General features: G+C 71.1%; 92 protein-coding genes (1 of these 92 cut by a window edge). 44 read left to right on the top strand and 48 right to left on the bottom strand.

The genetic code is table 11. The features are described 5' to 3' along the window. Positions 1 to 360: 360 nt before the first annotated feature. The 8 genes from WME79_RS49940 to WME79_RS49905 form a co-directional block, all read right to left on the bottom strand. Positions 361 to 636 (bottom strand): hypothetical protein, encoded by a 276-nt coding sequence (locus WME79_RS49940; protein ID WP_437530425.1) that lies wholly within the window; start codon positions 634 to 636, stop codon positions 361 to 363. 324 nt (positions 637 to 960) lie between these two features. Then, positions 961 to 1815, bottom strand: a complete 855-nt coding sequence (locus tag WME79_RS49935) for a carbohydrate ABC transporter permease (RefSeq protein WP_437530422.1) — start codon at positions 1813 to 1815, stop codon at positions 961 to 963. Then, the gene (locus WME79_RS49930) at positions 1812 to 2693 is read right to left on the bottom strand and encodes a carbohydrate ABC transporter permease (RefSeq protein WP_437530419.1); all 882 of its coding nucleotides are present in this window, start codon (positions 2691 to 2693) and stop codon (positions 1812 to 1814) included. Before WME79_RS49930 ends, WME79_RS49935 begins: the two co-directional genes overlap by 4 nt. Next, entirely contained in the window at positions 2690 to 4021 is a 1332-nt protein-coding gene (locus WME79_RS49925) for an ABC transporter substrate-binding protein (protein WP_437530417.1), read from the bottom strand. The genes WME79_RS49930 and WME79_RS49925 overlap by 4 nt, the downstream gene beginning before the upstream one ends. Further along, the gene (locus WME79_RS49920) at positions 4018 to 5127 is read right to left on the bottom strand and encodes an ABC transporter ATP-binding protein (RefSeq protein ID WP_437530414.1); all 1110 of its coding nucleotides are present in this window, start codon (positions 5125 to 5127) and stop codon (positions 4018 to 4020) included. Before WME79_RS49920 ends, WME79_RS49925 begins: the two co-directional genes overlap by 4 nt. Positions 5128 to 5136: 9 nt before the next feature. Beyond that, positions 5137 to 5940, bottom strand: a complete 804-nt coding sequence (locus tag WME79_RS49915) for an HAD family hydrolase (protein WP_437530411.1) — start codon at positions 5938 to 5940, stop codon at positions 5137 to 5139. A gap of 246 nt (positions 5941 to 6186) precedes the next feature. Continuing rightward, positions 6187 to 7518, bottom strand: a complete 1332-nt coding sequence (locus WME79_RS49910) for an aspartate kinase (protein WP_437530408.1) — start codon at positions 7516 to 7518, stop codon at positions 6187 to 6189. A 138-nt stretch (positions 7519 to 7656) separates the two neighbouring features. Continuing rightward, complete coding sequence (locus WME79_RS49905; protein ID WP_437530405.1) at positions 7657 to 8838, bottom strand: YkgJ family cysteine cluster protein; 1182 nt, start codon at positions 8836 to 8838, stop codon at positions 7657 to 7659. A gap of 539 nt (positions 8839 to 9377) precedes the next feature. Here WME79_RS49905 and WME79_RS49900 point away from each other — a divergent pair. Next, positions 9378 to 10823: a hypothetical protein gene (locus tag WME79_RS49900; protein WP_437530403.1), complete on the top strand. Its 1446-nt coding sequence runs from the start codon at positions 9378 to 9380 to the stop codon at positions 10821 to 10823. A gap of 74 nt (positions 10824 to 10897) precedes the next feature. Here the strand turns inward: WME79_RS49900 and WME79_RS49895 are convergent, their stop codons facing one another. The 9 genes from WME79_RS49895 to WME79_RS49855 form a co-directional block, all read right to left on the bottom strand. Beyond that, positions 10898 to 12421: an MSCRAMM family protein gene (locus tag WME79_RS49895; RefSeq protein ID WP_437530400.1), complete on the bottom strand. Its 1524-nt coding sequence runs from the start codon at positions 12419 to 12421 to the stop codon at positions 10898 to 10900. A 311-nt stretch (positions 12422 to 12732) separates the two neighbouring features. Then, positions 12733 to 13236, bottom strand: a complete 504-nt coding sequence (locus tag WME79_RS49890; RefSeq protein WP_437530397.1) for a hypothetical protein — start codon at positions 13234 to 13236, stop codon at positions 12733 to 12735. A gap of 793 nt (positions 13237 to 14029) precedes the next feature. Next, the gene (locus WME79_RS49885; RefSeq protein WP_437530394.1) at positions 14030 to 17578 is read right to left on the bottom strand and encodes a DVUA0089 family protein; all 3549 of its coding nucleotides are present in this window, start codon (positions 17576 to 17578) and stop codon (positions 14030 to 14032) included. A 159-nt stretch (positions 17579 to 17737) separates the two neighbouring features. Then, positions 17738 to 18379, bottom strand: a complete 642-nt coding sequence (locus WME79_RS49880; RefSeq protein ID WP_437530392.1) for an NAD(P)-dependent oxidoreductase — start codon at positions 18377 to 18379, stop codon at positions 17738 to 17740. A gap of 102 nt (positions 18380 to 18481) precedes the next feature. Then, the gene (locus tag WME79_RS49875; RefSeq protein ID WP_437530389.1) at positions 18482 to 19255 is read right to left on the bottom strand and encodes an endonuclease/exonuclease/phosphatase family protein; all 774 of its coding nucleotides are present in this window, start codon (positions 19253 to 19255) and stop codon (positions 18482 to 18484) included. Positions 19256 to 19482: 227 nt separating this feature from the next. Then, on the bottom strand, positions 19483 to 20049 hold the full coding sequence (locus WME79_RS49870; protein WP_437530387.1) for a cytochrome c maturation protein CcmE: 567 nt from the start codon (positions 20047 to 20049) through the stop codon (positions 19483 to 19485). Positions 20050 to 20411: 362 nt separating this feature from the next. Next, on the bottom strand, positions 20412 to 22121 hold the full coding sequence (locus tag WME79_RS49865; protein ID WP_437530384.1) for a hypothetical protein: 1710 nt from the start codon (positions 22119 to 22121) through the stop codon (positions 20412 to 20414). 147 nt (positions 22122 to 22268) lie between these two features. Next, positions 22269 to 23828, bottom strand: coding sequence for an RNA polymerase sigma factor (locus tag WME79_RS49860; RefSeq protein WP_437530381.1), 1560 nt, complete (start codon positions 23826 to 23828; stop codon positions 22269 to 22271). A gap of 106 nt (positions 23829 to 23934) precedes the next feature. Beyond that, complete coding sequence (locus tag WME79_RS49855; protein ID WP_437530378.1) at positions 23935 to 24588, bottom strand: sigma-70 family RNA polymerase sigma factor; 654 nt, start codon at positions 24586 to 24588, stop codon at positions 23935 to 23937. Between the two features lie 474 nt (positions 24589 to 25062). Between WME79_RS49855 and WME79_RS49850 the strand changes: the two genes are divergently transcribed. Beyond that, entirely contained in the window at positions 25063 to 26145 is a 1083-nt protein-coding gene (locus WME79_RS49850) for a hypothetical protein (protein ID WP_437530376.1), read from the top strand. 131 nt (positions 26146 to 26276) lie between these two features. On the opposite strand, the gene WME79_RS49845 is transcribed toward WME79_RS49850, so the two are convergent. Further along, positions 26277 to 27353: a hypothetical protein gene (locus WME79_RS49845; RefSeq protein WP_437530373.1), complete on the bottom strand. Its 1077-nt coding sequence runs from the start codon at positions 27351 to 27353 to the stop codon at positions 26277 to 26279. A 503-nt stretch (positions 27354 to 27856) separates the two neighbouring features. On the opposite strand from WME79_RS49845, the gene WME79_RS49840 reads away from it, so the two are divergent. Further along, complete coding sequence (locus WME79_RS49840; RefSeq protein ID WP_437530371.1) at positions 27857 to 28486, top strand: LysE family translocator; 630 nt, start codon at positions 27857 to 27859, stop codon at positions 28484 to 28486. Here the strand turns inward: WME79_RS49840 and WME79_RS49835 are convergent. The 5 genes from WME79_RS49835 to WME79_RS49815 form a co-directional block, all read right to left on the bottom strand. Continuing rightward, complete coding sequence (locus tag WME79_RS49835; RefSeq protein WP_437530368.1) at positions 28461 to 28979, bottom strand: hypothetical protein; 519 nt, start codon at positions 28977 to 28979, stop codon at positions 28461 to 28463. The genes WME79_RS49840 and WME79_RS49835 overlap by 26 nt on opposite strands. 54 nt (positions 28980 to 29033) lie before the next feature. Next, positions 29034 to 29213 (bottom strand): hypothetical protein, encoded by a 180-nt coding sequence (locus tag WME79_RS49830; RefSeq protein ID WP_437530366.1) that lies wholly within the window; start codon positions 29211 to 29213, stop codon positions 29034 to 29036. A 48-nt stretch (positions 29214 to 29261) separates the two neighbouring features. Beyond that, entirely contained in the window at positions 29262 to 29726 is a 465-nt protein-coding gene (locus WME79_RS49825; protein ID WP_437530364.1) for an alanyl-tRNA editing protein, read from the bottom strand. A 205-nt stretch (positions 29727 to 29931) separates the two neighbouring features. Next, entirely contained in the window at positions 29932 to 30717 is a 786-nt protein-coding gene (locus WME79_RS49820; RefSeq protein ID WP_437530361.1) for a 2OG-Fe(II) oxygenase, read from the bottom strand. A 1273-nt stretch (positions 30718 to 31990) separates the two neighbouring features. Beyond that, positions 31991 to 33142, bottom strand: coding sequence for an AraC family transcriptional regulator ligand-binding domain-containing protein (locus WME79_RS49815; protein WP_437540106.1), 1152 nt, complete (start codon positions 33140 to 33142; stop codon positions 31991 to 31993). Positions 33143 to 33683: 541 nt separating this feature from the next. Here WME79_RS49815 and WME79_RS49810 point away from each other — a divergent pair. The 4 genes from WME79_RS49810 to WME79_RS49795 all read left to right on the top strand — a co-directional run bounded on the left by WME79_RS49810 (position 33684) and on the right by WME79_RS49795 (position 40415). After that, a complete protein-coding gene (locus WME79_RS49810) occupies positions 33684 to 34349 on the top strand; it encodes a hypothetical protein (protein ID WP_437530359.1) in 666 nt (221 codons plus the stop codon). Between the two features lie 68 nt (positions 34350 to 34417). Continuing rightward, positions 34418 to 35425 carry a S1 family peptidase gene (locus tag WME79_RS49805; RefSeq protein ID WP_437530357.1) on the top strand — a complete coding sequence of 336 codons (1008 nt, stop codon included), beginning with the start codon at positions 34418 to 34420 and terminating at the stop codon, positions 35423 to 35425. Between the two features lie 138 nt (positions 35426 to 35563). Further along, positions 35564 to 36412: a class I SAM-dependent methyltransferase gene (locus WME79_RS49800; protein ID WP_437530354.1), complete on the top strand. Its 849-nt coding sequence runs from the start codon at positions 35564 to 35566 to the stop codon at positions 36410 to 36412. A gap of 631 nt (positions 36413 to 37043) precedes the next feature. Continuing rightward, complete coding sequence (locus WME79_RS49795) at positions 37044 to 40415, top strand: hypothetical protein (RefSeq protein WP_437530351.1); 3372 nt, start codon at positions 37044 to 37046, stop codon at positions 40413 to 40415. On the opposite strand, the gene WME79_RS49790 is transcribed toward WME79_RS49795, so the two are convergent. After that, positions 40383 to 40562 (bottom strand): hypothetical protein, encoded by a 180-nt coding sequence (locus WME79_RS49790; protein ID WP_437530349.1) that lies wholly within the window; start codon positions 40560 to 40562, stop codon positions 40383 to 40385. The two genes, WME79_RS49795 and WME79_RS49790, sit on opposite strands and share 33 nt — an antisense overlap. 116 nt (positions 40563 to 40678) lie before the next feature. Between WME79_RS49790 and WME79_RS49785 the strand changes: the two genes are divergently transcribed. After that, positions 40679 to 41821, top strand: coding sequence for an acyl-CoA dehydrogenase family protein (locus WME79_RS49785; RefSeq protein ID WP_437540104.1), 1143 nt, complete (start codon positions 40679 to 40681; stop codon positions 41819 to 41821). A gap of 203 nt (positions 41822 to 42024) precedes the next feature. After that, positions 42025 to 43215, top strand: coding sequence for a glycosyltransferase (locus tag WME79_RS49780; RefSeq protein WP_437530346.1), 1191 nt, complete (start codon positions 42025 to 42027; stop codon positions 43213 to 43215). 75 nt (positions 43216 to 43290) lie between these two features. Here the strand turns inward: WME79_RS49780 and chrA are convergent, their stop codons facing one another. The 3 genes from chrA to WME79_RS49765 form a co-directional block, all read right to left on the bottom strand. After that, positions 43291 to 44508 carry a chromate efflux transporter gene (chrA, locus tag WME79_RS49775; RefSeq protein WP_437530344.1) on the bottom strand — a complete coding sequence of 406 codons (1218 nt, stop codon included), beginning with the start codon at positions 44506 to 44508 and terminating at the stop codon, positions 43291 to 43293. Between the two features lie 93 nt (positions 44509 to 44601). Beyond that, positions 44602 to 46770 (bottom strand): VWA domain-containing protein, encoded by a 2169-nt coding sequence (locus WME79_RS49770; protein ID WP_437530341.1) that lies wholly within the window; start codon positions 46768 to 46770, stop codon positions 44602 to 44604. Between the two features lie 240 nt (positions 46771 to 47010). Next, positions 47011 to 47205, bottom strand: a complete 195-nt coding sequence (locus WME79_RS49765) for a DUF5522 domain-containing protein (RefSeq protein ID WP_437530338.1) — start codon at positions 47203 to 47205, stop codon at positions 47011 to 47013. A 147-nt stretch (positions 47206 to 47352) separates the two neighbouring features. On the opposite strand from WME79_RS49765, the gene WME79_RS49760 reads away from it, so the two are divergent. Then, entirely contained in the window at positions 47353 to 49305 is a 1953-nt protein-coding gene (locus WME79_RS49760; RefSeq protein WP_437530336.1) for a hypothetical protein, read from the top strand. Positions 49306 to 49343: 38 nt separating this feature from the next. On the opposite strand, the gene efp is transcribed toward WME79_RS49760, so the two are convergent. Then, complete coding sequence (efp, locus tag WME79_RS49755) at positions 49344 to 49907, bottom strand: elongation factor P (RefSeq protein ID WP_437530333.1); 564 nt, start codon at positions 49905 to 49907, stop codon at positions 49344 to 49346. Positions 49908 to 50161: 254 nt separating this feature from the next. Here efp and WME79_RS49750 point away from each other — a divergent pair, with 254 nt between their 5' ends. Continuing rightward, complete coding sequence (locus tag WME79_RS49750) at positions 50162 to 51022, top strand: tetratricopeptide repeat protein (protein ID WP_272096939.1); 861 nt, start codon at positions 50162 to 50164, stop codon at positions 51020 to 51022. A gap of 59 nt (positions 51023 to 51081) precedes the next feature. Here WME79_RS49750 and WME79_RS49745 read toward each other — a convergent pair whose 3' ends face one another. After that, a complete protein-coding gene (locus WME79_RS49745) occupies positions 51082 to 52104 on the bottom strand; it encodes a hypothetical protein (protein WP_437530328.1) in 1023 nt (340 codons plus the stop codon). A 61-nt stretch (positions 52105 to 52165) separates the two neighbouring features. After that, positions 52166 to 54154, bottom strand: coding sequence for a molecular chaperone HtpG (gene htpG / locus WME79_RS49740; protein ID WP_437530325.1), 1989 nt, complete (start codon positions 54152 to 54154; stop codon positions 52166 to 52168). Positions 54155 to 54556: 402 nt separating this feature from the next. Here htpG and WME79_RS49735 point away from each other — a divergent pair, with 402 nt between their 5' ends. The 3 genes from WME79_RS49735 to hisN all read left to right on the top strand — a co-directional run bounded on the left by WME79_RS49735 (position 54557) and on the right by hisN (position 57655). Continuing rightward, a complete protein-coding gene (locus tag WME79_RS49735; RefSeq protein WP_437530322.1) occupies positions 54557 to 55645 on the top strand; it encodes a hypothetical protein in 1089 nt (362 codons plus the stop codon). Between the two features lie 95 nt (positions 55646 to 55740). Continuing rightward, on the top strand, positions 55741 to 56739 hold the full coding sequence (locus WME79_RS49730; RefSeq protein ID WP_437530319.1) for an alpha/beta hydrolase: 999 nt from the start codon (positions 55741 to 55743) through the stop codon (positions 56737 to 56739). 118 nt (positions 56740 to 56857) lie between these two features. Continuing rightward, positions 56858 to 57655: a histidinol-phosphatase gene (hisN, locus tag WME79_RS49725; protein WP_437530316.1), complete on the top strand. Its 798-nt coding sequence runs from the start codon at positions 56858 to 56860 to the stop codon at positions 57653 to 57655. A 21-nt stretch (positions 57656 to 57676) separates the two neighbouring features. On the opposite strand, the gene WME79_RS49720 is transcribed toward hisN, so the two are convergent. Beyond that, positions 57677 to 58372 (bottom strand): TetR/AcrR family transcriptional regulator, encoded by a 696-nt coding sequence (locus tag WME79_RS49720; protein WP_437530314.1) that lies wholly within the window; start codon positions 58370 to 58372, stop codon positions 57677 to 57679. A 116-nt stretch (positions 58373 to 58488) separates the two neighbouring features. Here WME79_RS49720 and WME79_RS49715 point away from each other — a divergent pair, with 116 nt between their 5' ends. From WME79_RS49715 to WME79_RS49620, 20 genes are all read left to right on the top strand, one after another. Continuing rightward, complete coding sequence (locus WME79_RS49715; protein ID WP_437530311.1) at positions 58489 to 59121, top strand: hypothetical protein; 633 nt, start codon at positions 58489 to 58491, stop codon at positions 59119 to 59121. A 624-nt stretch (positions 59122 to 59745) separates the two neighbouring features. Next, a complete protein-coding gene (locus WME79_RS49710) occupies positions 59746 to 60129 on the top strand; it encodes a (2Fe-2S) ferredoxin domain-containing protein (RefSeq protein WP_437326762.1) in 384 nt (127 codons plus the stop codon). Further along, entirely contained in the window at positions 60129 to 60587 is a 459-nt protein-coding gene (locus WME79_RS49705) for a hypothetical protein (RefSeq protein WP_437530308.1), read from the top strand. The genes WME79_RS49710 and WME79_RS49705 overlap by 1 nt, the downstream gene beginning before the upstream one ends. A gap of 5 nt (positions 60588 to 60592) precedes the next feature. Further along, positions 60593 to 61150: an isochorismatase family protein gene (locus tag WME79_RS49700; protein WP_437530305.1), complete on the top strand. Its 558-nt coding sequence runs from the start codon at positions 60593 to 60595 to the stop codon at positions 61148 to 61150. 130 nt (positions 61151 to 61280) lie between these two features. Then, positions 61281 to 62687, top strand: coding sequence for a sigma-54-dependent transcriptional regulator (locus WME79_RS49695; protein ID WP_437530303.1), 1407 nt, complete (start codon positions 61281 to 61283; stop codon positions 62685 to 62687). 205 nt (positions 62688 to 62892) lie between these two features. Then, a complete protein-coding gene (gene gspC / locus WME79_RS49690) occupies positions 62893 to 63873 on the top strand; it encodes a type II secretion system protein GspC (RefSeq protein ID WP_437530300.1) in 981 nt (326 codons plus the stop codon). A 41-nt stretch (positions 63874 to 63914) separates the two neighbouring features. Then, the gene (locus WME79_RS49685; protein ID WP_437530297.1) at positions 63915 to 64244 is read left to right on the top strand and encodes a hypothetical protein; all 330 of its coding nucleotides are present in this window, start codon (positions 63915 to 63917) and stop codon (positions 64242 to 64244) included. Positions 64245 to 64294: 50 nt separating this feature from the next. Then, complete coding sequence (gene gspD, locus WME79_RS49680; RefSeq protein ID WP_437530295.1) at positions 64295 to 66892, top strand: type II secretion system secretin GspD; 2598 nt, start codon at positions 64295 to 64297, stop codon at positions 66890 to 66892. Continuing rightward, entirely contained in the window at positions 66889 to 68667 is a 1779-nt protein-coding gene (gene gspE / locus WME79_RS49675) for a type II secretion system ATPase GspE (RefSeq protein ID WP_437530292.1), read from the top strand. The genes gspD and gspE overlap by 4 nt, the downstream gene beginning before the upstream one ends. An 8-nt stretch (positions 68668 to 68675) precedes the next feature. Then, positions 68676 to 69902, top strand: a complete 1227-nt coding sequence (gene gspF / locus WME79_RS49670; protein WP_437530289.1) for a type II secretion system inner membrane protein GspF — start codon at positions 68676 to 68678, stop codon at positions 69900 to 69902. A gap of 6 nt (positions 69903 to 69908) precedes the next feature. Next, positions 69909 to 70322, top strand: coding sequence for a type II secretion system protein GspG (locus WME79_RS49665; protein ID WP_437530286.1), 414 nt, complete (start codon positions 69909 to 69911; stop codon positions 70320 to 70322). Between the two features lie 3 nt (positions 70323 to 70325). Further along, the gene (locus WME79_RS49660) at positions 70326 to 70775 is read left to right on the top strand and encodes a type II secretion system protein (RefSeq protein WP_437530284.1); all 450 of its coding nucleotides are present in this window, start codon (positions 70326 to 70328) and stop codon (positions 70773 to 70775) included. Positions 70776 to 70799: 24 nt separating this feature from the next. Further along, complete coding sequence (locus WME79_RS49655; RefSeq protein WP_437530281.1) at positions 70800 to 71498, top strand: pilus assembly FimT family protein; 699 nt, start codon at positions 70800 to 70802, stop codon at positions 71496 to 71498. Then, the gene (locus WME79_RS49650) at positions 71498 to 72163 is read left to right on the top strand and encodes a type IV pilus modification PilV family protein (RefSeq protein WP_437530278.1); all 666 of its coding nucleotides are present in this window, start codon (positions 71498 to 71500) and stop codon (positions 72161 to 72163) included. Before WME79_RS49655 ends, WME79_RS49650 begins: the two co-directional genes overlap by 1 nt. Positions 72164 to 72165: 2 nt before the next feature. Continuing rightward, a complete protein-coding gene (locus tag WME79_RS49645; protein ID WP_437530275.1) occupies positions 72166 to 72879 on the top strand; it encodes a type II secretion system protein GspJ in 714 nt (237 codons plus the stop codon). 123 nt (positions 72880 to 73002) lie between these two features. Further along, positions 73003 to 74403, top strand: a complete 1401-nt coding sequence (locus WME79_RS49640; RefSeq protein ID WP_437530272.1) for a general secretion pathway protein GspK — start codon at positions 73003 to 73005, stop codon at positions 74401 to 74403. A gap of 27 nt (positions 74404 to 74430) precedes the next feature. After that, entirely contained in the window at positions 74431 to 75951 is a 1521-nt protein-coding gene (gene pilM, locus WME79_RS49635) for a type IV pilus biogenesis protein PilM (protein WP_437530270.1), read from the top strand. Then, on the top strand, positions 75948 to 76544 hold the full coding sequence (locus tag WME79_RS49630) for a hypothetical protein (protein ID WP_437530268.1): 597 nt from the start codon (positions 75948 to 75950) through the stop codon (positions 76542 to 76544). The genes pilM and WME79_RS49630 overlap by 4 nt, the downstream gene beginning before the upstream one ends. Beyond that, entirely contained in the window at positions 76541 to 77815 is a 1275-nt protein-coding gene (gene gspN / locus WME79_RS49625) for a type II secretion system protein GspN (RefSeq protein WP_437530266.1), read from the top strand. Before WME79_RS49630 ends, gspN begins: the two co-directional genes overlap by 4 nt. 73 nt (positions 77816 to 77888) lie before the next feature. Continuing rightward, positions 77889 to 79730 carry an STAS domain-containing protein gene (locus WME79_RS49620; RefSeq protein ID WP_437530263.1) on the top strand — a complete coding sequence of 614 codons (1842 nt, stop codon included), beginning with the start codon at positions 77889 to 77891 and terminating at the stop codon, positions 79728 to 79730. 24 nt (positions 79731 to 79754) lie between these two features. Here WME79_RS49620 and thrC read toward each other — a convergent pair whose 3' ends face one another. From thrC to WME79_RS49605, 3 genes are all read right to left on the bottom strand, one after another. Further along, a complete protein-coding gene (gene thrC, locus WME79_RS49615) occupies positions 79755 to 81095 on the bottom strand; it encodes a threonine synthase (protein WP_437530261.1) in 1341 nt (446 codons plus the stop codon). A gap of 53 nt (positions 81096 to 81148) precedes the next feature. Then, a complete protein-coding gene (locus WME79_RS49610; RefSeq protein WP_437530258.1) occupies positions 81149 to 82234 on the bottom strand; it encodes a serine/threonine-protein kinase in 1086 nt (361 codons plus the stop codon). 72 nt (positions 82235 to 82306) lie between these two features. Beyond that, complete coding sequence (locus tag WME79_RS49605) at positions 82307 to 83605, bottom strand: NAD(P)/FAD-dependent oxidoreductase (protein WP_437540102.1); 1299 nt, start codon at positions 83603 to 83605, stop codon at positions 82307 to 82309. Positions 83606 to 83721: 116 nt separating this feature from the next. Between WME79_RS49605 and WME79_RS49600 the strand changes: the two genes are divergently transcribed. Further along, complete coding sequence (locus WME79_RS49600) at positions 83722 to 84954, top strand: hypothetical protein (RefSeq protein ID WP_437530256.1); 1233 nt, start codon at positions 83722 to 83724, stop codon at positions 84952 to 84954. A gap of 20 nt (positions 84955 to 84974) precedes the next feature. Here WME79_RS49600 and WME79_RS49595 read toward each other — a convergent pair whose 3' ends face one another. The 7 genes from WME79_RS49595 to WME79_RS49565 all read right to left on the bottom strand — a co-directional run bounded on the left by WME79_RS49595 (position 84975) and on the right by WME79_RS49565 (position 94165). Beyond that, the gene (locus tag WME79_RS49595) at positions 84975 to 86018 is read right to left on the bottom strand and encodes a GAF domain-containing protein (RefSeq protein ID WP_437530253.1); all 1044 of its coding nucleotides are present in this window, start codon (positions 86016 to 86018) and stop codon (positions 84975 to 84977) included. A gap of 43 nt (positions 86019 to 86061) precedes the next feature. Next, the gene (locus tag WME79_RS49590) at positions 86062 to 87030 is read right to left on the bottom strand and encodes a histone deacetylase family protein (RefSeq protein ID WP_437530250.1); all 969 of its coding nucleotides are present in this window, start codon (positions 87028 to 87030) and stop codon (positions 86062 to 86064) included. Beyond that, positions 87027 to 88433, bottom strand: coding sequence for an aminotransferase class III-fold pyridoxal phosphate-dependent enzyme (locus WME79_RS49585; RefSeq protein WP_437530247.1), 1407 nt, complete (start codon positions 88431 to 88433; stop codon positions 87027 to 87029). Before WME79_RS49585 ends, WME79_RS49590 begins: the two co-directional genes overlap by 4 nt. A gap of 34 nt (positions 88434 to 88467) precedes the next feature. Beyond that, positions 88468 to 90792, bottom strand: a complete 2325-nt coding sequence (locus WME79_RS49580; protein ID WP_437530244.1) for an FdhF/YdeP family oxidoreductase — start codon at positions 90790 to 90792, stop codon at positions 88468 to 88470. Further along, positions 90789 to 91658 carry a formate dehydrogenase accessory sulfurtransferase FdhD gene (locus WME79_RS49575; RefSeq protein ID WP_437530241.1) on the bottom strand — a complete coding sequence of 290 codons (870 nt, stop codon included), beginning with the start codon at positions 91656 to 91658 and terminating at the stop codon, positions 90789 to 90791. Before WME79_RS49575 ends, WME79_RS49580 begins: the two co-directional genes overlap by 4 nt. A 186-nt stretch (positions 91659 to 91844) precedes the next feature. Next, positions 91845 to 92834, bottom strand: a complete 990-nt coding sequence (locus tag WME79_RS49570) for a hypothetical protein (protein WP_437530239.1) — start codon at positions 92832 to 92834, stop codon at positions 91845 to 91847. Further along, entirely contained in the window at positions 92831 to 94165 is a 1335-nt protein-coding gene (locus WME79_RS49565; RefSeq protein WP_437530236.1) for an aminotransferase class III-fold pyridoxal phosphate-dependent enzyme, read from the bottom strand. The genes WME79_RS49570 and WME79_RS49565 overlap by 4 nt, the downstream gene beginning before the upstream one ends. A gap of 168 nt (positions 94166 to 94333) precedes the next feature. On the opposite strand from WME79_RS49565, the gene WME79_RS49560 reads away from it, so the two are divergent. Next, a complete protein-coding gene (locus tag WME79_RS49560; RefSeq protein ID WP_437530234.1) occupies positions 94334 to 95776 on the top strand; it encodes an aldehyde dehydrogenase family protein in 1443 nt (480 codons plus the stop codon). A 160-nt stretch (positions 95777 to 95936) separates the two neighbouring features. On the opposite strand, the gene WME79_RS49555 is transcribed toward WME79_RS49560, so the two are convergent. The 4 genes from WME79_RS49555 to WME79_RS49540 all read right to left on the bottom strand — a co-directional run bounded on the left by WME79_RS49555 (position 95937) and on the right by WME79_RS49540 (position 99487). Next, positions 95937 to 96734, bottom strand: coding sequence for a DUF4142 domain-containing protein (locus WME79_RS49555; protein WP_437530231.1), 798 nt, complete (start codon positions 96732 to 96734; stop codon positions 95937 to 95939). Between the two features lie 162 nt (positions 96735 to 96896). Next, a complete protein-coding gene (locus WME79_RS49550) occupies positions 96897 to 98507 on the bottom strand; it encodes a ferritin-like domain-containing protein (RefSeq protein WP_437530229.1) in 1611 nt (536 codons plus the stop codon). Positions 98508 to 98530: 23 nt separating this feature from the next. After that, entirely contained in the window at positions 98531 to 98845 is a 315-nt protein-coding gene (locus WME79_RS49545) for a hypothetical protein (protein WP_437530227.1), read from the bottom strand. A gap of 129 nt (positions 98846 to 98974) precedes the next feature. Next, a complete protein-coding gene (locus WME79_RS49540) occupies positions 98975 to 99487 on the bottom strand; it encodes a hypothetical protein (RefSeq protein WP_437530225.1) in 513 nt (170 codons plus the stop codon). Positions 99488 to 99792: 305 nt separating this feature from the next. Between WME79_RS49540 and WME79_RS49535 the strand changes: the two genes are divergently transcribed. Beyond that, a complete protein-coding gene (locus WME79_RS49535) occupies positions 99793 to 100356 on the top strand; it encodes a GNAT family N-acetyltransferase (RefSeq protein ID WP_437530222.1) in 564 nt (187 codons plus the stop codon). A 42-nt stretch (positions 100357 to 100398) separates the two neighbouring features. Here the strand turns inward: WME79_RS49535 and WME79_RS49530 are convergent, their stop codons facing one another. Further along, entirely contained in the window at positions 100399 to 101889 is a 1491-nt protein-coding gene (locus WME79_RS49530; RefSeq protein ID WP_437530219.1) for a serine/threonine-protein kinase, read from the bottom strand. Positions 101890 to 102153: 264 nt separating this feature from the next. On the opposite strand from WME79_RS49530, the gene hemL reads away from it, so the two are divergent. Then, entirely contained in the window at positions 102154 to 103467 is a 1314-nt protein-coding gene (gene hemL, locus WME79_RS49525) for a glutamate-1-semialdehyde 2,1-aminomutase (protein ID WP_437530216.1), read from the top strand. A 204-nt stretch (positions 103468 to 103671) separates the two neighbouring features. Here the strand turns inward: hemL and WME79_RS49520 are convergent, their stop codons facing one another. Next, positions 103672 to 105411 carry an FG-GAP repeat domain-containing protein gene (locus WME79_RS49520; protein WP_437530214.1) on the bottom strand — a complete coding sequence of 580 codons (1740 nt, stop codon included), beginning with the start codon at positions 105409 to 105411 and terminating at the stop codon, positions 103672 to 103674. 275 nt (positions 105412 to 105686) lie between these two features. On the opposite strand from WME79_RS49520, the gene WME79_RS49515 reads away from it, so the two are divergent. From WME79_RS49515 to WME79_RS49505, 3 genes are all read left to right on the top strand, one after another. Then, positions 105687 to 106289, top strand: coding sequence for a hypothetical protein (locus WME79_RS49515; RefSeq protein ID WP_437530211.1), 603 nt, complete (start codon positions 105687 to 105689; stop codon positions 106287 to 106289). A gap of 14 nt (positions 106290 to 106303) precedes the next feature. Further along, positions 106304 to 107797 carry an aminomethyl-transferring glycine dehydrogenase subunit GcvPB gene (gene gcvPB, locus WME79_RS49510; protein WP_012241772.1) on the top strand — a complete coding sequence of 498 codons (1494 nt, stop codon included), beginning with the start codon at positions 106304 to 106306 and terminating at the stop codon, positions 107795 to 107797. A gap of 147 nt (positions 107798 to 107944) precedes the next feature. Next, entirely contained in the window at positions 107945 to 108253 is a 309-nt protein-coding gene (locus WME79_RS49505) for a hypothetical protein (protein WP_437296896.1), read from the top strand. 100 nt (positions 108254 to 108353) lie between these two features. On the opposite strand, the gene WME79_RS49500 is transcribed toward WME79_RS49505, so the two are convergent. Further along, entirely contained in the window at positions 108354 to 112190 is a 3837-nt protein-coding gene (locus WME79_RS49500) for a serine/threonine-protein kinase (protein ID WP_437530208.1), read from the bottom strand. A gap of 421 nt (positions 112191 to 112611) precedes the next feature. Here WME79_RS49500 and WME79_RS49495 point away from each other — a divergent pair, with 421 nt between their 5' ends. The 3 genes in view from WME79_RS49495 to WME79_RS49485 are tightly spaced (each overlapping or abutting the next) and all read left to right on the top strand, a layout consistent with a single transcriptional unit that may run on beyond the window. Further along, on the top strand, positions 112612 to 113727 hold the full coding sequence (locus tag WME79_RS49495) for an ABC transporter ATP-binding protein (RefSeq protein ID WP_437530205.1): 1116 nt from the start codon (positions 112612 to 112614) through the stop codon (positions 113725 to 113727). After that, positions 113720 to 114613 carry an ABC transporter permease gene (locus WME79_RS49490; protein WP_437530203.1) on the top strand — a complete coding sequence of 298 codons (894 nt, stop codon included), beginning with the start codon at positions 113720 to 113722 and terminating at the stop codon, positions 114611 to 114613. Before WME79_RS49495 ends, WME79_RS49490 begins: the two co-directional genes overlap by 8 nt. Further along, positions 114610 to 115343: the 5' portion of an ABC transporter permease gene (locus WME79_RS49485; protein WP_437530200.1), read on the top strand. The gene runs 97 nt beyond the window's last position; only the first 734 of its 831 coding nucleotides appear in the window; it begins with the start codon at positions 114610 to 114612; the stop codon falls past the right edge of the window. The genes WME79_RS49490 and WME79_RS49485 overlap by 4 nt, the downstream gene beginning before the upstream one ends.

Genomic DNA, 115343 nt, shown 5'->3' with positions numbered 1-115343 from the left:
CCCCCGGGCCGCACGCCGTGAGAGCTGACGAGAAAACGCCCGTGGACAAGAGCCCTGCCATGACAAGAGAATGAGAAAGGCGCAGACGCATGGGTTCCTCCGTTCGCCGCGCGCGCGAGCTCAGCAAGAAGGATTCCAGGCAGGCGTCGGGATTTGGACGGCGGCGATCCCCGCAGGCGGCGCGCCGTCCGCAGGCGGGAACGGGAACGGGTATTCTCAGGTGAGGCGCGAAGGGCGTCGCGCGCCGCGCACGCTGGGGCGGGCGCTCGACCATGGGGTCGCGACGGCGCCACGGAGGGCGCCGAGCAGCCGGCTGGATGGAGGCCCGAGCTCGGAGGCCGGAGCTCGCGAGAGAGGCTGTCAGCGGTAATTGCCGTATCCCAGCTCGTGCTCGATCTTGACCAGCTTGTTGTACAGGCCGATCACGAGCAGAGATGGCGCCCACTGGCCGATGAAGTTCGCGATCTGCTTCTTGCCGACCAGCATGAAGCCGGCCGAGAGCGCCATCGAGCCGATCGCCAACCCGAGATAGGTGCCGGACGGAATCCTTGCGGTCCTCTCCTCGATCTTCGTCGTGACCCTGCCCTCTTCCTTCTGGACCATCTGCCTCTGCAACATGGGTTCGGTCGTGGTCATCGTGGATCTCCTTCCGCAGCGCCTGGCCGGCGCTGCCGTGGCCGGCGCTGTCCTGGCCGGCGCGAGCGGGTGCGACGACCAGGCCAGAAACGAGGGCGTCCGGACGAGAACAAACCGCGCAGCGCTCTCTTCTGCCGCCGACGCTGCGGCGCGCTGTGCCGTCCAGTCAACCGCCGCCCGAGCGAAGCGCAGGGGGCGCGCGACAGCGACGATGGCAGGGCTCGATCGCGCCCGGCGCTCACTGCCACGTCGATGCACACGCCGGCCGGTAGACCGCTGGATCGCTGGGCTCCGGCGCCGGGCCTGCCCGGGTGCCCGCGCCGCTCAGATCCGGGCCGTCACCGCGCGCAGGATCTGCCGCTGCGCCGCCGCGAACACGAGGAGCACAGGCAGGCTCAGGATCACGTTGCCGGCCATCACGAGGTGCCAGCGGACCCCTGTCCCCTGCTCCCGCAAGAGCGCGATCGCGAGCGGCAGCGTGCGCACCTGGTCGTCGGTCGTCATGACGAGCGGCCAGAAGTAATCGTTGTAGTGAAAGACGAAGCTGAACAGGAACAGCGCCGAGAGCGTCGGCCGCAGCATCGGGCCCAGGATCAGGTAGACGATCCTGAGCTCGCCGGCCCCATCCATCCTCGCCGCCTCGATGATCTCGTCAGGGACCGAGAGCAGCGCCTGGCGCACCAGGAACGTGCCGAGCGCGCTCACCCCGAAGGGCAGGATCAGCGCCCCGAACGTGTTCACGAGGCCGACCGAGCCGAGCATCGTGAAGACCGGCACGAACGTCACCTGCGCCGGGATGAGAAGGCACGAGAGCACGATGACGAACGCGGCGCTCCGCCCCACGAACCTGAGCTTCGCAAGCGCATAACCGGCCGGGAGCGCGAGGGCGATCTGCAAGAGCGCGATGGCCGTCGCCATGAGCACGGTGTTGGCGAAATACCGCATCACCGGCACCGCCTGGAGCACCTCGCGGTACGCGCCGAGCTGGAAGGCCTGCGGCAAGGGGTAAGCCGGAGCGCGGGTGATCTCGGGCAGCGTCTTCAGCGAGGTGATCGTCATCCACGCATACGGCCCGAGCCACACGATGGCCACCACGAGGAGCACGGCGTCCGAGACGAAGCGGCGCGAGCGGGAGTCGAAGAGCCCCGCGCCGGCGCCGCCGCGCTGCCCCGCCGTCACGACGGCCGCCTCCCCTCGCGCGGCACGCCCGCGCGGAGCGCCCAGAGCTGCAGGACCGTCAGGAGGAGCAAAAAGCCGAAGAAGATCACGATCATAGCGCTGGCCCGGCCGACCCGCAGGTTCACGAAGACGTGCTCGTAGATCGCGTAGACGAAGAGGGTCGTCGATTTGACCGGCCCTCCCTGCGTCATCACGCGGATCACGTCGAACGCCTGAAAGGAGAGGATGAGGCTCGTCGTCGCCACGAAGGCGGCGCTCGGGCGGAGCAGCGGCCATGTCACGTGGCGGAACCGCCGCCACGGGCCAGCGCCGTCGAGCGCGGCCGCTTCGTGGAGCGCGCGGGGGATGTCCTGGAGGCCGGCCAGGAAGATGACCATGGCATAGCCGGTGATCTTCCAGACGCTCACCGCGGCCAGCGCGAGCAACGCCGAGCGGGGATCGCCGAGCCAGCTCATCGTCGGCAGGCCGAGCCAGCGGAGCGCGACGGTGAAGACCCCCTCGGCGTCGAGGATCCACATCCAGAGGAGCGCCACCGCGACCCACGACACGACATAGGCGCTGAACACCGCGCCACGCACGAAGGCATAGACCGGCCCAGGGCGATCGAGCGCCACCGCCAGCGCGAGCCCCAGGGCACCGGAGAGCGCCACCACGACGGCGCTGTAGCCGAGCGTTCGGAGCAGCGTGCCGGCGAGCTCGCCGCTCTCGACGAGGACCTCGTAGTTCCGGAGCCCGACGTACCGCGGGGGCGTGAGCAGGTCCCACGCAAAGAAGCTGTTCTTGGCCGCGAGCAGGAGCGGGACCAAAAAGAACACCGCCAGGAAGGCCGCGGTGGGCAGGAGGAGCAGGTACGGCGAGAGGGGGTGTTTGGGCTTCATCGCTCGCGCGCCGCGCGGACGGCCTCGGAGAGGGTCTCGGCGGCGTCGCGCGGGGCGAGCACCGCCTCTTCGAGCCGAGGCTGCACCGCCTCGCGCTGGACGCGGAACAGGTCCGGAGACCAGGGCCAGGGCGCGGCGTGCGCGAGCTGGTCCACGGCGACGCGGTCGTTCGGGTGCGCATCGTAGTAGCCGCCCTGCCTGAGCACCTCGAGGCCGCGGCGCGAGACCGGGATATAGCCTGTCCGCGTCGCGAACGAGTTCGCCTGCTCCGGCTGCATCATCCAGCGAAGAAACGCGAACGCCGCCTCCTGCGCCGCCGGCGCGGCGCCCCGCGGCATCACGAACATCGTCCCGCCCGTGGGCACCGAGGCGCGCACGTCGCGCGGCAGCGGGGCGGCGCCGACCTCGAACTTCCCCGCGCCCGCCTGGCTCGCGTTGTCCTCCAGGTATCGAAGGAACGCGGTCGAGGTCCAGATCATCGCGACCCGGCCTGCCAGGAAGTCGGTGTTCGTCACCTGCCACGCGTTGTAATCGCGCCCAGGCGGCGGCTTCATCGTGCGGTCCTCGTGCACGAGGGTCTGCCAGAACCGGAGGGCGCGCACGCCCGCCTCCCCGCCGAGCGTGGGCGTGCCGTCCGGGGCCACGACGTCGCCGCCCGCTTGCCCGACGAGCGCGGCCCAGAACCACCAGTCGACCGGGCACTCGAAGCCCCACCGCCGGGTGCTCGCGCCGTCGCGCACGACGAGCCGCGCGGCCGTCGCGCGCAGCTCGTCCCAGGTCGTCGGCGGCGACAGCCCGAGCTCGCGAAACACATTCCGGTTGTAGTAGGCGATCGGCGTCGATCGGTTGAACGGCAGGCACACGAGCGGGCGCTCGCCGCCGCCCATGAACGTCCCCGACTGGCCGAGGGCCTCGACCACGTCGAGGTCGCCGCCCGGGGCGCCGGCGAGGAACCGGTCGAGCGGCTCGAGCACGCCCGCCTCGGCCAGGTAGGGCACCACCTCGCCGACCACGTGCGTCAGGGCGGGCGCCGCGCCCGCCGCGAACGCGGTCCGCAGCTTGGCGAGCGCCTCGAAGTAGTCGCCCTGGTACACGGCGTCGATGCGGTAGCGGCCCTGCTCGCGGTGGAACTGGTCGACGAGCGACAGGAGCACCTCGCGGTTCTTGCCGCCATAGGCGAACCACAGCGAGGCCTCGATCCGCCCGTCGGGCGCGCGCCGCGCGCAGCCGATCGAGCCGATCGAGCCCGCCGCGGCCGCGGCGAGCGACGCGGCGAGCGCCCGGAGCGCGTCGCGCCGCGAGCGCACGGCGCGGCCTTCCCCGTTCATGACGCCGCCCGCGGCGGGGCGATCCGCGCGCCGGAGCCCGCGTCGAACCAGAGCACGTCGCGCGGATCGAGCCGCGCGCGCACCGCCTCGCCCGGCGCGGGCGTCGCGAAGCCGTGCGCCCGCGCGCGCAGCCGTGTCCCGCCCGCGTCGAGGTACAGGAACGTCTCGGCGCCGAGCGGCTCGGCCACGACGACGCGCGCCTCGACCTCCACCTCGCCCTGCGCCCCGGCGTCGTCGTGCGATCCGCGCCCCGGCGCGACGCGCAGGTGCTCGGGCCGCACGCCGGCGATGGCCCGGTCGGGGAGCGCCACCCCCGGCGGGGCGGGCAGCGAGAGCGCCGCGCCCTCGTAGCGCTCGCCGGAGCGCTCGAGCGGGAGGAGGTTGATCGCCGGCGTGCCCAGGAACCCGGCCACGAAGGTGTTCGCCGGCGCCTCGTAGATGACGCGCGGCGGGCCGACCTGCTGGAGCTCGCCGGCGCGGAGCACGGCGATGCGGTCGCCCATGGTCATGGCCTCGACCTGGTCGTGGGTCACGTAGACCGACGTCGTGCCGAGGCGGCGCACGAGCGCCGCGAGCTCGACCCGGAGCTCGGCGCGCAGCGCGGCGTCGAGGTTCGAGAGCGGCTCGTCGAAGAGGAACGCCGCCGGGGCGCGCACGATCGCGCGCCCCATGGCGACGCGCTGGCGCTCGCCTCCGGAGAGCTCGCCGGGGCGCCGCTCTAACAAGTGGCCGATGGCGAGCAGCGCCGCCGCCTCCTCGACGCGGCGCGCCCGCTCCTCCCGCGCGACCCCGCGCATCCTGAGCGGGAAGCCCATGATGTCGCGCGCGGTCATGTGCGGGTAGAGCGCGTAGCCCTGGAAGACCATGGCCACGTCGCGGTCCTCCGGCGCGACGCGGCTGACGTCGCGCCCGCCGATCGAGACCGTGCCGCCGTCGGGGCTGTCGAGGCCCGCGATCAGCCGGAGCGCCGTCGATTTGCCGCAGCCGGAGGGGCCGACGAGGACGAGCAGCTCGCCGTCATCGACGTCGAGATCCAGGCCGGCGAGCGCGGGGCGCTCGGCGCTCGGGAACCGGCGGGTCAGGCCTCGGAGCGAGAGGGTGGCCATGGCAAAAGCTCAGGTGGCGAGCAGGACGAGCCCGGGGATCGAGTCGGCGACCGCGAGCAGCTTGGGGCTCGGGGAGACCGCGACGGGCACCCGGGCCGTCCGGAGCAGGGCGGCGTCATAGGCGCTGTCGCCGAAGGCCGCGAGCACCGCGAGCTCGGGGAAGATGCGCTCGAGGGCGCGGGTCTTCCCCTCGCCGTAGGTCGCGGGCGCGCCGAGCTCGGGGGCGAGCCGGCCCTCGTGGACGGCCGGGGTCATCGCGGCGATGCGCTCGGGCGCGACGCCGAGGCGCGCGACGGCGCGCTCGATCACGGCGCGCGGCGACGCCGAGACGACAAACACCGGGACGCCGCGCGAGCGCGCCCAGTCGAGGATCGGCAGCAGCGAAGGCCGGATCCGCCCGGCGTGGCCCTTCTCCTCGAGCACGCGGTCGACGAGCGCCGCGAGCTCGTCCTCGCGCCACCCCGCGAAGGCCCACGCCATCATCGCGAAGGCCCTGTCCTCCGGGTAGCGCTCGGCGTTGAACGCCGCGTAGAGCGCGCTCGCGATCTCGTGCGCGCCGCCCTCCGCGGCGACGCCGAACGCCTCGGCCTCGCGGCGCAGCGCCGCCTCTGCCTCGGGCCGCGCGCAGCGCCCCGCGAGGAACGCCTCGAAGAGGTCGACGCCCACGTCCCCTTCCCAGAGGGTGCCGTCCGCGTCGAAGGCAAGCGCGGTGCGCGTGGCGAATGTGCCGTGCGCGGCCTCGATCCGCCGCAGGATGTCCGTCGTGCTCTCGCGCGGGATCGTCGCGCTGCCGTCGAGGTGTGCCGCTGTCATCGTCTCCCCGGGGCCGGACGCCTGGTCCGACCGAGGCCTACGCCTACTGCGGCGCTCGCGTCGCGTCACGCCTGTCAACGTCCCGTCACCCGGCAGGAACACCGATCGCGTCGAGGATGCGAGAAAAAACAACAGGGAGACGGGGAGGCGAGGAGGAAGAGAAAGAAAAATCTCCCCGTCTCCTCGCCTCCCTGTGAAATCTCTGCCGCTTCTCGAGGTTCAACCTGTTCGGCACGCCGGGGGGCGTCACCGCGCCTTCTCGAAGAGGGAGTGATGCAGAACGCCGACCGCGGAGGCGACGTGCGCGTCCTCGATGACCATCGACAGGTTGACGCTGCCCGTGGCGTAGCTGAGCATCTCGACGTTGACGCCGGCCTGGGCCATCGCCTCGAGCACCTGCGCGGCGACGCCCTTCTGCTTGGGCATGCCCTGGCCGACGATCACGAGGGTCGTCCGGTTGGGCAGGACCTCGCAGGCGCCGAACTGCTCGAGCTCGGGGAGCGCGCGGCTGAGCTTCCCGAGGTCGTCGGTGGTCATCGAGACCGAGACCTCGGACGTGGTGATCACGTCGATCACGACCTCGTGCCGGGCCAGCACGGCGAGCACCTGCGCGAGGAAGCCGACCTCGCCGAACATCCGGGTCGAGCTGATCTTGAGCACGACCTGCCGCTCGCGGTAGGCGATGCTGGTCACGGCCGGGGACGCGGCGTCGGTATTGAAGTCGATGACCGTACCGGGGTGATCCGGCCGGTTCGTGTTGAGCACCCGCACCGGGATGCCCTTCTCCATGGCGGGCAGGAGCGTGGAGGGGTGCAGGACGCGGGAGCCGAAGAACGCGAGCTCCGCGGCCTCTTCGAAGCGCATCGTCGGGATGTTTCGGGCCGTCTTCACGACGCTCGGGTCGGCGGTCATCACGCCGTCGGTGTCGCTCCAGATCTGCGCCTCCTCGGCGCCGAGCCCCGCCGCGACCAGCGTGGCCGTGAGGTCGCTCCCGTTGCGGCCGACGGTCGTGATCTCGCCGGCCTCGTTGCGGCCGACGAAGCCGGTGACGATCGGCACGATCTCCTCGGGGACGCGCTCGGCGAAGATGGCCTTGATCCGGGCGTCGAAGCCGGGCAGCGGGCGCGCGCGGCCGAAGTTCGCGTCGGTGATGAAGCCGAGGTCCCAGACGTCGTAAGCGCGGGCCGGCACGCCGCTCCTCGCGAAGAAGTCCGCGATGCAGCGCACGGCCATGCGCTCTCCGAAGCTCGCGATGTAGTCGAGGCTCCTCGGGCTGAGCTCCTTGACGAGGCTGATGCCGCGCAGGAGATCGGCGATCTCCTCGTAGAAGGGCGCGAGGAGGTCGGGCGCGCAGCCGAGCGACTCGGCGACCGCGCGCTGTTTGTTCACCGGGACGGAGGGATCGAACCGCCCCGTGGCGGCGGCCTTGGCGGCGTTGATCAGCGCGTCGGTCATGCCCTTGTGAGCGGAGCTCACCACGACGGGGCGGCGGGCCAGGCGGGCTCTGACGATGTGAAGGACCTTCTCGATCTGCGCGCGGCTCTCGACCGAGCTGCCGCCGAACTTCATGACGATCATGCGCGTGCCTCCATGGGCCAGCTGGGCCCGGTGGGCGCGAGAATAGTCGCGGTCGGCGGTTAGGCGAGCCCGGCCTGACGTTGACGCGAGGTGCTAAGCGCTGTCCCGGTAGCCGGCCCAACCAGGCGGACGAGGGGCCTATGCCTCGGTGGCGAGGAAGGCCCGGAAGCTCTCGCGCTTCGTGAGCAGGAGCCAGCGCAGGTTCTTCATCAGCGTGCCTTGCTCCGACAGGGCCGCGTGGCTCAGGAGGACGAGCTCGGCGACGCTGATGCCCTCCCGCACGTCCTCCACGGAGACCTTGACCCTGCCGTCCGCCGCGGCACGGCAGCGGGCGAAGCGGGAGATCACGACGGTGGCCAGCGAGAGGTCGAGCACGGCCGCCAGGAGGTGCCTCGGCGCCGAGAAGATGTGCCGGCGCTGGAGCACGAGGCGCAGGTAGTCCTTGACGGCGGTCCCCTCGTCGCCGGCGAGGAAGCGATCGACCGTGCTCACCCGCTGGAGCTTGAACGGCCTGGGGACGAACAGCATATCGACGGTGCCTCGCCCGAGCATCCAGGCGGCCTTGTTCCCGAAGCTGCGCAGCGCCTGGAGCTCCGTCCAGGAGGCCTTCTCGACCCGGTGGGACTCGCGGACCCGCGACGGATAACAGAGGTTGCCGAGGAGATAGGCGAACAACACCCGCGCATAGAAAGAGGGCTTCTTGCGGGGCTCGAGCGGCTCGGGCTCCTCTTTGCCGGCCTGCCCGAGGGCGGCGTCGACCGAGGCGTCCGTCGCGCGCCCCTGGCCCTGGGGGAGAGCGCGCTCGAAGGCCGCCGTCCAGTCATAGAGCTGCGCCAGCGTCGACGCCGGCGACGCGCCGGTCGCGAGCTGCTCCTCCCAGTGCCTCGCGGCGCGCAGATAGAGCGGCTGCGCGAGGATCACGCCGCTCAGCGTCGCCAGCGCCTTCGACATCCGCTCCGTGTCGCCTCGCTGCTGGAGCTTCGCCTTGAGCTGGCGGTCCACGGGCTTGCCGTAGTTGTCGCGGATCGACGGGCACAGCTGGGAGAGCTGCGCGACGACGACCTCCTTCTCGTCTCGGACGAACCCGAACGGGAACGCCTGGCACGATTTCGGGATGTACTCGTGGCCGAACCGCTTCTGCATGCTGCAGAGCATGTCGTCGTCGAGGAAGACGCACTGGAGCTGGCGATCCCGCTCCCGCACGGGCAGCACGCCGCGCCCGATGACGAGGGCCCCCTCTTCCCCGACGCGCTCCCGCACCCAGGGCTCGGCGAGGTACCGCCTGGCTTCGTCGCTGCTGAAGCGGATGTTCCACGGCATCCGGCAGCACCGAGCTGGGCAGTCGCGGCACTCGAACTTCTGATTCGGGGGGTGACTCGAGGGAGCGATGAGCTTCGTCGCCATGGGGCGGCGGGACGATACAACGCTACGGCGATCTGCGCTCGATCCCCGCGCGCCACGTGACAGTCGCGCCCGGCGTGGCGCAGCGAGCCAGTGGGCTCAGGCGTGGCGACCACGACCGGGGAGACGACGACCGACAAAAAGACAGCGCCGCCGGGGCCTCAGGGGGGCGAAGGCCGCGCCGGCGGCGCTGCCTCCCATGAAGCACTGACCGTGCCATCCGGACCCCCCCTAGGCAGCACCCCGAATTGCGGCCATGCGTCAAGGACATCCCCTACAGGTTTCGTTTTTGAAACTTCACGGTCTCAGCATTGAACGATTGTAAGGGTTCTTTTCTTACCACCACATTTCGTTCTGGACGTAATAATTCCAGTCAATCCAGGCTTCTTTTGCTGTTGTAGCGAGTTTTGCTGCGTTCCGTGATACGAGCGCTGTACCTCTATTTCAGGAGAAACAACATGCGACTTGGTCTTCCCCTGTCAGCGGTCACAGCGATGTCTCTCGCGCTCGCCGCGTGCGGCGACGACGACGAGATCGAGCCGGTGGGAACGACGTCCGGCGCAGGCGGCCAGGGCGGCCAGGGCGGTGACGACGGCGAGGGCATCACGCCGGAGGGGAAAGCGGACGGCGAGGCCTGCACGGTCAACGACGACTGCCTCGGCGGGCTCTGCTTGACCGAGGAGGAGTTCGGCTGGGCAGGCGGCTACTGCACAAGGCTCTGCGACACGGCGCTCTTGCCCTGCGGCGAGGGCTCCGAGTGTCTGCCGCAGGGCAGCTTCTCGCTCTGCCTCAAGTCCTGTGAAGAGGCGTCCGACTGCGGGAGGCCGGGGCACACGTGCGTCGACGTCACCGAGGACGGGTGGACGATGTGCTTTGGCGGCTGCGACGACGACGCGCAGTGCAAGAGCGCCTGCGACGAGGACTCCGCGTTCTGCGTCTCGTCGGGTGAGATCTGCGACAGCGCCGAGGACGAGGACAAGGACGGCCTGCAGGACTGCGAGGAGCGCGACTGCTCGACGAAGGCAGCGTGCGTCGAGAGCATCGCCGCGGCGTGCGCGGAGGCCACCGACGTCTCGGAGGGCGGGAGGTTCACCGGCACGACAGAGGCGGGCACCAACCTGTTCGCGGCGCTCTGCCCTGGTATCACCACGTCCGTCACGGGCACGGGCACGAGAGAGCAGGTCTTCCGGTTCGTCGCGCCGGCCAAGGGCGCGGTCAAGATCGCCGCGACGGCGACGGAGACCGACTTCGACTGGTACATCCGGGAGAGCTGCGACGACGAGACGACGCTGCTCGGCTGCGTCCCTGCGTTCGGACCGGCAGACGCCCCCCTCGAGCTCCTCACCGAGGCCGATCAGACCTATTTCATCTTCATCGAGGGCAAGAACGGGATGGACGCGTCGTATACGCTCGACGTGTCCTTCGCGGAGGAGATCTGCGGGGACGGAGCGCGCGTCGGCACGGAGGAGTGCGACGACGGAGACACCGTGGATGACAACGTGTGCAGCGGCGAGTGCAAGGTGAACCTGGAGCCCCTGTGCACGGCCGCGACGACGCTCACGGAAGCAACGACGGTGGGCGACACCTCCGAGGGCACGCAGGGCGTCACGGCGTCGTGCGGTGGCGAAGGCGGGGAGCTCGTGTACCGGTATACCCCGGAGGTGAGCGGCGACCTGACGATCACCGCGACGCCGGAGGGCCACTCCGATGTCGTGCTCTACGCGCGTAGCGACTGCGCAGACCAGAGCAGCGAGCTCGCGTGTGTGGATGATCCGTTTGAGCCCGGGTGGCCCGAGTCGATCACGGTGGCGGCGACAGCAGGCCAGCCGATCGACATCTTCATCGACAGCTACAACGCCGCCTCCTCGGGGCCGTTCACGCTGACCGTCACCCCGGCGGAGTGACCTGAAAACGCGGACCGGCCGTCCAGGAGGCTCCGCCTCCGGACAGCCGGGAGATCGCCGCTGGCGCTGCCTCGCTACCGCAGCGGGAGCTCGGCCTCGTTGCCCTTCATGCTGGGCAGGTCGATCACCTGGAGATCCGCCGTCTTGACCTCGCCCGCCTTCACGTGCACGGCGGTCCCGATGCTCGTCGACTCGACGTTGATGATGTAGCCGCCGGTCGGGAGCCCGGACGCGCGGAACGAGCCGTCCTCCGCTGTGACGGGGTAGAACATGCCGATCGCGCCGTCGTCCCCGATCTGGGTGGCCATCATGAGGCGAGCCCCCGGGAGCGGCTTGCCGCCCACCGTGACGCGGCCGCGGATCTCCCCGGTGCCCCGGGGCGCAAAGGAGATGTCATGCTGCGTGTTCTTCCCGTCCTCGATGCCGACCGCCGCGAGCATCACCTCCTCGCCTCGCCGCATCATGACGCGGAGCTCGCCGGGCGGGACCTGGTCGAAATTGAAGCTGCCATCCGCGTCGCTCACCGTGTTCACGAAGCCGATCGGGCGGTGCATGAGCGTGAGCCGGGCGCCGGCGACGGGCTTGCCCTCGCCGTCCCGCGCCACGCCGGAGAGGCTGCCGCCGGGCGACATCACGAGCTTCACCGGCTTCAGGCCGTCGCAGCTCGCGACCTCGAGCTCGGTCGAGCTCACGGCGTTGCTGCCGTCATAGCCGCGGACGACGATCGTGCCCTTCGGCACGTGCGGCAAGCTGAAGGAGCCGTCCTCCTCGGTCTGCGCCTGCGCGGCGGCCTCCATGGACAGACTGCTCATCTCGCCGACGGCGAGAAGTGACTCGGCGTCCACGTACACCCCAAGCAGCGGAGCGCCGGACGAGTCCACCGCTTGCCCGGTCAAGGTACATCCCTTCGAGAGGGTCAGATCCATCTTCTCGACGTCTCCGGCGCGCACGTTGACGTTCGTGGAGAACGCGGGCGCGAACTCCGCCGCCGTCGCCCTCACGACGACGTCCCACGAGGGCAGCTGATCGACGCGGAACGAGCCGTCCTGGCTCTCGAACGTGCGAGAGAACAGGGGCGGCGTCGCCGGGGTCTCCGCCGTCACGGCCGAGAGGACGTCGATCGAGAAGCGGCGCACGGGCTCGCCTCGCTCGTCCAGCACGCGCCCCTCGATGACGCCGCTCTTCGGCAGCACGAGGCTCACCGCCTCGCCGGGGCGCGCCGTGGTCGACGTGGTCCCGTACCCATCGACGCTCGCGCTCAGCTGATAGGTGCCGTCCGGGAGCGTGAGCTCGAACCGCCCTCCATCGTCGCTCTTCACGGAGCCCGCGGTCGAGAGCACGTTGCCGGCGACCTCGAAGGTCATGGCGACGACGGTCGCTCCGGCGAGGGTATTCCCGTCCGTGCCATAGACAAGGCCGCTGATGGTGGGCCGCGCCTCCTCCTTCGCCGCTGGTGCCGCGCCGCGCACGAGCGCCCTGTTGCGGTAGCGGACGTGCTTCTCGGCCCCGGCGGCCGGGCCCCTCGCCCCGGCGGTCTGCTCGTCCCCGGAGCGGAAGGCGAGGAAGAGGGCGACGCCGGCGAGGGCGACCAGGAGCAATCCGGCGGCGATCCACAAGGGCCGGCGCGAAGGGTTCCGTTGCGACGAACTCGGTTGCATCATTGTTCCTCCAGACAAGTTGACCTGGCTAGAGCCCTGCGGCCTGGAGCTCGGCAGAGGCGGAGAAGAGAAAGGGGCTACCGGCGTTCCGCCGGCGCCCCCTCCCCAATCCGCACGACGCGATCGACGAGCGCCTCCCCGACCTGCCCGGGGCCGTTACTAAGGGCTTTCTGCAGGGAGGCTCTCGCCGATCGGTCGGACGCCGGGCGCCGTCTCAGAGCCCAGTGAAGACCGGTCTCAAAGGCACGCCGTCACAAGCAGTGCGGGGCGAACGTGACCGGCACGGGCATCGACAGCGCGGAGTAGAACTGAACCGTGGCACTGATGTAGCCGTTGTAGTCGTTCTCCATCCCCACGAAGTTGCACAGGGGCGCCTTCTGGAGCCGTGAGGTGATGCCGGAGCTGGGCGGGAACCCCACGGTGTTGGGCGGGATCGGCACAGTGGGCAGGAGCGAGATGCTCCCGTCCGTGAAATAGAAAGAGTTCCAGTCGCAGTCGTTGTTCCCGATCGTCGTCTGCTGGCGAAGGAAGATGTTGGCGGCCACCGCGGCGCCCGGGCCCGCCACGACTCCCCACTTGCCCACGTAGCCGCACTCATCGTTCCACAGGGTGCCCGCTTGCTCGGCCAGCTGGAAGACGGTCTTACCGACCGGCACCTTCCTCAGCCCGGTCTTCATGGACACCTCGTAGTAACAGTCGTTCCGGATGGCGAAGGCGCTGCCCGAGATCGACGTGACGGTTGCGAAAGCGAGCACCCAACGAGCAAAATTCTTCATGAGAAATACCTCCGAGGAATCGAATCTGTGGTGAAGTTTGATGCAGATACCTATCCAGATCGTCACCCAAGGGATGCAATCCCCCGGGGCCTGCGCCAGGAGAGCGGTGCCCCGACGGGCGCGACGCACGTCGTCGTCGTCCCGTCACGGTCACGCTCCCGGAGGAACCCGCCCCGAGGTCATGACGCGAACAACAGGAGACTATTCTCCCCGCGGTCTCACGCAAGCACTTTTGACTGGCATCTTTCCGGTCAAAAACAGGACGGAGTTAGAACCATGGAGAATACCGGCACTCCTCGATTATGAACTCATGCCCTCTGCCTTGAACGCACCCCGCGGGCTCCTACATCCAGCCGAAGTATCACGCACCCGCGCCGAGAGAGGCAGTGTCCGGCGGCGCCGCGAGGCGCGGCCGAGGGCGGGAATCGCCGGGGAACGCCAGGGCGGGCGCGCGGCGCGCGGCGGCGGACGCGCGGGCCAGGTACAAGGCAGCTCCGTGCCGCCCCCGGCGCTCGGTCTACCTACCGACGCCTGTGGGTATGGCCCCCCCATGCGGCTCCGATGAGCACCGCGGAGCCACACCGCGCGGCGGCGCGACGGAGCGCGGCAGTCTCGCGATGATGGGATATCGAGACATCGAGTCGCCGCGCGGCGGCGGGTGCGTCCCGGCCTCCCGGCGGCGCGCGGCGTCGAACGCGCGCCGGCGGACGGGCGCCGTCCCGGCCGTATGGGACTGGCGGTGATCCCGGACGTCCGGCGGCGCCCGCGCTCCTCAGCGGAGCGTGACGGCCAGCCGGTAGTCGAAGAGGGCCGCGGTGCCCGAGGCGCCCGACGCGGCGCGGATGCGGAGGAAGTACCGCCCCGCCGGTAGCGCGTGAGCCCCGGGGTGGCGCGGGGCGTCCCCGGTGCCGTCGAGGATCGAGCAGTTGCCCCGGCCGCTGTCGTCGTCGTCCGCGATGAGCGAGCCCTCGGCGTCGAGCAGCGACAGCCGGCTGTCGATCTCGAGCGACTCGCACGCCTCCTCGCCGCCCTCGATGATCTCCGCGCGGATCGACCGGCCCTCCGGGACATCCACGGCGTAGAAGTCGAAATCGTCGGTCGTCCGCGCGCCGGCGACGAACACATCGGAGCCGACGGGTCCGCTCGCGGTGGCGACGGTGCCATTCGGCTCCTCCTCGGCGCCCGCCGGCGCGAGGATCTTGGCCTGGAGGAGGTAGAGCGGAAATTCCGCGCCGCCCTCGCGCGCCGCGACCTCGACGTCGTGGTCGCCGGAAGGCAACGCCACGACGAGCGCCGAGCATCCGCCGATGCCGCCCGCGTACGCTGCGTCGGAGAGCCCCTCGTCCGTCGCGACCGTCCCGCCCTCCGCGTCGAGCACGCGGAGCGTCGTGAGGAGGCCTCCCTCGCAGCCCGCCGCGGTGCCGTCGAAGACCTCGAGGCGCACGACCGAGGCGACAGGCAAGCTCAGGCGGAACAAGTCCCTGTCGCCGCCCGCGGCGAGGCTCGCCGCGAGGAGCGCGTCGCCCGAGATCACGAGATCGCTCGCCGCGGCCTGAGCGGGGGTGTCGTTCGGCTCGATCTCGGCGGTCACCGCCTCGAGCTGGCAAGCGGCGCTGCACCCGTCGCCGCCCGCGGCATTGCCGTCGTCGCACCCCTCCGGCGCGTCGAGGAAGCCGTCGCCGCAGACCGGGAGCCTCTCGCAGCGGGCGCTGCACTGCGCGCCGCCGTCGCACTCCTCGGCGCCCTCCCTCACGCCGTCGCCGCACGAGGCGTCGAGCGAGACCCGCAGCGTGTAGCGGGCCCCCGGCTGCTCGGGGAAGCCGCTGACACGGACATGGTATGTCCCGGGATCCAGGCGGCGCGCCGCGGCCCCGCTGAGGCTCCTGGAGTCGATGAGCGAGCAGGCGCCGATCCCGCCGTCGTCGTCGGAGGCGAGCACGGTCGACCCGTCCGGCGAGAGGAGGGAGAGGACCGTGTCGACGCCCTCGGCGCACCGCCCGGGGCCGCTCGAGTCGAAGGTCTCGAGCCGGAGATCGGAGACGGTCGTGAGCCGCAGGGCGAAGACGTCGACATCGCTGTCCGGCTCGATCGCGCCGGACACGAGCGCTCCCGGCGCAACAGCGCCGTTCGCCTCGGCCTCGGCAGGGGTCGAGTTGGGCTCGATCTCGGCGATCGCCCCCTCGATCCGACATGCGGCGTCGCAGCCATCCCCGCCTCCGGTGTTGCCGTCATCGCAGACCTCGGGCTCGTCGATGAAGCCGTCGCCGCACACAGGGATGCGCTGGCACGTCGCCCCGCAGGCGGCGCCGCCGTCGCACTCCTCCAGGCCCTCGACCACGCCGTCGCCACAGACGGCCGTTGTCCGCGCGCGCACTGTATATCCAGCGATGGAGTCTCCTCCAGCGTCCTGGACGCGCACGTAATAGACGCCCGGCGCGGTGACGGCGGCGCGGATACGGGAGCACCTGGCTTCGCCGCCGTCGTTGTCCTCGGCGATCACGGCCCCGTCGGGCCCGAGGAGCCGCACCACGGTGTCGATGCCGCGGCACGAGGTCGGGCCGGTCGCGTCGAAGGTCTCCACGTCCAGCTCGGCAAGGCCGGGGACGTCGACGGCGAAGAAGTCGACCTCTCCCGGCGGAGAGATCGACGCGGTGAACAGCGACCCCGCCGCGGTCGCCTGCCCCGCGGTGGCCTGGCCTCGCGCGTCGTTCGGCTCGATCTCCGGGAGGGTCCCCTCGAGCTGGCACGCGGCGCTGCAGCCATCTCCGCCCTCGGTCCCGCCGTCGTCGCACGCCTCGGCGCCGTCGATGGCTCCGTCGCCGCACACCGGGATCCGCGCGCACTCCAAGGAACACCGCTCCCCGCCGTCGCACGCCTCGCCCTCCTCGATCACCCCATTGCCGCAGAGCGAGGTGAAGGCGATGAGGAGGTCGTACCCAGGGATGGAGGCGTCGTTGTTGAACTCCTCGACGCTCACATAATACGTGCCCGGCTGGAGCCGGGTCGCCCTGTCGTCGACGCTCGAGTCGATGAGCGAGCAAGCCTCGGGGCCGCTGTCGTCGTCGCTCGCCAGCACCGTCGCGCCGTCCACGTCGAGCAGCTGGAGGAAGGTGTCGACTCCCTGGACACACTCGTTCAGCCGCCCGGGGCTGAACGTCGCGAGCTGGACGTCCGCGAGGCCCGGCACCTCGAAGGCGAAGACGTCGATATCGCCGAGGGGATCGATCGCCGCCGAGACGAGCACGTTCGGCCGGAGCACGGCGCGCCCCTCTGTCTCCGCCGCGGTGTCGTTCGGCTCGACCTCGGGAGTGCGGAGCTCCAGCTCACACGCGGCGCTGCAACCGTCACCGCCGGTCGTGTTGCCGTCGTCGCAGAGCTCCGGATCCTCCAGCACGCCGTCGCCGCACACCGAGGTAGCCAGCGAGAGGGAGAGCGTGTAGTCGAACGTCGCGGGCTCCGCTTCAGGGGAGATCTGCACGCGGACGAAATACTCTCCAGGGCTCAGCTTGCGCAGCGCCAGGAAAGAACAGTAATCGTCGTCGGCGACATCGTCGTTGTCCTCGATGCTCGCCAGGCTCGCGTCAAAGATCGTCACATGGGTATCGACGCCGAGCGAGCTGCACGTCGTGCCCAGCGGGCCATCGAGCGTCTCTGCCTTGATGCGCCCGACCGCCCCCTCGGGGACGGTCACCGAGAACACGTCCACGTCGGATTCGGGGTCGATGAACGCGCGGATTCGACCGCCGGGCGCGATGGCGAAGGCGTCGTTGGCCGACGCGAATCCGTCGTTCGGCTCGACCTCACAGCCGGACTCGACCTGACACGCGCGCGAGCAGCAATCGCCGTCCTTGTCGCCGCCGTCGTCGCAGGTCTCCGAGCCGCCCAGCGCGCCGTCGCCGCACCCGCTCGTACAACCGCTCGGCGCGCCGGCGCACGCGAACCCAGGCTCGATCGCGCAACCCGGATCGCACCCGTCGCCGGCCGTCCGATTCCCATCGTCGCACATCTCGGCAGGAGCGCTGACCGCGCCATCGCCGCACACCGCGCCAGGCGCGCCGCCCTGTCCACCGCTGCCGCCTTCTCCGCCATTACCGCTTTCTACACCACTGCCGCCCTCTCCACCGCTGCCGCCCTGTCCACCGCTACCGCCCTGTTTACCACTGCCGCCCTGTCCACCGCTGCCGCCTTCTCCGCCATTGTCGCCAATTGCGGGCGCATCGATCTTGCTGCGGTCCGCTGTGGCGAGCAGCTCGCACCCGCTCAGGGCGATCAGCGCCAGACCGAGGAACAATGGGAGAGCGGTCCTGGGGGAGAAGATCATGTATTCTGAGGCCTCTGCTCGGCAGCACCGCGAGGATCACGGCGATCGCGGCATTCGCGGCGATCACCGCAGGCGCGCCGCAGGCTGGCCACAACGGCGGGGGCGGCAGCAGACCGATGCTCCGCGGCTGCGTCAAGAGATGACGACCGCGCCTCGCCCTCAGGACGTCACGACGATCGCCTTGCGGAGGTATTCGTCGCTGTCCACCTGGGAGAGCATGAAATACGCCAAATCCTCTCTCGAGATCGTGGGACCGCCAAAGAGGTAGCCCTCCGGCGGCGAGGGGTCGACTTCGGCGTGGCACTCCTTGGTGAGCCGCCCATCGGTGAGCTTGGGGACGCGCACGACGGTCCAGGCCACATCGCTCCGGCGGAGGGCCTCTTCCATGCGCAGCATGTCGGAATACCTGTTGCGGAGCATCGGCTTGACCAGGAGCCGGAACCAGAGCGCAGGCTGCTGCTCCTCGCCGATGCCCGCCGCAGTGACGGCGATCAGGCGGCGGACGCCATGCTCCTTCATCGCGCGCAGGACGTGGACGATGCCGTCCGAGTAGACGCGCGTCGGACCCAGGCCGCGTGACCCCAGGGTCGAGAGGACGGCGTCGTGACCGGACACGGCGCGCGACACCTGCTCAGCATCCATGATGTCGCCGCGGAGCGCGCGCAGCCGCTCATGGTGCGGGACAGGGATGGTGGCGGGCGTACGCGCGAATGCCGAGACCTCGTGTCCAGCTTCCAGCGCCTGACGGATCAACGCGGCGCCCGTGCCGCCGGTCGCCCCCAAGATCAGCAGCCTGCTCATGTGCCGCCAGCCTACCCGGTCCGCCGCAGCAGGTACAGATTGCGCGCGAAGGCCTGATCCATCGAGTTCCGCTGGAGATCCGGGCGAGCGGGGCCCCGCCCTTCAGGAGCCGAGCCGCAGCCACGCGGCCACGCCATGGTGATCCGAGCCTGAGAACGGCGCCCGCTCGCAGCGCGTGATCGCCCACCCCTCCCCCGGTTGAACGAAGACATAATCGATGCGGCGCAGCGGCAGGCCCGCGGGCCAGGTGCCGCCGACCTTGCCCGGGTGCGCCTGCGTCCAGGCGTCGAGCCAGGAGCCGTTTCCGGCGCTCGCCTGGAGATAACAGACCGCCTCCTCGCTGGGGAGCGCGTTGAAGTCGCCCATCAGCACGGCGCCGTGGCTCCCCGACTTCTGACGCTCGCGCGCGGCGAAGCTCACGAGCTCGCGGACGGTGCGCGCCCGCGCGCGCTTCGACAGCGAGAGGTGCGTGACGAGCACGTCGACCACCGCGCCGGCGTGCCGGATCGCGGCGCGCAAGACGACGCGCTGGCTGTCGCGCTCGAACGGATCGTCGCGATCGAGCGTGAGCGCCTCCACGGAGTGGTCGAGCACCTCGATGTCCTCCCGGCAGAGCAGCGCGACCCCCTCGCACTCGCCGCCCGCGGCGACCCTGCCCGGCGCGAACCAGGCCCGGTATCCGCCGGCGAGCCGCGAGAGCTCCCCGGCCTGGCCGAGATCGCCGCTCGCCGCCGGCGCGTGCACCTCCTGGAGCCCGATGAGGCCAGGGCGCAGATCGCCGATGAGCCTGGCCAGCATCGTCCGGCGCCGCTCCCAGAGGGCGACTCCCCCCCAGATGTTCTGCGTCAGGACGACGAGATCGCGATCTTGGCTCAAATGCCTCCTCCTCGGGCGTCGGTCCGGGGATGTCTCTTAACCAGCTTGTCGAGGAGGCTCAAGGTCCCGCGAGCGAGCCAGTCAGCGGCTTGCCAGAAAGCGGGGAGATGGGTCCGGGCGAGTCGGCGCCACGCGAGGCGGCGCCCTTGGGCGAGTCGGCGCCGCGCGCGGCGGCGCCTTTGGGCGAGTCGGCGCCACGCACGGCGGCGCCTTTGGGCGGGGAGCGCTCAGTTGAGCGAGAGCGGGCCCGCGCCGGGCTGGGCGCCGCCCTTCATCTCGTGCGAGTTCGGATCGTACTTCGAGGTGCACTTCGCCATCACGAGGCTCGCCTCGAAGTCGCCGCCCTGCGAGAGCGCGCCCTCGACGGTCACCTGGACGCCGCCGCTCGGGACGTCGCGGAAGGTGTCGGGGATGACGCACTGGGCGTAGCGCACAGGCAGCGCCGCCTGCGTGCCGTGGATCTGGAAGCGGTACTCGCAGGGCGAATCGCGCTTGACCAGCGTGCCGGGAACGAGCTCGCCCTCGACCCGGACCTTGCGGCCGGCGAGCTTGTCCTTCGACGCGAGCAGCTGGTCGACGGGCGTCGCGTAGACGGCCGCTTCCTTGAAGCCGACCAGGAACAGGGCGACGAGCGCGCCCACCATGACGAGCAGCGTCGCCAGCAGGCCGAGGCTGCGCGACGGGCGCGCCTTCGGCGCCGGGCTCGCCGCGACCGGCTTCACCACCGCGGGCGTATCCTGCTGCTCTGCAAGAGACAGCGCCTGGGCCAACTCGTCGTCCAGCTTCTTGCTCATCGTGGGTCCTTCACGCACAGGCTAGCCCGCGCCCCGCGGCCGGTCGAGCACCACCTGCACGGCCTCGGGCCCGGCCGGCGGCGTCCTCCGGCTGCAGCGGACAGCCCTACCGGAGATCTCCCTCGCGGGCGGACCCGACGAACCCGTGCGCGCGCTCGTGGAGGGTCGAAGCGCGGGCCGTGTCGTCGGACGCGAAGGCCATGCGGAGGCCGTCCGGCCCCTCGATGCCCCTGCCGCGCGCGCCCGCCGCGCCCGGCGCCGATGCGCTCGCCTCGCCCGAGCGTGGCGCCTTCGACCTCGGCGCGGACGAACGCCGCCGGCGCCGTCGCAGGCGGTCGGCGCGAGCGGCGCGAGCGCGCGGATCACCTGCGCTCGAAGGCGCCGATGTCCGGCTTGTCGCCGCGGCTCTCGCCCTCGAGGTCGTCGGCGGGCCCCGGCAAGGCGGCGTCGAGCAGCGGTGAGCCCGCCGCGGGCGTGAAGTCGTACGGCTCGGTGGTGGAGGTGAAGAGGGGGTCCGCCACCACGGAGTCGGTGTCGTGCCCCGTCGCGCTCTGGAAGGCGGCGAGATCTTCGGTGGTGCTCGTCCAGCGCGTCGCGCCGAGCACGCCGTAGCAGACGTTGTTGTTGCGCGCGGCGTAGGCGCTGTCCGGCAGACCGCTGTAGTCGAAGCAGCTGTCGATGCCGGAGCCCTCGTACACGAAGACGTTGTTCGTCACCGAGTGGTCCGTGCCCTCTTCTCCGAGCTTGATGCCGGTGACGTTGCCGTCCGTCTTCGCGTAGAGCGTGTTGTTGCGGACCGTGATCGCCTGAAGCGGGGAGTCGTCGGGCGCGACGCCCTTGTTCGGGACGCTGATCAAGACACCGCCGGCTTCCTGCTCCTGGATCACCAGGTTGTTCTCGATCAGGCAGTTCTGGCACGCGGTGACGCCGATGCTGACGCCGCCCATGTTGATCACGGTGTTGTTCCTCATCACCAGGCCGGAGAAGAACTCGGCGCTCGTGTGGCCGGGATCGGCCGTGATGCCCCAGCACCCGAGATCGGCCTTGCCCTTGTCTTCACGCACCGTGTTGCCCTCGATCAGGAGGTCCGTGAACATGCCGTGCACCACGAGCGACGTCGCGGCGCAGCTGCCGTTCACGAGGGTGTTGCGGTAGAGGTCGTTGCCCACCGCGAACATGCCGAAACTCTCTTTCTCGCTGCCGAAGTAGATGTGATGGTTCAGGACGGCGGTCCCGAACCCGTTGTTCTCGAAGCGCGTGTACGCGACGCCGCAACCGTCGCAGGCGCCGAGGTAGCCCTGGCTCGGGCAGTTCGTGATCGAGGAGTTCTGGACGACGATGTTGGTGCTGCGCCCGTCGCTGTCGGGATCCGGCGTGTTTTGCCCGGCGACCTGGACCCCGATGCTGAAGCCGTCGATGCTGACGCCGCAGATCAAGACGTCGTCGACGTCGTTGTAGAAGAAGAAGCCGGGCTTCTCGGGGTTGCCGCGGAGATCGAGGTTCAGGAAGCGGTACCCGCCGTCCGTGTTGGCGTTGCCGCCGTCTTCGATGTCGAACCCGTAGCCGGCCGCGACCTTGATGACCGGCAGCGGCAGCTCTTCGTTGTCCGACCAATCGGGATCATAATCGCGAGCGACGCACGGCGCCTCGGGCTTGCAGGCGCTGTTCGCCCATTTCTGCCCCATGGGCACGTCGAACACGCCGCCGCGGCAGAAGGCGACGGTGCCGCCGCCGGGGGGGAGCTCGTTGAAGGTGATGCTCGCCTTCTCGTAGGTCTTGAACGGCGACTCCTGGCTGCCGGGGTTCGCGTCGTCGCCCGCCACGCACCCCTCGGCCGCGCCTTCGCCGCAGTCGCAGATGTAATAGGTGTTGGCCGGATCCATGCCTATCTCCGGGCACCCACCGGGGCTCGGTACGCCGGGAATGGCGCCTGGGCCATTGCCTCCGCCGCCGTGAGCCCCGCCGCCTCCGTCGGACGAGCCAGACTGGGTAGACGCATCTTGCGAGCCTCCGTCGCAGGCCGCCGTCGCCATGACCGCTCCCACGATCAGCGAGTAAGTCCTCAGCACCATGGTATTCGCCCTCCCGAGCCAGGCTCGCGCGGGCGCCGAGCCCGAGGCTTACGCGAGTGTTCGGGAGCCAGGGAATCCAAACGCGATCAGAAAGTCAAGCGCCTCGCACCGGCCGTCTCCTCTGGTTGACATAGGAGGTGACGGCCCTCATGGGCTGTTGATGGCCGCCTCGATGGCGGGGAGAAACACGGCGTGAGGGAACGCCGCGCGGAACCGCTCGGCTCGCGCGCGGGCGTCGGCGCGCCGCCCGGCCTGGACGAGGGCCTGGATGGCCAGCGCCTCGCGCAGCTGGACTCTCGGGCTGCGCGGGTAATTCCGCTCGTGCAGGGCCAGCACGTCGAGCGCCTCCGTCGCCTTCCCTTCGCTGAGCGCAAGGCCGGCGCTGCTGAGCAACGCGCTCTCCTCGGTCGTGTCGTGCTCGCTGGGCGGAGCCGCCTTGCGGGAGGGGGCGCGAGACGGCGCCGCGGCTGCGATCGCCACGGCCGCCGGAGGCCCAGCGTTCACGACGGCGTCGGCCACGGCGAGCTCGCCCGCGGCGCGCCCGGCCCCGGCGCGCTCGGCTCGCTCGGGCGCGGCGCCTTCGACCCCGGCGCGGACGGACATCGCCGGCGCCGCAGCAGGCGGCGGGAGCCCGGCATAAACCACGCCGGCGCCCACCCCGGCTCCCCCGAGGAACAGCGCCATGCTTGCCATGATGAGCCTGGTTCGCGCGATCGTGATGACCGGCGGCGTACGCTTCTGCCCGGTGGCATCGGCGACCTCCACCACGTTCGCGGAACGGCGCCCGTGCGGCGGGGAGGCGCCTGCATGGGGCTGTGCTGCAGGGCTGTCGGAGAGGCCGTCCGTGCCGCGGGCCAGCGCTCCGGTCGAGGCGAGCGACCGCTGGAGCTGCGCCCACAGCGGCCCTGCGAGCTCCTGCGAAAGGCCGAGCCGGACCCTGCCTGCGTCGAGCAGCATGGGTCTGTCGGCCAGGGCGAACGGCATCAGGGCGAAGCGCAGGCCACGAAGGCCGAGCGCGTCCGGGTCCCGCGCGGTCAGCCGTTTGACCGCGGCCGTGAACTCGCTGCGGGCGCGTCTCAGCCGATCCCATGCGGTGTTCACGGGGATCTGGAGGGCCTGCGCGATATCGCGCATATCGCTCCCCTCGAGGTCGTACAGCACGAACACCGCTCGTCGTTCCCTCTCGATGCGCTGGATGAGCTCGCGGACGATACGCTGGGTCTCGGCCTGTGCGACCCGGCGCTCCGCGTCGAGCCCAGGGTCCGCGAGCTCGACGGGCTCGGAATCGTTGAGCGCGAGCAGCTCCCGCTGGTTCCGGGCGAGCGCCCGGTGGCGAAGGGCGACATTGGCGCTGATCCCCGCGATCCACGGTTTGAGAGACAGGCGAGGATCGTGGTCCTTGAGGCGCCGATGAACGACGAGAAACACCTCGTGCGCGACATCGTGAAGATCTCGAGACGCAACGCCGAGCCGCCAGAGCACCACGAGAACGTAGGGGAGCAAGGTCTGGTAGACCTCCTCGAACGAGGGCCGCGGGGGCGAGCCGATGGCGGGCGCAGGATCCCGATCGGGTGCGGCAGCAGGCTCTGGGTCGGGCGCAGGCGTCATCTCCGGGACGGGAGCGGGCGCCGCCCCCGGGGCAGGTGCAGGCGCCAGCGCCGGGGCGGGCGCAGGAGGGGACGCTGGGCGCGCTCGGGGTTCTTTCATGGATAGGTAATCCGGCGAGGCCGCCCGGATCGTTGCGAAATCGTACACGGGCTCGACGCGACCGACCGAGCGGGCACTGAACGGAGCCCTCACCCCGGCGCCGGCGTCACCGAACGTCGCCATCACCGAACGGCTGCCTCGGTGAGGCAAGCCTCTCGGCCAGCGCCCTCCTGGCGCGACGCAGCCGGCTGGCGGCGGAATTGGGGTTCATGCCGCGCGCTCGCGCCCAGGCGACAAGGCTGAGGCGCCCGGCCGCCGCGAGGAGGACCTCGCGATGGCCCCTGGGGAGCGCGGCGACCTCGCGGAGCGCGGCGCGGGCAACGAGCTCTCCCTCGATCTCGACAGGCACCTGGCCGGCGGGCGAGAGGGGCGCGCTGCACAGGATCTCGCAGCGGATGCAGGCGCGCTCCCGGTAATGGCACACCTGGCGCCAGACGACGCCGTGCAACCACGCGCGCAGCGCCGCACGCGGGTGCCGCCGTGGATCTGGGCGATACCTGCGCGCTCGGATGGCTTCCCAGGCGCCGAGGAGCACCGTCTGGAGGAGATCCTCTCGGTCACGGGCGGGAACGTGGAGGGCACGGAGCAGGACGGCGACGAACGGCCGCTCGGCACAGAGGGCCTCAGTCGAGGGCGAGACCACCGGGTGGAGCGCCTCGTTCGGCGTGCTGCGTGCGCGGCGGCGCGTCCGGGATCCCGGCGCATCGGACGACAGGGGGCGGCCCTGCCGCCAGGGAGAGGTCAGCAATGGGGTCTTCATCGGAGCGACTTCCAGGACTGCCCCGCTTCTCGCTGCACAATCGACGGGCCGCGTACGCGTGGGGCGCCAGAGTGCTCGTTCTGGCGCCTGGCGGGAGACGGGCGCACGACGGGGACAGCGCGAGCCCTCATGAAGGGCGATGTGGGCTGTCGCTTGGCAAAAGATGAGAAAAGTATCTCGCTCTTCGTAATGCGATCGAAGGGGGGTGGTATGCCCCGGGGTTGAGCTGGTGGCGCCCCGGGGTCCTCTGGTAACGTGGCCGCGCTTACCGCGGCGCGTCCTCGACGACGCCGCAGCTCATGAGGAGAGGCGATGGCGGCGCGGGCGCGACGTTGGCAGCGTGGGATCGTGGCGATTTGCTGGGCGAGCACGCTCGGGCTCGGGGTCGGTGTCGCGTCCGGCGGATGCGGGTCGTCGACCGCATACCTGTGCCCGTGGGATGAGGACCAAGGACCCAAGGGAACGCCTTGTGAGGTGCTCGAGCCCCCCGACGCCGGCGGAGCTGGCGGGTGCGGCGCTGGTGGCGATGGCGGCAATGACTGCGCGGCCGAGGACGACACGGACGTCGCTATCGCGTCCGATTTCGGCGACCTGATCCCGCCAGCAGAGGTCTGCGCAGGGCAGTGCGTACCGAAGGAGCCGCTCGGGTGGTCCGAGCCCGCGTTGCTCTGGATCGGCTCCCTCGACGGCGTGCCGAGCTGCCCTGCGAACGCGCCGATCGTCGGCTACGAGGGCTACGCGGATTTCGCGGCTCCGGCCCTGCACCAGTGCCCCGCCTGCGCGTGCGATCCGCCAGAGGCGACCTGCGAGGCGCCGGTGGAATGGAGGGCCTACGCCAGCTTTCCGTGTAGCGGCCCCGAAGCTCCCGCGACCTCCTTCGCTGCCCCGGAGGGGTGGGATGGGACCTGCACCTCGGTGAATGCCGTCGCGGCCGGACGGACCTGCGATGACGCCCCGTGCGTGCAGTCACTCGCGATCCAGGCGCCTCGCGTCGTCTCCGCAGGTTGCGCACCGAGGGCCGCGGAAGCGCCGGAAAACCTCGACGAGCCCGCGACGGCGGGGAGCTTCGCGATCGTTGCCCGGGCGTGTACCGGCAACGCGTCCCCCCCGTGCGCAGATCCGGGCATGACCTGCACGCCGGCGCCGCCGATCGGCGACGCCGCACCGCCGGAGGGGTTTCTCACGTGCATCCATCACGAGGGAGAGCAGTACTGCCCCGCCACGTACCCGGACCGGCATGTCTTCTACGCCGGCGTGGAGGACACGCGCGGCTGCGCGCCTTGCGGCTGCACCGAGCCCACCGGAGCGACGTGCAGCGTGCTGGCCTCTGCGTTCAGCGACGCAGGGTGCTCGCAGCTCGTTGCGGCCCAGGTGATCACGGCTGACGCTTCCCACTGCGGGACGGTCGCGACCGGCACAGCGCTCGGAAGCAAATCGGTGAACGTCATCAGCCTCGATCCCGGACGATGCGAACCGTTCGGCGGCGAGCCGGTCGGCAGCATCGCGCCGACCGCAGCGGCAACATTCTGCTGTCACCGCAATTCTGTACCGTCGTGAGTCGGTGGCGCGTTCCGGCGCAACAGCGACCTCGCCACGGGGGGTGGCAGTCGGCGAGGAGCGCGCCGCACGCGCTCGCAACCATAGCTCCCGCGGACGCGTCCGAGGCTTCGCGAAACCCGCACGGAGGCTCAGAAGAAAGCAACCAGACGGAGCGCCACCGCCTCCGAAACGGGCGCCGCGGACCACCCTTCGCCATGGAGCGGTCGAAAGTGCGTCCGATGTATGTTGATCAAGAGGTCGCCGCTGAGCTGCCCGGCTAGGCGGGCCGAAAGCGGCACCTCCAGCCCCGCACGAAACCCGAGCCCTGCGTAGGGCAGCGCGAACTCCCGGCCGGTGCTGTCCCTGACGGTCCACAGCCCGCCTGCCGTGGCGAGGGCGCAGCCGAAGAACCAGTCCGCGTGACCGCAGGGAACCACTGAGCCGCTCAACCCCGACACACCGATGGTCCAGCCGCGGTAGGGCTCGGCGTCGATCGGAAGATCCCCGCGGGCCTCCAGCGAGAGCGAGAACCTCTCCCAGCGGGCGCCGGCGAACCCCGAGAACCCGACCGCCACCGACGGCGCCACGCCGGCGCCGAGCAGCACCCCGGCGCCCACCTGGAGGCGCGGACGATCCGGTGGCGGCCTCGGGCGCGGAATGGGTCGAGCCGGCGCAACGACGGGGTGGGGTAGCTTCGAGGCCGGCGCCTCGGGCGGCGCGTCCGGCGAGACGGGCGGAGCAGCGCCCCTCGGCGCCGACGGGGGCGGCGATCCTGGCGGCGGCGAGGTGGGAACGCTCTCCGGTGCCGGCCGTGGTGGCAGCAACGGGCGCATGACGGCGCTGAGGGAAAGGCCGATGTCCTCCACGAGCACGCCGCAGATCGCGCTCGAGTGCTCCTGGCAGCCGAGATCCCGGCCATCGCGGTCATGAAGCGCGATCGTTCCCTGGAAAGCCGTCCCCTTGCGCCGGATGACCACCTCGATGTGCCACGCGCCGTCGCCCACGAACGGGTCGACCCCGCCGAGCTGGCTCGCGACGATCTGCCGGAGGCTCGGCTCCTCGGGGCACCCCTCGGTGCCAGGCCCCCGCGTGTAGGACAGGCGCGCGCCGCGCGGCGAGACCTGCGCGAGCGCCACGGGAGCCGCCAGGACGAGCGTCGCGGCGAGCGACAGCGGGGCGCGGTTCATTCTCCGGATCCGGTCGTGGGTGAGGAGCGGGCCGGACATGAGCGGAGCTCCCTCATCCGTCATCCGTCGTCATCCGTACGACTTCCGGAAAGCTCTCCCGGTTTGTTGCGAAATCGTGCACCGGCACCGAAAAAGAATGCACGAGGTTTACCGGCGACATTTCCCCCGAAGCTGAGAGCGATGTCACCTGGAATTGGAACTGGAGCGACGTTGCGAGGTGACCGGCGAACGGCGCCGTCCTCGCGCGATGGGTGGGATGACCGGTCGCCTGCCGGCGGGCATGCGAGGAGCAGCGCTATCCGATCGGGTCGGGCTCGGCCTCGCTCATCAGACCTGGCTATCGGGCGGGCGATGACCACCGGCGTCCCCCCACGCCCCGCCGCATGCCGGCCGGCGTCCCCCCACGCCCCGCCGCATGTCGGAGGGGCCGCGCTCCCGATCTCCACGGCCGCGGAGCACCGGATGCACAAGCTAGCGTGTCAAGGGACAGGACGGTCGCCGACCTTGACCGTCAACTCGCTTGGCTTTAGGGAGCCCACGAAATGCTCGCGCCCCTGGTTCACGCGTACGGAATATTCCTCCTGGCCCTCGTCTCACCGGGGCCAGATTTCGCCGTCACCGTGAAGAACAGCCTTACCCGTGGGCGAAGAGCCGGACTGCTTTGTGCCGCGGGCGTGACGCTGGCCAACTCACTGTACATCCTCGTCGCAAACCTCGGGGTGGGGGCCGTCATCGCCGGTTCTCCTCACGTGTACACTGCCCTGGTGTGGGCGGCGTCCATCTATCTAGGGTACCTGGGGATCCGCCTCTTGCTCTCCAAGAGGACCGCACCGCCTTCTGATCCGCATCAGGAACCGCCTTATCGCGGCAAGGGGAGCGCGCTGCGCTCCCCGCTGCTCGAAGGCTTCCTGGTCAATGTGCTCAACGCGAAGGCGATCCTGTTCTGGGTCAGCTTCTTCGCCCTGGTGCTCCGAGAGGCGCTGCCCATGCCTGTCCGCGCAGGCTTCGTTGCTGCGATGATCCTGACGCTCCTCGGCTGGTTCTCCTTCGTCGCTCAGGCGCTCTCTCGGCCGCGGGCCCGAAAATTCTTCTTTGAGCACGAGCTCGGCTTCAATCGCCTCATGGGGCTTCTACTGATCGCGCTGGCTATCCGGGTGGGCGCGACGACGTGAGGAACCGTTCGATCTTTCGGATCCTCATCTCAACATCCTCGATACACTTCGCAATTTCTCGCCGATAGTCAAGGCGCCAGGCTTCCTCGGTGATTCGGTGCCCTACCCGCCAGAACACCACGTAGCTCATGAGCACAGACAGTTCGCGCTTGATGTCGAGGATATCAGGCACGAACGCCGGCTCGGCCAGGCGAAGCAACATCTGAGCTCCAATCGAGTACAAATGGAAAAAATTCTCTTGCACGACGTGGCGCTCAGCGTCCAGGTAGAAGAGCTCCGCCGCGTTCTCGACGATGGGCCTGGAGTCCACGTAGGCAATACAACGGTTGGCCAGGGCACGCAGCTCTTCGATCTCGGCGCGAAACAGGTGCCCCCCGTCAATTTCATCCTCTTTTCTCCATCCTTCAGCGAGGCGATAGCCGAGTCCGCGAACATTTCGGATCACCTGTAGCGCCAGACCAGCGCGCAGCAGATCCTGCCGAGCCCCATGCACGATCTTATGAATCGTTCGCTCGAGGCTCGCTGGAGATCCAACGGGATAGACCGCTCAAAAATGAGCGAAGATCGCCTCCAGCGAGGCGGTTTCAGGATGGAGGCTCGCGATGAACTGGATGAGCTCGCTGTGCAGCACGCTCTTGAAGCGGTGCTCGAGTCCATCGATCCAAAATACGACGTCACCGACCACCAGACGTAGCTGCTGGGCGCCATCAGGGCACGACAGCTTCACGACCCCTCGCCGCAAGCTTCGGTCCGTCGAGCGACTCATATTCAGGAATCAGGGAGGTAGCGCGTCATAAGCGACGCGAACACGGTTCCCTTTCCTCTTTATGCTCAGGACTCGTATAACGGAGATCTCGGACAGAGCTCGCACGTGGGTTCCGCCGCAGGGTATCGCAGGGAAGTCCCCTATCTGGATCTCTCGCGAGCTGTACGGGTCACCCGTCACCTTGACCTCGATGGGTTTTGAGAGGAGCTCTCTCAAGCGTGTCGATAGCTCTGTAGCAAGCCCATCAAAGCCGGAAGCTTCCGCCTGCCCCTCGAACTCGACGCGCGCTTCTCCTGGCCACTGATGACCGGCCACGGCGGTCAATCCATGCTGAAGGCTCTCCAGCACCCCGGCGATCAGGTGCCCGGACGAATGGTAGACCGAATTCAGCGTTCGCCAGGCGGAGTCGACTGCGAAGCCGTAGGTTCCTCCGACGGAGAGGCCCGCGAGCGAGTCCACGAAGTGGTCCACCATGCCGCCATTGTGAGCCACATGCAGCACGCGAGCCGAACCAATGGTCCCTCGATCGGACTTTTGACCACCGCCCTGAGGGTGGAACCAGGTCTCAGCCACTCGGACGACGTGACTCTCACCTGCGATGAGCTCGGTCACGACAACATTCCCTGTCGCATCGGCCCGCTCTAGATAGACCTTTTTTGTACTAGATTCCATCCCCCGCCTAGCTCCACATCATCAACGTCTGGTTGACACCCTGGCTCGCCACGAAGCAGGACCAGGTAACGCGCTCGCCCTGGCGGGATTTTTCGACCGCATGGACGAGGTTCGAGTTGAACAAGATAAGCTCTCCCGTCCTGGGAGAGATGCGGACGGGATCGTGTGCCAACATCGATCCATGAACCCCGTAGCTTCCTAAGATTCCCGCGCGCTCGTACTCCTCACGGGACAGTGTCATCGGCCAGATCAGCAAGTCACCACCGCCCTGAGGCATCTTGAGGTAGATATTCGCCGCAAATTGCCCCTCAACCCTTTCAGCCTCTTCAACTCCCGGCGCGTCCCAGGCGAGGACGTCTTGATGCGGCTCGGCGCCCACGCCTGCGCCGAAGAAACGAGCCAACCCGACGAACATCTTCTTTCCTTGCAGGGTTCCAAGCCTCGAGCCACTTGGCCAAATCTCGTCGAGAACGAGGCGAAGCTTATCGATCGGGCTGAGGTACGGCTCGCAGCACAGCCGCATCTCACGAATCCATTCGACGGCCCTTGCGTAATAAATCCTCCGAAGCTGCGCTGACGCAACAGACTCAAAGAACGCTTGGCCAACGCGGGCGATCTCAGGTGCGTTCACATATCTCCCATACATATCAGATCTTCGCATCCGGGCAGCAACCTGGACACAGATATCCTCCGGATAGAAATTCGGGACGCGCAGCGCAACGACCTCGCCTCCCATCAACGCGACGAGCCCTTCTTGATTCAGCAGATTCGAGACCATTACCGCGGGTTTCATGTGCTCCCCCCAGTCCTGTTTCCGTGTCCGACATCGGCGTCGACCTGGGATATTGTAAACAGGAGCTAGGTAAGACTCTCTTCCCGCAACGTTCCGGGCGAGGTCACCGCGAGGACCTGGAACGGAGCTAGACGTTCGAATCACCGCAAGAGCCCGTCGTATCTTTCAGAGCTCGTCCGGCACCGCTGCCGCGCGGACGCTCGCTCCGCTGAGCGCATACCATCTGAGCTGAGTGGCTCGGCATCCAGGCCCGGCATGGAGCGTCACAGCGCCCTGACATTGGGCCCGGACATCGGGTGCTTCGGAGGCTGCTCCCTCGCTTGTTCGGTTCTCGCGGCTTGGGATCCAGGTGTCCCTGACCCACGGTCCAGCCGGAGGCCCACAATCGCGGATCGCGATCCACCATCGGTGCACCTCACCCCTCGTGGCGTCCTCTCTGCCATTTCCGGACCAACCGCGAGCGTGCGGCCGGTGCCCGCGCTAGGCTCGGCCGCCGCCCCGAGCAGCCACGCGGACAAGGAGAAGACCCGAGCGCGAACGAAGGACGCATCGCCCCCGATCCCCCCGATCCGTGCTCCCCTGCCCTGCTCGTCCCGCTCGCCTGCGACGCGAGTGCGTGCTCCGGCAGCTCCCTGCGGGACTCGCCCGCACAGACCGGCACCGCGGCGCACGCGCTCGGCGGCAGCTCGGCCCCGGCCTCGGAGAGCGCGCCCTCGACTGGCGCCGCCGCGACCGCCCCTCGCGAGCGCGGCGCCCCCCGGTCGCACACCGCTCGGCACGGCGGCGGTACAGCCCTTCCCGTTCCTCCTCACCGAGCCGTCGCTCGACGGCCGCTCGGTGCTGTTCCTCTCCAAGGCACGCCAGCCGGCGTCCCCTCACGCCCCGCTGCACGCCGGCTGGCGTCCCCCCACGCGCCGCCGGGTGGAGTCCGGCACCGCTGGCCTTCCGGGCACACGAGGCGCGGCCCCGTACCTCACCCGTGGTGGCGCCGCGTCGAGCTCCACCGAGGCTGAGCGCGCGCTGCGCTCCAGGGCACCGGGACCGACAGCCCAGCTCACGTGTTCGTCAGGCTGATCGCTGGGCCCCCCCCCGGGCCACCGGAAAGCCTGGAGGGCGACTTGTGCCTGCGGCACGCCGATTCGCCGCATTGCACGCTCCGCACCGCGTCCGAACCGCTCTTTCGCCCCATGAACGAGCCGCCGCGACGTGCGCGCTCCCGCCGCTTCGGCTCGCCGCGCCACACTTCATCGCGCAGCGAACCAGCTTCTTTTACCTACGCGCCGCGCCGCGAGGCCATCAGAGTCTCGTCATCGCGCGCCATGCGCTCTCGTGGAGCAGGCTGCGATTCGTCGTTCTGACAAGGCGTTCCTGCGCGTGAAGGCGTGTGGTTCGATGGTGGGCCGTGGCGATGCGCGCCTGTGTCGCACATGGACGTGCCGCCCCGTCCCGCCGGCGGCGAGGCGGCGCCCTCGGCCACGGCGCCGGGGGTCAGCCCCGTCCACCGCTTGAACGCGCGGTGGAAGGCGCTCGGGCTCGAATAGCCGAGCTCGTGGGACACGACCTTGGGCTGGGCGGCGCCCAGCGCCTGCCGCGCCCGCTCCAGCCGCAGCTCCTGCAAGAGCTCGCGGTGGCTGACGTGCGCCGCGGCCAGGCGGCGCTGCAGCGTCCGCGCGCTCATCCCGAAGCGCTCGCCGATGCGCGCCAGGCCGGGGTCACCCGCGTCGAGCGCCAGCGCCAGGGCGTGCCGGAAGGCAGAGACGAACTCGGTGTCCTGCGTGATACGCTCGCGGGCGCCGAGGCGAGAGAGCGCCTCCTCCGCCTGCACGACAAGGATGCTCATGAGCCGCGGATCCTGGCTGGCGATCGGCGCTTCAGCGATGCCGCGATCGAAGACGATCTCGTCAAAACGGCCTCCGAAATGCACCGGGACGCCGAGGACGTCTTCATACGTGCTCGCCGCGGCCAGGGGCGCGTGCGCGAAATGGATCCGGCGCGGCGCATAGGCCGGACCGAACAGCGCCCGGGAGCGCGCGACGATCAGCCCGAGCAGCAGCTCCGAGAGCGAGGGGACGCCGCCGGGAGCGTCGTGACGGAACCGGAAGCTCTGCCCGTCGGATTCGGTCCAGACGCGCCCGGCATCGGCGAGCAGCGGCAGATACCGCGTCAGGTGCGCGAACGCCTCCGCGCCGGTCGTGCTCGCCACCGTGAGGTAATCCAGGATGTCGAAGCTCCCCAGGGGGAGCTGCCGGGCAGCGCGGAGGCCCAGGAGAGGACCAGCCGCCCGGTGGTCGGTGAGCGCGCTCCACACGCGGCGGACCATGGCGATGGACACGCGAGCGCCCCGCTTCTCCAGAAGACCGCTGGGGAGGGCCATCGCACGCCGAACCTCCTCGGCCTCGAGCCCGTCTCGTGCTGCCGCTGTCACCAGCGCCCGCAGGAGCTCCGTGGATCCCGAACCTTGAGCCGGCACGATCGCTGATTATGTGGGCGTGTCGCGAAATGTAAACCTGCCGCGATCCATCCGGCGATACCCCAGCCGACTTGGCATCCTGAAAGCCTGGGGCACCCGCCACCGGCCCCCCCCCGGGCCGCGCCACCGATGACCTGCTCCGACCATCGCCAGACACGCGCTCGATCGGCTCGACCTGAGCCTTACGTGGATGCAAATTTGCGATACCGTGGCACGATGGCGCATTCTGTACATCGCCTGTCGCGAAGTGGAACTCGAGCCCTCGCGAGCGCGTGTTACAGCTTGTCGTAGCACCGTCTCGGCCGGAAACGCTCGCCGCGAGCGGGATGCCTGGACAGGGCCGTTCACCGCAGCAGTCCAGCGGCGAGCGGCGCCTGTCGCCTGCTGAGCGCTCGGCGGAGCCATGTGGCATCGCGCGGATGCCCCGGCGCGCCGAGCGCACCGCGGCGATTGCGCCGGGCGGCGCTGCAATCACGAACCCTTCCAGGAGATCCGAATGAAGAAGAAGCTTGCTCTTGCCCTTTCGATGCTGATCGCGACGCTCTCCGCTGCTTGCGGCTCGGGCGACACCACGGAGACGGAGAGCGACTCGCCCGCGCCGCAGGCCGAGGTGACTTCGGCCGTCACGCCGGACCTCTTGCTGCGGACGGTGGAGAACATCGGCGCCGAGCTGGAGGCGCGGCAGGCCTCCGGGACGCTCTCGGCCGAATGGGCCGAGGCCTGGTCCAAGGCGCAGGCCATGCGGAAGCAGAGCCAGATCCAGACCTTGATCGAGCTCCTCCAGGAGGGTGCCTCTTCCGGAGACCTGCTCGCGGTCGGGTCGGACACGATCGAGCTCTTCTTCCAGTCCTACGATCCCGTCCTGTTCGAGATGGAGCGGCAGCACGCGGGCGGAACCCTCGACGCAAGACTCACGGAGCTGCGCGCGCGCTGGCTCTCTGTCGCGGAGCAGGTCGTCGAGTCCGGCGACTCGTCCCAGAGGGCGTCGACGTACTGCTGCCGCGCCAGCGTCTCCTTCTCGGACAACTGGAGTTGCCACCAGTTCAACACGATCGGGGTCTGGGCGGCGGCGAAGTGCTCGGCGTTCTTCGCCGGGGTGCCGGTCGTGGACGGCATCCGCCTGTCGAAGGCGTCCTGCTCCAGCATCCAGGAGTGCCAGTAACCGATCCCGAGGGCGCGGCGAGCCGGGCACCCGAGCCCGGCTCGCCGTGAGCCCGGAGCCTTCGTGACATGAGCTCACGCCTCGTCGCTCTCGCCTGCGCGGCCCTCGGCGGCCTGGCGGGGTGCTCGGACGCCCTGCCCGGCGACCCCGTGGAGGAGCAGTCTTTCGCCATCAAGGACGGGAGACCGGCGACCCCAGACGCCCTCTTCGGCGCGGTCGCCGTGCTGGACAGCGACGGTGTCCAGGAGTGCTCGGGCGTCCTCATCTCACCGACTTGCGTCGTCACAGCGGCCCACTGCGTCGTGCTCCAGGACGAGGTCACCGGGGAGCTCCTTGCCGAGCTCGGGCCAGCGAACCTGCGGGTGGCGGCGGGCGCGCTCGACGTGACGGACGCGCCGCCCGAGCAGACCTTCCGTATCCGCAAGGTCGTCCGGCACCAGGGCTTCCCGGCGCCTGGCACGATCGGCGCGAGGGAGCTCGCCCGGGCGGAGGACATCGCGCTCTTGCTGCTGGAGACCCCCGTGCAGACGATACCCCCGGTTCCGCTGGTCCCGCCCGAGGCGCTGGACGACCTGCTGGACGAAGGCGTACCGGTCGTGATCGCTGGTTACGGCGCCCGGGGCGAGCCTGGCGAGCCCTCCGGCGCGCTGTACCTCGGCGAGACGCCCTTCCAGCAGCGGAACGCGACCGAGTTCTCGGCCGGCGCGCCCGGGTCGCCGGACAGCTGCCCTGGTGATTCGGGCGGGCCTGCGTGCCTCATGATCGCTGGAGAGCCGCACCTCCTCGGCATCAGCGTCCGGGCGCTCGGCTCGCCCGCCGGCGCCGACTGCGGAGACGGCGGGATCTACACGCTCGCGCCCGCATACGGCCGCTGGATAGCGGAGAACGCCGACGGAGAGGCGCCCGTCACGGGCGACGGCGAAGCGCAGGCGGCGGGCTTCGAGGGAGACCCGCCGGGCGGGTGCGCCGTTGGCCGCGCCGGGCGCTCCATGGCCCCGAGGGGCGCCGGAGCGAACGGCGCCTTGATGGCGGGCGCCATTGCGATGTTCGTGCGGCGATCCAGGGCACGCCGGTGAGATTTGCGCGCTCGGCGGCGCTCGATCCGCCGACATTGGCAGTGGATGTTCCCAGTGGCCAGGAGAGAAGGCAGCGGATCGACGATCGCGCCCATCCGCAGGCTTGCGGGTGATGGATGCGCCGTTATCGTTCCGCGCATGAAGCCTGGGCGCGCAAGCCGGACCGCGGAGCTCGTGTGCATGGGACGTGCAGCGGCGCACGGCGCGACGACGGTGACGCGGTTCTCCGATCCAACCGCGATGGCGCTCCTGCCCGACGAGGCGCGAGCCCGCGTCGAGCGCTTCCGTGCAGGCGTCACGCCGAAGGGGCTACGCGGGCGCCTCGGCCGCGCGTACCTCGAGCGCCAGTCGAAGGTGATGGTCGCGCGCACGGTCGCGATCGACGACGCCATCCGAGGTGCCGCGTCGCCGCAGCTCGTCATCCTCGGCGCCGGCCTCGACGGCCGCGCGTGGCGCATGCCCGAGCTGCGCGACGTCGTCGTCTTCGAGGTCGATCACACGGACTCGCAGCGCGACAAGCGATCGCGCGTCGGGGCGCTCTCCCCGTGCGCGCGGGACATCCGCTGGGTACCCGTCGACTTCGAGCGCGACGCCCTCGACGGCGCGCTCGCGAAGGCGGGCCACGATCCCGCGCGCCCGACCACCTGGATCTGGGAGGGCGTGGTCATGTACCTGACCCCGGCCGACGTCGAGGCGACGCTCACCGCCATCGCGCGGCGCTCGGCCGCGGGCAGCCGCCTCGTCATCCTCTATCACAGCCCCGCGCTCAGGCTCCGCGTGATCGGCCTGCTCGTGCGCTGGCTCGGGGAGCCGCTCCGCTCCGCGTTCACCGCCGACGCGATGCGCGCGCTCCTCGCCAAGCACGGCTTCGGCGTCACCGCGGACGAGGACGCCCACGGTATCGGCGCCGCGCTGTCTCCCGACGTCAGCCGCGCGACGATGGTGGCGAAGCACCTGCGCATCGTGACAGCGGATCGCCTTTCCTGAAGCGGAGAGCGCGCCACGCCGCCCGACAGCGACCGCGCTCTACTTCCCGAGCCGGGAGGCCGCGCCCTAGCTGCCCACGTTCCAGGGACACAAAGCCAAGTGGTAGAGCGTGCTGCTGGAGGAGATCTCCATTCTGGAGCAGCTCGCCATGATGAGAAGAAGAAGGTGAGCGCCGTTTTCTGGAATCAAGACACAGTCCCCGCGGCAGACTGGTTCACTGGTATCGTTTCGTACGCGGCGCGATCAAAATAGGACATCACCGGCTACCAGCCGGAGCTGCTGGGCGCCATCAGGGCACGACAGCTTCACTACTTCTTCTTTCCTTGCAGGGTTATTGGGCCCAGACATCGGGTGCTTCGGAGGCTGCCCCCTCGCTTGTTCGTTATCGCAACTTGGGATCCCGGGGTTCCTGACCCACGGTCCGGTCCGAGGCCCACAATCGCGGATCGCGATCGGCCATCGATGCACCTCGCCCCTCTTGGCGTCCTGTCTACCGTTTCCTGACCCACTGCGAGCGTGCGGATGGCGTCCGCGCTAGGCTCGGCCGCCTCCTCGAGCGGCCACGCGGACAAGGAGACCCGAGCGCGAGCGAAGGATGCGTCGTCCCCGATCCCCCCTCTCCCCCCGATCCGTGATCCCCGCCCTGCTCGTGCCGCTCGCCTGCGGCGCGGGTGCATGCTCCGGCGGCTCCCTGCGGGACGCGCCCGCACAGGCCGGCACCGCGGCGCACGCGCCCGGCACCAGCCCGGCCCCGGCCCCCGCCTCGGAGAGCGCGCCCTCGATCGGCGCCGCCGCGACCGCCCTCGCGAGCGTGGCTCCCCCCGGCCGCACGCCGCTCGGCACGGCGGCGGTGCAGCCGCTCCCGTTCACGATCGAGCCATCGCTCGACCGCCGCTCGGTGCTGCTCCTCTCCAAGCTGTCGTCGGATCGCGCCGGCTGGGTCAGGCGGCTCGACGCTGCCACCGGCGAGCTCGGACCGCCGCACCTGCTCCTCGACGAGGACCTCGCCGGCGCCTACTCCTCCCCGGACGGGACCACCACGCTGCTCACCTCGCAGGGCGACGAGCTCTGCGTGACGGCCATCCTCCCCGGCGAGGCCTCGGCCGCAGCGCGCAGGTGCACCCCGATCCGCGCGCACGCCATGGCCGCCGTGGGCGAGCGCGTCGCGCTGCTCGAGCTCGCCGAGACCGCGCCGCGCGGCAGCTCCACGACGCCGGCGCAGCGCGCCTCGCGCGAGCGCTCTGCGGCCGCGAAGCCCACGCGCAAAACACCCGACCGCAAGGCGACGGTGGGGAAGTCGAGGAAGCCGGCAAAGGCCTCCGGCGCGAGCGGCAAGGCGACGCGGAAGAAGCGCGGCGAGCGCCGCGGGCACGAGGGTCGGCCCACGAAGACCACGCGCCCCGCGCCCCGGCCGAAGCGGCCGGAGCCGCTGCCTGAGGTCGAGGTGCGGCTCCGCTGGGTCTCGCCGTCCGAAGGGATCGCGGCCACGTCGTCCCCCACCGGGCTGCGCTTCCGGCCGCCGCTCGACGGCATGGGGCTCATCGACGCAGGCGGGCGGCCAGGCGCGATCGATCTCTTGTTCTACGCGGCGAGCTCGAAGAAAACGAGCACGTCGTGGCTCGGGAGCGCGCAGATCGCCTTCGCCTCGCTCGGCGAGGATGGCAAGCTCGATCCAGGCCGGCGCGGCGTCGTGGTCGAGGGCGATCTCGAGTACGGCGCGCTGCGCGGCCACCAGGCTCCGCGCCTCGTGACGGCGAGCGCGGGCGCCGTGGTCGTCGACGTCACCGGCCGCAACGGGGCCTGCCAGGCGACGCGCGTCGCGCCCTCGCTCCAGCGGCTGGTCGCCGGCGCCGCGCCCAGGGCGGTCTGCGCCGTGGATCCGGCGCGCCTCGCGGACGCGACCCCGGTCGCGCCGGCCGAGATCGGCGCGCTCGAGCGCATCGCCGCGAGCGGCGCCCGGCGCGCCCCGGGGCAGCCGGGGTACGATCCTGGGCTCGCCGCGTGGGCGGGAGATCGCGCGTACTTCCAGACGATCTCCGGCGGGCTCTTCTCGGCCTCACGCGCCGACGGGCAGCCGCGCCGCGAGCCGGACCCGTTCCCGGCGCGGCGCGCGCGCATCGCGTGGGGCGCGCTCGCGACGGACGGCGAGGGGCTCGCCTTCGCCGCTGGGCAGCTCCACCGGCTCGACGCGCGCGCCCTGGTCACCGCGGCGGCGGCACCGGAGAGCGGCGGCGGCGCGCCGGGCACGCCGATCGGCGAGCCGGAGCGCCCCACCGACAGGCGGCGCGCCGCGCGCATCGGGTCGTCCTGGTGGCTCGCGAGGACCGACGTGGCGCGGCTCCTGCCCGAACCGCTCGTGGTGCCCGCGCTGCGGGGGCGCGCGCACGAGGACAGCACGGCGCTCGTCGGCGGCCGCGAGCGCGGGCTCTTCCTCGAGGTGCTCGGCGACAGGCTCCAGATCACCGGGATCGACGCCTCGGGCGCCCTCACCGGGCTGGGCGCTCAGGGCGGGCCCGCGCCCGGCGCGCCCGACACCGACGCCGCAGGCCGCGCGCCGCTTGCCATCGCGTCGCCGGTGCGCGCGGGGTTCGACGCCTGCGAGCGCCGCGGCGGCGGAGCCCTCCTCGCCGGCGTGAGCGCCGCGGATCCGCGCAAGGTCGTGGCGCTCTCGATCGACGCGCTCGGCCGGCCCGGCGCGGCGCGCGCGACCTCGCTGCCGATCGTCGAGGGCGACCTCGCGGTGCGGCTCGTCGCCCTGCCCGAGGGGGGCGCGCTGCTCAGCGACGCGGCCCGGCGCCACGTGGTGTGGCTGGACGACGAAGGCGCCGAGCTCGCGTCGCAGCCCTGGCCGGCCGACGACACCGGCGCGCTCTGCGTCGACGGGCAGCCCGCGCGGCGCGCGGTCCCGGCCCCGTCGCCCGGCGCCTTCGTGACCGTCCCGGAGCTCGCGGCGCCCGGCGCCTGCGTGGTGGGCGATGCTGTCTGGGCCTCCGACGGCAGCCTGCGGTGGTTCGGAAGCGCGGTGAGCGGCCTCGACGCGCAGGCCGAAGCCGGCGTCGCGCGCCTCGCTCCCCCCGCGCTGCCCGCGAGCGCGGGCGCGGCGGCGCGCTCGGCCGCAGGAGAGCCCGCGGAGGCGCCCGCCACCGCGCTGCCGGGCGCGCCCGCGTGTCCGGCGGACATGGTGGCCATCGACGGCGGCCGCTTCTGCATCGATCGCTTCGAGGCGATGCTCGTCGACGGCGCCACCGGACAGGCGCTCTCGCCCGACTACCCGTCGACCCCGAACCTGCTCGAGCTCACCCTCGCCGACTGGTCGACCGGCCTGCGGCGGATCGGCGACGTCCACGCGCGCGCCTTCCCCCTGCCCCTGCTCGCCGCCTGGCAGCGCGGCCGGGCGATCGCCGCCCTTGCCCGCTCGCGGTCCGGGGTGCGGCCGAGCGGCTACGTGACAGGCCTCGTGGCCGAGAGCGCCTGCGCTGCGGCCGGCAAGCGGCTCTGCTCGGTCGACGAGTTCGTCACGGCGTGCCGCGGCGAGGACGACACGCTGTACCCGTATGGCGACACGTTCGAGGAGGGCGCGTGCAATGTCTTCCGGCCGGCGCACCCCGCTGCTCTGCTCCACGGCAATGCGTCGATTGGCCACCTGGATCCCCGGCTGAACCGCGTGCGCAGCGCCCGGGAGCCGCTGCTCCGGGAGACGGGCGGCAGCCCGCGGTGCAGGAGCCGCTGGGGCAGCGACGCGGTCTACGATCTCGTGGGCAACCTCGATGAGTGGGTGAACGAGCCGGGCGGAGCGTTCGCAGGCGGCTTCTACTCACGCTCGACCCGCGCCGGCTGCGAGGCCCTCGTCACAGCCCACCCGAGGAGCTACCTCGATTACTCGACCGGCGTCCGGTGCTGCCAGGACGGGCCCTCGCCCCCGGCGCCAGCGACGGACGCGCCGCCGGACGCCCCGGCCGCTCCCGCCAGCTCAGAGCCGCGGCCGCCCGGGCATCTGCCGTAGCATCCCGGTCACGGCGAAGGCGGCGGAAATCACGAGGAGCGCGGGGGTCCACGGGTGCACGGTCAGCACACCGAACACAGCGAGCAGCCAGGTCAACAGCGAGACCAGCACCACGCTCCAGAGCACCACATCGGTCCAGCTTCTCATTCGTGCCCCTTTCGATGAGGGTCCGTCCACGGACGAGGCGAACGGCGTGCCACCCCATCGCTGACGCGCGGCCCCGCGTGCTACGTTGGGCCGCGATGAGCGCGTCATCCCCCGCAATGGCAAGCGATCTGGAAAACCCGACGGAAGAGCACCGGATGCTGCGGCAAATGGTGCGCGATTTCGCCCGTGAGGTCGTCGAGCCACAGGCCGACGAGCACGACCGGAACGCCACCCTGAACGTTCCCCTGATGCGGCGGCTCGGCGAGCTCGGCCTGCTCGGGGTGACCGTGCCGTCGGAGTACGGGGGCGCGGGCATGGATGCGGTCGCCGCGGTGATCGTCCACCACGAGCTCGCGAAGAGCGATCCCGGGTTCACGCTCGCGTACCTCGCCCACGCGATGTTGTTCGTGAACAACTTCTTCCACGCCGGCAATGACGAGCAGCGCGCGCGGTACCTGCCGAAGGTGCTCTCCGGCGAGTGGATCGGCGCGATGGGCATGACCGAGCCGACGAGCGGGACAGACGTCCTCGGCATGAAGACGTTCGCCCGGCGCGACGGGGATCGGTACATCCTGAAGGGGCGCAAAGCGCTCATCACGAACGCCCCGGAGGCCCAGATCTTCCTGGTCTATGCGACCATCGAGGGCCGGGTCACGACCTTCGTGGTGGAGCGGGGGTTCCCCGGGTTCTCGACCGACGAGAAGACCCCGAAGATGGGAATGCGGGGAAGCACGATGAGCGAGCTCCTCTTCGACGACTGCGTCGTGCCCGCCTGGAACGTCCTGGGCCCGGAGGGGGGCGGCATCCGCAACATGATGAGGAACCTGGAGCTGGAGCGCCTCACGCTCGCGGCCATGAGCCTGGGAATCGCGGACCGCTGTCTGGAGATCATGATCCAGTACGCCGGAGAGCGGAGGAGCTTCGGCAAGCCCATCGCCGAGCACGGGCAGATCCAGCGCTACATCGCGGAGAGCTACGCCAAGACCGAGGCGGCGCGCGCCCTCATCTACGCGGTGGCGCGCAACGTCAGCCCCGAGCGGAGAAACCGGCTCGGGACGGACGCGGCAAAGCTCTTCGCCGCGCCGGTGGGCAAGGAGGTGGCCGACAACGCCATGCAGGTGCTCGGCGGCTGGGGCTACTGCACCGAGTACAAGGTGGAGCGGTTCTTCCGTGACGCCAAGCTGCTCGAGATCGGCGGCGGCACGCTCGAGTCGCACCAGAAGAACATCACGCGCGAGCTGATCGGCCGCATCAGCTGACGCTGACCGGTCGCGCCGATGGGCACGCGTGCCTCGGCGCGCGTGTGTCGGCGACGGATCCTGTGTAAACCCTCGAGTTCGTACCGGCCATCACGGTGTGTCATGGGCGATGAGGGCCTGTCACGCCTCGGTCGCGAAAAGTCAGCGCTGGGTTTGCGGTCCGGCCATCGAGACGCCACGCGTTTCGATCAGCATAGCCATCCATGGATTGGGGAGATTTGGCGACGGTCGCGCCGACGGCGCTGTCATCCACCATCTACGCGACGATCCAGGCCTCCTTCCTCTGGAGGATCGCGCGGCACCGGCTCGTGGCGCCGGTCCAAGCGTGGCGGCCGTCGGGGGCGACCCCGTTCGTCAGCATCCTCAAGCCCGTCGCGGGCGTCGACGACGGGCTCGCCGACAACCTCGAATCCTTCGCCCGGCTGGATTACCCCTGTTACGAGATCGTCTTCGGCGTCGCCTCGCGCGAAGACCGGGCTGTGCCGGTGATCCAGGCCTTCATTGCGGCGCACCCCGAGGTGAAGGCGCGGCTCTGCCTGACGGATCCGAGCGAGGCGTTGAATCCGAAGGTGGCGCAGCTCCTCGAGCTCGAGCGCAGAGCCGAGGGCAGCGTCCTCGTCATCTCGGACGCGAACGTGTGTGTCCGTCCAGACTACCTCCGCTCGCTGCTGTCGATCTTGATGCGGCCCGGCGTGGGGCTCGTCTCGAGCGTTGTCGTGGGCACGGGGGAGCGGACGCTCGGCGCGGTGGTCGAGAACGCGCAGCTCGGGGCGTTCATCGCGCCCGGGGTCGTCGCCGCCGCCGAGCTCGCGGGGCGGTCGATCAGCGTGGGCAAATCGATGGCGATGCGGCGGGTCGATCTCGCGCGGGTGGGCGGGTTCGAGAGCGTGGCCCACGTGCTGGCGGAGGACGACATGCTCGGACAGCGCTTCAGCGCGTGCGGGTTCGTGGTCGATCTCTGCCTGGATCCGATCGAGAACCGCAACACGAGCTGCTCTCTCACGCGCATGCTGGATCGACACACCCGCTGGGCGAAGATGCGGCGCACGCTCGTTCCGCTCTGCTTCGCGGCGGAGCCGTTCAACTCGCCGCTGCTCATCGCGTGGCTCACGTTGCTGCTCAACCCGTCGGGCCTCGCGCTGGAGATGTGGCTGTTCGCCTGGACGCTGCAGAGCCTGGGGACCTTCCTGGCCTTGAAGATGCTGCGCCCGACGCGCTCCAACCTGGCGCTGGTGGCGGTGGAGCCGCTCCGGACGCTGTGCTGGTTCTTCTGCTGGCTGAACGCGTATTCGAACCGGCGGGTCGCCTGGCGAGGCAACGCGTTCTACATCGGGCCCGGGACGGCGCTGGTGGCCGCGGACGAGCCGTCTTCCTTGCGATCGCCCGCCAGGTAGCGGGGAGAGGGCTCCCGGGCTGATCTCCGGGCGCGAGAGCGGCGAGAAGGGGCCGGAACAGCGAGGGGCGCCGGTTCAGAGGTGAACCGACGCGACGCCGATGACGGCGCCGGCCAGGATGAGCCAGAGCGAGCTCACGCGGTACCGGATGAGCAGGAGCGCTGCCGCGATGGCCAGAGCGCCCGTGAGCCAATCGACCACCGCCGCGCGGGCGAGGCGGAACGAGACGACCGCCATCAGGGCGAGCGACGCCGCGTTCACGCCGTCCAGGAAGGCCGAGGCCACGGCGGAACGGCGGACGCGGGGGATCAGCGGTCCGCTCAGCGCGACGAAGAAGAACGCAGGAAGGAAGATGCCCGCCGTGGCGACCAGCGCGCCCGGGACGCGGCCCAGGAGATAACCGATGAAGGTGGCCGCCGTGAAGACGGGGCCGGGCGTCACCTGGCCGACCGCCACCGCGTCGAGCAGCTGCGCCTCCGTCATCCACCGGTATCGCTCGACGAGATCGGCGCGGAGAAACGCGAGGAGCACATAACCACTCCCGAAGAGGACCGAGCCCACCTTGGCGAAGAACAGGAACAGCGGCAGGAGCCCGAACGGCGCGCCCACCGCAGCGGCCGTCGCGGCGGCGCCGCCAGCGACGGCGGCGCCGCCGGCGAGCGGGACCGGGACGGCGACGGCCGCCGCGCCGGGAGACGGGCCCGCGGGGCGCCCGGCCGCGAGCCGGTGCGAGACGGCGAGCACGCCCGCGCCGGCCAGGACCGCGAGCTCGTGGATCCCGAAGAGGCTCGCGCCCGCGCAGAGCGCCGCGAGGCCGAGCGAGCGCGGCGAGCGCAGCCCGGCGCGGCCGAGACCCCAGAGCGCCTGGGCCACGACCGCGATGATCACCGGCTTCACCCCGTAGAGGAGCGCCGACATCTCCGGCACCGCGCCGAACCGGACATAGCCCCACGCGAACCCGAGCGTGATGAGCGCCGCCGGCACGATGAAGCACCCTCCGGCCACGAGCAGGCCCGCCCAGCCCGCCCGGCGATGCCCGATGTGGATCGCAAGCTCGGTCGAGCTGGGTCCCGGGATGAGGTTCGTGGCACCATAGAGATCGAGGAAGTCCTCGCGCGTCATCCAGCCGCGCCGACGGACCACCTCGTCCTCCATCATGGCCACATGGGCCGCGGGGCCGCCGAAGGCCGTGGCGCCCAGCCGGAAGAAGAGCCGCGCGAGCTCCCAGAGCGCCGCGCCGCGGCCCTCGCCGGACGTCGCCGCCCCCTCCCTGCTGACAGAGTCGTTGCCCATGATGCGTGCCGCGTGGAACAGGCCTCGCCGGGCCTCCAGGGAGCCGCCGAGCCCTCTCGGCGGCTCCCGGGCGCCGCGAGCGCCGGGTGATCATCAGTCGATGGGGGGCACCGGGATCTCCGGCGGGACGAGGAAGAAGACCTTGCGGGTGCTGAGCGTGGTCACGCTGTCGCCGGTGACGACGATGTTCGCCGTGAACACCTGCGGCTCCGTCGTCGGAGGCACCGAGACGTTGGTCTTCGGGATCACGTCGAAGCAGACCGTGGGCCCGGGGAACACGTTGGTATAGGTATCCGCGACGCCATCGACGTTCTTGTCGATGACCCTGAGGCCGGTGGTGCAGGGCTCAGGAGCGTTGTTGTTCGCGATGATCTTGTCGATGAACGCGCTCGCGGCGTCGACCGCGTCGGTCTCGTCTGCCACCGCCGCCGCCGAGATGTCGAGCGTGACATAGGTCGTGAGCACCTTGATCGCCTGCACGACAGCCAGGTTCAGCCCGGCGCCGCTGCTGGCGACCCGGAACACGAGCGGGCACTTGCCGTTCTCCATCGTCACGCCGCTCCCGTTCTCGCCGATGCAGCACTGTCCCACCGCGCACCGCGGCGGGCGCGTGCCCTCCGGTCCCCACGCCGCCGGCGGGACCACCGAGCCCGTCGCCACCGCGCCGGCCGTCAGGTCGGCTTGCGCGTCGACCGAATTGGAGGCCACCATGCCGATGAGGCGGCCTCCCACGCCGGTCAACGCCTGCAGCGCCTGCACATGGGTCGGCGACTCCACCCTGGCCCTGGAGTAGTTGTGCTGTATGAGCGTCCCGTTGTGGCTCGGCGTGTCGGTGATGATCACCACGATGGGCAGCGAGCCAAAGCGGAAGCCCACGCCACCGATGGTCCCGACCGTCTCGCCCGCCGGGATCATGCCCGGCGGAGCGGTCAGCGGATTGAACATGGGCACGTCGGCGCCGCCCTTGTTCGTGCCCGCCCCGGTCGCGATCTGATAAAGAGCCTCCCAGCCGCTCTCCGGGATATCGCCGCCGGCATCGGCCTTGAGGTCGTTCACCGCGTCCTGCACCGACTCGCGCCCTTCCGGCGTGAGGACGCTCATCACCCGGTGCTCCAGGTAGAACGGCTGGTCGTCGGGGCCCCCGTAGGAGTCGATCGGGAAGTCCTTGTACTGAGTCACCCCGATGCCGATGTTCGGGATCTCCTCGGCGAGCTGAACGATCATCTCCTGGAGCGCGCCCTTCAGATTGTTGATCTGGCCGCCCATGGTCGCGGTGGTGTCCATCCCGAACACCACGTCGGCCTGCGAGATGTTGGTCGAGAAATCCAGCGTGTCCTGCGCCGGATCCGGGCGGCCCTGATAAGGCACGATGAACACGAAGTCCCCGCTCTCCCGCGGGTTGTCCAGGTCGTCGTTCGGGTCCGTGCCGGCGGCCTGCTCGATGAGGTCGTTCACGCCGTCCTCGTCCGTGTCCTCGCTCGCGGTGCTGGACTCGCCCGGGTCGAGCACGCCGTCGCAGTTGACGTCCTCGAGCTCGTCGAGCAGGCCGTCGTTGTCGCTGTCCAGGTCGAGGAAATCGCCGCCGCCATCCATGTCGCTGTCGACGGGCGGCCGCTCGGGATCGCCGTCGCCGCGCTCGATCGAATCGGGCCGGCAGTCATCGTCCGAGTCGAGATCTCGAAACGCCGGGATCTCGTCGCCGTCGGCGTCGAGCTCTCTCTCGAACCGGTCCAGGATATCGTCGTCGTCGGAGTCCCTGTCGCGGAAATCAGGCCACCTGTCGCCGTCGGTGTTCACCGGATCGAGCGGGTCCGACCCGATCTCGACCACATCCAGGAGGCCGTCGCCGTCATCGTCGGGATCCACATAATCGGCGGTTCCATCGCCGTCGCGATCGCCGTCGCCGTCGTCCTCGTCGGGCAGCCCGTTGTTGTCGGAGTCCTCGTCGCGATAATCCGGCACGCCGTCGCCGTCGCTGTCAGGCGGCTCCGCTTCCCCTGGGAAGGGGGCGCCCTCGATCTTGTCCGACAGCCCGTCGCCGTCGGAGTCGGTGTCCTCGAAATCCGGCTGACCGTCGCGATCCGTGTCGACCGCATCGTCGCGCCCTTCAACCGCGTCGCTGATCCCATCACCGTCCGTGTCCGCGCTCGGCTGCTCCGTCGGCGGATCGTGGGACGGCGGTCTGTTCGCCGACGTGGCGTCGCAGCCGATCGGCACGGAGAGCAAGAGGCAGCAGAGCAGAGGGTGAAGACTGCGACGCATAGGAGCTCCTGCGCGAATGTGGGCGCGAAATCCTAGACGCTTCACGCAATCCGGATCAACCGACATTCATGGTGCGCCGGGGCTCTCCGCCCGTCATCAACCGCAGACGGATTGCCGCCCAGAGGTCATCGCGGGACGCCGGCGCGCGTGCGCAACAGCTCCTGCGATACCGTCACGGCGGCACGTTGCATGGCGCCGCTCGCCGCGATCCGCCGCGGAGGCTCGACCGCTGCGCCGGCGTCAGGGGAGCTTCAGCCGAGGCAGCGCGACGGTGATCGACTCTGCCGGCGCCTTCTCCCGGTAAGGGCAGTGGCGGCACTTGGAGTTACAGCAGTATCCCCGTTTCAGGTGATACGCCTCCGTGAAAACCACCCGGCCTCCCTCGAGGTAATAGTCTTCGCCTTCGACGGCCCTGGGAGGCTTCGGCCCGCTCATCTACCCTCGATCAAGCTACTCCGAAAGGCGCACCCGCGCCATCCGGCGCGCGGTTGGATGGCGCGCCGGCTCCACGACGCCCGCCCGCCGCCCGTGCTACGCCTGCGCCGCCCGCCGCACACCGGTGCGCCGACGGGTCCGCCCGCGATGCCCGATCGATCCTGCTCGAAGCTCCTCCGCGCCCTGCTCCCGCTCCTCGCCGCCGCCGGCTGCGATGGCTGCCCGAGCTCCAGGCCCTACACGCCCTACACGCTCGGCTCGGCGACGCCCTCCGGCTCCCCGCCCCCGCTGAGCGGCGTCGGCCCTGGCGCGGAGACGGCCGGCCCCGAGGCCGACGCCGGCGCGCCGGACGCCGCAGCGCCTCGGTTCGCGGTCGTGCCGAGCGTCCCGGCGCCAGAAGGGGGCAAGCAATGGCCGCTCGAGGGCGGCGCCGTGGCCGCGGCGCCGACGGGGCGCACGTTCGAGACCGGGCTCCTCCTCGACGTCGACGGGGACGGCGCGCGCGATCTCGTCGCCTGGGCGCGGTCGCCCGACGGCCTGCGCGGCGAGCTCCTGCTTGCGCCCGCCGCGCGGCCGCAGGCGCTGCGCACGCTCACCGCGCTCCCCGGCGATCTCGACGCGCAGGGGTGCACCCCGCGCGTCGGCCTCAGCCAGATTGGCCCCTCCGCGCTCGCCTTCGATTTCGCCCCGCAGTGCGGCGGCGCTCACCGCGGCGCCGCGGGCGCGGGCGCCACGCGCTGGATCGCCGTGATCCGCCTCCCCGGGCCCGCCGCGGGCGCGGGCGCGCCGCCGGAGCTCGCCCTGGAGCTCCGCCTCCGCGCGCCGCCTGCGGAGGAAGCGCTCTCCGCCTCCCTCGAGGTCGCCGACCGTGACGCGGACGGCCGCGACGATCTCATCGTCTCGGTCGGAATCGAAGGCGCCCTGCGCCCGTTCCCCGCGGCGGCGGGCGCCGCGTCCGGGGTCCGCGCCCCGCTGGTCTTCCTGGATCGCCCCGCCGGCCTCTCGCGCGACGCGGCCCAGCCCGGCGAGGCGCTGCGCGCCCTCGCCGCCTCCCTGCTCCGGGACGCGCGCGGCAAGTCGACAGCGCCGGCCGTGGCCGCCTCCGCCCAGCGGCTGCGCCGGTTCCACGCCGCCCTCTGCGCCGACGCCGCCAGCGGCGCTGGAGCGACCGCCGGCCGCGACGCCACGCGCGCCGGCGAGGCGCTCGTCTGGACGGGCGCTGGCCCGGTGCGCTGCGGCGAGCCGGGGCTCGCGGCCGCCATCGACCACGCCGAGGCGGTCGCGGCGTCCACGCGGGGCGCGCCGCTCGCGGCCATCGCGGCGCTCGACCGCGGCGGCGCCGAGGCGCGCACCAAGGAGGACGGCAAGCTCCTCGCGAAGCTCGCGCCGCCGGCGACAGCCGCCGCCGTGTACCGCACCGCCGCTGCCCCGCAGCCGACCAGGACCGGCGCCTTCGGCCCGCTCGCGTTCGAGGCGAGCGGCGCCCTGCTGGTCCGCACCGCGCAGGGCGTCGTCCGCGTCGACCCGGCGACCTCCGCCGAGTCCGCGACGGACATCCCTCCCTGGCCCGCCGCCGTCCACGCCGGGCCCGCGGAGCTCGTCGCCGTCGAGCGGCGCTGCGACGCGCCCACCTTGCTCGCGCTCTTCCGCAGCTCGCCCGATGCCGTCGGCGAGATGGAGGTCCCGCTCCCGCTGCTCCGCGGCCAGGGGCCTCGCGCCCGGCCCGGCGCGGCTGCGCCCGAGCGCTGCGCCGGGACCGAGCGCCTGCCCTTCGTTCCGCTCGCCGCGTCCGAGCGCGGCTTCGACATCGCCCTCGGCGCAGCGCTGCTCTCGATCGACCTGCGGGCGGCCGCGCCGGCCTCGTCTGCGCTGTCGTTCCCGCTCACCACGCCCGCGCCTCAGGGCGCGGCGCGGTCGCCGGACGGCGCCACGCTGGCGGTCCCCGCCGCCGGCGGGCTCCTTGTGGCGACCGCGGGCGGCGCAGCGCGCCTCTGGACAGGCAACGACCTCGCGCAGGCGACGGCGTGCGCGCCGGCCAACGGAGGAGCCCGCGTCGCGTGCGTCGCCGGCGCGGCTGCAGTGATCTTCGAGGCGAAGTGACCCCCGTCGGCCCGTGGACCCCGGGGGTCAGCCGGGAATCAGCCCTTGTTGACGCGCTCCAGGTACTTGCCGTCGGCCGTGTCGATCTTGATCCACTCGCCCTCCTTCACGAAGAGCGGAACGTTGACGGTCGCGCCCGTCGACACCGTGGCGGGCTTGGTGGCGCCGCTCGCCGTGTCGCCCTTGACGCCCGGCTCGCTGCTCACGATCTGGAGCACCACGTGCGGGGGCATGCTGACGCCGATCGGCAGCCCGTTGAACAGGGTCACGTCGATCGACATCCCGTCGCTCAGCCACTTGGAGTCATCGCCGATCTTGTCGCCGGGGACCGTGAGCTGCTCGCCGGTCGCCGCGTCCATGAACACGAAGTCGGTGCCCTCCGGATAGATGTACTGGAGGCTGCGCTCCTCCACGTCTGCCGGCTCCAGCTTCTCGCCCGATTTGTACGTGCGCTCGAGCACGGCGCCCGTCGCCATGTTCCGGATCTTGACGCGGGTGAACGCCTGCCCCTTTCCCGGCTTGACGAACTGGAAGTCGATGACCGAGTAGGGCTGGCCGTCGACCATAAACTTGAGGCCTTTTCGGATGTCGCTTGTGTCCATGGGGAGAGCTTCCTGGTAGCGTAAGGGCGGCCTGTCGGCGAGGCCTGGGATCCGCGTCCGCGGCACCCTGGCGCGGCTCGGGGGTCCGCGTCCGCGGCCCCTTCCACGGGTCGGGGGTCCGCGAACGCGGCCCTCTTCCCACAGGTCGGGGGTCCGCGTTCGCGGCCCCCTTCCCACAGGTCGGGGGTCCGCGTTCGCGGCCCCCTTAGCACGAGCGCAGCCTCCTGCACAGGGCACGGTTTCAGGACCTGAAAATGCACGACTTCGACGACGAGCTCAGGGAGATCAAGCGTGAGATCGTGGAATCCCGTGGGCTCATCATCAAGACGAACAACCTCACGAACGCCCTCGCCGCGGATCTGAAGAGCATCTCCAAGCGCCAGATGGCGTACGAGCGGCGCGCCTTCTGGAACAGCGCGAGCGCGAACCTGCTCTTCGTGATCGTGGTGATCGGCGTGGTCAAGCTCGCCTGGGACGCACGCGTCGACGCCGTCCAGGCCGAGACCAAGGGCGCGCGCGACCGCATCGCGAAGCACGAGGCCGATCTCAAGGAGATGCAGCAGCGGAGCGACGCGCGCGCCAAGGCCGAGAGCGACGCCGCGGCGTTCTACGAGCTCATCCGTGCCGAGCGGCGACAGGAGGTGATCGAGGGCTTCGAGGCGCTGCGCAAGGCGCCGCTCACCCGGGCCGAGCTCGCGTTCTTCTCGGACTCCGTCGACAAGGCGCGCTCGGAGCTCTCGATCAAATCGTACCAGACGGGCCTCGATCACATGCGGACGGGCCGCTGGCACGAGGCCGCGGTCGCCTTCGAGGACGCGATCCGGCAGAAGGAGACGGCGTCGCACACCCCGTCGGCCCGCCTCAACCTGGCGCGCGCCTACCGCAGGCTGAACCGGCAGCGCGACGCGATTCCGCTGCTCATGACGCTCTCCGAGGCGTCGCCCGATCGGGAGGTCATGGATGACGCGACCTTCCTCCTCGCCGAGTGCCTCCTCGACATCCAGGCCTGGAACGACGCGAAGACGACCTTGCGGTCGTTCATCCGCCGCTTCCCGGACAGCGCGTACATCAACGACGCGCGCCTCGCGCTGGCCGACGTCTCGCTCCGGCACTGACGCGCGCCGCCACGACCGGCTGGCGCTCGCCCACGCGGCGCCGCGGCGGCGGGACAACGTCAGGGCCGGCGCCGCACGTCGATCTGGCGCGGCTCGTCCTTCTTCTTGAACCAGCTGGATCGGAGCTGCCGGCGGAGGCCTGACGCGAACAGGCAGTCGCGGAACGCGTTCTGCTCGAAGGTCACCGCGCTGTGCGCGAGCGGGACCTGGATGAAGATGGCGCGGCCATCCAGGAGCTGCTTGCGCGTGAGCTCGCCCGGGCGGCGCTCGTGCAGGCAGGCGACGCCCTGCGCCTCGAGCGCGCGCTCGAGCTCGAGGTTGAGCCGCCGCACGTCGCCCGCGACGAAGTGGCTGATGAGCTTGTGCCTTTCCCGCCCCGATTGGCCCTTCCGCTCGAGCACCCAGTCGCGGAACGCGTCGACCTCGCCGTACAGCGCGTCGAACAGGTACACCTCGTTCACCTCGCAGCCGCCGTGGCGCAGGCACGCGGCCGCGACGCGGTAGCCGCCCGAGTGCGCCGACAGGCAGAGCGTCCCGAGCTTGGCCTGCCGCGGGATGGCGCAATCGCCGAGCGCCCGCCGCGCCGAGGGGGCCGCGAGCACCGACGCGAGCTCGCCGCACAGCCGCCGGAGGCCGCCCTTCTGCCCCAGCTTGCCCGGGGGCGACTCCGCCGCGTTCACCGCGCACTGCGGCACCACGAGCACCGCGTTCTGCTTGCTCTCGTGCAGCTGCTCGCGGAGCTTGTGCGCCGCGATGGCCCGCTCCGCGGTCGTGACGTGGCCGTGGAAGTGGATCACGAGGTCGAGCTCATCGCTCTCCGGCGCGCGGTAATGGGCCGGCACGAAGACCATCGCCGTGGCGTCCTGGTAGGGAGCCCCGTCGCAGGGAAACGGCGCGTTCGACAGCTCGATCTTCAGCGTCACGCCGATGTCCGACGCCTCGACGGCTCTCACCCTGGAGGCCGTCCTGGCGAGCGCCGTCGCCGGCGCCCAGAGCCCCGGCGCGGCCAAGGCGCCGCCCGCCACGCCGAGCGCACGAAGGAAGGCCCGGCGGCCGAGCGCCGGTGGTGCGAAACGGGACATCTGGCGACCTCGTCCCGCGCCTATCACCGACGCTCGATCCCGGCCAAGAAACCGCGGCTCGTCAGGGCTGTCCGACTGCGGCGGAGCTGACCTGCGCGAGCAGGTCCTGGATGCGCCGGACGAGCTTCGCCGGCTCCTGCACCACGCCCTCGACGAGGAGGGCCTGGTCGAGGAGGAGCTCGGACCACTGCTTCACCCGCTCCGAGCCGGGCTCGCGCCCCGCCAGGATGTTGAGGTTCTTCACCACCGGGTGACCCGGGTTGAGCTCCAGGATCCGCTTGGATTCCTCGGTGTTCTGGTCGATGAGCTTCATGATCCGCTCGAGGTTCGCCCCTGGGTCCCCCTCGGCGGCGACGAGGCAGCTCGCGCTGTCGGTCAGGCGCCGCGAGACGCGCACGTCCTTCACCCGGTCGCCCAGCGCCGCCTTGACCGCCGCCACGGCCGCGTCCACCGACTCCTCCGGCTGGTCCTTCTTCTCCGGCTCGGCGCCGAGGTCGACATCGCCGTGCATCACGCTCTTGAGGCGGCGCTTGTCGAACTCGTTCAGCGACTTCACGAACCACTCGTCGACCGGATCCACGAGGAACAGCACGTCGTAGCCGCGCTTCCGGAACGCCTCGAGGTGCGGGCTCTGCTCGACCGCGTGGCGGCCGAGCCCCGTCACGTAATAGATCTCCTTCTGCGCCTCCGGCATCTTCGCCACGTAGTCGCGGAGCGAGATGACCTTGCCGGCCTCCGTGTTCATCGACTCGAACCTGCAGAGCTCGGCGATCGCGTCCTTGTTCTTCCAGTCGTTGGTGATCCCTTCCTTGATGACCCGGCCGAACTCCTTCCAGAAGGCCGCGTAGCGCTCGGGATCCGACTCGGAGAGGTCCTTGAGCGACTTGAGCACCTGCTTGACGATCTGCTGCTCGATCTGGGAGAGCGTGCGGTTCTCCTGGAGCATCTCGCGCGAGACGTTCAGCGAGAGATCCTCGGAGTCGACGACGCCGCGCAGGAAGCGCAGGTACATCGGCGTCAGCTTGTCGCAGTCCTCGACGATGAGGACCCGCTTCGCGTAGAGGCGCACGCCCCTGCGGTCCTTGTGGAACATGTCCGCCGGCGCCTTCTCGGGCACGTAGAGAAGGGCGTGGAACTGCACGGGCGCGTCGATCGACAGGTGCACGGTGAGCAGCGGCTTCTCCCCCTCGTAGCCGCCGGTCACGTGCCGGAAGAACTCCGCGTGCTGCTCCTCGGTGATCTGCGACTTGGGCAGCGTCCAGAGCGCGGCCGAGCGGTTCGCGACCTCGTCGTTCACCTTGATGGGGAAATGAACGAAATCCGAGTACTTGCGGATGATGTCCTTGACCCGCCACGCCTTCGTGTACTCGCGCGCGTCCTCCTTGAGGTGGAGGACGATCTTCGTGCCCGGGTGCTCGCGATCGCCGGGGGCCACGGTGAAGGAGCCCGCGCCGGACGAGCGCCACAGGACGGGCTCCGCGCCCGGGAGCATCGAGCGGGTCTGCACGTCGACGCGCGAGGCGACCATGAACGCGGCGTAGAAGCCGACGCCGAACTGGCCGATGAGCTGGAGCTTGCCGCCGTCCTTCTTCTGCTTGGCGGCCTCAGCATTGACCTTCAGGAACTCCAGCGACCCCGAGCGGGCGATGGTGCCGAGGTTCTGCACCACCTCGTCCCGGGTCATCCCGATGCCGTTGTCCTCGATGGTGAGGGTATGGGCGGCGTCGTCGAGCGTGATGAGGATCGCGGGCTCGCCGGCTTGTTCAGCGACGCCTTCGCGCGTGAGGGCCAGGAAGCGGGCCTTGTCGAGCGCGTCCGACGCGTTCGAGATGAGCTCGCGGAGGAAGACCTCCTGGTTTGCGTAGAGCGAGTTGATGACCAGCGCGAGGACCTGCTGCACCTCGGCCTGGAAGGGGAGCTCGACCGCGCCGGCGGCCTTGGCCTCCTCGGACGGGGTCGACGCGGGCGTCTCCGGGCCCGGAGCCGCACCCGAAGGCTCGGCAGAGGGCGTGGAACCGCTGGTTTCGGGGTTCGTGCTTTCCGTGTTCATGTCGGCGACCAAATGGATCCGATTTTCGAAAGGGCAATCCCCCGGAGCGCTGCGGAGCGTCCCCAAAACGCGCCGCGGTGTGTCGCCTCGCTCCGAGCGCGCTCCGCGGCCAGCTCGGGGCCCCGCCGCCGCGGCGCCGCCCCGGTCGAGGTGAGGGGCACACCAGGCCGCGGGCCGACGCCTGCGTCGGGGTCGGGATCTGCGCGCCGGGTCGTCACGTTCAGGTCGCTGTGCGCGAACCCCGCATCCCTGCCCGGCTTTTCCGGTGGGTAAGGGTTTCTTCATCAGGTCGCCGGAGCTAGATTCACCGGCGTTGCACCCTCGCCGTCGGGGAGATCTGTTGTGGTAGCACTTCTCCGTGCAGTACTCCGTGTTCTCCCGGCAATCGGCGTCCTGGCCGGGATGCTGGCGCTCGCGGGGTGCGGCGATCGGAGCAAGACGGCCGAGCAGGACGTGAAGCGTCCGCCCGCTGTGCTCCAGTTCGACGGCTATGTCTACGTCCCGACCGGGACAAGCGATTTCAAGATCCTCGAGCGCGTGCGGACGCAGACGCGATCGGTGTTCACGGGGCTGCGGAAGTCCCGGGTGATGGTGAGCCGGCGCGAGGTCCAGGGAGCGACCACGGACAACTTCGCCAAGGAGGCCGTGACCGTCGTCGACGCCGCGGGGCACCGCACCCTCGCGCTCCGCGTGCGGTACCGCTTCGTGGCCCGGCCGGAGGTCGCGAACGGCATCGACGATCGCAAGGAGCTCCCGCTCGCGCTCCTGCACCGGGAAGATGACGAGGTCGCGGAGCGCATCTACGAGGAGTGCACGCCGCCCCAGGAGCGGAGGAAGGGGGACGCCAGCGCCGCCGGCCTCGACTTCGATCCGTCCCTTCCGAGCTGCAAGGCCGCGATGGCCGCGGAGCAGGCGGCGATCGACGCGGCGCGCGCGAAGGTGCCCGAGCTCGCGGGCGGGCCGCCGGCCTCCGCCAAGGACACCGTGGTCCCGATCGAGGAGATGCGGCGCCTGTACATCCCGACCCAGGTGACCGTCGAGCTCCGCGATCGCAGGCCGGGCGAGGTCACGCCGCGCTTCGTCCCGGTGGATCGACCGGAGAAAGAGGACGCGCGGGTCGCGACCGCGGAGCCGCGCGGCGCCGAGGGCTCCGGGGCGCTCGAGCCGGCGGCGGTGCTCATCGATCCGGATCTCAGGACGGAGCGGACGCCAGAGGAGAGGGCGATCGCCGAGGGGACCCTGCTGCCGAAGATGCCCGCGGCCGGCGGCACGGGCGTCGCGAGCGGCGCGAGCGGCGGGAGGCGGATCGAGGTCGTGAGCCCCGCGGTGGCGCAGGCGCAGCAGCGAAAGGCGGAGGCCGCCGCGACCGCGAACGAGCGCTTCGAGATCCCGTTCGAGACGCTGACCGACCCGAAGTTCCTGGTGGTCTGGTTCAGCCTGCTAATGGCGTACCCGATCCTCCGGGGCGATCCGCGGAAGAAGAAGCGCTGACGCGCGCCTCGCCGAGAGGGGCGACGGCGCAGCGCTCGGACCGGCATGGACACGGACCGCCGCGATCGCGGGAGCCGTCCGCTACGATGCCCGCCATGATGCTTCGCCTGATGAAGATGTTCGGCCTCGCGTTCGTGGAGACCACGACCGAACGCGCCCGCCGGGGGCCTGCGCGCCCGAGCTGGGGCTTCGGCTTCGAGTGGGTGGTCCGCTTTCTCCGCCGCGATTTCATCCAGCTGCTCGACCGGCCCTACCCGGAGGTCAGGGCCGAGCTCGACGCGCGCCCGTACTCCCAGAAGGCCGTTCGGCGCGTGAAGCGCACGGACGACACCTTGAAGGGCATCCCCGCTGTCTGGTTCGAGCCTCCGGGCGCGGCGCCGCGCGGTGTCGTCCTCTACCTCCACGGCGGCTCGTACCTGTTCGGCTCCACGAGGACCCACGCGGACCTCATGGCGCGGCTCGCGCTGGCGAGCGGCGCCCGCGTCGTGGGCATCGACTACCGGCTCGCGCCGGAGCACCGCTATCCCGCGCAGCTCGAGGACGCGCTCGCCGCCTTTGACGCCCTGGTCGAGCGCGGCCATGCGCCGGCGGAGATCGCGCTCGCCGGCGACTCCGCCGGCGGCAACCTCGCGCTCGTCACGCAGCTCGCGCTGCGCGACCGCGGCGCGCAGCCGCGCTGCGCCGCGCTCATCTCTCCCTGGCTCGACCTCACCTCGAGCAGCGCCTCGGCGCGCGCGAACGACTCGACCGATTACGGCACCCGGGAGGGCCTCTTGCGCCAGGCGCGCGATTTCGCGGGCGAAACCCCGCTGGACGATCCCCGGCTGTCACCGCTCCATGCGCGCCTCGACGGGCTGGCCTCGCTGCTCATCCAGGTCGGCGACGCCGAGCGACTCCACGACGAGGGCCAGGAGCTCGCGCGGCGCGCCCGCGAGGCGGGCGTCGACGTCACGCTCGACGTGCTGCGGGACATGCCCCACAACGGGCCGGTGCTGGCCGACTTCCACCCGGAGGGCGCGCGGGGCACGGACACGCTGGGCTCGTATCTCCGAGCGAGCCTGTCGTCGGGCGCCCGCGTGGGCGACGCGGCCTGATACGGCCTGATGCGGCGCTCGCTCCCGGGCGCTGCGAGGCGAGGTGGTTGCCGTGAGCGGGCGGCGCGCGTAGGGGATCGCGCCGTGAGGCTCGCCTCGAGGGCCCACGGAGGAGACGATGACCCCTTCCCAGGACCTGGTCGAGCTGGCAGAGCGGCTCGCGGACGCCAGCGGCGCCGTGATCCGGCGCTATTTTCGCAAGGGCATCGAGGCCGACGACAAGGCGGACGCGAGCCCTGTCACGGTCGCTGACCGCGAGGCCGAGGCGGCGATACGCGAGCTCCTTGCCGCGCGCGCCCCGGGCCACGGGATCGTGGGAGAGGAGTTCGGCCGCCAGAACGAGGGGGCGGAGCTCGTGTGGGTGCTCGATCCCATCGACGGGACGAAGGCGTTCCTCACGGGCAAGCCGCTCTTCGGCACGCTCATCGCCCTGCTGCACCGGGGTCGGCCGGTGCTCGGCGTCATCGATCAGCCCGTCCTAGGGGATCGCTGGCTCGGCGTCCTGGGCCGGCAGACGCTCTGGAACGGCGCGCCGGCGCGCGTCCGCGCGTGCGCGGGGCTGCCGCTCGCGCGCCTCTCCACCACAGGCCCGCAGTACTTCCCGCCGGCGAAGGCCCGCGCCTTCGGGGAGGTCGCGTCCCGGGCCAAGCTCGTGAGCTACGGCGGGGATTGTTACCAGTATGGCCTCGTGGCGAGCGGCAGCATCGATGTGGTCGTCGAGTACGGCCTCAAGCTCCACGATTTCGCGGCGCTCGTCCCGGTGATCACCGGCGCCGGAGGGGTCATGACGGACTGGGAAGGGCGCCCGCTCGACGCCGCGAGCGCCGGTGACGTGGTGGCCGCCGGCGACCCGCGCACCCACGCCGAGGTGCTCGCCGCGCTCCGCGCCGGCGATCCCCGGCAGGGCGCGCGCTGACGCCGGCGCGCCGGCGGCGCCTCACGCCCGGAGCCCTCGGAACTGGAGGGCGAGGGAGCTCTTCAGCACAGGATCCAGCGCCGCGCCGAGCGTCACGAAGCCGCTGAGCCAGGACAGGAGCGCCGCGAAGTAGAGGGCGAACACGTTGTGCGCCGCGGCGAGCGGGTCGATGTCGCCCGCGACCTCGCCGCGCGCCTGGGCGTCGCGCACGAGGCCCGCGATGCGGTGCAGGAACGCGAACGTGAGCGCGTTCAGCCGCTCTCCGTTCGGACCCGACGCACCGGGAAACGCCTTCACGAACGCCTGCGAGACGAGCGGCTGCTCGCCGTACATCGCGAACAGCCGCTGGAAGACGTGGAGCAGCTGAGGGAGCAGGGGCTCTTTGCGCGGCAGCCCCTCGAACGCCGCGTCGACCACGGCGCCGAGCCGGTCGTGCATCACCATCATGAGCAGGTCGGCCTTGTCGCGCGCGTGAACGAACACCGTCCCCGTCGCGACCTCCGCGCGCTCCGCCACCGCCTTGGTCGTCGTGTCGTCGTACCCGAGCTCGGTGAAGAGCGCCCACGCGGCGTCCCGGATCCGCCGGCGGGTGTCGAGCTTCTGCTGGGCGCGCCCGCCGCGCTCGGGGGCCGGCGCGATCGACGCCGACGCGACCGGAGCTCGCGGCGCCGCGGATCGCTTCCGGCGTTTCGTCGCGCCTGGAATGACCTTGCTCATCGACTGGGAACTCTGTTGCCGCGGATGCCTCCGCGTCAAGCGGCGATCTCCTTGACAGAACGGGCGCGAAGAATGACCATGGTCAGTGACTGAAGTCATCGAACGAGGGTGGTGCCATGGCTCTGGTGCATTACGACGAAGGCCTCACGATGCGGGAGGCGCGGGCGCTCTACTTCGAGGTGAACCGCTTCGGCGCGGACGGCGGGTACGGCGACGCGTGGGTCGACTTCAAGCTCGGTCCGCTCCCCGTCCCGTTCCCGAACACCCCGGCGCGCGTGCGCGCCGTGCGTTACCACGACCTGCACCACGTGCTGACGGGCTACGACACGAACGCGATCGGCGAGTTCGAGATCGCGGCCTGGGAGCTCGGCGCCGGCTGCAAGGGCTTCGTGGCGGCCTGGCAGCTCAACCTGGGCGGCCTCTTCGCGGGGCTGCTCTCGGCCCCGCGCCGGACGGTCCGCGCGTTCTTCCGCGGCCGCCGCAGCGAGAGCCTGTATGGCCGCCCGTTCGAGGAGCTGCTCGATCGAGAGGTCGGCGAGCTGCGCAGGGAGATGCGCGTCGATGAGGGTTCTTCGTCCGGTTCCAGCCCGGCGGCGCTCGACGTGCTCTGGCTCGCGCTCGCGAGCCTCGCGGGGCTCGTGGTCGGCGTCCTCGGGTTCGCGACGGCGCTCGTCGTGGCGCCGATCGGGATCGTGAACCTCGCGCTGCGCCGGCACCGCGCGCGCAGCGCCGCGGAAGCCGGGGCCTGAGCGCGAGGAGCCTGCCGGCGTTCAACCCCCGAGCAGATCACGAGGGTTCAACGAACCCCCAACACCTTCTCGCATACTCCACGACCACCTTTGCGAGACCATGCTCAATCGATGACACATCCACGCGAACAAAATCGCCCTTGAGAGGCCCACCGGAAGCAAGGACAGTATACGGGCCGTTATCGGACGGACCTCTACCGCCATCAAGCTTTATGATGACGATCGCCCCGTCGCTGCGCATGCGCTCCAAGATCGGGAGGACCGCATCGATTCCTGTCCACTGCGCTGGAACTGGGGTCAAACCAAGGTGGCTCGCTACCATTGGAATGAGTCTGTAGTCACGTTTGGCCATGAAAACCCCCGGGATGTGGCACGGTAGCCTCCTGTCAAAACGCAGTCTCGATACCCTTCACGAAGGGGGTTCCGAAGAAGTCTGAACCGCCAAGATCGTCGACAACCTCCGAGTACGGTACGCCACCGGGCCCAAGAATGCCTCGCGCACAGCATCTGTGCGCTCGTCCGGCCGCGGACCCGCCCCCTGGCGAAGCTCGACGCGCCCCCCGGCGCATCCCCCCTCCCCCGCCCAGCTTGACCTGGCCCCCGCGACGCACGAGGATCCGCCTCGTGCCCCAGCGAAAGCGCTACCTGTTCGTCTGCGTCAACCGCCGCCCGGACGGTGTTCCCAAGGGCTCCTGCGCTCAGCGCGGCGCCGAGGGCATCCACGTGCAGCTCAAGGCCGCGCTCGCCGAGCGGGGCCTCGCGAAGGTCGAGGCGCGCGCCTGCTCCGCGAGCTGCCTCGACGTCTGCTGGGCGGGCCCCGTCATCGCGGTGGAGCCCGACGGCTACTTCTACGGCCGCGTGACCCCCGCCGATGTCCCGGAGATCGTCGACGCCCTCGCCTCCGGCCGCCGCGTCGAGCGGCTCGTGCTCCCGCCCGAGGACTACACGGAGGCGACGGCCGCCCCGCCGCTGCCGGCGCCGCCACGCGGCGCGCCCCCGGAGGCGTGATGGGCGGAGGCGTGCTGCGCGGCTTCGAGTTCTGCGAGACCATGGCCGGGAGCTTCCACCTGGTCGACTCGCCGTCCGACGAGCGGCCCATGTCGTTCACGATCCGCGCGCGCTCGCGCGGCCTCCTCGACTTCCTGCGCAAGCCCGAGGTCGAGATCGAGGGCGAGATCGACGCCGAAGGCTTCGCCGACCACCGCTACCTCTCCGGGCGGCTCGGCCTCGACGTCGCGCGCACCGGGACCCTGCCCTACTCCTTCGAGTTCACCGCCAACGACGGCCGCCGCTGCGCGTTCGCCGGCCGGAAGACCGTGCGCCCCGGTGATCTCATGACGTCGATGACCGTCCTGCCCGGCGTCCTCGTCGGAGACGGCGGCGCCCTGCTCGGCGAGGCGCTCCTCCGCTTCGACCTGCGGAGCGACCTGCTCCGGTTCCTGAGGAGCTTCCGCGCCACGAGGTAGCCACCATGCAAAGGATCGAGCCCGCAGACAGCGCGGTCATCGTCATCGACGTCCAGGAGAAGCTCGCCGGCGCGATGCCAGCGCCCCAGATGGACGCGCTGACCCGCGCGGCCACGGTGCTGATCGAGGCGGCGCGGCGGCTCGGCGCGGCGGTCATCGCCACCGAGCAGTACCCCGCAGGCCTCGGCCGGACCGTCGCGCCCATCGCCGAGCGGCTCGCCCAGGCGGGCGCGCCCGTCATCCCCAAGATGGAGTTCTCCGCCTGCGGCTCCGCCGAGTTCGAGCGCACGTGGACGGAGCGCGCGCCCCGCGCCGCCATCGTCGTCGGCGTGGAGGCGCACGTCTGCGTCTTCCAGACCGTGCGCGACCTCGCCGCGCGCGGGGTCCTGGTCCAGGTGCCGCTCGACGGCGTCGCCTCCCGCCGCGACGACCACCGGCTCGCCGGCCTCGATCTCTGCCGCGCCGCAGGCGCCACCATCACCACCGCGGAGACCGTCGTCTTCGACTGGCTCAAGATCGCCGGGACGGACGACTTCAAGCAGCTGTCGAAGCTCATCCGCTGACCGATCCCGCGATCTTCGCGGGCGGCGCGCGAGGACCAGGTCGGCGTGTCAGTTTGTCAGGCGCCGGCTCGGACTTTGTCAGACCCGTGCTCTCCTGGACACGCCGCTTCCGCCTGTGACACAGTGGCGCATGGCTGACGATCTGGCACAAGTCCCCCCGAGCGCGCCGCCCGCTGGCCCCGCTGCGCCGCCGCCCGGCGCGCCGACGGTCCTCGTGGTCGATGACGAGCCGTCGAACGTCGCCTCCATCGAGAAGATCTTCCAGCGCGACGGCATGCGCGTCATCACGGCGGACAGCGCAAAGGCGGCGCTGGAGATCGTGCGCAGCCGCCGCGTCGAGGTCGTCCTGACCGACCTGATGATGCCGGGGGTCAGCGGCCTCGAGCTGCTCCGCGCGCTGAAGCAGCTCGCGCCCGACACCGAGGTCGTGATGATGACCGCTTACGGGACCGTCGAGACCGCGGTCCAGGCCATGCGCGAGGGCGCCTACGACTTCGTGGAGAAGCCGCTCAAGCGGATGACGATCATCAAGAGCGTGCGCAAGGCGGCCGAGCGCCAGTCGCTCGTCGCCGAGAACCGCTCGCTCCGGCAGGAGATCAAGCTGCTCACGAAGCGCGAGATCGTCGGATCGAGCCCGACGCTCCGCCGCGTGCTCGACATCGCGACCCAGGCGGCGCCCTCGAGCGCCACGGTGCTCGTGCTCGGCGAGAGCGGCACCGGCAAGGAGCTGCTCGCCCGCTTCATCCACGAGCGCAGCGCGCGCTCGCGAGGGCCGTTCGTCGCGGTCAACTGCGCGGCCATCCCGGAGACCATCCTCGAGGCCGAGCTCTTCGGCCACGAGCGCGGCGCGTTCACCGGCGCCCTCGCGAAGCGCGACGGCCGCTTCGCCAAGGCGGCCGGCGGCACGCTGTTCCTCGACGAGATCGGCGAGCTCTCGCCCGCCGTGCAGGTGAAGCTCCTCCGCGTGCTGCAGGAGGGCGAGTACGAGCCCGTCGGCGGCGACACGGTGCGCGCCGACGTGCGCCTGGTCGCGGCCACCAACAAGGACCTCCGCGCCGAGGTCGCCGCGGGCCGCTTCCGCGAGGACCTGTTCTACCGGCTCAACGTGATCGCGATCACGGCGCCCCCCCTCCGGACCCGCCGCGAGGACATCCCGCTCCTCGTCGACCACTTCCTCGGCATCTACTGCACGAAGAACAACCGCCCCCGCCTGGAGGCGCCGCGCGACGTGCTCGCGCGCATGACCGACTACACGTGGCCGGGCAACGTCCGCGAGCTCGAGAACGTGATCGAGCGCGCCGTGGTCCTCTGCCGCGGCGACCAGCTCTCCGTCGACGACCTGCCCGACTTCATCCGCGAGGCCGCCCCCGCCGAGCCGAGCTCGCTCACCTTCTCGGTCGGCACACCCCTCGACGAGGTCGAGCGCAGGCTCATCCGCGAGACGCTCCGCCACGCCCGCGGGGACAAATCCGTGGCCGCGCAGTTGCTCGGCATCTCCACGCGCACCATCTACCGAAAGCTCGGCGAGCTGGAGTGACGCCGCGCGCGCCGTCCCGCGGACACGGCCCGCTCCCGCGCGCCGGCACCCCGCGAAAATCCATTTGTCACTTTGGCAACGAAGGCCGTCCGACACGACCGGGGTGCGTCACCTTGGCGGGACAGCTTCCGAAATTTCGTGAAGACGCGGGAAACCACCGGCGATTGACCGCTGGCATGAAACTCGCCTAGAGGAGGATGGGCGCATGGGCATCGACGCGATCCTGAAGCGGTATTTTCCCTGGGTGCTGGGCGTGTTGATCGCGCTCGCCGCCTACTTCCAGGCGTCGGGCATGGGTCAGCTGGTGGTCTCCAGCGTCGCGATCGACGCACCGCCAGCGCCGCCCGTCCATCCGACGCGCCCGGCGTCGTTCGGGTCGACCGCGAGCAGCACGGACCACACGACGAGCGCCGCGGCGATCCTCTCGCGCAACCCGTTCGACTCGGTGACGGGGCCGCTCGACGGCAAGCCGGTCGAGATCCCGAACGTCCCGCACGAGCTGCCCAACAAGGACCCGTACGCGGACCCCTCCTGCGACGGCGCCCGCGTCCTGCTCATCACGCAGGCCGACGATCCTGCGTGGTCGTTCGCGGCCATGACCGGCTCGGACGGCAAGGCGATCTTGCGGCGGCAAGGGGATGAGATCAGCGGGCAGACCGTTTACTACGTGGGGTGGGATCGGGTCTGGCTGACGTCCGGCAGCTCGCGGTGCCAGGCCATCGTGGGCAGCCACGCCGTCGCCCGCGTCAGCGCCACGCCGGCGCCGACGCCCGCGCCGACGTCGACGGGCGCGGCGGCGAAGCCCGCCGCCCGCGGCGGCAAGAAGATCCCGCCGGAGATCGCCTCGAAGATCCAGCGCGTGAGCGAGAACGAGTTCAACGTGGAGCGCAGCGCCGTCGACCACATCCTGGAGAACCAGGGCGAGCTGATGCGCTCCGCGCGTATCGTCCCCGAGAAGGAGGGAGACAAGATAGTGGGCATCCGTCTCTTCGGGATTCGCCCGGACTCTCTGCTAGGGACGCTCGGGCTGGAGAACGGAGATCGGCTGTCCAGCATCAACGGGTTTGAGATGAGCGATCCGCAGAAGGCCCTCGAGGCCTACGCGCGGCTCCGGACGGCGGACCGGCTCACGGTGAGCATCAACCGCAAGGGCAAGCCGATGAACATCGACTTCAACATCAAGTGAGCGCTCCGGACTGAATCCAGGGACGAAAGCAGGGTAGCGGCATGGCGCGATGGATAGGGACGCTGAACGAAGGGAGCCTGCTCCGGCGGACGCTGATGGTGATCGGCACGTTCGTCCTCGGCTCTCTCACGTTCGTCGGGGTCATGAGCCTCGTCCTCGTATCGGTCGCCAAGGCCGTCCTGCCGCCCCACGAGGCGCCCCACGACAAGGAGTCCGCGACGGACGCGACGGAGGAGGCCGACAGCGAGGCCGCCGCCGGCGCGAGCAAGACCGCCCTGGGCAAGACCTCCCGCTCGAAGCGGCCGCGGCCCCCCTCGCCGGCCGCGCGCGAAAGCGCGGCGAGCGCGCCGAGCGCGCCGGGCGCCGACTGAGCGGCGCCGCCTCCCCCTACCAACCAACGCAGAGAATATCGAGTCGACTGATGGTGATGACGACCCTCGAGCGATCCTGCTGCCTCCGGAGGAGGCTCCTCGCCGCGCCGGTGGCGGCGCTCGTGCTCGCCGCCGCGGCGCCGCCCGCCGCAGCGCAGCCCGCGAACCGCGGCGTCCCCGTGCTGCGGACCCCCGGCCAGGTCCCGCCGCCGCCCGCCCGCCCCACGCCTGCGCCGGGCGCGCCGGCCGCAGGCGCTCCAGCTGCTGGCGCGCCGGGCGCAGCCGCGCCCACGCCAGCCGCTCCGGGCGACGCCGGGGACGACCCGCTCGCCGCGGTCAAGCAAGGGGTCCAGGAGATCGAGTTCAAGCCGAAGCCCGGCGGCTACAAGGTCAGCTTCAACCTCGACGAGGCCGACCTCCCCGAGCTCGTGAAGGCCATCAGCAACATCACCGGGCGCCGCTTCATCTACGGCGGCAAGCTCCGGCAGATCAAGGCCACGGTGTACGCGCCGGAGAAGGTGACCGTCGCCGAGGCGTACAGCGCGTTCCTCTCGATCCTCGCCTCGAACGATCTCACCGTCATCCCCCACGGCCGCTTCCTCAAGATCGTGGAGACGCCAGGCGCGGTGTCCGAGACGACCCCCGTGTTCGGGGCCGCCGCGCCCGTGCCCGCGGAGGACCGGTTCGTCACCCGCATGTACCGGCTGTCCCATATCGACGCCAACGACGCGGGCGGCGTCCTGAGCAAGTTCAAATCGAAGGACGGCGACGTCACCGTCTACCCGCCCGGCAACCTGCTCATCATCACGGACACCGGGTCGAACATCCAGCGCATGCTCCGGATCGTCGAGGAGATCGACGTCGGCGGCGCCGGCGATCAGCTCTGGGTGCAGCCCGTTCATTACGGCTCCGCGGCGGAGGTCGCGACCAAGCTGAACGAGATCGTCGACCCGAGCAGGGCCGGGGCGGGCGGCGGCAGGCCCGGCAGGGGCGGCGCCGGCGGCACCGGCGCCCGCATCATCGCGGACGACAGGACCAACTCCCTCGTCATCACCGCCACCGAGCCGGACTACCTGCGCGTCCTCGGCATCCTGAAGCGCCTCGACGTGCCTCAGACGGGCGAGGGGCAGGTCCACGTGCTCTCGCTCCAGCACGCCGGCTGCAAGGAGCTGTCGGCGACGCTGAACCAGGTCCTCGGCGGCGGATCTGGCGGCGGCGCGGCCGTGGGCGGCAGGCCGGGCGCGCGCGCCGCCCAGGCGGTGCCGGGCTCGACCGACGACATCTTCGAGGGGCAGGTCAAGGTCACCTGCGACGAGGCGAGCAACAAGCTCCTCATCACGTCGTCGCCCCACGATTACGCCCAGCTGCGCACCGTGATCGACCAGCTCGACGAGCCCCGGCGGCAGGTGTTCATCGAGGCGGTGATCATGGACGTGAACGTCAGCCGCTCGCTCGATTTCGGCATCGGCTACCACGCCGGCGCGCCGTTCGACGGCCTCGACCCGAACGACAGCGTCGTCTACGGCGGCAACAACATCCGCCAGTCCGTCATCGGCCTGCCGGCGCAGCTCGGCGCGCTCGCGCTGGGCATCAAGGGCCCCGCGATCACGGGCTCGAACAACATCCTCGGGACGGGCATCTCGATCCCCGCGTTCGGCGTCGTCCTGCACGCGCTGGCCCAGGACGGCGACTCCAACGTCCTCGCGACGCCGCACATCCTCGCGACCGACAACGTGGCGGCCGAGATCTCGATCGGCCAGAACATCCCGCTCCAGACCAACGTGGGCGGCGGCGGGCTCAACCAGCTCGCGAGCCTGGCCGGTGGCGCGGGCGCGGCGGGCGGGCTCGGCGCGCTCGGCGGCCTGCTCGGCGGTCTCGGCGGCCTCGGCGGCGGCGCCGCCGCGCGCCAGGACGTCGGCACGAAGATCAAGGTCGTCCCCCACGTCAACGACTCGGACCAGGTGCGGCTGGAGCTCTCCGAGGAGATCTCCGACGCCGGCGCCCCCCTCGAGGGCGCGCTCGGCGCGATCCCCATCAACAAGCGCACCGCGAGCACCACGCTCGTCGTCCGGGACCAGCAGACGGTCGTGATCGGCGGCCTGATGCGCGACGGCATGACCACCTCGGAGACGAAGATCCCCGTGCTGGGCGACATCCCGGTCCTCGGGTTCCTCTTCCGGCAGCGGGTCAAGACCAAGACGAAGACGAACCTCCTCCTCGTGCTGACGCCCTACGTGATCCGCGACCAGGACGACCTCCGGACCATCTTCGAGCGCAAGATGCAGGAGCGGCAGGAGTTCATCGACCGTTACTTCGTCTTCAGCGAGAGCGCCGCGTGGGAGCCGCCGCGCGACTTCGGCCGCGCGAACGGGCTCCTCGAGGACATCCGCCAGTCGATGCTGGCCGAGGACGAGCGGGCGCGCCTCGAGGAGGAGGCGCGCCCGAAGGGGCCGCGCGAGCACGTGCCGGTGGATCCGGTCGGCCTGCCGACGTTCGGCGGCAAGGCCACCGGCGCCATGCACATGCAGCCCGGCATGGTCGACATGGAGGGCGAGCCGGCCCAGCTGCCGCCGCCGCCCAACGGCGCCCCGCCGCCGCGGCCCACGCGGCGGCCGCCCGGCGCGCGGCAGATGGAGCGCGTGGAATGAGCCTGCAGCAGCAGCAGTACCTCGGCGAGATCCTGATCCGGCGGGGCGTCGTCCCCGCGGAGCGGCTCGTGCCGCTCTACGACACCGTCCGCGAGCGCGGTCAGCCGCTCGCGGACCTCATCGTCTCGTCCAACATCGCCGACGAGGCGAGCATCGCCAAGGCGCTCGCGGAGGAGTGCGAGGTCGGCCTCCTCCCGCGCATCGACATCGACGCGGTCCCGCTCGAGCTCGCGAGCCGGGTGCCGATCACCTACGCCAAGCAGCACAAGATCCTGCCGCTCGCCGAGCACGACGGGGTCGTCTACTGCGCCGTCGCCGACCCCCTCGATACGACGGCGATCGACGACGTGCGGGCGCTGTTCGGCAAGCCCGTCGAGATCGCGGTCGCCACGAGCGACGTCGTGCTCAACGCGATCAACCGCATCTGGGAGCGCAAGGAGGACGGCGGCGCGAAGCTCGAGGGCGACACGGCGCTCGAGGAGGACAACCTCGTCGACATCATCGACTCGGACGACGACGCCCCGATCATCGCCTGGGTCAACGGCCTCTTCGCGCAGGCGGTCCGCGAGCGGGCGAGCGACATCCACATCGAGCCCGAGGAGCGCGACGTCGTCGTCCGCTACCGGATCGACGGTGAGCTCTACGTCGCGAAGCGCGCCTCGAAGCAGTTCATGGCGCCGATCATCGCCCGCGTGAAGATCATGGCGGCGCTCAACATCGCCGAGAAGCGGCTCCCGCAGGACGGCCGCATCACGCTGAAGATCGCGGGCAAGAGCGTCGACATCCGCGTCTCGACCGTGCCGACGAGCCGCGGCTTCGAGCGGATCGTGATGCGCATCCTGCACAAGGCGTCGGTCCTGCTCGGGCTCGACGACCTCGGCTTCGCGCCGCGCGAGTACGCCATCATGGACGCGCTCATCCAGCGGCCGGACGGCATCATCCTCGTCACCGGCCCGACCGGCAGCGGCAAGACAACCACGCTCTACGCCTGCCTCAACCGGATCAACGAGCCGAGCCGGAACATCCTCACGGCCGAGGACCCGGTCGAGTACGAGATCGGCGGCATCCACCAGATCCACGTCCACCCCGGGATCGGGCTCACCTTCGCCTCGGCGCTCCGCGCGTTCCTCCGCCAGGATCCGGACGTGATCATGGTCGGCGAGATCCGCGACAAGGAGACCGCCGAGATCGCCATCCACGCGTCGCTGACCGGTCACCTGGTGCTCTCGACCCTCCACACGAACGACGCGGCCGCCGCCGTGACCCGCCTCGTCGAGATGGAGATCGAGCCGTTCCTCGTGCGGAGCAGCGTGATCGGCATCCTCGCCCAGCGCCTCGTGCGCCTGCTGTGCCCGACGTGCAAGGTCCCCTACCGGCCCTCCGATTACGAGCTGCAGCAGCTCGGCCTCGACGAGGACCGGCTCGCCTGGAAGGCGCGGCGAAAGCTCTCGACCCGCTACAGCGTGCACGGACAGAAATACGATTACATCGGGCAGGACATCGACCGGGCCGTGTTCTACAAGCCCGGGGGCTGCGATTCCTGCAACCAGAAGGGCTTCATCGGCCGGCGGGGCATCTATGAGCTGATGGTCGTCGACGACGCCGTGGGCCCGCACATCCTGAAGAGCGCGGACGCGCAGACCATCAAGCGGGTCGCCATCTCCCAGGGCATGGATACGCTCCGGGACGACGGGGCGCGCAAGGTGCTCAAGGGCATCACCACCGTCGAGGAGGTCCTCGCGGCGACGCAGGAAGACGTCATCGTCGACGAGTAGGGAAGGCCGTGGCGGTATTCGAATACAAAGGCATCCTCGTCGGCACCGGAAAGCCGGTCAAAGGGGTCCGCGACGCGGAGAACGCGAAGGCCCTCCGGTCCGCCCTGCGCAAGGACGGCATCATGCTCACCGGCGCGACCGAGGAGCAGGCCGCGAAGGCGAAGGCGAAGCGCGATCTCAAGATGTTCGCCTTCGTGGGCCGCCCCTCGACGTCGGACGTCGCCGTGATGACCCGCCAGCTCGCGACGCTCATCGGCGCCGGCATCCCGCTCTTCGAGTCGCTCAACGCGCTCATCGAGCAGGTCGAGAAGGAGTCGCTGAAGAGGGCGCTCACGCAGGTGCGCGAGCAGGTGCGCGAAGGCACGAGCTTCGCCAAGGCCCTCGAGGCGCACCCCTCCATCTTCCCGCCGCTCTACGTCAGCATGGTGCGCGCCGGCGAGGCGTCCGGCACGCTCGAGGGCGTGCTGACCCGCCTGACCACCTTCATGGAGAACCAGGCGAAGCTCGTGGGCAAGGTGACCGCCGCCCTCGCCTACCCCGGGCTGATGGCGCTCATCGGCATCGGGCTCATCTCGGTCCTCATGGTCGCGGTCGTGCCGAACGTGACCGGCATCTTCGCCTCCATGGACCAGGCGCTGCCCTGGTACACCGCGGCGCTCATCGGCACGTCGGCGTTCGCCTCGAGCTACTGGTGGCTCATCCTCCTCGCGCTCGCAGGCGCGGTGTACGGGTTCCGCCGCTGGGTGCGGACGCCGAAGGGCCGCCTCTCGTGGGACACGTTCGTGCTGCGGGCGCCCATCTTCGGCAAGCTCATCCAGATGCTGTCCATCGCGCGCTTCGCGCGGACCCTCGCGACCCTGCTGTCGTCGGGCGTCGCGCTCCTCAGCGCGATGGATATCGTCCGGAGCGTGCTCGGCAACGCGGCCCTGGAGAAGGTCATCGTCGACGCCATCGCGTCGATCCGCGAGGGCCAGAGCATCGCCGAGCCGCTGAAGCGGAGCGGCCAGTTCCCGCCGATCGTCACCCACATGATCGCCATCGGCGAGAGGAGCGGGCAGCTGGAGGCGATGCTGGAGAACGTCGCCAATGCCTACGACTCCGCCGTGGAGACCCGCGTCCAGGTGCTCACGAGCCTGCTCGAGCCGCTCATGATCGTCATCATGGGCGGCGCGGTCGCGTTCATCGCGATATCCATCCTCATGCCGCTCATCCAGATGTCGAGCTTCGTCGGGTAGGTGGCTATGGGGCGGCGCAGACAGCGAGAGAGCACGATCTTCTTCCCCTGGGAGCGCGCCGGCGGGCTCTTCCGGCGGACCGGCATGGCGCGGGCGAGGCCCTTCGCCGCGGGCCTCGCGATGGTGGTCCTCCTGCTGCTCCTCGGCGCGCGCGAGCGGCGGCTCGTGGGAATTCGATCGACCCGCGCCACGTTGTCCGTCGTCCACGGGGCGATCACCCTGTACCGCGCCGATCACGAGCGGCGGTGCCCGGGTTCCCTGGAAGAGCTGAAGCGCGAGGGATACCTCGCGATCGACCCGGTCGACGCGTGGGGCAGGCCGCTCCGGCTCACCTGTCCCGGAAGGAAGGAGCCGGACGGATACGATCTCATGAGCGACGGACCGGACGGCGAAATAGGCGGCCTTGACAGGGTGGAGTGAGAGATGGAGACGAACAGAGCAAGCAGCGCAAGAAGGATTCGACGGCTGAGCCGGAAGCTCTCGCGGGGCGTGACCCTGGTCGAGGTGCTCATCGTCGTGACGATCATGGCGATCATCGCCGGCGGCGCCACGCTCGTGGTGTGGCCGAAGCTCAAGCAGTCGCGCGTCAAGAGCGCCTATACCGGGGCGACGATCATCAAGAGCGCCGCCGAGCAGTACCAGCAGCTCGGGGCGGGCAGCGAAGGGTGCCCGACGATCCAGGCGCTGGTCAGCGCGAAGCAGATCGACGGCAACAAGACGGACGATCCCTGGGGCCAGCCGTACAAGATCAAGTGCGACGAGAACAACGACGTCCATGTCGTCTCGTCCGGCGACGACAAGAAAGAGAACACCCCGGACGACATCCGGGATGACATGAAGCAGTCGGATCTCAACAAGATCGCGGAGATGTAGCGCAGCGCGGGAGCAGGAGCGCCCATGACACGCCGTCGCACGAGGGGACTCACGCTGGTCGAGGTGCTGATCACCGTCACGGTGATCGCGCTCATCAGCGGCTCGGTCATGCTCGGCATGGGCGCGGTCACGAGCGCGCGGCTGAAGCGCAGCGCGGCGCTGCTCGCGGGCGCCGTCCGGGTGGCGTACGCCCACGCGAACGCGAAGTCGAAGCCGGTGCGGCTGGTCTTCGATTTCGAGGAGCGGATGATCGTGCTCGAGGAGTCCACAGGCGAGCTGCTCGTCGAGCGGAACGACCGGGCCGGCGGCGCCGCCGCGGCGACGGAGGCCGAGAAGGCGGCCACGGCGGAGGCCGAGGCGATCCTGAAGGGGCCGCGCGCGCCGCGGCCCTCGTTCGAGCCGGCGAAGGCGTACGGCTTCAACCCCGAGAAGGACAGGCCCGGCAAGGAGCTGTCGAGCGGCGTTCGCTTCCTCCAGGTGGAGACCGGACACCAGGACGAGCCCGTGACGGAGGGGCGGGCCTATCTCTACTTCTGGCCCGGAGGCCAGACCGAGCACGCCGCGATCCAGCTCAGCCTGGGCGGCGGGGAGACCGATGACGCGGTGATGACGGTGCTCGTCTCGCCGCTGACCGGCAAGACGGAGCTCAGGAAGGGCAAGGCGAGCATGCCCAGGCCGCGCGACGACGCCGAGGCGTCGGAGCGCGAGGACACGGGGCTCTGATGCGCGCCCGCGGCTTCACCCTGCTCGAGGTGATGGTGGCGGTCGCCATCCTCGGCCTCGGGCTGACGGCGATCCTCTCCGCGCAGGCGGGCGCCTTCTCGGCCGCGGCGCACGCGAGGAACCTCAGCCTCGCGAACGGGCTCGCGCGCTGCAAGATGACCGAGCTCGAGGAGCGGCTCGCCAAGGACGGCCTGCCGGCGCTCGACGAGGCCGACAGCGGGCCGTGCTGCGAGGGCGACGAGTCGCCGAACATCAAATGCAGCTGGCGCATCGAGAAGCCCGAGATGCCGGAGCCCAAGTACGGCGATCTGGACCTCGACACCAACCTCGAGGGGCTCGGGGCGCTCGGCAACCCGGGCGAGTCGAGCGGCACCGCGGCCCCGAGCGGCAACCTCGACGATCTCGCGCAATCGCTGGTCGGCGGCGGCGCGGAGGGCGGCGAGTCGGCCGGCGGGATCTCGGGGCTCCTGCAGCCGTTCGTCGACATGCTCGCGCCGACGCTGCAGCCCATCTTCGAGGCGAGCGCGCGGCGGGTGACGGTCAAGCTGACCTGGCAGCAAGGGTCTCGGGAGCAGTCGTTCGAGCTCGTGCAATGGGTGACGATCCCCCAGATGGGCCAGCCCGACGCCGACGCGGGCACGGGCGAGGGAGGAGGAGGAGGTTGAACGTGACGGCGCGAACCGCGAGCTCTCTCCGCAGGCGCCGCGGCCGCTCGCGCGCGGTGACCCTCCTCGAGGTCCTCGTCTCGGTCGGCATCCTGGCGCTCATCGGGACGCTCATCTACGGCGCGTTCGACGGCATGAGCCGCGCGCGCTCGGGCATCGCCCGGATGGGCGACCGCTACCACCAGGGCCGCGCGGCGATCGCCCGCATCTCGCGCGAGCTCCAGACGGCCTTCCTGTCCAGGCACCAGCCGGCCGACAGGAACATCGTCGTTCGGCTCACCGCCTTCGCGGGGGAGGACTCGTCCCCTGCGGACCGCGTCGATTTCACCGCGTTCGCGCACCGGAGGCTCCTCCGGAACGCGCACGAGTCCGATCAGTGCGAGATCGGCTATTTCGGCGCACGCGACCCGGAGCGCGACAGGCTCGATCTCGTGCGCCGAGAGGCGAGGACGATCGATACCGAGCCGACGAGGGGCGGAGTCGTCAACGTGCTCGCCGAGGACATCGAGAGCTTCAATCTCCAGTACCTCGACCCGATCACCGGGGAGTGGGTCGACTCGTGGGATTCGACGCAACCGGCGGCGCAGCTCGACCGGCTCCCCTCGCAGGTGTGGGTGACGCTGGTCCTGAACGGCGGGCCTGGCGGGGAGCCGATCAAGTTCGAGTCGAAGGTGCCACTCCCGATGCAGGTCCCCATCGCCTTCGGGGCCAACTGAGCCATGAGCCGCCCGAGGAGCCCCCACGCCGAGGACCGCGCCGCAGAGAGGCCGCGCTCCAGGCGCGCACGCGCGCGCCGCCGCCTCCGGAGACGGCGCGACCGGCGCGGCGTGGCGCTGGTCATGGTGCTCGGCGCGATCACGGTGCTCACCGTGTTCCTGACCGAGCTCCAGGAGGAGACCTCGACCGAGCTCTCCGCGGCGCTCGCCGATCGCGACGCGCTGCGGGCCGAGTACTACGCGAAGAGCGCCGTGAACCTGTCGCGGATGCTCATCGCCTCCGAGCCGAGCGTCAGCACGGCGATCGGGCCGATGCTCGCGATCATCGGCATCAAGGGGAAGTTCCAGGTGCCGGTCTGGAAGTTCACCGACATGTTCCTCGGCCCCTTCAACGCGCAGCTCGCCGGGGCCGCGGGCGAGGGCAGCGCGGCGCCGCCCCCCGAGGCCGCGGGCGAGGGCAGCGCGACGGGCAAGAACCTGGGGCTCACCGGCGGCGGCCGCTTCGAGCTCAAGATCGTCGACGAGGACTCGAAGATCAACGTCAACCGCGCCGCTGACGACGTGGGCGGCATCTCCGATCAGATCGCCGTAGGGAACCAGCTGCTCAGCCTGATGAGCGACGCGCAGTACAACACGCTCTTCGAGGAGCGCGACGGCGACGGCCAGTTCTCGGACCGCGCGACCATCTGCAGCGCGCTCATCGACTGGGCCGACCCCGGCGACCAGACGTTCGCCTGCGACGCGACGTCGAACGCCCCGAGCTCCACCGGCGCAGAGGACAGCTTCTACCAGACGGTCGGCCTCGCCTATCAGCGCAAGAACGCCCCGTTCGACTCGGTCGATGAGCTGCGGCTGATCCGGGGCATGAACGACGATTTCTGGGCGACGTTCGTCGATCCGGATCCGAGCAACCCGGACAAGCGGGTCCTGACCGTCTGGGGCAACCGGAAGCAGAAGGTGAACGTTTCGTCGGCGAACGCGCTGACGCTGCTCAGGCTCACGTGCACCGCCGATTTCGTGGATATCGCGACGACGACGCTCTGCAGCGACGTGAACCAGCAGTCGGCGTTCCTCACCGTGGCGTCGCTCGTGCAGAGCATGACCGGGGGGCTGCTCTTCCCCACCCCGAAAGATTATGTCGATGCGATGACGCAGAAGGCGGGCAGCTCGCTCGGGGGGATGCTCGGGCAGCAGTTCAAGGCGATGGGCGTGGAAGCGGTGAAGTTCAAGCCGAACGTCACGAAGTCCCTCGGCAACAGGACCAACTTCCTGAGCATCTACGCCGATGGCATCGTCCCGGGGAACAAGCGTGAGACGCGCGTGCGCGTCCATGCGGTGGTCGATCTCACGGGGGCGACGCCGCTCAGCCAGAGCGGCAGTGGCGGCAGCGGCGGAAGTGGCGGCAGCGGTGGCGAGGGCGGCAATGGCGGCGGCAGCGGTGGCGCCGCTCCGACGCCGGAAACGTACGAACAGCAGGTACGATCGAACCCTGCCGGGACGATCATCTACTATCGCATCGAATAGGACACCCCTCCGGGAAGAAGCGCGCAAATGCACAGGCTGCTCGGGATAGATGCTGGAAAATCCGTGGTGCGGGCGGCGCTCATCCGCACCACGTACAGGAGGGTCTTCGTCGAGGCCCTCGGCGAGGCGGCCGTCACGGACGCCGTCTCCGAGGCCGAGGCCATCCGCGCCGCCGTGGGGCTCCACCGCCCCGACGCCGCGGCGATCGCGCTCTCCGGGGAGAAATCGTTCTACCGCCGCCTCGACCTGCCGGCGGCCGCGCAGAAGGAGATCGAGAACGTCCTCGGCTTCGAGCTCGAGGCCACGGTGCCGTTCGAGATGGAAGACGCGGTCTTCGACCACCGCCTGCTGAAGCGGCCGCCCGGCGTGGAGACGCTGCCGGTCTTCGCCGCCGTCGCGCGCGCGGACGACGTGCGCGAGCGCATCGCCGTCGTGAAGGAGGCGCTCGGCTTCGAGCCGGAGCGGGTCGCGCTGGGCGCGGTGGCGCTCGCCAACCTCGAGGCGGTGATGCCGGAGCTCGCCGCGCCATCACCGGCCGGCGCCGCCGCGCCGATCGCCCTGCTCGACCTCGACTACCTCACGTCCGAGATCGTGATCGTCGCCGGCGGCGAGCCGGTCTTCGCCCGGACGCTGTCGCGCGGGACGGCCGGCCTCCCCGGCACCGCGCCGGCGCTCGCGCGCGAGCTCCGCCAGACGCTCGCGGCGTGGCGCAACCTCGGCGGCGAGCCGCTCGCGGGGATGTACCTGGTCGGCGGCGGCGCCACCGCGCAGGGCGCGGAGGCGTTCCTGGCGACGCAGCTCGGCCTCACGATCCTGCCGCTGCCGACCCCTCGCATCGAGGGGCTCACGCCCGAGCAGGCCGCGGCGCTGCCCCGCTTCGCCAAGGCGCTCGGGCTCGCGCTCGGGCTGACGCCGAAGACCAAGGGGTTCAACCTCCGGAAGGGCGCGCTCGAGGCCGAGCGCAGCTACCCGTTCCTGCGCGAGAAGATCCCGATCCTCGCCGGCCTCGGCACCGTCATCGCGCTGAGCTTCGGCTTCTCCATCGTCGCGGAGCTGCGCACCCTCGACACGGAGCGGGAGCTGCTCACCGCCTCGCTCGCGACCGCCTCCCACGACGTGCTCGGCGAGGAGACGAGCGACCCGCAGAAGGCCCGGGAGCTGCTCGAGCAGGGCCCCGGCGCGGCCGACGAGGACCCGATGCCCCGCGTCGACGCCTTCGACGTCATGGTGCAGCTCTCGAAGGCCGTGCCGAAGGAGATCACGCACGACGTGCTCGAGCTCGACGTGAACCGCGGCCACGTGACCCTCCAGGGCGTCGTCCCGTCGGTGTCGGACGCGCAGATCATCGCGGATCACATGAAGGAGCACCGCTGCTTCCGCGACGTGAAGGTCGGCCGCACGAGCCAGTTCACGGAGGGCAAGCACAAGTACGTCCTCGAGCTGGATCTCAAGTGCGAGGACAAGACGAAGAAGAAGAAGCCCGGCGCCGCTGACGCGGCGGAGAGCGCCTCGGCCGGCGCGCCGGAGAAGCCGGAGGGATCGCGATGACGCTCCGCGAGCGACTCGACAAGCTGGAGCCACGCGAGCGCCGGCTCCTCACCATCCTCCTCGGATTCCTGGCGGTGATCGTCCTCTTGCTCGTGCCGATCGGGCTCGCGAGCGTCGCGTCCAGCAAGCGCGCCGAGAACCAGGAGATCCGCGATCTGCTCCAGTCGATCTACGAGGCCTCGGGGAAGGTCAGCGAGCGCAAGGCGCTGAAGGACGCGCTGCTCGCGCGCTACGCGCGGCCGGCGCCCGCGCTCGCCGGCTTCATCGAGGACGCGGCGAAGCAGCAGCAGCTCACCGCCGCCGAGTCGCAGGATCGCCCCGACGTCCCGCACGGCAAGAAGTACAACGAGCGGATCACGGTGGTGAAGATGCACAGGATCGGGATGCTCGGGCTCGCGAAGATGCTCGAGCACATCGAGGGCTCGGGCCACCCGGTCGCGGTGACGAAGCTGAACCTCAAGCCGCGCGCCGGAGAGCCGGACTCCTACGAGGTCGAGCTCGGCATCTCGGCGTTTGACCGGAAGGGCGAGCCCCAGCCGGCGACCCCCGCGCCGTCGGCGCCCCCCGCCGAGGAAGAGGAGCAAGAGCCATGAAGGCGCGGCTCATCAAGATCGCGAGATGGGCGGCCTACCCGCTCTTTTACCTCTTCTGTCTGGGGCTCTTCGGCTACCTCACGTTCCCCTACGACCGGCTCAAGGACCGGCTGATCGCCGAGTTCGACCGCACGCAGCAGAAGCGGGGACCGAGCCAGGCGCAGCGCCTCGAGATCGACGAGCTCGACTCGTACTGGTTCACGGGGGTCGAGATGAAGGGTGTGCGGCTCATCCTGCCGCCGGGCGAGCTCGGCACGAGCAGCCGGCCGAGCGGCGCCGCGGCCTTCACCTCGGGCGACGCCGCCAAGGACAGCGCGCCGAAGCCGAGCGTCATCGAGATCGACGAGGCGCACGCGCGGATGAAGATCCTGCCCCTCCTGATCGGGCGGATGCGGATCTCGTTCTGGGCCAGCGTGTTCGGCGGCGAGATCGAGGGCGTGGTCCCGATGGGCCGATCGGGCGGCGACGTCCACGTCGAGGTCTCGAACGTGGAGCTCGCCAAGGTGGGTCCGCTCGGGGACATCCTTGGCCTGCCGATCGCCGGCACGCTGAGCGCGAACCTCGATCTCAGCGCGCCCGAAGGCAAATTCAACAAGGCGAACGGCGCGCTCGAGGTCTCGGCCAAGGAGGTCTCGGTCGGCGACGGCAAGACGAAGATCCAGGGGCTCATCGCGCTGCCGGAGGCCAAGCTGGGGGAGCTGCTCCTGTCGGCGGAGGCGAAGGACGGCGTCCTCAAGGTCACGAAGATGTCCGCGAACGGCCAGGATCTCGAGCTCGACGGCGACGGCAAGGTCAACATGCGTGAGCCGTGGAACAACTCCACGGCGGATCTCTACGTGCGCTTCAAGTTCACCGACGCCTACCGATCGAAGAGCGATCTCACGAAATCGCTGCTCGGCGCGCCGGGGTCGAGCGTGCCCGGGCTGATCGAGATGCAGCAGCCCAAGATGAAGCGGTCGAAGCGAGCGGACGGCTTCTACGGCTGGCACGTCCACGGCCCGCTGAAGAGGCCCCGGTTCGATCCGCACGCGGCCGAGTCACCCGCCGCTCGAGGCCGCACGCCAGGCGCGAGCCCGGCCACGACCACGAGGAAGCCCGGCGGCGTCAACATGCCCCTCGGCGCCTCCGAGGCCGCCCCGAGGGAGGGCGAGGAGCACGAGCCCCCTGTGATGCCCCCGCCACCGCCTCCGCCCTCCACCGAGGACGAGTCCCCCACACGGCCGCCGTCTCCTCCGCCCGTAGACGGCGAGGGCACGCCTCCCGTTGAATAGAGCGGGGTGCAGCTTCGTGCGACGAAGACACGCCCCGCTCCAAGACCCGGACTCACGCTCCAAGGACTCGGTGATGGGGGATCCCAGCTGGCAGCAGAACCGGCGCATTTTACTGATCGACGACGACGAGGCCATCCACGAGGATTTCCGCCGGATCCTCCGATCGGAGCCTGAGGGCTCGACCTTGGCGAGCCCTCAGCCGACGCTGTTCCGCGAGCTGCCCGCCCGGCGGCCGGTGAGGTTCGAGCTCACGTCCGCGACCCGCGGGGAGGAGGGGCTGGCGAAGGTCCGCGAGGCGCAGCAGAGCGGCGCGCCGTACGCGCTCGTGTTCGTGGACGCGCGCATGCCGGGGTGGGACGGCATCGAGACGCTCTCGCGCATCTGGAAGGAAGACGGCGCCATCCAGGCGGTCCTCTGCGCGGCGGACTCGGATGACTCGTGGGAGGAGATCGCCGCCCGGTTCGGGCAGACCGACAACCTCCTCATCCTCGCCAAGCCGTTCGACCCGAGCGAGGTCCGCCAGATGGCCTTCGCGCTGACCGAGAAGTGGAACCAGCGCCGCGCCCTCGCCGAGGCCAACTACAAGGTGTCGACGCAGTACACCGTGACCCGGATCCTCGTCGAGTCGACGACGCTCGCCGAGGGCGTCCCGGCGCTCCTCGGCGCGCTCGGGGAGACGCTCGGCTTCCGGTTCGCGGCCCTGTGGCTCGGCGACGACGAGAGCGAAGGGCTGCGCTGCGAGCACACCTGGAGCGCCGCGCCCGACGACTCGATCGCGCTCGAGGCGGCGACCCGGGGCGCGCGGTTCGCCCGCGACGCCGGGCTGCCCGGCCGCGCGCTCGCCCAGGGGGAGCCGACCTGGTTCAGCGACCTCGACGCCGAGGCGGACGATCCGCGCGCGCAGGCGGCGCGCGGCGCCGGCCTCCGCTTCGCGGTCGAGCTCCCCATCGCGGTCCGCGCCGACGCGCAGGTCGCGGCCGTGCTGGAGCTCATGGACGCCGAGCCGCGCGCGCCCGATCCGGGGCTGCTCGACGTCCTGCTCGCGATCGCCGCCAAGGCCGGCCACTTCATCGGCAGCAAGCGCGTGGAGGCGGCCCTGCGCCGGAGCGAGGCGAACAACCGCGCGCTGCTCTACGCCATCCCCGACACGATCCTCCGGATCAACAGCGACGGCATCTGCCTGGATTTCAAGGCCTCCCGGGATCCGAGGCCCTCGCTCCGCGCCGAGGATCTCCTGCACAGGCACGTCGCCAACGTGTTCCCCGCCCACGTGGCCCAGCAGATCACCGGCCTCGTGGCGCGAGCGCTCGCGGACGAGGCGACGCACGTCTTCGAGTACCAGGAGCAGCTGGCAGGTGGCTCGCGCGACTACGAGGTCCGGATCGCCGGCAGCGATCGGGCGGAGGCGGTCGTCATCGTGCGAGACATCACGGAGCGAAAGCGCGCCGAGGCGGAGACCGAGGCGCGGCGCGCCCGGGAGGAGGCCCTCCGGGCACAGAACGAGATCCTCGCGGCGCTGTCGACCCCGCTCATCCCGATCAGCGACGACATCGTCGTGATGCCGCTCGTCGGCGCCCTCGACAGCCAGCGGACGCGCCGCGTGCAGGAGACGCTGGTCCGCGGCGTCGCCGCCCGCCGCGCGCACGTCGCGATCCTCGACATCACCGGCGTGCCGCGGATCGACGGCCCGTGCGCCGACGAGCTCCTGCGCGCCGCGACGGCGGTGCGACTGCTCGGCTCGGAGGTGATCATCACGGGCCTGCGCCCCGACGTGGCCAGGACGCTCGTCGAGATCGGCGTCGACATGAGCGGCATCGTCACGCACAACACCCTGCAAAACGGCATCGCCTCCGCGATGACCTCCGCGGGCGCGCGCGGACGGCGCCGGCGGCGCCGCGCGAGGGCGCGCCGGTAGCGGCGGCGTCGCGCGGCGTCCAGCTCAGCGCTTGCTGGTCTGCGCGGCGTGTTTGTCGAGGGCGGCGAGGACGCGGTCGTAGTCGGGCGGCAGCTCGACCGGCGGGTTGGCGAGCCGGCTCGTCACGTCCGCGAGCGCGCGCTCGTGGTATTTCACCTTGAACTCCGTGAACTTGAGGCCGTTCGCGGTCGAGACCACGACGACCCGCTGGCGCCTCTCCACGACGCCCTTCTTCACGAGCTTCTCCAGCGCGGCGAGGGCGACCGCCGTGTGCGGGCAGGTGTACATGCCGGTGCGATCGGCGCGGGCCGCCGCGTCGCAGAGCTCGTCCTCGGTCACCTCCTCCGCGACGCCGTCCATCGCCTTGAGGGCCAGCATCGCCCTCGGCGCGCTCACCGGGTTGCCGATCTGGATCGCGCTCGCCAGGGTCTCCCCCGCCTTCATCGGCTCGACCTCGCTCCGCCCCTCGGACCACGCCTTGAAGAGCGGGTTGGCCCGCGCCGCCTGCGCCACGCAGAGGCGCGGGAACCGCGTCGTCAGGCCGAGGTCCTTCAGCATCTTGAAGCCCGCGTAGAGGGCGTAGGCGTTGCCCAGGTTGCCGCTCGGGAGGATGACCCAGTCGGGCAGCGTCCAGTCGAACTGCTGCACGATCTCGATGGCCACGGTCTTCTGGCCCTCGAGCCGCAGGGCGTTCATCGAGTTCGCCAGGTAGACAACGCCGTCGGCCGAGAGGCGCTGCACGATGGCCATGCAGCCGTCGAAGTCGGTGTCCAGCGAGAGGACCAGCGCCCCCGACGCGATCGGCTGGACGAGCTGCGCCGTCGACACCTTGCCCCGCGGCAGCAGCACGACCACCGGCAGACCGGCCGCCGCGCCGTACGCCGCGAGCGACGCCGAGGTGTCCCCCGTCGACGCGCACGCGATCGCGCGCACCTCGAGGCCCTCGCGGATCGCCTTGTTCACCACCGAGACGAGCACCGTCATGCCGAGGTCCTTGAACGACCCCGTGTGGCTGTTGCCGCAGAGCTTCACCCAGACGTCGTCGAGCCCGAGCGTCTTGCCGTAGCGGTCTGCCCAGAACAGGTTCGTGCCCCCCTCGTCCATCGACACGATGGCCTCGTCCGGGACCTCGGGCGCGACCCACTCCCGCTTGCCCCAGACCCCGGAGCCGTAGGGCCACACCGTGCGCTTGTAGCGCTCATCGAAGAGCTTCATCCACGTCGCGGGGCTCCGATCGCGAAGCGCGTCGATATTGTGGGCGACGTCGAGCAAGCCGCCGCAGGTGGGGCAACGGTAGAGGGGCTGCGTCAGCGGGTAGCTGCCGGCACAACCGGTCAGGCATCGGAATGCAGCAGAGTAGGCCATGGCAATCGGATCTCCTGGGTGGCGGGAAGCGCCCGCGGGAGGTGGTGTCGGTATCAGTCGAAGCGTGGGGCTTCCATGCCGAGCCGCCTATAGAAGTAGATCGCCGCGTTCCTGGCAAACGATCCCTGCGGGAGATAGATGTCGCTGGGCTCCCGTAGCGGCTCCTCGGCCGAGAGCGGCCCGTCCCGATCGCCGGCCAGGCGCTCGAGATCCTCGAGGAACGCTTCCATCGAGGGATAGCGGTTGTTCGGGCTCTTCCGGATCGCCTTCAGGATCACGGACTCGAGCAGCGGGTCGAGGCTCCGGCGCTTCTCCGAGGGGCGGGGCGGCGGGGTCACGAGCTGCCGGGCGAGGAGCTCCGACTGCTCCGAGCGAGGGAACGGGAGCTCCCCGGTGAAGGCCCGGAACATGACGACGCCGAGCCCGTACACGTCGGTGCGGGCGTCGGGCAGGTCGCTCACGACCTGCTCGGGCGCCATGTACTCGAGGGTGCCCACCGCGGTTCCGGTCGCCGTGATGAGGTCGGCGGCCTGGATCTTCGCCAGGCCGAAATCGAGCACCTTGACCGCGTACGGGTCGCCCTGCGGGCCCACGAGGTAGATGTTGTCCGGCTTCACGTCGCGGTGGATGATCCCGGCGCGGTGCGCGGCGGCGAGCCCGGACGCGGCCTGGGAGAGCACCGGGATGGCGAGGTCTGCGTCCATGCGGCGCTCGCGCCGGAGCCAGTCGCCGAGCGACTCGCCGAAGAGGTACTCCATCACGAGGTAGGGCGCGCCGTCTTCCGCGCGCGTGCCAGCGTCGAGCACCCGGACGAGGTTCGGGTGCCCGATCATCGCGGCGCTCTGCGCCTCGCGCACGAACCGCTCGCGCGTCCGCTCCGCCCGGGCGGCGAACTCCTCGAGGACCTTGATCGCGACCGGCTGGCCCGTCTCGATCTCGACCGCGAGGTAGACGCGCGCCATCGCCCCTTTGCCAAGGTAGCCGCGCACCTCGTAGCGCTCCCCAAGGATGCTCCCGCGCAGCCGGGTCGGCTTGTACCGGAACAGATCGACGCGCCGGCCCTCGGTGAGCTCCGCGCCGTCGTACGGGCAGAACCGATGGCCCGCGTCGTACTCCCGGTGGCAGCGCGCGCAGAACATGGCCCCGCATCGAATAGCGCCCCGCGCTCCGGCCACGCAAGCCTGCTCGGCGGGCCCCCCGCGCTAGCCGCTCTAGCCCGCCTTGCGCGGCGAGCGCCCCGTCAGCTTGGTGTACGCGTGATAGCCGAGCCAGCGGAGCGGCTCGGGCGGGACGCCCCGGAGGGGGGCCATGTAGAACGGCAGATCCCGCCACCGCACGTCGTCGCCCGCGTAGATGTCGCAGAGCACGCGGCCCGCGAGGTTGGCGAGCGTCACGCCGTGGCCGCTGTAGCCGAGGGCGTAGTACACGTTCCGGTGCTCGCCCCGCACCCCCATGCTGCAGAGCCGGCTCATCGTGATGCCGAGGGTGCCCGTCCAGCGATGCGCGATCCGCAGCCGCTCGGCCGCAGGGAAATAGCCGGTGAGCCGGCGCCGGATGGCCTCGAACGCCGGCCCAGCCGACTCGGGTGTGCCCGGGTAGGAGGTCTTGTTCCCATAGAGGTAGGCATACGCTGCGTTGCTGCCCCCGCCGAACACGAGCTCACCGGCGGGCGTCATGCTGGCGTATGCGATCCGGTCGCGGTCGTCGCTGAAGCCGGCGATCTGCCCCCAGCCGAGCGCGGCGCGCGCCTCGGCGTCGAGCGGCTCGGTCGCGATCACGTGCGAGTGCAGCGGGAAGATGCCGCTCTTGAAGTAGCCGAGGCGCGGCGTGTAACCGTTGGTGGCGAGCACGATGGCCGCGGCCCGGACGACGCCGCCCGGCGTGGTCAGCTCGATCGTGCGCCCCTCCCGGATCCCGAGCACCGGCGTGTCCTCGTGGACAGCGACCCCCCACGCGAGCAGCAGCGGGCGCAGGCAGCGCAGCAGGTCGACCCCGTTCAGCTGCCCCTCGGTCGCGTCCAGCACGGCCCCGGCCGCGCCCTGGATCCCGAGCCGCTTCGAGAGCGCCGCGCTGTCCAGGTACTGTAGCGAAATGCCCCAGCGGGCCAGCTGCTCCACCCGCGCGTGCGCCGCCTCGGCCCGGCGCGGGTCGGTGAGCACCTCCATGCATCCGTCGCGGCGGTGGCGCACCGGGAGGTCGTGCTCCTGGATCATCCCCACGATGCCGTCGATTCCCGCGCGCGTCGTCTCGTACACGCGGCGCGTGAGCTCCGGATCGCGAGAGCCCACCCCGTTAATCCAGTTCAACATCATCCCCCCGTTGCGCCCGCTCGCGCCGTTCGCGAGATGACGCGCCTCGAGGATCATGACGCGGAGGCTCGGAAATCGGCGGATTAGATGGTATGCGGTGGAGATCCCGGTGAACCCTCCTCCGATGATGGCCACATCGGCCGCCGCGTCCGCGCGCAGCGGAGGGACGGGCTCATAGACCGGGCCCGCCTCGCTCCACACGGAGCGCGCGGAATCGATGTGCGAGTACGAGTGCGTGCCAACGAGCGCTGCGCGAGCCACGATGATCACCTATCAGAGGAATGCGCCTCTGGCACCATGAACCCCGGGAGCCCTGCTTGAAGCGACGTGTCCGGCTCTGCATGAAGGATCTCTTCCACCAGGACGTGGTGGAGATGATCGAGCGCGAAACCCGCAAATACCAGATCTGGTCCATCGAGGATCCTTCCGACCCGGACTTCGACGCGGCGTATCAGGTCCTCTGGGACTGCTTCGGTCCTCATGGAGAGATGGAGCGCAAGGAGGCGATCGAGGCGTTCCTCCGCGACGACCCGTTCACGCCCGAGCCGTCGGGAACCTACATGCGCTACTTCCTGCTCGTGGCGCGAGACGCGGACGGAAAGGTGCGCGGCGTCCGCGACGGCACCGTGCTCATCAATCCAGCGTACGCGCCGGACCTCTGCGTCATCTACCTCGCTCATATCTTCATGCTCCCCGAGGCGCGCGGGACGGTGCTGTCGTACTGGCTGCGCATCTCGCCGGTCGAGCTCGCCATGCAGTACCTCACCGACCTCCACGCGATGGGGAAGATCACGCTCCCCGCGCCCTCGGCCCCGGGCAAGTACTTCGGGATGAACGTCGATCTCGCGGCCGAGGTCGAGTACTTCACGCCGGAAGAGCGCCTGTCGTGGCAGCGCATCCTGTTCTACGGCCGCGGCGGGTTCGACGCGATCAACCCGCGCCACTTCCCCTACCGCCAGCCCGACTTCCGCGATCCCGACGTGATCCGCTCGACCGGCAACCAGCCGTCTCCCTTCATGGTCCTCGTGCGGCGCATGGGCCGCGAGCGGCAGGCGCAGCTGCCGATCGACGAGGCGAGGGCGCTCATGCGGCTCCTGTACGACGACTTCGCGGATCACTGCGCGCCGCACCTGCTCGAGAACAGCCTCCAGCTCGTCCTCGACCGGCTGGAGGAGCGGGCGAAGCGGAAGAGCTTCGTCGAGCTCTTGCCGCTGCCGACGGGGCCCAGGGATCTGCACCGGCTGAAACCGCTCTTCCGGCACAACGTGTTCACGAAGTACTACCCGGACAGCCCCGACGTCCGCGGTTACCTCAACAGCGGTATCCGCGAGAAGCTGCTCGCGAACCCGCGCCACCTCGACGAGGAGCTCGCCCGCATCGCCCGGGAGCTGGAGACCCGTCCGCCGTTCGTTTACGGGAGCCGGGACAAGACCGCGACCTGGGAGGGCACGCCGCTCTCGCCAGGCGCGGAGCCGATCCCGGACGGCGCCGACGCGGGCGAGATCACCCGCGAGGTGCCGGCGCCGGCGTCGACCCTGCCGCCGCGGTGATCACCACGGCGCCGCGCTGATCACGCCGCCCCGGGCGGAGCGGCGGCGCCGCCGCTCCCGGGGCCGGCCGTCGCGGCCCGCGCGCGCAGGGCGTCCGCGCGGAGCCTTTGCACCGCCGCGGAGGCGGCCTCGTGGGCGTCGAGCGCGCCGCGCAGCACGAGCGCCCGCCCCTTGGCCGCGGCGGCTTCTCCCAGCGTCCCGTCGAGCACCCCCTCGGCGAGCCGGACGAGCGGGCCGATCTCGGCGAGGTTCCGCGCGATCGCCCGTGCCTCCGTGGCGAGCCCGGATGCCGTCTCGCAGGGCGAGGCGCTCTCGATGGCCGCGGCCTCCTGGCAGAGCTCCTCCGCGACGGGGCCCATGTCGCGCCAGCACGCGACGGCCGCGCGCAGGCTGGCCGGCGTGACGTGGGTCGCGCGCGACGCGTCGATCGCCCGCGCCGCGTCGACCCGCGGCCCCGCCGTCGCCACCTGCGCCGCGGCGATGACGGGCGAGAGGGCGAGGAGCGCCCGCTCCAGCACGCGCGTGGCCTGCTCGACGCGGACGAGGCGCTCCTGCACGTCGGCGCTGGCCAGCGGGGCCTCGCTCAGCGTGAGCGCGGAGAGCCGGCCGGAGACGTCGATGGAGAGCTGCTCGAGGGCGCCGACGATGCGCTGGTCGAAGCGGCGCGGAACGACGTCGAGCACGCAGAGCGCCCCGAGCACGTGCCCGTGCGCGCGCACCGGCACGCCCGCGTACGCGCGGATGCCGTAGCTCTCGACGAGCTCCTTCGGGACGCGCTCGTCGCGCAGCGCGTCGTCGACGATGAGCGGCACCTCGTCGAGCACGACGAGCTGGCAGAAGGAGTTGCTCCTCGACGTCGCGCAGCTCACGGCGAGCTCGAGGGGAAGCCCGTGTTGCGCGCGCAGCAGCTGGACATGGCGCACGAGCAGGCTGACCACGGCGATCGGCGACCGGGCCAGCTTGGCGGCCCGCACCACGCAGGCGTCGAGGATGGCGTCCGCGTCGGCGCGCAGCACGGCGCCGCGCAGCTCGGCCAGGCGGGCGGGGTCGTTCAGGTCGGCCATCGCGCGATGGTACCCTGCCTGAGGGGGCGCAGGTCGGCGGAGGTCACCCCGGGCGCGCCGCCGCTTCCCTCGCCCGCGCCGCCGCGATGAAGGTGCGGAGGTGCACCTCGACCACCCGGCTCACGTCGGGCGTGTACCCACCCGCGAGCACCCACGCGATCGGGATGCCTCGCTCGAGCGCGGCCCGGAACACGATCTCGTCCCGCGCGTAGAGATCGTCGTGCGTCAGGTCGAGCGGCGAGTACGGGTCCTCGCGGAACGGATCCGCGCCGGCCTGGTACAGGATCAGGTCGGGCGCGGCGCGATCGATCGCCGGGCCGAGGTGCCGCTCCAGGATCTCGAGGTAGGCGGCGCCGCCGCTCCCGCCCGGGACCGGGACGGACCAGCAGTTCTCCGTGTCCGGGGCGCGCTCGCCCTCGACGTCCCGGTACGCTTTGTTCTGCTTGTACCAGTTGCCGTAAATGGAGAGCTGGAACGCCCAGGGGCGCGACGCGAGCAGCGAGGCGGTGCCGTTGCCGTAATGGAGGTCCATGTCGACAACCAGGCCGCGGCGGATGCGCCCCTCGGCGCGCGCGCGCTCCAGCGCGACGACGAGGCCGTTGAAGGTGCAGAAGCCCTCGCCGTGGCCCTCGTGCGCGTGGTGGAAGCCGCTCGCGAGGTTGCCCGCGAGGCCGTCCTCGAGGGCCGCGGCGGCGGCGGCGACGCAGCCGCCGTTCGTGAAGCGCACCGCCCCGGCGAGCGCCGGCGACCACGGGAACTTCTGCGACTCGGCCAGCGCCCGGGGCTCGCCGGTCGTGATCGCCTGGACGTACCCGGGCGCGTGGACGCGCAGGAGGTCCTCGTCACAGGCCGCCTCGGGCTCCTCGATGCGCGCGGGCAGGCCGCTCCGCTCGATCGCCTCGCGCACGAGGGCGAACTTGCGCATCGGCATGACGTGCTCGCCGATGTCCGCGAAATAGCGCGGCGTGTGGAACACCCGGATCGGGGGCGAGGCGGCGGCGTCAGAGGTCACTTGCAGACCGACTCGAGGTGATCGAGCGCCTCGCCGACGTGGCGCGGGGCGAAGATCAGCGCCGGCCGGAAGCGGAGCGTGCGCTCGCCCGAGCCGCCCACCTCGAGGCCGCGGTTGCGGAGCGCGGTGAGCGCCGCGTCGCGGCGGGCGGCGTGGGGGAAGTCGACAGCGGCGAAGGTGCCGCTGCCGCGGGCGCCCGAGAGCACCGCGGGGTAGCGCCGGCAGAGGTCCTCGAGGCCGGCGACCAGGCGCTCGCCGGTCGTCCGCGTGTTCTCGAGGAGCCGGTCGCGCTCGATGACCTCGAGGATCACCTCGAGCTGCGCGCCGCGGAGGGGGTCGCCGAGCCAGGTGTTGAAGACGCGCAGCGGCTCGATCGGCGCGAGCTCCTCGCGGCAGTAGAAGCCGCCGAGCTGCATCTTCTTGGAGAACGTGACCATGTCCGGCGGCTCGGGCAGGTCCCACGCCTCGTGCGCCCAGAGCGCGCCGGTCCCACCGCCGCAGGTCTGCACCTCGTCGATGATGAGCGCGACGCCGCGCTCCGCGGTGAGGCGGCGGAGCGCCTGGAAGAAGGCCGGGCTCGCGTGGCGGTCGCCGCCCTCGCCCTGGATCGGCTCGACGATGACCGCGGCGATCTCGTCCGGGTGGGCGTCGAGCGCCGCCTCGACCGCCTCGAGCGAGCGCGCCTCGGCGGCGCGGTTCTGCTCGGCGTGCGCCGCGAGGGGGAAATGGCTCGCGGGGAACGGCGCGACGGGCCAGTCGAACGCGGGGATGTCGAGCTTGTGGATCGGCTTGCTCCGCGTCGCCGAGAGGGCGCCCATGCTGCGGCCGTGGAAGCCGCCCTCGAAGGAGAGCACCTTGAAGGCGTTCACGCCGGGCTGCCGGTTGAGCATGGCGGCGGCGAGATCGCCGTCGCTCGGCTGCGCGCCGCCGCGCCGGCGCCGGGCGAGCCGGATGAACGCGGCCTTGAGGGCGTTCTCCACCGCCTCCGCGCCGGTCGTGAACGTGAAGACGCGCGTGTGCCCCTTCGGCGCGACGCGCATCAGCGTCTTCTCGACGAGGTCGACCCACTCGGGCGCGGGCGCGACGCCGAGCGCGGAGCGGTATCCGGCGCACCAGTCGAAGCGGCCGCTGCGCCACGCGGCGAGCAGGTCCGGGTGGTTGTAGCCGATGGGCACGGCGGCGATGTGCCCGTACACGTCGAGCAGCACGTTGCCGTCCACGTCGACCATGTAGTTGCCCAGGCTCTTGCGCGCGTCCTGATAGAAGTGGATCGGCCGCGCGTCCTGGTAGCGATGGTGGCGGGCGCGGAGCGCCTCGGACGCAGGCCCCGGGATGGCGGTGCGCATCGAGGCGCGCTCGGGCTCGCCGGGGATGGGCGGGGGGATGTGGGTCGGGGCGTTCATGGTCGGACTCCAATGCAACGGGAGCGGCGGAGCGTCACGCAGATCCGTCGGTCGCGACGGCCGCCCGGACGCGCACCACGATCGATTTCGACGCGGGCGTGTGGCTCTTCTCGGCGATGCTGCCGAGCGGCACGAGCACGTTCGCCTCGGGGAAGTAGGCCGCGACGTTGCCGCGGGGGATCGAGTACAGCACGACGCGGAACGCGCGCGCGACGCGCTGCCCGTCGGAGAAGCGGCTCGTGACGTCGACGAGGTCCCCCTGGGCGAGGCCGCGCTCGGCCGCGTCCTCGGCGTTCATGAACACGACGCGGCGCCCGCCTCGGACGCCGCGGTAACGGTCGTCGAGCCCGTAGATGGTCGTGTTGTACTGGTCGTGGCTGCGGATCGTCATCATCAGGAGCTCGCCCGGCTCGAGATCGTGCCGCGGGAGCGGGTGGATCACGAAGTTCGCCTTGCCGGTCGCCGTGCGGAACTCACGCCGCGCCGCCGCGTTTGGCAGGGCGAAGCCGCGCGGGTCCCGGATGCGCGCGTTGAAGTCGTCGAAGCCGTCGATCGTGCGCTCGATGAGGTCGCGGATCCTGTCGTAATCGGCGGTGAGCTCTTCCCACGGCACGCGCGATCTCGCGCCCAGCGCCGCGCGCGCGAGGCCCGCGACGATCGCCACCTCGCTCCGCAGCAGCTCCGAGGCCGGCGGGAGGCTGCCGCGCGAGCTCGAGACGACGCCCATCGAGTTCTCGACGGTCACGAACTGCGGGCCTCCGGCCTGCACGTCGCGCTCGGTGCGGCCGAGGCAAGGCAGGATGAGCGCGCGCCTGCCCGTCACGAGGTGCGCCCGGTTCAGCTTGGTCGACACGTGCGCGGTGAGGTCGCACCGGGCGAGGGCGCGGGCGGTCAGCGCCGTGTCTGGCGTGGCCGAGAGGAAGTTGCCGCCCAGCGCGAAGAAGACGCGGGCGCGCCCCTCGGCCATCGCCGCGATCGCGGCGACGGTGTCGAGCCCGTGGCGGCGCGGCGGCGAGAAGCCGAAGTTCTGCTCGATCCGATCGAGGAGCTCCGCGGGCGGGCGCTCCCAGATGCCCATCGTCCGGTCGCCCTGCACGTTGCTGTGCCCGCGCACCGGGCACGCGCCGGCGCCGGGCCGCCCGACGTTGCCGCGAAGGAGCAGGAAGCTCATCACCTGCTGCACGTTGGCCACGGCGTTCTGGTGCTGCGTGAGGCCCATGGCCCAGCACGCGATCGTGCGCTCGGAGCGCATCGCGATCTCGGCCGCAGCCCGGATCTGGTCGCGCGGGACGCCGCTCTGCGCGACGATGTCGTCCCAGGCCGCGCCGCGCACGGCGCCCGCGAACGCCTCGAAGCCGTGGGTGTGGCTCGCGATGAACGCGCGATCGAGCACGGCGCCCGGCCGCCGCTCCTCCTCCTCGAGCATCTCCTTGATGATCCCGGTGAAGAGCGCGACGTCGCCGTTGATGCGCACCTGGAGGAAGAGCGTCGAGAGCGGCACGCCCGAGCCGACGAGATCGAGCGGGTGCTGCGGGTGCTGGAAGCGCTCGTTGCCGACCTCGGGGAGCGGGTTCACCGTCACGATCTCGCACCCGCGCAGCCGCGCCTCGCGCAGCGCCGAGAGCATGCGCGGGTGGTTCGTCCCCGGGTTCTGCCCGACGACGAAGATCGCGTCGGCCAGCTCGAAATCGTGGAGGGATACCGTCCCTTTGCCCACGCCGATGGCCTCGCGCAGGCCGACGCCGCTCGACTCGTGGCACATGTTCGAGCAGTCGGGCAGGTTGTTCGTCCCGAGCTCGCGCACGAAGAGCTGGTAGAGAAACGCCGCCTCGTTGCTCGTGCGGCCCGACGTGTAGAAGACGGCCTCGTCCGGCGAGCCGAGCGCGCGCAGCGACGAGGCGACGACGTCGAGCGCCTCGTCCCACGACACCGGGCGGTAATGCGACGCGTCCTCGTCGAGCAGCATCGGGTGGACGAGCCGCCCCTGCTTGCCGAGCCAGTGGTCGGATTGCCGCGAGAGCGCCTCGACGCTGTGCTCCCGGAAGAACTCCGGCGTGACCCGGCGGAGCGTCGCCTCCTCGGCGACCGCCTTGGCGCCGTTTTCACAGAACTCGGCGACCGAGCGCTTCTCTTCGGGCTCGGGCCACGCGCAGCCGGGGCAGTCGAAGCCCTCGCCCTGGTTCACGCGGAGGAGCGTGCGCACGGCGCGCGCGACCCCCATCTCGCCGATCGCGTGCCGGAGCGTCGCGCCGACCGCCGGGAGCCCGCCGGCCGCCGCGCTGCGCTCGCCGATCCTGGGCGCCTCGGGCTCGAGCGGCGGCTCCACCTGCACGCCGCGCAGCACGTCGCGGGCCGTCACGACGCGGCCTCCGCCGGGACCGCGACCGGGACCTCGACGCGCTCCCGGCCGGCGTACACGTTGAACCGCCCATCGCGCGCGAAGCCGACGAGCGTCATCCCGTGCGCCGCCGCGAGCTCGGCGGCCAGGCTCGAGGGCGCGCCCACCGCGACCATCACCGGGATCGAGGCCCGGAGCGCCTTCTGCACGAGCTCGAACCCGGCGCGCCCGCTGACCATGAGCACCGCGCCTGGGTCGGGCAGCCGCCCCGCGAGCAGCGCGGCGCCGATCAGCTTGTCGACGGCGTTGTGGCGCCCGACGTCCTCGCGGAGATCGGCGAGCGCGCCGCTCGCGTCGAAGAGGGCCGCCGCGTGCAACCCCCCGGTCCGCCCGAACACCGCCTGCGCGCCGCGGAGCCGCGCGGCGAGCCCGTGCACGACGCCCGGCGCGAGCCGGGGGACGCCCCGCGCGAGCGGCGAGGGGGGCGCGAGCGCCGCGACGTCGATCGACGCCTTGCCGCAGACGCCGCAGCTCGCGCTCGCGACCGCGAGGGCGCGCTCGGTGCGCCCGAGATCGACGGCCACGTCATCGCCGAGCGTGACGCGCACGAGGTCGCCCGAGGGGCCGACGGCCTCCTCGACGGCGACCACGTCGGCCGCGCGGGAGATGACGCCCTCGGCGAACAGGAGGCCGATCGCGAGCTCGCGGTCGTTGCCGGGCGTGCGCATCGTGATCCCGAGGCGGCGCTCGGCGCGGCGCTCGTCCCCGGGGGCGCGCGCGACGACGATGATCTCGAGCGGCTCCTCAACGGCGAGCAGATCTTCGGCGTCCGAGGCGGTCTCGCCCGTGATCGTGCGTATCGAGATGTGGGCTGTGCTTGACGGCATGGCGGCGTGTCCGGTGCTCTCAATCGTAGCCCGCGGCGACCCGCCGAGCAGGATTCGCGTGGAGCCGCCCGCCTGGCCGCCGCCAACCGCGCTCCGACGCGCCCCGGGCGGAGCCCTCACAGGGATCTCGGCCGAACAGCCGGCGCCTGCGACGGGTCGCGGAGCCCCGGGGACGCCTGACCCCGGCTATCCCGAGGACCACGCCGCGCAGAGCCTCTCGAGCTCCCGATCCGGCGCGTCGAGCGGCGCCTTGCCGCGCCACGCCGGCGGGAACAGGGGCATCACCGCGCTCCGGAGCACGGGCGCGAACCCCGCGACCTCCGCCGGCCCCCGCGGGATCCGGATCAGGGGCACGCGCTCACCCGGAAACGCCGCCAGGCGCGCGAGCGCGTTCTCGCGGATCGGCGCGAGCTCGCTCGGGCTCACCTCGCGCGCGTGGACGGCCTGGTAATGGCGCAGAAACGACTCGGCCCGGGCGCGCGGGATCTCGTCGCGCTCCTCCTCGCCGACCTGGCGCACCACCGCGAGCAGCGGCAGCGGCACCGGCGTGACCCCGAGCGCCGCGATATCGCGGAAGTCGGGCTGCGCGTACGGGAGCACGTCTGGCGGGACGATCGCGAACCCCGCGCGCCCGTAGGCGATGAGCCGCACCACCGTGTCGCGGTCGTCCGGGTCGACGGCCTCCATCTCGGCGGCGAGCATCACCTCTGCGCCGTCGCCGCCGGCCCCCTCGCCCCCTGCGAGCCCCGCGTCGCCGATCGCGCGGCGCGCGAGCGCGACGGGCGCCGCGCGCAGCAGGGCGGCGAGCCCGGTGCGGCGGAAGGGCGGCAGGACGAGCGCGTGCGACAGGAGCGCCACGCAGCGCCGCGCCGCGCGGTCCAGCGTGACGTAGCAATCGCGCACGCCGGCGAGGTGCCCCTCCGCGTCGCGCGCGAGCAGCAGGTGGTACGTCGCGGAGATGGGCGCCCCCGCGTCCGTGTGCGCCCCGGTGAGCCACGCCCAGAGCACCTCGCGGCGCTCGAGCTCGCCCTTCGGCCCGAAGACCGCGTCGAGCGCCCGGTAGCCCTCGTCGAACGCCGCGCCGTCCTGCGCCTCGTCCACGGAGAACTGCGCGAGCGCCCGCGCGACCTTCTCCGGCCCCTCCCCCGGGCAGACGTCGCGCGGATCGACGATCATCCGGCCATCTCGCGCAGCACCGCGTCGAAGACGCCGATCGCCTCGTCGACGTCCGAGACCGTCGTGATGAGGTGCGGCCGCAGCCGCACCGAGCGCGTCCCCGTGTAGCTCGCGAACACCCCGCGGCGGAGCGCTCGCGAGAGGAAATCGTCGCGCGCCGCGGTCGTCGGCAGATCGAACGCGAGCAGGAAGCCGCGTCCGCGCGGCTCGCTCGCGAGCGCGGGGTAGCGCTCGCAGAGCTCCTCGATCCGCGAGAGGAAGTGGCGGCCCGTGGCGCGCACGTTGCCGAGCAGATCCTCGGACTCGATCGCGCGGAGCGTCGCCAGCGCGATCGCGGACCGCGCGCGGTCGCCGTTGCGCGTCTGGTACATGCGCCCGAACTGCGCGACGTCGTACGCCGACGTCGCGAAGAACCCGCCCATCTGCATCTTCTTCCCGAAGCACATGAGATCGGGCGGGCGCGGCAGCTCGAGCTGCTCGTGCGCCCAGAGCGTGCCGGTGATCCCCATGCCGGTCTGCACCTCGTCCAGGATGAGCGCCGCGCCCGCCTTCCCGGCGAGCTCCTGCACGCGGCGGAAGAAGGCCGGGCTCGCGTGCCGATCGCCCCCCTCGGACTGCACGGGCTCGACGATCACGGCGGCCACCCGGCCGTCGTGCGCGTCGAGGATCTGCTCGAGCGCGGCGAGGGCCTCCGCCTCGGCGCGGTCGTTCTCGTCGGCGAAGCGCGCCAGCGGGAAGCGGCTCGCGGGGAAGGGCGCCGTCGGCCAGGGGAACGCGGGCAGGTCGGCCTTGTGAATCACCTTCGAGTGCGTGGCGGACATCGGCCCGAGGCCCCGGCCGTGGAACGCACCGGCGAACGACACGACCACCGCGTCGGTGCCCGCGTTGTCGAGGATGCTCTTCTGCATCGGCTCCGGCAGCTCGAGCGGGTTCTTCGGCAGCCCGGCGGCCTCCCGCCGGCGCTCGCCGTGCCGGATGAACGCCGCCTTGATCGCGGACTCGACGCCCTCGCCCCCCGCGTCCACGCAGAAGACGCGCGCCATGCCGCGCGGCGCGAACCGCTGCTCGAGCGCCTCCACGAACTCGAACCAGGCCGGCGTCGTCACGAACGGCGTCGACGTCGGGTTCGCGACGGCGCGGATGAAGGCCTCGCGGTGCGCCACCTCGACCAGCGTGGGGTGGTTGTAGCCGAGCGCCCCGAGCGCGAAGTTCGCGAACAGGTCCAGGAACACGTTGCCGTCCACGTCGACGAGCGAGCACCCGCGGCTCGCGATGTCGTCCATCACGACCGCGCGGTACCTCGACTGCATGTCGAAGCCGCCGCGCGCCATCCAGGCGCGCGCCTTCGGCCCGGGCAGCTCGGTGACGACTCTTCGCGGAGGGACGGACGGGAGCGTGGGGCGATCGGAGAAATCCATAGGCAGCGCGAGTATCCCGCACGCCGGGGCGCGTGTCATCGCCGCTTGCCGCGCCCGGGTGCGCGGGTTTACGACGGGGGCATGGGTGACACGCGCGAGACGGTGAAGAGGCTTTGGATCGACAACGCCGAGAGGGAGGCGCTCTCGGGCGAGACGTTCGAGACCGCGAACCCCGCGACGGGCGGGGCGCTCGCGCGGCTCGCCCGCGGCCGCCGCGAGGACGTGGACGCCGCCGTGGCGTCCGCGCGCGCGGCGTTTCCGCGCTGGGCGGCGATGGATCCGAACGAGCGCGCGCGCATCCTGTGGAAGGCGGGGGAGCTGATCCTCGCGCGGTGCGAGGAGCTGGCGCGGCTCGAGGCGCTCGACACGGGCAAGCCGATCACGGCCGCGCGGACGATCGACGTGCCGCGCACGGCGGACACGTTCTTCTACTTCTCCGGGTGGGCGACGAAGCTCGGCGGCGAGACGATCCCGGTCCGGGGTCCGTTCCTGAACTACACCGTGCGCGAGCCGCTCGGCGTCATCGGCGCGATCATCCCCTGGAACTTCCCGCTCTTGCTCGCGGCGCGGAAGGTGGCGCCCGCGCTCGCGGTGGGCAACGTGGTGGTCGTCAAGCCGCCGGAGGAGGCGAGCCTCACGACGCTGGAGCTGGCGCGCATCCTCGCGGAGGCGGGGGTGCCGCCGGGGGTCGTCAACGTCGTCACGGGGCACGGCGAGGAGGCGGGGGCGGCGCTCGTCGAGCACCCGGGCGTCGCGAAGATCTCGTTCACGGGCGGCACGGAGACGGGCAGGACGATCATGCGCGCGGCGGCGGGCACGCTGAAGAAGCTGTCGCTGGAGCTGGGCGGCAAGAGCCCCAACATCGTCTTCGCGGACGCGGACGTGGAGAGCGCCGCGAAGGCGGCGGTGACGGCCATCTTCTACAACCAGGGCGAGCTCTGCACGGCGGGGAGCCGGCTCCTCGTGGAGCGGGCGGTGCACGACCGCGTGCTGGAGGTGGTCACGAGCGGCGCGCGCCGGCTGGTCCCTGGCGATCCGCTCGATCCGTCGACGCAGATGGGCCCCCTCGTCTCGGAGGCGCACTTCACGAAGGTGCTCGGCTACATCGACCGTGGCGCGGCCGAGGGCGCGCGCCGCGAGACCGGCGGGCGCCGCGAGGGCCCGGGGTTCTTCGTCGAGCCGACGGTGTTCTCGGCGGTCTCCCCGTCGATGAGCGTCGCCCGCGAGGAGATCTTCGGCCCCGTGCTGGCGGTCCTCCCCTTCGACGACGTGGAGGAGGCCGCGCGTGTCGCGAACGCGACCGAGTTCGGCCTCGCGGCGGGCATCTGGACGCGCGACGTCGGCAAGGCGCACGCGCTGGCCGCGCGCCTCTCGGCGGGCACGGTCTGGATCAACACGTACAACCGCTTCGACGCGGCGAGCCCGTATGGCGGATACAAGCAGTCCGGCTTCGGGCGAGAGAACGGCCGCGCGGTGCTCGACGAGCTGACGCAGCTAAAGTCCGTTTGGGTCTCTCTCGGCTGAGGAGCGGGGCTCACCCGCTTCGGATACGGGCCCATCTCGACGTTTTCGGTGCTCGGCGTACGTGAGTACGCCTGCGCGCCGAAAACGCCGATCTGGACCCGTCTCCTGTGCGGGTGCGCCCCGCTCGGGGACGTATCGGCGCCTGGTGCCGAGCTGCCGACTACTTCGGCGGGGGCGCGGCCTCCTTGGTGCCAGGCTTCGTGCCGTGGGCCGGGGGCTGCGCGCCGCCCTGGGTGCCTGTCGCGCCCGCGCCCGCCGGACCGAGCTTCTGCGAGAGCGCCTCCGCGTCCTTCAGGTGCTTCTCGATCGTCGGACGGAGGTCCTTCTCGACCATCGCCTTCAGATCGGCGTTCTTCGCGTTCGGCAGCGCCTTCCTGTCGAGGAAGTCGAGCGTGTTCTGGTGATCCTTGATCATGGTAGCCACGAACTGCTGATCGAAGTCGGCCCCTTGCAGCGCCTTCAGCTGCTCGAGCGCGTGTTGCGTGTCGTCGGTGAGCTGCTTGCTCTTGTCCGACTCCGCCGCCGTGATACCGATCTTCTTGGCCAGCTTGGCCTGCTTCGCCTTGGCCTCGGTGTGGTGCTGAGCAATGACCTTGGCATAGGCCTTCACGTCCTTGCTCTTGGCCTTCGTCTGCGCGAGCTGGGCCTCGTCGATCTCCTTCTTGTTCGCGGCGTCAAGGACGGCGAGGAGCTGCTCGTCGGTCAGCGGGGCCTCGGCGGGCGCGCTCGGCGGCGTGGTCGTCCCCAGCTGCGTCGCCCCCGCCTGCGGCTCGGTGCCGGGCGGAGGAGCCGGCGGCGTCGCGGGAGGCGCCGCCTCCGGCAGCGGCGGGGCGGCGGTCGGGGCCGGCGGCGGTGGTGCTTCGTTCGTGCCCGGGCTGCTCGCCGGGGGCGGGTTGGAGCAGCCGACGCCGACAGCGAGACCGATCGTCAGGACGAGAGCGTTGCGCGATGCGACCATGGGTAAAGACCTCCTCACGTGGATTCGAGTGCCGGCCCCCGTGCAAGATCCGGTGCACGGCACGGGTGCACCCTTTTCTCCCGAATCCAGGCGACTGCCCCCTTCCCGCTGTGGCAAGTTGCTACGGGAGTGGGCGAATCTGCCTCATCAGTCCGCTTGCGATCAGGAGGATGCCTGTGGCGGACTCGACGGTTGCGCGGCGGCGCTGTCGCGCGACAACCCCGGTAAGGCCGCGCGGCATGGCGCGATGACCTCGGCGAGCACCTCGCGGCGCAGCGCTCCGAGCGCGCGCGCCGGGAGCAGGCCGAGCGCCTCGTGCACGGCGGGCCCGGGGGCCGGGTCGACGGCGTAGCGGGCGGCGGCGCGGGAGAACGCCCGCTCCGCCGCGGAGCGCGCCGGCTCGCCGAACGTCGCGAGCATCCACGAGAGCGCCCTCCACGAGAGCGCCGCGTGCCGCTCCTCGTCGGCGGCGATGCGCGCGAGCGGGGCCGCGAGCGCCGGATCCCCGGCGCGCTGCGCGATCTCACGGCCCTCCGCCGCGCCCAGCGCCTCGCCCACGCAGCCCTCCTCGACGAGCGCCTCCACCACCTCGGCGACGCTGGCGCCGAGCGGCGCCGTGGCCGCCTCGAGCAGCGGCCCGGGGCCGATCGCCCGGCCGGCGAGGCGGGAGGCGACGCCGTAGGCGAGGCGCGCGTGCTCCATCTCGTCGAGCGCGGCGCGGTGCGCCTCGCCGACGAGGGCGGCCGGCGCGCCGAGCGCGAGGAGCTGGAGGGAGAAGCGGGCGAAGCTCGCGATGGACGCGTGCTCGAGCGCGGCCATCGCGGCGTAGTGCGCCGCGGCGAGCTCGCGCACCTCGGGCGAGAGGGACGCGACATCGAGCTCGGCGGGAGCGCGCCAGTCGTCGCGCGCGGCGCCCTGCGCGGCGCGCGGCTGACCGTCGACGACGAGCGGGCGGCCGATGGCGCAGGAGATCCCGGCGCACTCCCAGCGCACGCTCTCTCCCTCCGGGTCGGGGACGACGCAGGCGGCGCCGCGGCTCTCGTCAGATCGGCAGTCCGCGTCGCGCAGGCAGGTATCTTCCTTGGTGCGGCAGGCGAGCGTGACCTGCTCCCAGCAACCATTGAAGTACGCCGACAGGCCGCAGGTGTTGCTGGGGCAATCGGCGTCGACCGAGCAGAGGGCCTTTGCGCAGACCGAGTGCTGCTCTCGGAGGGCGCCTGTCCCCTTGCACACGCAGGCCTCGGACGCGCCGCACTCCGCGTCGCTCTCGCAGGCGTACTCGCAGCCGCAATACGCGCCTATCTGCCCGACCGCGCTCACGCACTTTCCGCGGGGTCCCTCCTTGCAATCGGCGTCCGTCCTGCACTGGAACGTTCGCTCCGTGCCGCTGCACGCTTGCTGGTTGATGGTCGCGTCGCACCGGACCCGCGTGGCGCGGTGCACCGTGCCGTCCCGCTCCTGGACCCAGCCCACGCCGCGCGGCGGCCGGGGCGTGGACGAGCCCTGCTCGTCCGGGACGCCCGCGTCGCGGGGCGTGGCCTGCGGCTCGCCGAGCGTGACGACCGCGATCTCGGGGCTCTTCGCGTTGGAGCAGCCGGCGGCGCCAGCGGCGAGGAGGAGGGTCATGCGGAGCGAGCGGTGACGATCCATGACGGGAGGGTAGCAGAGGGGGGCGCGCGCCTCGGCCGGCGGGCTCGCGGGGCGCTTCGCGCCGGCGTCGGGGCAGCGCGGGCGGAGCGCGTGGAGCAGGAGCGCACGCTCGATCCGGGACAATGCGGAGCAATGCGCTGGCGAGTTCACCGAGGTGGTGAGGCGTGGATAGCAATGCTTTTTGTTGACTCGCCTGGAGAAAGACCCGGCGTGATCGCACCCAAGATTTGCCAGCTATGGGTGGAGCGCGCCGGCAGCAGCACACAACCTGGACAAGCGCGCACAGCGCGATGACGCCTCGGGTCCGAGCTCGACGGACCAAGAAGAAGATTGTCATCGTCGACAACGACAGGAGACGCGATCTTCTTGAGCTCCGATTGTGCGATTGTACCGATCGCAACAACCACGGCATCATTCGGCAGGGAGCTCATCAGCGATAACCGCACGATCTCCAGCTCCACGCCGGCGGATACTCCAGATCAAGCTGGCAGGCCCTAAGGCACGTCCTGCAAGGGCTGCTGCCGTGTTCTGATCCGGACGCTCGCGCCCCCTTCGGCGCTGCTCGGTTGGCGCTCGCCGCGCCCGCGCGCCTACCGCCTCGGCCTGCGCCCGATCCCACGCGCGTCGCGGCCGATCGGCTCGCCCAGCTCGATGGCCGAAGCGCCGGTCCGCGATGGCTCCTCCCGCGGCTCGCCCACCTCGAGCGGGCCGTGCGCCTGCTCGGCTTCGGCGATCGACGGGTAATGCTCCACATCGCCGTCAACCGTCCAGCCACCTGCGCGCGCCGGGCGCACCACGCGGCCGAGCACGATCCCCTCCTCCCAGATCCCGCCGTGCTCGACGGCGATCGCGGCACCGGCGGACACATCGCCGAGCCACGACAGCGCGCCGTCCGGCCGCTTCGACGTGGGCCGCCAGCGCAGGATCGTGTCCTCGTGAAGCACGACCACCGCGCGCTCGCCAGGCAGCTCGGAGATCCCGAGGGCAAAGCGCACGCGGTGCCCCGGTGCCCCAGAGCCCGCGCCGCGCCCACTGCGGGCAGCGCTCTCCGCCTCGTCGATCGCGGCGAGCTGCTCCGGTAGCTGATCCTCGAGCGGAGCCATGCGCCGTGTCCTCCCCTGCAGATCTCGGACGAGGTCGCCGTGCCGTCAAGCCCGCTGCGTCGGCCGCCTCCTCGCACGCGCCGGCTCGGGCGGCGCGCGTCTTCCAGCCTCCAGCGCGCGCAGCGCTCACCCCTCGCGCAGCGCGCGACGCCCACGACGCACAGCGAGGGACGCACAGCGAGGCTCGGGCTCGAACGCCGCTCCAGGCGAGCACCGCTCCAGTCGAACGCCGCCCTGGACGGCGGTGGCCAGCGCCGTGTCCGACGCTTGACGTCCGCCGGACCTCCGCCCATCCCCCTCACTCGATGGTGTCGTTCGATCCGTTCCCCGTCCTGATGACGCCGCGCCTTCGCCTCCGCACGATCGAGCCCGCCGACGCCGCGACCATCCTCCGCATCCACTCCGACCCGGAGGTGACGCGCTACTTCGGCCGCGCGCCCGACAGCTCGCTGGCCGACGCGGAGCAGCGGATCGCTCTCGTCCTCGCCGGGATCCGCGACGCCACATCCATCCGCTGGGGCATCACCCTTCACGAGAGCGGAGAGCTCATCGGGACCACGGGCTTCTGGCGCTGGAACAAGCCCCATCGCTGGGCGGAGATCGGCTACGAGCTGCTGCCCGCGCACTGGAACCGGGGCATCATGACCGAGGCGCTGCGCGCCATGCTCCCCTTCGGGTTCGACGCGATGGACCTCCACCGCGTCGAAGCGCACATCGATCCCGAGAACCGCGCCAGCATGCGCGTTCTGGAGCGGCTCGGCTTCGTGCGGGACGGGCTGCTCCGCGAGAACTGCTATTACAACGGGCGGTACACCGACACCGCGATCTACGGGCTCCTGCGCCGCGACGCCGACGGCGCCGCGAGGTAACCCGAGATCGCCCGAGCGGCCTGCGCGCGCTCCCCTCCCGCGCTATCTCGGCGCCGTCGCTCCCCGGCTGCCCGGCGGCGCCGGGGTCCCGCGCCCGGCCTCGCCCTTGCGCTCCAGGTTCAGCTGGATCCGCGCGGGGGACTCCGACGTGATCTCCACCGTCTGCGAGACGCCGTCGCTCGATCGCACGTCCACCGAGAGCGACACCCCCGGCATCGGCCGCGCGATGACCTGGCTGCCCACGCCGAGCACCACGCCGTTCAGCCGCACGACCGCGGCGCTCGGCTCGATCTGCACCGCGATCGGATCCACGAGCGACCGCTGATCCCTCGGCCGGCTGAGCGCGACGAACATGAGCGACGCCACCGCGACGCCCGTGGACACCGAGGCAACGAGCCATGGCAGCGCCACCGGGCGCAGCGCATCGCCGCCGGCGCGCATCAGCCCGCCGAGCCCCCGCCGCGGCTCCGACCGCACGCTCCGCCGGCCCTCGGAGGGCGGCCCCGCCGACAGCGTCGCGCCCGGCTTTGGCCGCCACCCCGCGCGCTGCTGGGGGGCGACGGCGGCCGCGATGCGCTGCCGCTCCTCCTCCATGCTCTCCCCGCAGCGCTCCAGGAGGAGCTCCGCCACGTGCGCGGGCGTCACCACGCCCGACCTGCGCATGAGGAAGTCCTCCAGCACGCTCGCCATCTCGCCCGCCGTCTGGAAGCGCTTCCGCGGATCGCGCGCGAGCGCCTTCACGATGATCTCCTCGAGATCACGCGGGCAATGCGGCGCGATCAACGTGGGCCGCGGCGGCTCCGGCACCCCGGTCTGCGGCAGCACGAGGTCGTGCAGCACCTGGAACGGGAGCGCGCCCGTCACCGCCTCGAAGAGCACCACGCCGAGCGAGAAGATGTCCGAGCGGCGATCGACCGGCTGGCCCTGCGCCTGCTCCGGCGACATGTACTCGCCCTTGCCCTTGATCTCGCCCGTCTGCGTCGTGTCGCCCAGGCGCTCGAACGCCTTCACGATCCCGAAATCGGCCACCTTCACCGTGCCGTCGCGATCGATGAGGATGTTCTGCGGGCAGACGTCGCGGTGCACGATGCCGAGCGGCTCCCCGCGGTCGTCGTGGAGGTCGTGCGCCGCGTGCAGCCCGTGCGCCGCGTCGGCCACGATGCGCGAGGCGATCGCCGGGGAGAGCGGCATCGGACGGAGGCCCGGCCGGAGCAGCTGCTGCATCGTCTGCCCGTCGATCCACTCCATCACGAGGAAGAGCACGCCGTCCGAGTCGCCGAGGTCGAGGATCTCGACCACGTTGCGGTGGTGGATCTTCGAGGCGAGGTTCGCCTCGTCGAGGAACATGCGCTGGAACTGAGGATCGCGCGCGAGCGCCGGGATGAGCGTCTTCAGCGCGACGACCTTGTGAAAGCCGCGGGAGCCCTCCATGCGCGCGGCCCAGACCTGCGCCATGCCGCCCTCGCCGATGAGGCGCAGAAGCTCATATCGCCCGAGACGCTGCCCCGGACCGGGGTCCTCGGAGATCCGCATGGCTCACCAGATGCTGGTGCTCGGGGAGCCGCGCCCGCGGTCCCCAGGAGCAGCCCGGCCGCGGGTCGCGGCCCCTCTCTCCAGACGATCACCATAGCCAAGCGCGACCGCGCCGGAAAGGCTCGTGTCGCTCGCCCGCGCCCGCGACGCCTCGATCCCGGCGTCCGCGATGCCCGCGACGCCCCGCGCGCGCTTCTCCGCGCTTCTCCCTCGCCCGCGATCCGCGTCGCTCCCCCGCCTCGCCCCTGCTATGGCCGGAGCACGATGACGAACGCGACAAGCGCTCCGCCCACCCGCGCGGACCGGGCCCCCGCCTCCAAAGCCCTGTTCGACCGCGCCGCCGCCGTCCTGCCGGGCGGCGTGAACAGCCCCGTGCGCGCCTTCCGCGCCGTCGGCGGCGACCCCCTGTTCATCGCCCGCGCGGAGGGAGCGCGGCTGTTCGACGCCGACGGGGCCGAGTACATCGACTACGTGGGCTCCTGGGGGCCGGCCATCCTCGGCCACGCGGACCCCGCCGTCATCGAGGCCGTCCGCGAGGCCGCGCTGGGCGGCCTCTCGTTCGGCGCGCCGACCGAGCTCGAGGTCCGCTTCGCCGAGAAGATCCGCGAGCTCTACCCGAGCATCGACATGCTGCGCTGCGTCTCGAGCGGCACCGAGGCCACGATGAGCGCCATCCGCGTCGCGCGCGGGTTCACGCGCCGCGACGCCATCATCAAGTTCGAGGGCTGCTACCACGGCCACGCCGATCACCTGCTCGTCAAGGCGGGCAGCGGGCTCGCCACCTTCGGCGCCCCCGACTCCGCCGGCGTCCCCGAGAGCATCGCCCGCACCACGCTGTCCTTGCCCTACAACGACCCGGCCGCCCTCGAGGCCGCCTTCGCCGCGCGCGGCGGCGACATCGCCGCGGTCATCCTCGAGCCCGTGGTCGGCAACATGGGCTGCGTCCCGCCGGAACCCGGGTTCCTCGCCCTCGTGATCGACCTCTGCCGCAAGCACGGCGCGCTCTCGATCTTCGACGAGGTGATGACCGGCTGCCGCCTCGCCCGCGGCGGCGCGCAGGAGCGCTTCGGCCTCCGGCCGGATCTGACGACGCTCGGCAAGATCGTTGGCGGCGGCATGCCCCTCGCCGCCTACGGCGGCCGCGCCGACGTGATGCGCGTCGTCTCGCCGCTCGGCCCCGTGTACCAGGCGGGCACGCTCAGCGGCAACCCGCTCGCGGTCACGGCGGGGCTCGCGACGCTCGATCGCCTCACGCCCGCTCTCTACGAGCGGCTCGAGAAGCTCGGCGCGTCCCTCGAGGCGGGCCTCCGGGCCGCCGCCGAGGGCGCCGGCGCGACCGCCTGCGTCCAGCGGGTCGGCTCGATGATCACGCTGTTCTTCACGAAGGGCCCGGTCCGCTCCTGGGCCGACGCCGCCACGTCCGACACGAAGCGCTTCAGCGCCTTCCACGCGGCGATGCTCGCGCGAGGCATCTACTGGCCTCCGTCGCAGTACGAGGCGGCGTTCCTGAGCGGCGCGCACTCGGAAGAGGACATCGAGCGGACGATCGCCGCCTGCCGCGAGGCGCTCGCGGCCTGAGGGCCGCGCCGTCCCCTCCCAGGAGAACACCCGCGAGGGGGAGCTCAAGACGGCGAAGGGCCGACCGCCGCGGCGATCGGCCCTCCCCGCGCCGGCGCTCCTTCTGCACCGACGCTCCTTCTGCACCGACGCTCCTTCTGCACCGACGCTCCTTCTGCACCGACGCTCCTTCAGCGCCGGCGCGCGAACGGGCGCCGGAGCGTGTCAGTCCGCCGCGCGGACCCAGCCGTTTCTGTAGTAGTTGCCGCGGGCGGTCGGCCAGAGCAGGCAGTTCGTCGCCGATCCCGGCACCGTGTACACGTACGTGTTCGGCTCCGGGTCCGCCCCGTCCCACCCGATCTCGCGGAGCGACACGATGATCTCGATCGTCCCGTCGCCGTTCACGTCGGCGAGCGTCGGCACCGGCATCGCGCCGAGCCGCGGCAGCGCGATCTGGTGGAGGATCGTGCCGCCAGCGTCGAGCACGAAGAGGTGGCTCCTGTCCTCCTCGGTCGAGTAGGTGTTGAACACGACCTCGGGGATGCCGTCGCCCGACAGATCCCCGACCACAACGCCGCCCGTGAGCACCTGCGTGTCGTCCGTGTAGGTGACGTCCCAGAACTCGGTCTTATCGGCGTAGACCGCGTGGATCCGCCCGTCCAGGCCCGCGAAGATCATCTCGGGGCCGGCGTGCGTCGCGTCGAGATCGGCCACGGTCACCTGCTGCGTCATGGCCACGATGTTGCCGCCGAGATCCTCGCCGCCGGACAGGTAGTCCGACGCGTAGAACGGGCTCTCCCATCCCTCGATGCGGCTCGCGTCGTTGCGGACCACCCACAGGCCGACGCCCTGGGACTGGTCCGACATGTCGACGTCCTCGGCCGCCGCGAGCATGATGATCTCCGGCGTGCCGTCGCTGTCGAGATCCGCGATCGCAGGGGCCGAGTTCTTGAAATAGGCCTGCAGGTCGCTGCTGTCGCCGAAGCCCTGCTGCGCGAGCTCGAGATCGTGCATGTACCGCACGCCCGGCGTCTTCGGGCGGCCCTCGAACATGGGATTCGCGTCGAAGGCCTCTCCCGTGCCGTGATAGAACCCGGCATAGGAGTTATCCATCGGCGAGACGATGTCCTGGGATCCATCGCCGTCGAGATCACCGATGGCCAGGTTCTGGTCGTAGGCGCCCACGATCCAGCACTCGGCGTCGTCGCTCCGGCGCGCGTCGCAGCCGATGGTCTGGCTCTCGATCGGCGGGAAGCCCTGGACCGGCGACCCGCTCGCGTGGAAGGCCATGAGGATGTCGGAGTAGTCGGACCTGTCGGTGCTCGCGGCGACGACGTCGAGCTGGCCGTCGCCGTCGATGTCGCCCGCGGCGAGGGAGCGGATCTCGTCGTTCCAGGTGACGGGCCAGCCGCTCACCAGCTGGCCGCTCGCGTCGAGCATGTAGATCGTGGTGCGCGCCGCGAAGACCACCTCGAGCTGCTCGTCGCCGCGGAAGTCCGCGACGATCGGGCTCGCCCAGATGCGGCCGTTCTGACGCGACTCGTCGTACCGCCACTTCTGCTCGCCGTCGGGGCGCCAGACGACGACGTTGCCGTTGTGCGTCACCAGGATCTCCTGCTCGCCGTCGCCATCGAGATCCGCGACCACCGGCGACCCGAGCCACGCGCTCTCGTCGTCGTCGGACAGCTGGAGGAGGAGCTGGGGCTCCGCGACGTCGGAGGAGCCGCTCGACGCCGGAGCGCACGACGCGGCGGCCGGCAGCGGCTTGGAGCCTCCACCGACGGGGGGGCGGTAGCCACCGGAGCCAGAGGAACCGGAGGAGCCACTGCCGCTGCCGGTGGTGGGAGAGGTGCCGTCGACGTTGCCGAGCTGCCCTTCGCAGGCCGCGAGGGCGAGGACGCTGGTGAAGAGAGCGATTCTACCGGGAATTACAAAACCTCGGTTGGAGACAAGGGAGTTCATCATGCCAGGGAGCTTACCAGCGCTCTGGGCCCTACAAGGAGGTGGAAGCGGAAAATTGACGCAGTCGCGCACACGCCGAATGGTACGTTACGCTCCTCCTTCTGGCGCGCAGGTGGCACACGTCATTGCAGGAGGGAGGCAAGTACACGTTCGTGACGTAGCGCGCGCGCTCCCCACCCCCGTTCCCGTTCCCCACCTCCGCGCGCGCCCCCGTGCGACGTCGGAGACGCATGGCGGGGGTATGGGTGCGGGTAGGTGCTGTGCTAGGCTCCGCCGCCATGAACGTATCGCGACGGCTTTGGATTGCTGGCGCCGCATGTGCCCTCCTGATGGGGACGACGGCGCTTGGCTGCAGCTCGAATCCCGCGCCCAAGACGGCCAAGGTGCAAGCCGGTGACATGCCCGAAGGCGGCGACTGGACGGGGGTCTATTACAGCGAGCTCTACGGCTACCTGCACCTCGTGCAGGACAACGACGCCATCGAGGGACGCTGGATCCGTCCCGTCAAGGATCGCTGGGGTGTGCTGCACGGGACGGTGACAGGCGACCTCATCAAATTCACCTGGACCGAGCACACCATCGGCGCGATCGGGCAGAGCGCGACCAAGGAAGGCCGGGGGTACTTCAAGTACCAGCGGCCGGAGGGCGAGAACGTCGACGACCGGCTGGCGGGCGAGATCGGCCGCAACAAGGACGAGGTCGGCGAGCCCTGGGAAGCGGTCAAGCAGCGCAACATGCTCCCGGATCTGAAGTCGATCGGGGGCTCCGGCGCCACGGACATGGGCGGCGGCGACTGGGACAGCGCGAACCAGGAGGAAGGCGCGCCCGAGCCGCCCGCCTCTCCCTCCGACGAAGCACCTGCCGAGCCCCCCGGCCTCTGACATAACAGCCCCCGATGACCCAACCGCAGCCTCGAGGCATTCAGTTCCGCGAACCCCCCATCTTCGAGCGTGGCACGCCGGGCAGGACCGGCGCGTCGCTGCCCCCGCTCGACGTGCCCGAGGTCGAGCCCGCCGCCCACTACGGCGCGCTCGCCCGCAAGGAGCCGGCTGGCCTGCCGGAGGTGAGCGAGCCGGAGGCCTTCCGGCACTTCATCCGGCTCTCGCAGTGGAACTTCTGCATCGACGGGCAGATGTACCCGCTCGGGTCGTGCACGATGAAGTACAACCCGAAGATCAACGAGTGGGCCGCGCGCATCCCCGGATTCGCGAAGCTGCATCCGATGACGCCCGACGAGCTCAGCCAGGGCTCGCTCGAGGTGATGTGGCGCCTGCAGGAGGCGCTCTGCGAGGTCAGCGGGATGGACGGCTGCTCGCTGCAGCCCTCCGCGGGCGCGCAGGGCGAGCTCGCCGGGCTGATGATGATGCGGGCGTTCCACGAGTCGAAGGGGCGCTCGCCGAGGAAGGTGTTCATCCCGGAGAGCGCCCACGGCACGAACCCGGCGAGCTGCGCGCTCAACGGGCTCGTGGCCGTCCGGATCGAGAAGACCGCCGACGGCATCACCCACCCCGAGCAGGTCCTCGCCGCGATCGAGCGCGAGGGGTCGGACGGCGACGTCTGCGGGCTGATGATCACGAACCCGAACACCCTCGGGGCCTACGAGACGCACCTGCCGGCGATCATCAAGCTGATCCACGACAAGGGCGGGCTCGTGTACGGGGACGGCGCGAACACGAACGCGATCATGGGGCACGCGCGCCCGGGCGACGTCGGCATGGACGTCATCCACATCAACCTGCACAAGACGTTCACGACCCCGCACGGCGGCGGCGGCCCCGGATCCGGGCCGGTCTGCTTCAAGAAGCACCTGGAGCCGTTCCAGCCCTCGCCCGTCCTCGTGCGGCGCGGCGACGCCTTCGCGTGGGACCGCGACCGGCCCCAGAGCGTCGGGCGGCTCCGGGCCTTCACGGGCAACTTCGGGATGTTCATCCGGGCGTACACGTACATCCGCGAGATGGGCGGCGACGGCCTCACGGCGGCGAGCAGCCTCGCCGTGCTCAACGCGCGGTACCTGTGGGCCAAGCTGAAGGACCACTACCTCGCGCCGGTCCCGCAGCCGTGCATGCACGAGGTGGTGCTCTCCGACAGCCAGCTGGAGAAGGAGACGGGGGTCAAGACGCTCGACGTCGCCAAGCGGCTGCTCGACTACGGCTTTCACGCGCCCACCGTCTACTTCCCGCTGGTCGTGCCTGGCGCCCTGATGATCGAGCCGACGGAGACGGAGACCCGCGAGACCCTCGACGAGTTCGTGGCCGCGATGCTCAGCATCCTCAAGGAGGCGCAGGAGACGCCGGAGGTCGTGAAGCAGGCGCCCCACGGCACGGTGGTCGGCCGCCTCGACGAGGCCCGCGCCGCGCGCCAGCCGCGCCTGCGATGGTCGAAGGCCTGAGCTCCCCGGAGGAGGCGGCCCGCGGTCGGCCTCCTCCGGCGGGCGGCGCCAGCCGGCCGCGCGCTCCAAATTCGCGAATCTCCGCCAGACGCGACTACAATGAGCGCCGAGGGACCGCAGTGAGGCACCTCACGGGACGAGCGACGCGTGGCCGATACCGTTGAGAACGAAGGCGACATCGAGACGATCAGCCAGACCACCCCGGTCTCGGTCGGAGACACCGTGCGCCTCGTGTTCCGTGCCTACGACGAGGCGACCCCGCCGTTCAACATCAAGATCCGCTCCCCGTCCGGGAAGATCATCATCGAGCGCGTGCTGCGCGATCTGCCCACCGGCAAGCCGCAGAGCGCCTCCCCCGTCGAGTTCAGCGCGTCGTCCCCCGGCGAGTACAAGATCGAGATCAAGCAGCTCTACGGCAAGGCGAAGGGCACGGCCGTCCTGCGCGTGAAGGCCTAGACGTAGCGCACGAAGCTGCACCCCGCTCCAAGAGCGCCCCACGGCACGGGGCTCGCCGCTCTCCCGACCCGGCGCCTCCGTGCCTCGGAGGCGCTCCGCGCTAGCTCGCAAAACCAGGGAGGAGCATTCCTGTCATGCGGTCCGGGTTCACGATGCCCTGCTCGTGCATCCAGCCGTTCGCCGCCTCGACGGCGGCGCGGCCCTCGTCGCCCTTCAGCAGCTCGCCGTGGCGGCGCCGCGCCGCCGCGGCGTAGAGGGCCATGCCGGCGGCCTCGAAGCCGCGCACCGCGTCGGCGAGCAGCTGGACGGCCACCTCCCCCTCGCCGCGGGCCGCGGCGATCGCGGCGCGCACCGCGGCCGCGAGCGGGTCGGCCCAGGGCACGTGCTCCGCGTCGATCTTGCGGGCGGCGCGCGTCGCCTCCTCGTACAGCGGCTCCGCGTCGGCCGGCGTGGACGCGGCGGCGGCGGCCAGCGCGGCGCAGGCCCGGAGGTGGGTGATGATGATGCGCACGGCCTGGATGCGCAGGACGAGCGAGCTCTCGAGGCCCGCCCGCTGCTCCGCGAAGAGGCGGTACGTGGCCTCGCCCTCGCCCCGGTAAAGGCCGATGTGCGCGCGGGCGACGAGATCGAAGTAGCTCTGCAGCTGGAAGCCCGCCTTGGACCAGCTCCGGATGGCGTCCTGCGCCTGGCGCAGCGCGGAGTCGGGATCGTCGCCGACGAGCCAGTAGGCGTTGCTCTGCGAGGAGCGGAGGCTCGTGGCGAGGTAGCGGTCGCCGCGCTCGTCAGCCGCCTGCAGGTACATCGGGACCCGGCGCATGAACTCGCGCGTCTCACCGCCGTACCAGAGCGCCCAGACCGAGAAGGTGTGCGCCCAGCTCCGCTCCCACGTGACGCCGGTGCAGCGCTCGCGAAAGATGGTGTCCGCGCGGTCGAGATCGGCCACGCCCTGCTGCCAGCGGCCGAACAGCGTCGCGGTGACGCCGCCGACGAAGCCGACGAGGCCGAGCGCGTGAGGCCTGCCGATGCGCGCCGCGATCGCGCTCGCCGTCGAGAGCAGGTCGGCGACGCGGGACGCGGACGGGCCGCCGTCGATCGCGAGGTAGGCCGCCTCGAAGGCGAGGGCGCGCGTCACGCGGTACGGCTCGCCCGCCTTGAGCGACAGGAGGAGGTTGCGCGCCTGGAAGTCGGCGCCGCGCGTGGGGTCGACGATGGCGAGCCCCATCGCCGCCGACCAGCAGACGTCGATGCGCATGAGGTCCTCGGGCGAGACCTCGTCGGCGGGGCGCTCGACGAAGTTGAGCCCGCGCAGGCGCACCTGCGCGCGCCGCAGCATCAGCGACGCGACCGCGAGCTCCGGCGTCTTGGGCACCTGCATGCCGACCGCGCCGAGCACCGAGCGCAGGCCCGCCATCCCTGCGTCGACATAGCCGGCGCGGAGCAGGTTCTCCGCGGCCCGGCGGCCGAGATCGATCGCCTCGGACTCCGGGGCGCCGTCGCTCGCGGCCATGTAAGCCTCCGCGGCCTTGGCGCCGCGGCCGGCGCTGCTCAGGGCGTCGCCGAGCTTGGCGAGCACGACCCGCCGCTCCGCCCCGCCAGGCAGGTGGAGGTCGATCGCCATGCGGTAGAGACGCGCCGCGTGGTCGAACGCGAACGCAGCCTCGGCCTGCTCGCCGGCGCGCACGGCGTAGCCGGCGGCGCGCTCGGGGTCCCCGGCGGCTCGCCAGTGCTCGGCCAGCGCCTCGAGCTCCGCGCGCCCCGAGGCCTCCAGCGCCAGCGCGAGCCGGCCGTGCCAGCTGCGCGCCGCCTGCTCGTCGAGCCGGCTCGCCACCGTCTCCCGGATGCGGTTGTGGAACGGCTCGACGAACTCGTCCTGACCCGAGCCGCCGGTCCGCAGGAGGTTCGCCGCGCGCAGGGCCGAGAGCACCCGCGTGAGCTCCCCGAAGTCCGCCGCCATGGCGTGCGCGGCCACCGACGTCAGCACCGGCGCGCCGGCGCACACCGCGAGCTCGAGCAGCTGGCGCGCCCGCGGGTCGAGCCGGCTGATCCGCGCCCAGAGGACGTCGTCGAGGCGCACGGGGCCGCCATCGGTGTCCGGGGACATCATCCGGTGGCGCAGGAGCGCGTCGATGAACAGCGGATGGCCGCCGGCCTCCTGCGCGATCGCCTCGATGCTGAGCGGGCGGCCGACCTGGGCGCCCCGGAGGAGGAGCGCGCAGAGCTCCTGCGCCTCCGCGAGCGACAGGCGGTGGACGATGATGTGCCCGAGCGAGTCGATCGGCACCCCGAGCTGCCGCGAGACGGGCGGCGCGGTCTCCGAGGCGGTCCGCACCGTGGCCACGAGCATCATCGCGCGCGGGCGCGACGGGTCCACCAGCGCGCCCGAGGACACGGGCCCATCGAGGCCGGCGAACGAGCCGGGCCTGCTCGCGGCGATGAAATCGGCCTCGGTCCACGGGCGCATCACCTCCGAGAGCAGCGCGACGCTGTCGGCGTCCGCCCACTGGAGATCGTCGATCGCGAGCACCAGCGGCCGCTCGGCCGCGAGCCGGCCGAGCAGCTCCCGAAGCGCGGCGAAGACGAGCGCGCGGATCTCGGGCGGGTCGATCGCCTTGCGCCGCGCGCGCGCCTCGGTGATCGCCGGGACCGTCCGGAGCACCGGGAACACCGTGCCGAGCAGGCCCGCGTTGGGCGGCAGCAGCGCCTTGACCTGCTCGGGGGCGCGGCGCACGAGGTGCCGGCTCAGCCCGTCGATGAGCTCGTCCACCGCCTTGTAGGGCACCGCCTCGCGCTCGTAGCAGCGCCCCGCGAGGACGAGCGCCTCCTTGTCGATGCGCTCCAGGAACCGGCGAAGGAGCGCGCTCTTGCCGACGCCCGACTCGCCCTCGATGAACCGCGTGACCGCGCGCCCGAGCTTCGCCTCCGCGAACGCGCCCTCGAGCGCGGCGAGCTCGCTGCGCCGGCCGACGAAGCCGATGCGCTGCGAGAGGACGGGCGGCTCCTCGATGAGCTCCTGCACCTGCAGCCGGCGCAGCACGTCGCGCGCCGTCGGCCGGGCGGCCGGGTCGATGCGGAGCATGTCCACGCAGAGCTCGTCGATGTCGGGGGGCATGTCCTCGACGAGCCGGCTCGGCGGCGGAGGCTCCGCTCGCCGCATCATGTCGAGCGCCGCCTTGGGCGCCGTCTGGAACGGGTAGACGCCGGTCAGCGCGAGGTAAAGCATGACCCCGACACTGTAGATGTCCGCCTCAGGCCCGGCCGCCTTGGCCTCGGCCTGCTCGGGCGCCATGTAATGGAGCGTTCCGACGATGGCCTGCTCGCGCCCTGTGCCGCTCGCGTCGGCGACGAAGCCGAAGTCGAGGAGGACCACCCGCTCTTCCGCGGTGACGAGCACGTTGGAAGGCTTGATATCGCGGTGAACCTTGTAAGCCGCATGCACCGCCGCGAGCCCCTGGGAGAGCTGCGCCAGGGCCGAGCGGAGGCGGGCCTCGTGGAAGGGGCGCTTGATCCGGGGCTGTGGCTCCGAGGCAGGGCCCTGCACAGCAGGCCACATGGGGCTCGACGGCAGGGTGGAGCGGCGCCCGCCGCCCGCGGGCTCGCCCCTCGGCCCGGCGTCGCCCTCCTCGTGGAGCCGCACGTGGACCACGAAGTCGACGCCGCGGATGAGCTCCATCGTGAAGAAGAGCTGCCCTTCTTCCTCGTGAAGCTCGCCGAGGCTGACCAGGTTCGGGTGCTGGATGTCCTGGAGCGCGCGGAACTCGTTCTTGAACCGGAGGCGCGCGTCGGCGCTCAGATTCCGGAGGATCTTGAGCGCGACCCGGCCCTTCCGCTCGCGATCGAAGGCCTCGTAGACAACCCCCATCCCGCCGCGGCCCACGACGCGAACGACCTGGAAGCGACGCGTGCCTCCAAACTCGGGTCTCGCGTTCCTCAGGCCCATGCGTGGGACCAAGAAATCACCGGCGCCGAGCGGTGGCAAGCGGTGCGTGGAGAGCGCGTGGGGAGCGCGTTGGGAACGCATGGCGAACGCGTGGGGAGCGCGCTCCGAACGCACGGCGAAGCGCGCCCGAGCGCGCAGGGGAAGCGCGCTCCGAAGGCATTGGGCGCGCTCCAGCGACGCGCGAGCCCTGCGCGGCGCTGGAGCGCGCCGCGAGCAGGATCGGCAGAAAGGTGGCACGCCCAGGGGAAGGGCGGTAGCGTACGCCGCCTGCGAGCGAAAAGAGCCCGGCCGGGCGCGCGCCGCTCAGCCGGTCAGCCCGGCGCGCACCCAGTTGACAACGGGAGGGCATCATGGTCTGCGTAGTACGCTCCGAGGCTTCGGAAGCGGTTCGGAAAGCGCCACGCGCAAAGGGTTTGCTGGGGTGATCCAGAGGTTGAGAGACTTCTTCTCGTCGTCGGGGCAGCGCAGCATGGCGCCCCTGACCGAGAGCGCGGCCGAACGCAACCCGGGATGCAGCCTCGTTGTAGAGAACGTCAGCAAGAGCTTCGGTAAGACACAGATACTGAACGACGTGTCGTTCACGGCCGAGGCCGGCGAGTTCGTCACGCTCCTCGGGCCTTCCGGCTGCGGCAAGACGACGCTGCTCCGCATCATCGCGGGGCTCGATCGCGCCGATCGGGGGCACATCCTGCTCGCGGGCAGGCCGGTTGACCACCTGCCGGCGAACCGCAGGCCGGTGAACACCGTGTTCCAGAACTACGCGCTGTTCCCGCATCTGACCGTGTTCGAGAACGTGGCCTTCGGCCTGAGGTCGCGCAGCTTCCCTGATCCCGAGGTGCGCGAGCGCGTGCGTTCGAGCCTCTCGATGCTGAAGCTCGATGACCTCGCGGAGCGGTATCCGCACCAGATCTCGGGCGGTCAGAAGCAGCGAGTCGCGCTCGCGCGCGCGGTCGTCAACGAGCCTGAGGTGCTGCTGCTCGACGAGCCGATGTCGGCGCTCGACGCGAAGCTGCGCGCCGAGGTCCAGCTCGACCTGCGCCGGCTCCAGCGCGCGCTCGGGAAGACGTTCGTGCTCGTCACGCACGATCAGGACGAGGCGATGACCGTCTCGGACCGCATCGTGCTGATGAACAAGGGCCGCATCGAGCAGCAAGGGGCGACGGCCGAGGTGTACGAGCGGCCGCAGAGCCGCTTCGCCGCCGAGTTCTTCGGCGCGGCCAACCTCATCTCCGCGCAGCGCGTCGGCGCCACGCTCGTCTTCACGACGGTGGGCGCGCTGAGGGTGCAGAGCAAGCCTCAGTGGGAGTACGGCACGCTCGCGATCCACCCCGAGTGGATCGAGCTCTGCGAGAACGAGCCGGCGGAGAACGGCGTGCGCGGCGTGGTGAAGGAGAGCTTCTACCGCGGCGATCACGTGGAGCTCATCATCGAGCCCGGGCCGCTGCGCGTGCAGCTCAGCCCCCGCTCGCGGCTCAAGCCCGGCTCCTCGGTCTGGCTCGCGCTGCCCGCCGAGCGGCTCGAGGTGCTCAGTGACTGAGCCCACGGTCTGGTATGGCCAGCTGACGACGCGGCGCAGGCTCCTCGCGCGGGGCTCCCTGTTCATCGCGGGCGGCGTCTCCTGGCTGTCCGTGTTCCTCCTGTTGCCGAGCCTGGCGCTCCTCGTCGTGTCGTTCCTCAAGCGCGACGCGGACGGCGCCCTGATCTGGGAGCTGTCGTTCGAGTCGTTCGAGCGCATCTTCGGCTCCGCGTCCGGCGAGAATGCGCGCATCCTCATCAGGAGCATCGTCCTCGCGCTGGTCGTGACGACCGCCTCCGTGATGCTCGCGTATCCGATGGCCTTCTTCATCGCTCGCGGCTCGCGGCGCCGGCGGTTCTTCTGGCTCGCGCTCATCATCGTCCCGCTCTGCACGAACCTCGTGATCCGCACGTTCAGCTGGAAGCTCCTCCTGTCGGCGCAGCTCCTGCCTGCCAAGCTCGCCGCCTGGCTCGGCTGGATCGACCCCGGCCGCGACGTCTATCCCAGCTGGACAGCGGTCACGATCGGCCTCGTCGCGGCCTCCCTCCCGTTCGCGGTGGTCCCCCTCTACACGAGCATCGATCGTCTCGACTGGTCGCTCGTCGAGGCCGCGCAGGACCTCTATGCGTCGCGGCTACGCATCTTCCTTGCGGCGATCCTGCCGCAGACTCTCCCCGGCCTCAGCGTTGCAGTCCTCCTGACGTACGTCCCTGCGATGAGCGTCTTCGTGGTGAGCGACATGCTGGGCGGCGCGAAGCACTGGCTGATTGGGAATCTGATCCAGCACCAGTTCGGCCCGGGGCGGAACATCCCTTACGGCGCGGCGCTCAGCCTGGTGCTCATCGTTCTGACGCTGGGCGGAGTGTCCCTCTACCGCCGGAATGGGCGCTCCGTGGAGATCCTGTGAAGCTCGGCCGGGGCCTCTGGCGCGCGCTGACGACGATCGCCGCCTTCTTCGGCTTCGCGCTCCTCTACCTGCCGCTCTTCGCGGTCGCCGTCTACTCGTTCAACGCCGCGGAGCGGGGCCTGATCTGGACCGGCTTCTCGGTCCGCTGGTACCTCGATCTCTTCGCCGATCCCGAGACCAACCGGCGTGCCATGGAGATCCGCGAGGTCGCCGTGAACACCCTGGTGCTCGGCAGCGCCTCCACGCTCATCGCGACGGTCCTCGGGACGCTGCTCGCGCTGGGGATGCACTTTCCGTGGCCGAGCTCCGTGAGTCGCGTGCTCGAGTCGATCGTGGACATCCCGGCGGTCGCTCCCGACATCACGTTCGCGGCGGTGCTGGTCATGGCGTTCAACGTGCTCCGCCGCGTGGTGGACCATTGGTTCGAGCCCAGCATGACGACGATGATCATCGGTCATGTGACGTTCGAGATCGCGTTCGTGACGCTCATCGTCCGCAGTCGGCTCATCGCCATCGGGCCGACGCTGAGCGAGGCCGCGATGGACCTCTATGCGTCGCCCTGGATCCACTTCCGGAGGGTCACGCTCCCCCTCCTGTGGCCGGCGATCGTGGGGGGCGCCATGCTGGCGTTCACGCTGTCGCTCAACGACTTCGTGATCAGCTTCTTCACGTCCGGCCCACGCTCGGTCACGCTCCCGCTCTACGTCTACCAATCTCAGATGCGAGGCGT

It is taken from the genome of Sorangium sp. So ce726, from assembly GCF_051521405.1.
In the GTDB taxonomy this organism is placed as follows: Bacteria; Myxococcota_A; Polyangia; order Polyangiales; family Polyangiaceae; genus Sorangium.
Note: the sequence above shows the minus strand (reverse complement) of the source record. Positions and strands in the feature narration are given on the sequence as shown.

Excerpts from the sequence above, each read along its gene's own strand:
- WME79_RS49940 (WP_437530425.1), bottom strand. The coding sequence starts at position 636 with ATGACCACGACCGAACCCATGTTGCAGAGGCAGATGGTCCAGAAGGAA.
- WME79_RS49930 (WP_437530419.1), bottom strand. The coding sequence starts at position 2,693 with ATGAAGCCCAAACACCCCCTCTCGCCGTACCTGCTCCTCCTGCCCACC.
- WME79_RS49925 (WP_437530417.1), bottom strand. The coding sequence starts at position 4,021 with ATGAACGGGGAAGGCCGCGCCGTGCGCTCGCGGCGCGACGCGCTCCGG.
- WME79_RS49920 (WP_437530414.1), bottom strand. The coding sequence starts at position 5,127 with ATGGCCACCCTCTCGCTCCGAGGCCTGACCCGCCGGTTCCCGAGCGCC.
- WME79_RS49915 (WP_437530411.1), bottom strand. The coding sequence starts at position 5,940 with ATGACAGCGGCACACCTCGACGGCAGCGCGACGATCCCGCGCGAGAGC.
- WME79_RS49910 (WP_437530408.1), bottom strand. The coding sequence starts at position 7,518 with ATGATCGTCATGAAGTTCGGCGGCAGCTCGGTCGAGAGCCGCGCGCAG.
- WME79_RS49905 (WP_437530405.1), bottom strand. The coding sequence starts at position 8,838 with ATGCCGTGGAACATCCGCTTCAGCAGCGACGAAGCCAGGCGGTACCTC.
- WME79_RS49900 (WP_437530403.1), top strand. The coding sequence starts at position 9,378 with ATGCGACTTGGTCTTCCCCTGTCAGCGGTCACAGCGATGTCTCTCGCG.
- WME79_RS49885 (WP_437530394.1), bottom strand. The coding sequence starts at position 17,578 with ATGATCTTCTCCCCCAGGACCGCTCTCCCATTGTTCCTCGGTCTGGCG.
- WME79_RS49880 (WP_437530392.1), bottom strand. The coding sequence starts at position 18,379 with ATGAGCAGGCTGCTGATCTTGGGGGCGACCGGCGGCACGGGCGCCGCG.
- WME79_RS49870 (WP_437530387.1), bottom strand. The coding sequence starts at position 20,049 with ATGAGCAAGAAGCTGGACGACGAGTTGGCCCAGGCGCTGTCTCTTGCA.
- WME79_RS49865 (WP_437530384.1), bottom strand. The coding sequence starts at position 22,121 with ATGGTGCTGAGGACTTACTCGCTGATCGTGGGAGCGGTCATGGCGACG.
- WME79_RS49860 (WP_437530381.1), bottom strand. The coding sequence starts at position 23,828 with ATGAAAGAACCCCGAGCGCGCCCAGCGTCCCCTCCTGCGCCCGCCCCG.
- WME79_RS49855 (WP_437530378.1), bottom strand. The coding sequence starts at position 24,588 with ATGAAGACCCCATTGCTGACCTCTCCCTGGCGGCAGGGCCGCCCCCTG.
- WME79_RS49845 (WP_437530373.1), bottom strand. The coding sequence starts at position 27,353 with ATGTCCGGCCCGCTCCTCACCCACGACCGGATCCGGAGAATGAACCGC.
- WME79_RS49840 (WP_437530371.1), top strand. The coding sequence starts at position 27,857 with ATGCTCGCGCCCCTGGTTCACGCGTACGGAATATTCCTCCTGGCCCTC.
- WME79_RS49825 (WP_437530364.1), bottom strand. The coding sequence starts at position 29,726 with ATGGTGGACCACTTCGTGGACTCGCTCGCGGGCCTCTCCGTCGGAGGA.
- WME79_RS49820 (WP_437530361.1), bottom strand. The coding sequence starts at position 30,717 with ATGAAACCCGCGGTAATGGTCTCGAATCTGCTGAATCAAGAAGGGCTC.
- WME79_RS49810 (WP_437530359.1), top strand. The coding sequence starts at position 33,684 with ATGAAGAAGAAGCTTGCTCTTGCCCTTTCGATGCTGATCGCGACGCTC.
- WME79_RS49805 (WP_437530357.1), top strand. The coding sequence starts at position 34,418 with ATGAGCTCACGCCTCGTCGCTCTCGCCTGCGCGGCCCTCGGCGGCCTG.
- WME79_RS49800 (WP_437530354.1), top strand. The coding sequence starts at position 35,564 with ATGAAGCCTGGGCGCGCAAGCCGGACCGCGGAGCTCGTGTGCATGGGA.
- WME79_RS49790 (WP_437530349.1), bottom strand. The coding sequence starts at position 40,562 with ATGAGAAGCTGGACCGATGTGGTGCTCTGGAGCGTGGTGCTGGTCTCG.
- WME79_RS49785 (WP_437540104.1), top strand. The coding sequence starts at position 40,679 with ATGGCAAGCGATCTGGAAAACCCGACGGAAGAGCACCGGATGCTGCGG.
- WME79_RS49780 (WP_437530346.1), top strand. The coding sequence starts at position 42,025 with ATGGATTGGGGAGATTTGGCGACGGTCGCGCCGACGGCGCTGTCATCC.
- chrA (WP_437530344.1), bottom strand. The coding sequence starts at position 44,508 with ATGGGCAACGACTCTGTCAGCAGGGAGGGGGCGGCGACGTCCGGCGAG.
- WME79_RS49770 (WP_437530341.1), bottom strand. The coding sequence starts at position 46,770 with ATGCGTCGCAGTCTTCACCCTCTGCTCTGCTGCCTCTTGCTCTCCGTG.
- WME79_RS49765 (WP_437530338.1), bottom strand. The coding sequence starts at position 47,205 with ATGAGCGGGCCGAAGCCTCCCAGGGCCGTCGAAGGCGAAGACTATTAC.
- WME79_RS49760 (WP_437530336.1), top strand. The coding sequence starts at position 47,353 with ATGCCCGATCGATCCTGCTCGAAGCTCCTCCGCGCCCTGCTCCCGCTC.
- efp (WP_437530333.1), bottom strand. The coding sequence starts at position 49,907 with ATGGACACAAGCGACATCCGAAAAGGCCTCAAGTTTATGGTCGACGGC.
- WME79_RS49750 (WP_272096939.1), top strand. The coding sequence starts at position 50,162 with ATGCACGACTTCGACGACGAGCTCAGGGAGATCAAGCGTGAGATCGTG.
- WME79_RS49745 (WP_437530328.1), bottom strand. The coding sequence starts at position 52,104 with ATGTCCCGTTTCGCACCACCGGCGCTCGGCCGCCGGGCCTTCCTTCGT.
- htpG (WP_437530325.1), bottom strand. The coding sequence starts at position 54,154 with ATGAACACGGAAAGCACGAACCCCGAAACCAGCGGTTCCACGCCCTCT.
- WME79_RS49735 (WP_437530322.1), top strand. The coding sequence starts at position 54,557 with ATGCTGGCGCTCGCGGGGTGCGGCGATCGGAGCAAGACGGCCGAGCAG.
- WME79_RS49730 (WP_437530319.1), top strand. The coding sequence starts at position 55,741 with ATGATGCTTCGCCTGATGAAGATGTTCGGCCTCGCGTTCGTGGAGACC.
- hisN (WP_437530316.1), top strand. The coding sequence starts at position 56,858 with ATGACCCCTTCCCAGGACCTGGTCGAGCTGGCAGAGCGGCTCGCGGAC.
- WME79_RS49720 (WP_437530314.1), bottom strand. The coding sequence starts at position 58,372 with ATGAGCAAGGTCATTCCAGGCGCGACGAAACGCCGGAAGCGATCCGCG.
- WME79_RS49715 (WP_437530311.1), top strand. The coding sequence starts at position 58,489 with ATGGCTCTGGTGCATTACGACGAAGGCCTCACGATGCGGGAGGCGCGG.
- WME79_RS49705 (WP_437530308.1), top strand. The coding sequence starts at position 60,129 with ATGGGCGGAGGCGTGCTGCGCGGCTTCGAGTTCTGCGAGACCATGGCC.
- WME79_RS49700 (WP_437530305.1), top strand. The coding sequence starts at position 60,593 with ATGCAAAGGATCGAGCCCGCAGACAGCGCGGTCATCGTCATCGACGTC.
- WME79_RS49695 (WP_437530303.1), top strand. The coding sequence starts at position 61,281 with ATGGCTGACGATCTGGCACAAGTCCCCCCGAGCGCGCCGCCCGCTGGC.
- gspC (WP_437530300.1), top strand. The coding sequence starts at position 62,893 with ATGGGCATCGACGCGATCCTGAAGCGGTATTTTCCCTGGGTGCTGGGC.
- WME79_RS49685 (WP_437530297.1), top strand. The coding sequence starts at position 63,915 with ATGGCGCGATGGATAGGGACGCTGAACGAAGGGAGCCTGCTCCGGCGG.
- gspD (WP_437530295.1), top strand. The coding sequence starts at position 64,295 with ATGGTGATGACGACCCTCGAGCGATCCTGCTGCCTCCGGAGGAGGCTC.
- gspE (WP_437530292.1), top strand. The coding sequence starts at position 66,889 with ATGAGCCTGCAGCAGCAGCAGTACCTCGGCGAGATCCTGATCCGGCGG.
- WME79_RS49665 (WP_437530286.1), top strand. The coding sequence starts at position 69,909 with ATGGGGCGGCGCAGACAGCGAGAGAGCACGATCTTCTTCCCCTGGGAG.
- WME79_RS49660 (WP_437530284.1), top strand. The coding sequence starts at position 70,326 with ATGGAGACGAACAGAGCAAGCAGCGCAAGAAGGATTCGACGGCTGAGC.
- WME79_RS49655 (WP_437530281.1), top strand. The coding sequence starts at position 70,800 with ATGACACGCCGTCGCACGAGGGGACTCACGCTGGTCGAGGTGCTGATC.
- WME79_RS49650 (WP_437530278.1), top strand. The coding sequence starts at position 71,498 with ATGCGCGCCCGCGGCTTCACCCTGCTCGAGGTGATGGTGGCGGTCGCC.
- WME79_RS49640 (WP_437530272.1), top strand. The coding sequence starts at position 73,003 with ATGGTGCTCGGCGCGATCACGGTGCTCACCGTGTTCCTGACCGAGCTC.
- pilM (WP_437530270.1), top strand. The coding sequence starts at position 74,431 with ATGCACAGGCTGCTCGGGATAGATGCTGGAAAATCCGTGGTGCGGGCG.
- WME79_RS49630 (WP_437530268.1), top strand. The coding sequence starts at position 75,948 with ATGACGCTCCGCGAGCGACTCGACAAGCTGGAGCCACGCGAGCGCCGG.
- gspN (WP_437530266.1), top strand. The coding sequence starts at position 76,541 with ATGAAGGCGCGGCTCATCAAGATCGCGAGATGGGCGGCCTACCCGCTC.
- WME79_RS49620 (WP_437530263.1), top strand. The coding sequence starts at position 77,889 with ATGGGGGATCCCAGCTGGCAGCAGAACCGGCGCATTTTACTGATCGAC.
- thrC (WP_437530261.1), bottom strand. The coding sequence starts at position 81,095 with ATGGCCTACTCTGCTGCATTCCGATGCCTGACCGGTTGTGCCGGCAGC.
- WME79_RS49610 (WP_437530258.1), bottom strand. The coding sequence starts at position 82,234 with ATGTTCTGCGCGCGCTGCCACCGGGAGTACGACGCGGGCCATCGGTTC.
- WME79_RS49595 (WP_437530253.1), bottom strand. The coding sequence starts at position 86,018 with ATGGCCGACCTGAACGACCCCGCCCGCCTGGCCGAGCTGCGCGGCGCC.
- WME79_RS49585 (WP_437530247.1), bottom strand. The coding sequence starts at position 88,433 with ATGAACGCCCCGACCCACATCCCCCCGCCCATCCCCGGCGAGCCCGAG.
- WME79_RS49575 (WP_437530241.1), bottom strand. The coding sequence starts at position 91,658 with ATGCCGTCAAGCACAGCCCACATCTCGATACGCACGATCACGGGCGAG.
- WME79_RS49570 (WP_437530239.1), bottom strand. The coding sequence starts at position 92,834 with ATGATCGTCGATCCGCGCGACGTCTGCCCGGGGGAGGGGCCGGAGAAG.
- WME79_RS49565 (WP_437530236.1), bottom strand. The coding sequence starts at position 94,165 with ATGGCGCGCGGCGGCTTCGACATGCAGTCGAGGTACCGCGCGGTCGTG.
- WME79_RS49560 (WP_437530234.1), top strand. The coding sequence starts at position 94,334 with ATGGGTGACACGCGCGAGACGGTGAAGAGGCTTTGGATCGACAACGCC.
- WME79_RS49555 (WP_437530231.1), bottom strand. The coding sequence starts at position 96,734 with ATGGTCGCATCGCGCAACGCTCTCGTCCTGACGATCGGTCTCGCTGTC.
- WME79_RS49540 (WP_437530225.1), bottom strand. The coding sequence starts at position 99,487 with ATGGCTCCGCTCGAGGATCAGCTACCGGAGCAGCTCGCCGCGATCGAC.
- WME79_RS49535 (WP_437530222.1), top strand. The coding sequence starts at position 99,793 with ATGGTGTCGTTCGATCCGTTCCCCGTCCTGATGACGCCGCGCCTTCGC.
- WME79_RS49530 (WP_437530219.1), bottom strand. The coding sequence starts at position 101,889 with ATGCGGATCTCCGAGGACCCCGGTCCGGGGCAGCGTCTCGGGCGATAT.
- hemL (WP_437530216.1), top strand. The coding sequence starts at position 102,154 with ATGACGAACGCGACAAGCGCTCCGCCCACCCGCGCGGACCGGGCCCCC.
- WME79_RS49520 (WP_437530214.1), bottom strand. The coding sequence starts at position 105,411 with ATGATGAACTCCCTTGTCTCCAACCGAGGTTTTGTAATTCCCGGTAGA.
- WME79_RS49515 (WP_437530211.1), top strand. The coding sequence starts at position 105,687 with ATGAACGTATCGCGACGGCTTTGGATTGCTGGCGCCGCATGTGCCCTC.
- gcvPB (WP_012241772.1), top strand. The coding sequence starts at position 106,304 with ATGACCCAACCGCAGCCTCGAGGCATTCAGTTCCGCGAACCCCCCATC.
- WME79_RS49500 (WP_437530208.1), bottom strand. The coding sequence starts at position 112,190 with ATGGGCCTGAGGAACGCGAGACCCGAGTTTGGAGGCACGCGTCGCTTC.